A 111912-nucleotide genomic window follows, 5' to 3' on the forward strand; every position below is an offset into this window, starting at 1 on the left:
GGCCAGCTCGTCGCGGCTCAGCGCCGAGAAGACCACCAGGTCGTCCAGTCGGTTGAGGAACTCCGGCTTGAAGGAGGCCCGCACCACGTCGAGGACCTTGGTCTTCTTGTCCTCCGGCGTGGCCAGGGGGTCCATCAGGAACTGGGACCCGAGGTTCGAGGTCAGGATCAGGATGGTGTTGCGGAAGTCCACCGTGCGCCCCTGGCCGTCCGTGAGCCGGCCGTCGTCCAGGACCTGGAGCAGGATGTCGAAGACCTCGGGGTGGGCCTTCTCCACCTCGTCCAGCAGGACGACGGAGTAGGGGCGCCGGCGCACGGCCTCGGTGAGCTGGCCGCCCTCCTCGTAGCCGACGTAGCCGGGCGGCGCGCCGACCAGCCGGGCCACGGAGTGCTTCTCGCCGTACTCGGACATGTCGATGCGGACCATCGCCCGCTCGTCGTCGAACAGGAAGTCCGCGAGCGCCTTGGCCAGCTCGGTCTTGCCCACGCCCGTCGGGCCCAGGAAGAGGAACGAGCCCGTCGGCCGGTCCGGGTCGGCGATGCCCGCCCGGGTGCGGCGCACGGCGTCGGAGACGGCCCGTACGGCCTCCTCCTGGCCGATCAGCCGGCGGCCCAGCTCGGCCTCCATGCGCAGCAGCTTCTGCGTCTCGCCTTCGAGCAGCCGGCCCGAGGGGATGCCCGTCCAGGCGCCCACCACGTCCGCGATGTCGTCCGGGCCGACCTCGTCCTTGACCATGGCGTCCTTGGCCGGGCCGGCGTGGGACGCCTCGGCCTCGGCCTCCGTGGCCTCGGCCAGCTCGCGCTCCAGGGCGGGGATCTCCCCGTAGAGCAGCTTGGACGCCGCGTCGAAGTCGCCGTCGCGCTGGGCGCGCTCGGCCTGGCCGCGCAGGTCGTCCAGGCGTTCCTTCAGCTCGCCGACCCGGTTGAGGGACTGCTTCTCCTTCTCCCAGCGCGCGGTCAGGCCGCGCAGCTCCTCCTCCCGGTCCGCGAGGTCCCTGCGGATCTTCTCCAGGCGCTCGATGGAGGCGGGGTCGGACTCGTTCTTGAGCGCCAGCTCCTCCATGCGCAGCCGGTCGACGGAGCGCTGGAGCTCGTCGATCTCGACGGGCGAGGAGTCGATCTCCATGCGGAGCCGCGAGGCGGCCTCGTCCACCAGGTCGATGGCCTTGTCCGGGAGGAACCGGGAGGTGATGTAGCGGTCCGAGAGGGTGGCCGCGGCGACGAGGGCGCTGTCGTTGATGACGACCTTGTGGTGGGCCTCGTAGCGGCCCTTGAGGCCGCGCAGGATGGCGATGGTGTCCTCGACGGTCGGCTCCGCCACCAGCACCTGCTGGAAGCGGCGCTCCAGCGCCGGGTCCTTCTCGATCCGCTCGCGGTACTCGTCGAGCGTGGTCGCGCCGACCATGCGCAGTTCGCCGCGGGCGAGCATGGGCTTGAGCATGTTGCCCGCGTCCATGGCCGAATCCCCGCCGGCGCCCGCGCCGACGACCGTGTGCAGCTCGTCGATGAAGGTGATGATCTGACCGTCACTGGACTTGATCTCGGCGAGGACGGTCTTGAGCCGTTCCTCGAACTCGCCGCGGTACTTCGCGCCCGCGACCATCGCGCCGAGGTCGAGGGCGACGAGCCGCTTGTTCTTCAGGGACTCGGGTACGTCGCCCTTGACGATGCGCTGGGCGAGGCCCTCGACCACGGCCGTCTTGCCGACGCCGGGTTCGCCGATGAGCACCGGGTTGTTCTTCGTGCGGCGGGAGAGCACCTGGACGACGCGGCGGATCTCGTGGTCGCGGCCGATGACGGGGTCGAGCTTGCCCTCGCGGGCGGCCGCCGTGAAGTCGGTGCCGAACTTCTCCAGGGCCTTGTACTGGCCCTCGGGGTCGGGAGTGGTCACCCGCCGCCCTCCTCGTGCGTTCTCGAAGGCGTCCAGCAGCTCGCGCGCCGTCGCCCCCTGGGCGGTCAGGACCTCGCCGGCCGCGCCGCCCTTGGCGGCGAGGGCGATGAGGAGGTGTTCGGTGGAGAGGTACTCGTCGCCGAGCCTGCCCGCCTCGGCGTCGGCCTCGGCGAGTACGGCGAGCAGCTCACGCGTGGGCTGCGGGGGCGCGACGGTGGAGCCCGTGACGCTGGGCAGGGCGGCCAGCAGCCGTTCGGCGCCGGTGCGCACGGCGGCCTGGTCGGCCCCGGCCGCGGCGAGCAGGTCGATGAGGTTGTCGTTGTCCTCACCGGCGAGCAGGGCCAGCAGCAGGTGCGCGGGGGTCAGGTCCGGGTGGCCGTCCTTCACGGCCCTGGTGGTGGCCGCGTTCAGCGCGTCCCGGCTCTTGTTCGTCAGCTCGGCGTCCACCGCCGCTCTCCTCTCCGTGGTCAGGTTCGGATCGTCATGTCCCACATGACATCCGGTGTGACAGGTATAGCGTGCACAAAGTTGAGTCTATTCCACTCAAGGTGGTTTTCAAGGGCCGACCGACCGAGGCCCGGCCCGGCCCCGAACGTACGCTTCGCCCATGGCCCACGACGTACTCCACCCGACGCCCGAATACCTCGCCTTCTGGCGGGAACGGCACGTCTGCACCCTCACCACGCACCGCCCGGACGGCAGCCCGCACGTGGTGCCGGTGGGCGTGACGTACGACCCCGAGGCGGGACTGGCCCGGGTGATCAGCAACAAGCACAGCAAGAAGGTCCGCAACGTCCTGGCGGCGCCCGACGGCGTCGCACGGGTCGCGGTGTGCCAGATGGAGGGCCGGCGCTGGGCCACCCTGGAGGGGCGCGCCACGATCCGCACGGACGAGGCGTCGGTGGCCGACGCGGTGGAGCGCTACGCGCGGCGGTACGGGCGGACGCCCTCGCCCAACCCGGACCGGGTCGTCCTGGAGATCACCCTGGACCGGGCGATGGGCCGCGCCTGACGCGCCACCGCGCACGCGGGCCGGCGACGACGGCCGGGCCGGCGACGGCCGGGCCGCCCGCGCGCCCGGACATCACAACGGCGCCATCGTGGTCAGGTCCACGATGGCGCCGTTGTGTGGGGGTAGCACCTGAGCGATGTGCAACGAGGGGGAATCGCTTCAGGCACTTCGGGGGGTGGCGGCGGTGATCTCAGGCTCGAACAGCTGGTGGTCCCGCTGGTCGAGGTTGACGAAGACCATTCCGTACCGCACCTCACAGCGGACGGGCTGCGGTGCGCCCCGGGGGCGGCGCAGACAGCGGTAGGCCCGGACGTCTTCGTCCTCTTCTCGTACGACGACGATCGGCTGGCCGAACAGGGTGACCATCAGCGAATCGCCGGCGTGGGGGATGGCCGTGGCGAGATCGATGAACTGCCACCCCGACCGGTACGCCGAAGCCATCTCGCGTCGGAAGTCCCGGTCGTCGGGGGTCACTGGGAGACCTGCGCAGGCGCGCTGTTCCAGCCTAGGTCCAGGGGAGCCGTGTTCCAGCCGAGATCGTGCTTGCCTACCGACTCGACGGGCGTACCGGCACTGGCCTGAACGCTTCCCGCGTCCCCGTTGACGGCGACGACTGCCCCGAAGACCGCAACGGCGGAGAAAACAACGGCAAGCGCCGAGCGAAGCATTCTCTTATACATGGTCGGCTTCGTCCTCACTTGATGGAATCCTCTCCCCCGCAGTGACAGACGATGGCTTATTCAGGCACGTCAGTGCCACAGGGACGATGCATCATGTTCTTACATGTTCAGGACCCTGGGGGGTGGAGATTTGGCAAGAAGCGAGGCAAACCCGACACATCCCCACCCCGTCACGGAGATGTGCGCCGAAGGAGCACGGCTGTACGCGGCTGCCCTGAGCGCCGGCCGCGTCGCCCGCGGCGAGGTGCGGAACGCCCCCTGCCTGCTCGAATTCGCTCTGCTGCGGCCCGACCCGGATGACGCGAACCAGCTCCGCGCGGTTCCCCCGTCCGTCGCGCTCGCCCAACGGCTGCACCCCATCGAACGCGAGATCCAGGACCGCAGACGCACTGCTGTAGATCTCACCGATGCATTCGAGCCGTTCCTCGCCATCAGCGCCCAGAGCCCCGCCAACACCCACGCCATCACCGTGTTGGAGGGAATCGACCAGATCAACGCCGCCCTCGACCTCGCCACCGCCGAGTGCCACACCGAGGCCCTGACCGTCCAGCCGGGCGGCGCCCGGCCCACGTTCATCCTCAGCGAGGCTTTGGAGCGCGCCGCGCCGCTCATCGACCGCGGGGTGAGCATCCGTACGCTCTACCAGCACACCGTGCGGCACAGCCAGGGCACGCTCGCCTACGTGGACCGCGTCTCCACGGGCAAGGTGGAGATCCGCACGCTGGAGGAGCTCATCGAGCGGCTCATGATCTTCGACCGCACGGTGGCGTTCATCCCCGCGAGCGACGACCGCCGGGTGGCGCTGGAGCTGCGCCACCCCGGGCTCGTCGACTACCTCATCAAGGTCTTCGAACAACTCTGGCGCCGGGCCGTCCCCTTGGGCGACGAGGTGCCCTACACGCACACCCCGGACGGCATCTCCGGCGTGCAGCGCTCCATCGCCCAACTGCTCATCGAGGGGCATGTGGACGAGGCGATCGCGCGCCGGCTGGGGATGAACGTACGCACCTGCCGCGCGCACATCGCGAAGCTGGCGACCGTGCTGGGCAGTGGCAGCCGGGCGCAACTCGGCTTCCTCATCGCGCAGTCGGGCATCCTGCACAGCGCGGCACCGCCGCTGTCGCCCGCGCGTCCGACGCCGTGACGCGCGGGACCCCGCCCGGTCGCCCCGGCGGGGTCCACACGTCATGCCGCGATCGGTTTCCCGGTCAGTCCTTCGCGCGCTTGGGGCGCCACACGACCAGCGCGCTGCCCGGCTGCGGCGGCTGGTACGGGACCAGGTCCCGCCGGTACGAGGCGTGCACCTGCGCCTCCCGCGCCCGCAGGGTGGCGGCGGCCCCGTCCACAGCCGTGGACAGTTCGGCCACGCGCTGCTGCAAGGCCGCGACCTGGTTCTCCAGCTCGATGATCCGTTTGATCCCCGCGAGGTTGATGCCCTCGTCCTGGGACAGCGCCTGCACCGTACGGAGCAGCTCGATGTCTCTGGCCGAATATCGACGCCCGCGCCCGGCCGTCCGGTCGGGTGAGACCAGGCCGAGACGGTCGTACTGACGCAGGGTCTGCGGATGCAGACCCGAGAGCTGGGCGGCCACCGAGATCACGTAGACCGGTGTCTCATCGGTCAGTTGGTACGGGTTCTTGCGGCGGCCGTCCATCTCATGCTCCCTTCGCGGACTCGAACAGGGCGGCGCGCGGGTCCTCGGACCCGGTCGCGTCGCGGTACGTCTCCAGCGCCTCGCGGGCCTTGTCGGACAGCTCCGCCGGGACGGCCACCTCGACCGTCACCAGCAGATCACCGCGGGTGCCGTCCTTGCGGACCGCGCCCTTGCCCCGGGCACGCATCGTACGGCCGCCCGGCGTGCCCGGCGGCAGTTTCAGGGTGACCGAAGGACCGTTCAACGTCGGCACCTTGATCTCGGCGCCGAGGGCCGCCTCCGCGAACGTCACCGGGACGGTCACCGTCAGGTTGTCGTCCTTGCGACCGAACACGGGGTGGCTGCCGACGTGGACGACCACGTACAGGTCACCGGCGGGACCGCCGCGCTCGCCCGGGGCGCCCTTGCCGCGCAGCCGGATCCGCTGGCCGTCGGAGACGCCCGCCGGGATCCGGACCTGCATGGTGCGGGAACTACGGGCCCGGCCGCTGCCCTTGCAGACGTCACACGGGGTCTCGGCGATCAGGCCGCGACCCTTGCAGTCCGCGCAGGGGTCGGTCAGCGAGAAGCCGCCGCCGCTGCCCCGCGAGACCTGGCCGGTACCGACACAGGTCGGGCACACCCGAGGGGTGCCGTTCTTGTCGCCGGTGCCCGAACATGCCTTGCAGGGGGCCTGCGAGGACATCCGGAGCGGGACCGTGGCCCCGTCCACCGCCTCCGTGAAGGAGAGGGTGACCTCCGACTCGATGTCCTGGCCGCGGCGGGGCTGGGTGCGGGTGCCCGCACCGGGGCCCGCGCCGCCGCGGTTGAACAGGCCGCCGAAGACGTCCCCGAGGCCGCCGCCGAAGCCGCCGCCCGCGCCGCCGCCCGGCTGGGCGCCGCCGAAGAGGTCACCGAGGTCGAAGTTGAACGAGCCGCCGGCGCCGCCCGGACCGGGGCGGAAGCCCCCGTTGCCGAACAGGGCGCGGGCGTCGTCGTACTCCTTGCGCTTCTTGGCGTCCCCGAGGATGTCGTTCGCCTCGGAGATCTCCTTGAAGCGCTCCTCGGCCGAGGCGTCGCCCTTGTTGGCGTCCGGGTGGAACTCGCGGGCGAGCTTCCGGTACGCCTTCTTGATCTCGGCCTCGGTGGCGTCCTTGGGGACACCGAGGACCTTGTAGTAGTCCTTCTCGACGAAGTCCTTCGTGCTCATCCTCGGTGGCCCTCCTCTCGTGCACCTACAGGTTCGACGTCAGCCCTTGTCCGGGGCATCCGTGTCCTTGTCAGACGGCGTGTCGCCGTCCGCGGACTCGGCCTTCGCGGCGGGGGCCGCGCCCGGCTGGGGCTCGGCCACCGCGACCCGAGCGGGACGGATGGTGCGCTCGCCGATCCGGTAGCCCGGCTGCAGGATCGCGACGCAGGTCGTCTCGGTGACGTCCGGCGCGTACGAGTGCATCAGGGCCTCGTGGACCGTCGGGTCGAAGGGCTCGCCCTCCTTGCCGAACTGCTGCAGCCCCATCTTGGCGGCGGCCGTCTCCAGCGATTCGGCCACCGACTTGAAGCCGCCGACCAGTTCGCCGTGCTCCCGCGCCCGGCCGATGTCGTCCAGCGTCGGGAGCAGTTCCGTCAGCAGGGACGCGACCGCGATCTCCTTGACGGCGATCCGGTCCCGCTCCACCCGCCGGCGGTAGTTCTGGTACTCCGCCTGGAGCCGCTGGAGGTCCGCGGTGCGCTCGCCGAGCGCGGTACGGGCCTGGTCCAGCTGCGCCACGAGGGCCGTCTCCTTGCCGAGGGCCTCGGCTGCTGCGTCCCCGGCCGGGGCCGCCTCGTCCTCCTTGGAGGAGTCGACGGCCTTCGGCTCGGCTGCCGCGTCGTCCGCGCCGGCGCCGGTGGGGACTTCAGGCTTCTCGTCGAAACCCGGCGTCTCCTCCGACATCAGGCAGCGCCACCCTTCGGCTTCTCGTCGTCCACGATCTCGGCGTCGACCACGTCGTCGTCGGCCTTGGCCTGGCCGGCGTCGGCCGCGCCGCCGGCGGCCTGGGCCGCCTGCGCGTCCGCGTAGATCGCCTGGCCGAGCTTCTGGCTGACCGCCGCGACCTTCTCCGTGGCGGTACGGATCTCGGACGTGTCCTCGCCCTTGAGCTTCTCCTTCAGCTCGGCGACGGCCGCCTCGACCTCGGACTTGACGTCACCCGGGACCTTGTCCTCGTTGTCCTTGACGAACTTCTCCGTCTGGTACACGAGCTGCTCGGCCTGGTTGCGCGTCTCCGCGGCCTCCTTGCGGCGCAGGTCCTCGTCCGCGTACTGCTCCGCCTCCTGGCGCATGCGGTCGACCTCGTCCTTGCCGAGCGAAGAGCCGCCGGTGACGGTCATCTTCTGCTCCTTGCCCGTGCCGAGGTCCTTCGCCGTCACGTGCATGATGCCGTTGGCGTCGATGTCGAAGGAGACCTCGATCTGCGGGACACCGCGCGGGGCCGGCGGCAGACCGGTCAGCTCGAACATGCCGAGCTTCTTGTTGTACGCCGCGATCTCGCGCTCGCCCTGGTAGACCTGGATCTGCACCGACGGCTGATTGTCCTCGGCCGTCGTGAAGATCTCCGACCGCTTGGTCGGGATGGTCGTGTTGCGCTCGATCAGCTTGGTCATGATGCCGCCCTTGGTCTCGATGCCGAGGGACAGCGGGGTCACGTCGAGGAGCAGGACGTCCTTGACCTCACCCTTGAGCACACCGGCCTGGAGGGTGGCGCCGATGGCGACGACCTCGTCCGGGTTGACGCCCTTGTTGGCGTCCTGACCGCCGGTGAGCTCCTTCACGAGCTCGGCGACGGCCGGCATGCGGGTGGAGCCGCCGACCAGGACCACGTGGTCGATCTCGGACAGCTGGATGCCGGCGTCCTTGATGACGTTGTGGAACGGGGTCTTGCAGCGGTCGAGCAGGTCCGCGGTCAGCTGCTGGAACTGGGCACGGGTGAGCTTCTCGTCCAGGTGCAGCGGGCCCTCGGCGGAAGCCGTGATGTAGGGCAGGTTGATCGAGGTCTCCGTGGAGGAGGACAGCTCGATCTTCGCCTTCTCGGCGGCCTCGCGCAGCCGCTGGAGCGCCATCTTGTCCTTGGACAGGTCGACGCCGTGGCCGTTGGCGAACTGCTTCACGAGGTAGTCGACGACGCGCTGGTCCCAGTCGTCGCCACCGAGGTGGTTGTCACCGTTGGTGGCCTTGACCTCGACGACGCCGTCACCGATCTCCAGGAGCGACACGTCGAAGGTGCCGCCACCGAGGTCGAAGACGAGGATGGTCTGGTCGTCCTTGTCGAGGCCGTAGGCGAGGGCCGCGGCCGTCGGCTCGTTGACGATGCGCAGGACGTTGAGGCCCGCGATCTCGCCGGCCTCCTTCGTCGCCTGACGCTCGGAGTCGTTGAAGTAGGCCGGGACGGTGATGACCGCGTCCGTGACCTTCTCGCCCAGGTACGCCTCGGCGTCGCGCTTCAGCTTCTGCAGGATGAAGGCGCTCATCTGCTGCGGGTTGAAGTCCTTGCCGTCCAGGTTGATCTTCCAGTCGGTGCCCATGTGGCGCTTGACCGAGCGGATCGTACGGTCCACGTTCGTGACCGCCTGGCGCTTGGCGACCTCGCCGACGAGGACCTCGCCGTTCTTGGCGAAGGCGACGACGGACGGCGTGGTCCTGGCGCCCTCGGCGTTGGTGATGACGGTGGGCTCGCCGCCTTCCAGAACGCTGACGACGGAGTTAGTGGTGCCCAGGTCGATGCCGACCGCACGTGCCATTTTGATTCCTCCAGCTGACTTGAGTGGAACAGACTCAAGGATGCAGGAACCCGCCGGCCACGTCAACAGAGGTGAGCCGAGTCGACTCAACTCTTACGCCGGCCTTACGCTCAACCAGCGGGTTCGGCCCCCGCGCCGGGGGGCCGAGCGGGCGACGCCGGCCGCGCGCCGACCCCGGTCCGCAAGGGCCGTGCGGCACGGTGCCTGCATGCCGCTGCCGCCCCGCACCCTCCCCGCGCTCCGGCGTCCCGCCTGGTCGCCGCCACGACCGGACCTCTCGGCCAAGCGGGTGCTCGACCTCCTCGGCGCGCTGCTGCTGTCCGTGGTGGTCGCCGTCCCGCTCCTGTCCGCCGTCGGACTGCTCTACGCGGCCGGGTGGGCGGCGGGGGCCGGGCGGCGCGGGACGCCGGGCCCGCGGGTCCTCGTACGGGAGCCGGCGGCCGGGCTGGGCGGGCGGCCGTTCCGGACCTGGCGGCTGCGGACGGAGAACGCCGGCCGGGCGGGCGAGTTCGTCGAACGGTGCGCGCTGGACGCGCTGCCCCAGCTGCTCAACGTGCTGCGGGGCGAGATGTCGCTGGTGGGCCCGCGCCCCGAAGCGGGCGTGGACAGGGCCGATAGGCTGCACGTACGGCCCGGTATGACCGGATTGTGGCAAGTGAGCGCCCGCTCCGACCTGCCCTGGGAAGAGATGGCCCTGCTGGACCGGCACTATGTGGAGAGTCACTGGCTGGGAATGGATCTGGCGATCCTCGCGCGGACCCCCCGGGCCGCCTACCGACAGAGGCATGCCTGAGCGACACAGATCACCGCACGCCCACCTACATTGCGGCGCGGGAACTGGGTAACCTCAAGCCTTGACTCAATAAGTTACCGCTTAGTAAGTCCCGCCCGAGGAGCCGTCCCATGCAACTCGCCGCGATCATCGTGTCGCTGGTCCTGACCGTGATCGGCGTCGCGCTCATCGCCCGAGCCGTGGCGCAGATCTACCGCTTCGTGAAGCTGGGCCAGCCGGTTCCGGCGGGCAGCCGCACGGACGACCCGACGGCCCGCAGCATCACGCTGGCCAAGGAGTTCGTCGGCCACACCCGGATGAACCGGTGGGGCGTCATCGGCGTCGCCCACTGGTTCGTCGCCGTCGGCTTCCTGACCCTCGGCCTGACGATCGTCACCGCCTACGGCCAACTGTTCAAGGCCGACTGGGTGCTGCCGATCCTCGGCGGCTGGCTGCCCTACGAGCTCTACACCGAGTTCATCGCGCTGTTCACCACCCTCGGCATCCTGACCCTGATGGGCATCCGGCTGGCGAGCCTGCCCTCGCGGGCGGGTCGCAAGTCGCGCTTCGCGGGCTCGAAGATGGGCCAGGCGTACTTCGTCGAGTACGTCATCCTCACCATCGGCCTCGCGATCATGACCCTGCGCGGCCTGGAGGGCGCGATCCACGGGGTCGGCCACTACGAGGCCGCGTACTGGGCCTCGTACCCGCTGGTGGCGGCCTTCAAGGGGCTGAGCTACGGCACCCTGCAGAACCTGGTCTACCTGACCGCCATGATCAAGCTCGGTGTCACCATGACGTGGGCCATCACGGTCGGCCTCAACACCAACATGGGTGTCGCCTGGCACCGCTTCCTCGCCTTCCCGAACATCTGGTTCAAGCGGAACGCGGACGGCGCGACCGCGCTGGGCGCGCTCCAGCCGATGACCAGCGGCGGCAAGGAGATCGACTTCGAGGAGCCCGGCGAGGACGACGTCTTCGGCGTCTCCCAGGTCGAGCAGTTCTCCTGGAAGGGCATCCTCGACTTCTCCACCTGCACCGAGTGCGGACGTTGCCAGTCGCAGTGCCCCGCCTGGAACACGGGCAAGCCGCTCTCCCCCAAGCTCCTGATCATGTCGCTGCGCGACCACGCGCACGCCAAGGCGCCGTACCTGCTCGCGGGCGGCGGCAAGGACATGGAGGGCAACGAGAAGGCGACCGCCGAGCAGTTGAAGGACGTGCCCGCCGCCGCGCTGGCCGAGGCGGAGCGTCCGCTGATCGGCACGGTCGAGGAGAACGGCGTCATCGACCCCGACGTGCTGTGGTCCTGCACCACCTGCGGCGCGTGCGTCGAGCAGTGCCCGGTCGACATCGAGCACATCGACCACATCGTCGACATGCGGCGCTACCAGGTGATGATCGAGAGCGCGTTCCCGTCGGAGGCGGGCACGATGCTCAAGAACCTGGAGAAGAAGGGCAACCCCTGGGGCCTCGCCAAGAAGCAGCGGGTGGAGTGGACCAAGGAGGTCGACTTCGAGGTCCCGATCGTCGGCAAGGACGCGGAGGACCTCTCCGAGTTCGACTACCTCTACTGGGTCGGCTGCGCCGGCGCGCTGGAGGACCGGGCGAAGAAGACCACGAAGGCGTTCGCGGAGCTGCTGAACATCGCCGGCGTCAAGTTCGCGATCATGGGCGGGGACGAGAAGTGCACCGGTGACTCGCCGCGCCGCCTGGGCAACGAGCCGCTGTTCCAGCAGCTCGCGCAGGAGAACGTGGCCATGCTGAACATGGCCTTCGGCGAGGACGACGAGGACCCGGCGACGCGCAAGCCGAAGTCGGCGAAGCGGATCGTCTCGACCTGCCCGCACTGCTTCAACACCATCGCGAACGAGTACCCGCAGCTGGGCGGCGAGTACGAGGTCATCCACCACACGCAGCTGCTCCAGCACCTGATCGACGAGGGCCGGCTGACGCCGGTGACGCCGGTCGACGGGCTGATCACGTACCACGACCCGTGCTACCTGGGTCGGCACAACAAGGTCTACACGCCGCCGCGCGAGATCATGTCGGCCGTGCCGGGGCTGCGGCAGCAGGAGATGCACCGCCACAAGGAGCGGGGCTTCTGCTGTGGCGCGGGTGGCGCGCGGATGTGGATGGAGGAGCGGATCGGCAAGCGCATCAACAACGAGCGCGTCGACGAGGCCCTGTCCCTGAACCCGGACATCGTGTCGACGGCGTGCCCGTTCTGCCTGGTGATGCTGACCGACTCGGTGAACGGCAAGAAGAACGAGGGCCAGGCCAAGGAGTCCGTCCAGGTGGTGGACGTGGCGCAGCTGCTGCTGGAGTCGGTGAAGACCCCGGGCCCGGACGCGGAGGCGCTGGCCCTGGCCGAGGCGGAGGAAGCGGCCGCGGCCGCGGCTGCCGAGGCGGAGGCCGCGGAGGCCGCTGCCAAGGCGAAGGCGGAGGCGGAAGCGGACGCGAAGGCGAAGGCCGAGGCCGAGGTGGACGCCAAGGCTGAGGCGGAGGCCGAAGCGAAGGTCAAGGCTGAGGCCGAAGCGAAGGCCAAGGCGGAGACGGAGGCTGCTGCGGAGGCCGAGCCGAAGGCGGAAGCCGGGGCTGCCGCTGGGGCGAAGGCCGAGCCGAAGGCCGAAGCGGAGGCTGCTCCCGAGGCGGAGGCCGAGGCCGCCGCCGAGCCGAAGGCGGAGGTGCCCGCGCCCAAGGCCGACTCCGACGCGGACGCGGACGCCGAGCCGGAAGCCCCCGCTCCCGCTCCCGCCGCCGAGGCCAAGGCCGACACCGCCCCGGAGGGCGCCAAGTAGGGCCGCGTAGGCCCGTATAAGCCCACGTAGGCCCACGTAGGCCCACGCCGCGACAACGGCATCGGAACGGCCGGTCCCCGACCAGGGGGCCGGCCGTTCCGCGTTCCCGCCCGGCCCCCGTGAGGCCCCCGGGGCTTCCCCTAGGGGATGTCACAGCTCAGCCGCAAAGGACGCCGGTTCCGGCCGCCCGCGCACCCCCGCCCGCCGGACCAGGTACTTTCGATCACGTGGCTGGATTCAGGATCGGACGCGGCCGGGACAACAACCGCACCCCGCAACAACCCCCGCAAGCCCCGCGGCAGCAGCCGTACGGTCAGCAGCAGGCGCCCGGCGCGCCGCAGGCGCCGTACGGCCGTCAGCCCTACCCTCCCGCCGGCCCCCCTCCGCAGCAGCAGTGGCCCCAGCAGGCCACCGGCGGCGCCCGGGACCACGGCGAGCCCGAGTACTTCGACCCGTACGGTCAACCGCACCCCCAGGCGTACCGAGAGCCCGGGCACGAGCCCTCGTACGCCGACAACCCGGGCTACACCCAGGCGTTCTCGATCGGTGAGGACCCGTACGGCCAGGCCGCGCCCTACCAGGGCGCGACGTACCAGGCCGGTTCGGCCCCGACCGCCCCGGCCGGTCCCCGGCTGCCGTGGAAGGAGCTCCTGCGCGGCATCGTGATGCGGCCGGGCCCGACGTTCTTCCACATGCGCGACTACCCCGTCTGGGGCCCGGCGCTGATCGTGACGTTCCTCTACGGCATGCTCGCGGTCTTCGGCTTCGACAAGGCCCGCGAGGACGCCATCAAGGCCACCCTCTCCCAGGCCGTCCCGATCGTCCTCAGCACCGGCGTCGCCTTCGTCATCTGCGGCCTGATCCTGGGCGGCGTCACCCACACCCTGGCCCGTCAGCTGGGCGGCGACGGCGCGTGGCAGCCGACCGTGGGTCTGTCGATGCTGGTCATGTCGATCACGGACGCGCCCCGTCTGCTGTTCGCGATCTTCCTCGGCGGCGACAACATGGTCGTCCAGGTCCTCGGCTGGGCCACCTGGCTGGCCGCCGGCGCGCTCTTCACCTCGCTGATGAGCAAGTCGCACGACCTGCCCTGGCCGAAGGCGCTGGGCGCGTCCGCGATCCAACTGGTCGCCCTGCTGTCGATCATCAAGCTGGGCACGATCTGAGCGCTGGGGCCGAACACGAAGGGGACCGGCGCACGTATGCGGCGCCGGTCCCCTTCTCCGTGCCCTCGCCGTCAGGCGTCGAGGACCTGGCCCTCACGCTTGACCACGGGGGGCTCGACCGACCACGGGAAGTTGATCCACTCGTCGGTCTTCTTCCACACGTACTCGCACTTCACGAGCGAGTGCGACTTCTCGTAGATGACGGCCGAGCGGACCTCAGCCACCGTGCCCAGGCAGAAGTCGTGCACCAGCTTGAGCGTCTTGCCGGTGTCGGCGACGTCGTCGGCGATCAGCACCTTCTTGTCGGTGAAGTCGATCGCCTCGGGGACCGGTGCCAGCATGACCGGCATCTCCAGCGTCGTGCCGACACCCGTGTAGAACTCCACGTTCACGAGGTGGATGTTCTTGCAGTCCAGCGCGTACGCCAGACCGCCGGCGACGAAGACCCCACCGCGGGCGATGCTCAGGATGATGTCGGGCTCGTAGCCGTCGTCGGCGATGGTCTGCGCCAGCTCGCGCACGGCGCGACCGAACCCGTCGTAGTTCAGGTTCTCGCGTACGTCGCTCATGCCTCGTGCCTCACCTGGGTGCGGTGGAAGTTCTGGAAGGAGCGCGACGCCGTCGGGCCGCGCTGGCCCTGGTAGCGCGATCCGTAGCGCTCGCTGCCGTACGGGAACTCGGCGGGCGAGCTGAGCCGGAACAGGCACAGCTGGCCGATCTTCATCCCCGGCCACAGCTTGATCGGGAGCGTGGCGAGGTTCGACAGCTCCAGGGTCACGTGGCCCGAGAAGCCCGGGTCGATGAAGCCGGCGGTCGAATGCGTGACCAGGCCCAGGCGGCCGAGGCTCGACTTGCCCTCCAGCCGGGAGGCGATGTCCTCGGGCAGCGAGATGACCTCGTAGGTCGAGGCGAGGACGAACTCGCCCGGGTGGAGGATGAACGCCTCGTCGCCCTCCGGCTCGACCATCCGGGTCAGGTCCGGCTGCTCGGTGGCGGGGTCGATGTGGGCGTAACGGTGGTTCTCGAAGACCCGGAAGAACCGGTCGAGACGCACATCGATGCTGGAGGGCTGCACCATCGACTCGTCGAACGGGTCGATGCGAACCCGTCCGCTGTCGATCTCGGCCCGGATGTCTTTGTCAGAGAGAAGCACGTCCCGAGGATACGCAGAGCGCGCGGGCCACCCCCAATCGAGAGCGGCGCCCGCGCGCCCTGATCACTGCGCTCCGACGGCTACCGCTTCACGCCGCCCACGGGCACGGCGTGCCTCAGCCGCGCGCACCGCGGGCACCGCAACAACCGCCCCGGACCGATCCGGGCGGCACCGAGCTGCCGCAACGGGAAGGAAGCGGTGCTGAAAACGTGCCCTTCGGCACAACGGACGACGGTGTGCTCCATCGAGTCCCTTTCCCCAACGAGCCGTACTGCGACGAATCGCCACATTAGGGGATGACCCAGGCCCACGCCGGCCGCCGCTCCGAACCATAAGCTACGCCCCAACTCCCGCCCCCAGCACCCCTCCTGCAGGCCCTTGACGACAACGACCCCGCGGCTGATTCACCGGGGGTCGATCATGAGGTAGAGTGGGCAACGCTGAGGTTCCAGGCAACTGGAAACCTATGCGGATGTAGTTTAATGGTAGAACATGAGCTTCCCAAGCTTATAGCGCGGGTTCGATTCCCGTCATCCGCTCTTGCAAGAAGGCCCAGGTCAGCGACCTGGGCCTTTCGCGTTGCCTAGGTGACCACCAAGCCGTACAGGGAGCGGCATGCGTACGCCACAGCGCGGAAACTGTGGCCGGAGGTCGGGATCGTCAGCGCTTCCAGCCCGATGGTGCTGGACGAGTACTGTTCTTGGTGTTGATGGTGAACACGCCGCCAGGGCGATCAGCAGGTGGTTGATACCGCCGCCGTTGCCCTTCTCGTCCCGTGAAGCACCCGCCAGCCGAGCGGGCACAGGCGTTCCAGTTCACGTCCCACCCGGCGCTCCCCTTCGAGGCCGGCGTACGACCCCCTCGGCGATCACCCCGACGACTCGGGAGCCAGGTCGATTCCTCGCCAAGTCCTCACTGGGGCTGAGGGGCGGGAGAGACGCCGGCCGTTCGGATCGGCGTTCGGGGTTGCCTGACTGGGTTGCCCTGGCTGCCAAGAAAGGGCCGTGGGGCGGGTTCACGAATAGCCACGGGCCCTGGCGCCGAGGTGACACCAAGGGGAGACGGTTCGGCCCTACGCCGGACCGTTTCAGCCTCGGTTGCTACCGCCCTGGCTTCCAATCCACATCGAGGATGGCGGCATGCACGGCAGCAACGATCAACGTGATCGACAGAACGCCGCCTACCCAGTTCTTCGGGTTGCCGAGGATTGAGCCCACAAATGCCGTTCCGTAGACGGTCGCCGCATACACCGCCGGCACAGCCATACTGACGACACGCTTCTTGGCTGCGATGAAAAATAGAGGCGGTGCCAGAAGGCCTGCCGTCGCGACGACCGCGACTACCCAGACCACCTTGTGCGCTGTGTTCGCGTACATGCGGGCCTGGATAGGCGCGTTGATGTATGGATTCGTCATGGTTCCCCCCTGGCTTCGCAGATGCCTAGTGTGACCCATGACACCCATGGCCCGAAGGTGTTTCGACCGATAAGCGGAACGAAGCTCAGCGCTCGCTTGGCTGGTGCGGTCCGTCGCCACTGCTTTCCCCGCAAGGCGGCTTGGGGCGCCGGGCCGGCGCCGACGCCGGGTGTCATCGGACCTCTCGATGGGTGGCATCAGTGGCGGTTACGCCGAGGCGTGCGGAGTCCGCACCGGGCCGACCTCGGCGCGGTGCGGGTGATCCGGCGGTCGCCGTTCCGGCCGGCGAAGGCGCGGTTTCCGGCGTTCGGGTGGTGGTTACGTGTTGAGAAGGGAACGTTCACGTGGCGCTCATAGCTTCGAGGGGACCGCGTCGTCCTTCCCGAGGGGATCTCCCAACACATGCGCCGCAGACCAGTGAAGACGTTGACCGTTCTGGCCCTCGCGGGGGCCGTGGCCGCGGGGACGGCGACCACCGCCAACTCCGCGCCGCAGAACGACGGACGGGGCAGGGAAATCCGGAACGTCATCTACCTGCTCGGTGACGGAATGGGCCGCACGCACGTCACGGCCGCCCGTGACCGGTACTACGGCGCCGGCGGGAAGCTCACGATGGAGACCCTCCCCTTCACGGGCGCGGTCGCCACGTACGCCGTCGAGAAGGGCACCGCCAAGCCGTCCCTGGTCACCGACTCGGCCAGCTCCGCGACCGCCTGGTCGACGGGCGTCAAGACGTACAACGCCGCGATCGGCGTGGACTCGTACGAGAAGAAGGTCGCCACGCTGATGGAGCAGGCCAAGGCGGCCGGCTTCGCCACGGGCAACGTCTCCACGGCCGAGATCACCGACGCCACCCCGGCGGCGCAGTTCAGCCACGCGCTGCTGCGCGGCTGCCAGGGCCCGACGTACTCCGACGCCGCCTGCCTCCCGAAGAAGGAGGACGGTACGTACGAGGCCGCGCCCGCCGACAAGACGCTGATCACGCCGATCGCCGAGCAGATCGCCCGCAACGGCACCGCGGACGTCGTCTTCGGCGGCGGACTCGCCCGCTTCGAGCCGGACGACCAGAAGGCCCTCCAGGCCCAGGGCTACCAGGTGCTCGGCAACTTCGGCGACGCCAAGCTGCCCGCCCAGAGCGCCGCCAGCCAGCAGGTCGCCACCAAGGCCGACCTCGACAAGGCCGACGGCAAGAAGGTCATCGGCCTCTTCAACCGCGGCAACCTGACGGTCGAGCAGGCCAAGGCCGGGCTGCCCGCCGACGCCCCGCAGAAGCAGGAGCCGACGCTGGCCGACATGGCCCGCAAGTCCATCTCGCTGCTCTCCGACCGCAAGCAGCAGGAGCGCGGCAAGGGCAAGGGCTTCTTCCTCCAGATCGAGGGCGCCCAGATCGACAAGCGCTCGCACGCCAACGACGCCGCGCAGACGCTCGGCGAGGTCAAGGCGTTCGACGACGCGGTGAAGGCCGCGTACGACTTCGCGAAGAAGGACGGCCACACGCTGGTGATCGTCACGGCCGACCACGAGTGCGCCGGCTTCAACATCATCGAGCACGGCACCTACACCAACGCCGAGGCCGTCGCGCCCCCGGCCAACACCGACGCGGGCAACCCGGCGAACAACAGCACTCCGTCGCGCGCCACTTCGGGCGCCAAGGACACCACCCGCTCGACCGGCATCGTCAACGGCGCGGGCTCGGGTGACGCGAAGAACTTCGCCCCGGCCACGTTCCGCACCCCGGACGACGCGCCGGGCGTGAAGGACGGCAGCCCCGAGGCGAGCCTGTGGCTGACCTACCTGTCGGGCAACCACACCGGCGCCGACGTGCCGATCTTCGCCTACGGCCCGAACGGCGGCGCGTTCGCCGCGAGCCAGAACAACACGGAGCTCTACACCAAGATGTACCGCTCGCTGTTCGGCCGTTCGCCCCAGCAGCAGCACTGACCCTCGCGCACTCGGGGCCGGGGGGCGCACTCCCCCCGGCCCCGTCCCCTTTCAGGAGCGTTCGATGAGACACCCCCGACACCCCCTGCGCCGCGCCGCGGCCACGCTGGTCCCGGCCGCGGTCGTGCTCGCCCTCGCCACCGGTTGCTCCGGCGGCGCGCCGCACGCCGCCCCCGCCGGGGAGCCGGTCGCCGCCGCCTCGCCCGTGGTGCTGCCCGCGCCGCGCAGCGCGCCCGCCCCGGCCGCCGTACTCGCGCAGCCCGTCCGGGAGGGCGAAGTACGCGTCGGGCAAGGGCCGTTCACCGACCGCGTACGGCTGGACCGGCTGACCCTCACCGACCGGCAGGCCGTCACCGGGCACCTGGCCATCACGGCGGACGTCAGCGACACCCTGGCCCTCGAACTGGCGGTGGCCTACTACGACGCCGCCGGCCGGCTCGTGGGCACCGGGGCGTTCCAGTACCAGGAGGAGGGGGAGGACGCGCACGGCACCGAACACCACGACGGGCCGCGCGCGGCGGGCGACGGCATCGACTTCACCGTGTCGCCGGGCAAACTCATCGGCACCCCGGCCGGCGCCGTCCTGACCGTCCCGGTGCTGGTCAGCGAGTAGCCGTGCGGGCGGCGAGCAGCCGCCCGGGCCGGGTTCAGCCCCGGGCGCGCGGGGAGAGCCGGTTCACCAGCTCGGCCAGGTCCTCGCACGCCTGCTGGATCTTCACGCGGACGTTGTTCTGCTCGGTGACCAGCGCCGACAGCAGCAGCGCGGTCAGGGCCACCGAGCCGTTGAGGGCCATCAGGTTGGCCATCACCTCCAGGACGCCGTGGTGCGCGAACGGCCCCGCCCGTCCGGTGGCCGCCGACACCGCCACGACCGAGATCAGCAACGCGCACGGCGCCGCCCCCGGCAACTGGAAGCGGACGGCGGCCCAGATCAGCAGCGGGAAGACCAGGAAGAGCAGCGAGAGCGTACTGCGCGTCACCAGCAGGGTGACCAGCACGGCCACGGCCAGCAGGGCCGCCGCCTCGGCCGTCCGATAGACGTCGCGGGGCGGCCTCATGTGCGGCAGGGCCAGCAGCACGGGCGTGCCCACGAGCACCCCCATGGCGTCCCCGGCCCACCAGGCCGCCCACACCGGCCAGAACCCGTCCCACGGCAGGCTCCCGGTGAGGGCCAGCACCCCGGCGCCGAGGGTCGCGCTGAGCAGCATCGGGAGCAGCCCGCCCAGGAAGACCAGGGCCAGCCCGTCGCGCAGCCGGTCCAACTCGGGGCGGAACCGGGCCCGGCGGAGCATCGCGTAGGCACACAGCGGGGCGAGGGTGTTGCCCGCGATGATGACCGACCCGCTCAGGTCGACCGGGCCGAGCGTCCGCATGACCAGGTACGTGCCCAGGGCGATGCCGGGCCAGATCCCCACCCCCCGCCACAACAGCGCGGCGACGGCGATCCCGGTCGGCAACCACAACGGCGTGACCTGCGCCCCCTCGACGACCAGGCGCTGGAGCAGGCCCAGCCGACCGGTCACGTAGTAGGCGGCGGCGACCGCGAGAATCCACAGCGCCTGACGCAGTGAGGTGCTCATCCCACGTATGAGACAACGGCGCCGGCCCCGCGCGGGTTCCTGACACGCGCTATCCGTGCGGTGGCGCGTCGTGCCGCAGGACGAGGACCGCCGCGTCGTCCGCGTGCCCGGTGGAGTCGGCCACCCGCAGCACCTCGGCGGCCAACTCCTCCGGATCGGCCGCCGCGCCGTCCCGCACCACCCGGACCACCTGCCCGAGCCCCCTCTCGATCGGGAACGACGGCCCCTCGATCACCCCGTCGGTGAGCAGGACGTACGCGCCCGCCCGCGCGAGGGACCGGGTCGTCACGGGGTAGTCGCCCCCGGACAGCACGCCCAGCGGGAGGCCCCCGTCGTCCTCCGCGATGCCGTACGCGCCGTCCACCGTGGCCCACACCGCCGGGATGTGCCCGGCGCGGGCGCCTTCGAGCCGCCAGGTGCGGGGATCGAAACGCAGGAAGCTACAGGTCGCGAAGAGGTCCCGGCCGACCGACAGCAGCAGGTCGTTGGCCCGGCCCAGCACGTCGCCGGGGTCGGCCGCGGCGGCGGCGACCGCCCGCAGGGCTATCCGGATCTGGCCCATGAAGGCCGCCGCCTCCACGTCGTGGCCCTGTACGTCGCCGATGGAGAAGGCGAGCGACCCGTCCGGAAGCCGGAAGCCGTCGTACCAGTCACCGCCGATGTCCAGGCCGTGCCGGGCCGGCGCGTAGCACGCCGCGGTCCGCAGCCCCGGCACGTCGGGGAGCGACGCCGGCAGCATCTCGCGTTGCAGGGCCTCGGCCAGCTCCACGCGGGCCTGCTGGAACTCGGCCCCCAGCCGCGCCTGGGCGGTGAGCCGCCCGAGCGTGGTCAGGAGGTCGTCGGCGCTCGCCGGCCGTGGGGAACGACGCCGGGTCATGGACCGCTCCCTCTGGACGACCGGTTCTCCCTGTCCTGCACCCCAGCGTAGGGGCGCGGCTCAGCGCCCGCAGTACGTGTCCGCCTCCGGCCGCTGCCCGGTGGTGAGGAACCGGGTCACCGCCCGGTCGCCGCAGGCGTTGCCGGTGCCCAGGTAGGAGCCGTGGCCGCCCGCGTCGACGGTGACCAGCCGGGCCCGCCCGCCGAGCGCCTCGCGCATCTTGAGGGCTCCGGCGTACGGGGTGGAGGGGTCCCGCAGGTTCTGGACCATCAGGACGTTGGACGGCCCGTCCGCGGTGATCCGGGTGGGCTGCTCCACCGGGCGGTCCTTCCAGAAGGCGCAGGGGGTGATGTTCGCAGGCATCCCGGCCGTGAGCGGGTGCGCGCTCCGATCGGCGGCCGCGGCGCGCTCGTACGCGCCGACGTCCTTCGGCCAGCTCACGTCGTTGCAGATGACCCCGACCGTGACCGTCGCGTCGGTGTCCGGCATGGGGCCGGAGACGTCGGGCGTCAGGACGGGTACGGCGGCCGGGTCCTGGGCGGCCCGCAGGAGCCGGGCGACGGGGGCGAAGGAGTTGCCGTAGAGGCTGGTCTGGAGCGCTTGGAGCAGCCGCGCGCCGGTCAGCGGCACGCCCGGGACGTTCGACGGCCGGGGCTCGCGGTCCAGCCGCGCCGCCACCTCCAGGACCAGGGGGCGTACGTCCTCGGGGTGGGCGGCGAGCCGCAGGCCCTCGGCGTCACGGGCCGGGTCGGCCGCCCAGGCCGCGAAGTCGGGGAAGCGGTCGTCGGCGCCGACCGACATGTTCGCGAGCCAGCCGCGCGCCACGCGGGACGGGTCGGGGTCGCCGCTGCTGTCCAGCACCCAGCGGTCGGTGTGCCGCGGGAACCGCTGCGCGTACACCGCGCCCACGTAGGTCCCGTAGGAGGTGCCCCAGGCGGAGAGCTTCCGCTCGCCGAGGGCCTGGCGGAGGCGGTCGATGTCGCGCACCTCGTTGGCGGTGGTGAAGCTGCGCAGCTCGGGTCCCCCGTGGGCGGCGCACGCCTCGGCGACCCTGCGGGAGCGGGCGACGTTCTCCGCCGTGGAGCCGTCCGGTCCGGGCCAGGAGCGCAGGGTGACCAGGTGCCGGTCCTCCTCGGCCAGCCCGCAGGAGGCGGTGGCGCTGCCGCCGACGCCGCGCGGGTCGAGGGAGACGAGGTCGTAGGCGCCGGCCAGCTCCCGGGCCAGGTCCGGGCCCTTCGAGGTCAGCCGCTGGACGCCGGAGCCCCCCGGGCCGCCGGGGATCACCAGCAGGGTCCCGCGCCGGGCCTGCGGGCGGTCGCTGCGCAGTCGGGTGACGGCGAGACCGAGCTGCCGGCCGCCCGGGTCGCGGTAGTCGAGGGGGACGGGGAGCGTCGCGCACTGCTGCCCGGGCAGGGCGCCCTGGTGCGTGCAGTCCTTCCAGTCGAGGACGGGCGCGGTGGCGCCGGCCGGGGCTTCGGCGGCGCCGGTCAGGGCGCTGGCTCGCGGGGCGGCGGTCCCGGTCAGGGCGGCGGTGACGGCGACGGTGGACAGGGCGACGGCGGCGGCCTTGCGGCGGCGGTGGGTGGGCATGGCCCCATGCTTGTGGACCGCGCGGCGCCGCCCCATCCGGCTGCCGGGACGGCCGTGCGGGGGCTTTCCCCAGGGCGTCCCCTCCGGGCCTCCGGCCGGCCGGTTCCTGCGCCGGGGCGGCGGTGACCGCGTAGCGGGCCGGGCGGTGCCTACGCTGGCGGGCATGACGACGACGCTGCTGCGCGGGCTGCCCGAGGGCGGCGGGGTCCGGGATCGGGTGGCCGAGTTGTACTGGGACGCCTGCGGGGCGCAGCTCGGCGCCGCGCTGGGGCCCGCCGCGGCCGGGCGACGGTTCATCGCCGCGCACCTGGACCCGGGCCGCGCGCTGACCGCCGTCTCCGCGGCCGGCCGGGTGCTGGGCGTGGCCGGCTACCAGCTCGCCGGGCGGGGCCTGATCGGCGGCGACGCGGCCGCGGTGCGGGCGGAGTACGGGCCGGTCAGGGGCGTGTGGCGGGCGTACCTGTGGACCCTGTCGGCGCGCACGGCGGCGCGCGGCGAGCTGGTCGTGGACGGCATCGCCGTGGACCCGGCCGAGCGTGGTCGCGGGGTGGACGCGCTGCTGCTGGAGGGCGTCGAGGCGATCGCCGCGGAGCAGGGCTGCCGCCGGATCCGGCTGGACGTGCCCGCCGCCGACACGGCCGCGCGGGCGCGCTACGAAGGGCTCGGGTTCCGGCCGGTCCTGGTACCCCGGACGCCGTGGCCACGGGACCTGCTGGGCTTCGGGCCAGTGACGACCCTGCACAGATCCGTGCCGCCGCAACTCGGGACCTGAACCGGAAGACCCGAAAAAAACTTCGGGTATGGAATGGTTCGGGCGGGTATATCCCCCTGGACAGCGCAACGACGGCCCCGATCCGGGACCCCTCCGTCGCAGGAGCGCAGACTGATGGACCGTACAGAGCTCACAGACGTCGCGACCCATGAGGCCAGGGCCCTCTCGGTGGCCCTGTTCCGTAGGCTCGCCGGGCTGCGGGAAGGCACGGCTGAGTACTCGTACGTCCGCAACACCCTCGTCGAGCTGAACATCAGCCTGGTGCGGTACGCCGCCCGCCGGTTCCGCGGCCGCAGCGAGCCGATGGAGGACATCGTCCAGGTCGGCACGATCGGCCTGATCAAGGCGATCAACCGGTTCGACCCGGACCGCGGTGTCGAGTTCACCTCCTTCGCCATGCCCACCATCACCGGAGAGATCAAGCGGTTCTTCCGCGACACGAGCTGGGCCGTGAAGGTTCCCCGCCGGCTCCAGGAACTGCGGATCGACACGGCCAAGGCACACGACGCCCTGGAACAGGACCTCGGCCGCGAGCCCACCGACACCGAACTCGCCGAGCACCTGCACGTCACACCGGAGGAGCTCGTAGAGGGTCGCAAGGCGGCGCGCGCCTACTCCGCGCGCTCCCTGGACGCACCGGCGCAGGAGGAGAGCGAGCGCGACCCGTACGCCGCGCCGACGGCACTGGGCGAGGAGGAGGCCGCGTACGACCTCATCGAGTGCCTGGAATCGCTCAAGCCGATGCTGGCCGGGCTCTCCCCGCGCGAGCGGACCCTGCTGGAACTGCGTTTCGGGCAGGAGCTGACCCAGTCCGAGATAGGCGGGCTGCTGGGGCTGTCGCAGATGCACGTCTCGCGGCTGCTCAACCGCACCCTGACCCGGCTGCGCGAGGAGTTCCTCACGGACGGGCAGGACGAGGAGGCCGGTCCCGAGAACCCGGCGCCCGGTGGGGCCTCGGCGCCTCGTGGGACCAAGGAGTCCCGGGTCGCACGTGAGATCAGTGGGGCCCGTCGGACCCGGGTGTCCCCTCCGGAAGCGGCGGCCGAGCCGGCACCGGCGGACGGAACGGAGCCGGCGGCGGCACCTCCAGCCAGACCGTCTTCCCGGGGAACGCGCCGCCCGACGGTTCGGCGCCCCAACTCCTCGCGAGCCGTTCCAGCACGATGAGGCCGTGACCCCCCGGCCGGCTCCGGTCACCCGGCGGCCGGCGCCGGGGGGGCTCGGGGCTGTCGTCGCTGACCTCCACCCGCAGACCCTCCGGGCCGTGGCGCAGGACCAGTTCCCGGGGGCCACCGGCGTGCAGGCAGGCGTTGGTGACGACCTCGGAGACCAGCAGGAGCACGTCTTCCATCGCCTCGGGGTCGCGCGGCCACAGCCAGTCCGTGAGCGCCTGCCGCGTGAAGTCCCGGCAACGGGTGACGACACCGGTCGTCGCGCCGCCCAGGACCAGCCTCCGAGTCTGCTCGGCCACAGGGCCTCCCGTCTCCGCGCGCACGTGTCCGCGCGCCCGTCTCCGCGCGCACTCCTGCGCGCCGCACCTACCCCCGCCCGGGGCAACCAATCCCGATATTCCTTTATGCACCCCTTCTCAACCACCCCGGGAACGTCACAGAATCCCGCCAGTTTCTTTCGCGTAGCGGAAATGGGATTCCGCGATGCGACAACTAAGCTCGTCCTTCGCCGGTCGTACCCCTACCTCCTGGAGGAAGAGCCATGTCCGAGAGTCGCGTCGCCCTGGTCACCGGGTCCTCGTCGGGCATCGGAGCGGCCATCGCCCGCCGCCTCTCCGACGCGGGCATGCGGGTCGTGGTGAACTCCGCGCGCAGCGAGAACGCCGGGACAGGCCAAGGCGCACCGGACTCGCTGCGGGCTCGTCGACCGGAACGTTTCCCACCCCCGTGCGGAAACCTCCCGATCGCCTCGCCCGGCCGCCCCGACGAGCCCCGCCCGGCGACCGGCGGCCGACGCTAGCCCGGCCCCGCACCCGCGTCGAAGGCACGCCGGGCGATCCGTCAGGTCCGCCGCGACCGGTGTCCACATTCTGGACAACTACCCTCGGATTATGAACGCAGCAGCCGACTCCCCCACCGCCGTGAAAGACGCCGTGAAGGCCGCCGACCGGAAGCACGTCTTCCACTCCTGGTCGGCGCAGGAACTCATCGATCCGCTCGCCGTCGCGGGGGCCGAGGGGTCGTACTTCTGGGACTACGAGGGCAACCGCTTCCTCGACTTCTCCAGCGCGCTCGTCTACACGAACATCGGCTACCAGCACCCCAAGGTGGCCGCCGCCATCGCGGAGCAGGCCGGGAAGCTCTGTACCGTCGCCCCCGGTTTCGCCGTGGACGTCCGCTCCGAGGCCGCGCGCCTCATCGCCGAGCGGACCCCCGGCGACCTGGACAAGATCTTCTTCACCAACGCCGGCGCCGAGGCGGTCGAGAACGCCGTCCGGATGGCCCGCGTCCACACCGGACGCCCGAAGGTGCTGGCCGCGTACCGCTCGTACCACGGCGCCACCTCCGCCGCGATCAACCTGACCGGTGACGCCCGCCGCTTCGGCAACGACTCGGCGACCGCCGGGGTCGTGCACTTCTGGGGCCCGTTCCGCTACCGTTCCCCCTTCCACGCGACCACCGATGCCGAGGAGAGCGCCCGCGCCCTGCGCCACCTGGAGGACACCATCGTCTTCGAGGGCCCGCAGTCGATCGCCGCGATCATCCTGGAGACGGTCGGCGGCGCCCCCGGCGTGCTCGTGCCGCCGCCCGGCTACCTGGCCGGGGTGCGCGAGCTGTGCGACCGCTACGGGATCGTCTTCATCCTGGACGAGGTCATGGTCGGCTTCGGCCGCACCGGGACCTGGTTCGCCTGCGAGAACTGGGACGTCACGCCCGATCTGCTCTGCTTCGCCAAGGGCGTGACCAGCGGCTACGTCCCGCTCGGCGGCGTCGCCATCTCCGCGGCGATCGCCGAGACCTTCGCCCGCCGGCCCTACCCGGGTGGACTGACGTACTCCGGTCACGTACTGGCCTGCGCCGCCGCCGTCGCCACCATCCGGACGATGGCGGAGGAGGGCATCGTCGAGCAGTCCGCCCGAACCGGCGCCGAACTGCTCGGTCCCGGCCTGCGCGCGCTCGCCGAGCGACACCCCTCGGTCGGCGAGGTCCGGGGCTTGGGCACCTTCTGGGCGCTGGAACTCGTACGGGACGCGGAGACCGGCGAGCCGCTCGTCCCGTACAACGCCTCCGGCGCCGACAACGCGCCGATGGCCGCGTTCGGGGCGGCCTGCAAGAAGGGCGGTCTGTGGCCGCTCGTCGCCGGCAACCGCATCCACGTCGCGCCGCCGTGCAACATCTCGGAGCAGGACGTGGCCAAGGGTCTGGAGATCCTCGACGAGGCGCTGTCGGTCGCGGACGCGCACATGGCCTGACCTGCGCGAACAGCCCCACTCCTGTGGGGTCGCCCAATCCGTGGGTGCGGGTATTCGGATGATCCGTGCGGTGGAGATCGCGCCACGCGCGTGTTGCAATCCGTGGAGCGGTACAAAGCACCACCCAGTACCACCGAGCACCACACCCAGCACCTACGGACCGGGATGCACGTCAGTCCCGGGGCGGCCCCACGTGGCCGAACGGCGGGGAGCGGCACGCCTTCTTTCGGGCGGACGCTGGACGCCGGGCGTACGGGATCCAGACCACCGGACTCCGTGTTCCCGAGACCCGAAGGAAGACAGCATGAGCAAGCACGTCCTGGCCCAGAACCAGTACGGCAAGGCCGAGAACCGCATCGTCAAGGTCACCCGCAAGGGCAGCGACGGGTCTTGGCACGAGATCCGTGACCTCAACGTCTCGGTCGCGCTCCGCGGCGAGTTCCGCGATGTCCACCTGACCGGCGACAACGCCAACTGCCTGCCGACCGACACCACCAAGAACACGGTGTACGCCTTCGGCAAGGAACACGGCATCGACTCCCCCGAGGCGTTCGGCATCCTGCTCGCCAAGCACTTCGTCTCCTCCCAGCAGCCGATCCGCGAGGCGCAGATCCGCATCGAGGAGTACGTCTGGGACCGCATTCCGGTGCCGACGCGCAAGGAGCAGCACTCCTTCGTCCGCAAGGGCCAGGAAGTGCGCACGGCGCAGATCACCTACAGCGAGACGACGGGGCTCCAGGTCATCTCGGGTCTCAAGGACCTGACGGTGATGAACTCGACGAACTCCGAGTTCCACGGCTACATCAAGGACAAGTACACGACCCTCCAGGAGGCGTACGACCGCATCCTGGCGACCAAGGTCACCGCGCGCTGGGCGCACTCGGCGCTCGCCGCCGACGACGCCGAGTACGACTGGGACCGGTCGTACAAGAAGGTCCGCAAGCACATGCTGGACGCCTTCGCGGAGACGTACTCGTACTCGCTCCAGCAGACTCTGAACCAGATGGCCGAGCGGGTGCTGGACCACTGCCCGCGGGTCAACGAGGTCCGACTGAACCTGCCCAACAAGCACCACTTCCTCGTCGACCTGGAGCCCTTCGGCCTCAAGAACGACAACGAGGTCTACTTCGCGGCGGACCGGATGTACGGCCTGATCGAGGGCACCATCCACCGTGACGGGGTGCAGCCGGTCATCGCGACCAGCGACTGGATCGTCGCGTAACCCGCGCGCACACCCGTCAGTTCGGCCCGGACCGCGTCGCGGGGTCCGGGCCGTTCGGCTGTCCCACCAGCAGGTTCCAGCGGCCGGAGCGCCCGGTGAGCGTGGTGACGGTGTCCGGTCGTACGTCGAGCCGCCAGAAGGCCGCCGCGGGCAGGTCCAGGGCGTGCACCACGGCCGCCCGCACGACGGCCTGTTCCGCCACCGCACGGTGCGTACCGGGGGCGAGTCCGGCGAGGTGGGCGCCCGTACGCGCGATCAGCGCCGCGACCGATTCCCCGCCGCCCGGGGGCGCGTACGCCGGGTCGGTCAGCCACTGCCCGACCGCCTCCGGGTCCTCGGCGGCGACCTCGTCCAGGGTCCGGCCGGCCCACGCGCCCAGGTCCTGGCCGCGCAGGCCCTCGTGTCCCGGGCAGGGGTCCCCGGTCCCGAACCGCCCCTGGCGGGCAGCCGGTCCGAGCGGGGGCGTCAGCAGGTTCAGGCGTACGACGGGCATGGCTGAAGGGTAGGGCCGGCGGGTGGGGCGCGCGCCCGCGGCGTGAGACGGCGCCCACACGCCGTGGTGTTCAGGCCACGCGCGCGGTACGGTCACGGACGACATGACGAAGGTATGACGGAAGTACCGGTGAGAATCCGGCACGGTCGCGCCACTGTGAAACCTCCCGCACGGGCACGGGGAGGGAAGTCAGACCCGCCACCTTCGTCAAAGAGCACCACTGACCGGGACGCGTGTTCCCTCTGGAGGTTCTGCCATGGCTCACTCTGCCGCGCCCGCGACGGCTCCCGCCGCCGTTGCCCCGATTTCCCTCTCCGCGCTGGCCCCTTGGGCCGTCTTCGCCGGAATCGTCACGCTCTTCCTGCTCTACATGGTCGGCGCCGAGCAGGGCGCGACCGCGCTCTTCGAGGGCAACACCGTCCACGAGTGGATGCACGACGGCCGTCACCTCCTCGGCTTCCCCTGCCACTGATCCGGAGTCCAGGTCCACATGAACTCCGTATCCCCGCGCGTGCTCCTCGTCCGGGGCATGCTCGCCGGCCTGCTGGCCGGTCTGGCCGCCTTCATCGTCGCCTACGTGCTGGGCGAGTCGAAGGTGGACGCCGCGATCGCCATCGAGGAGGCGGCCTCCGCCGGTCACCACCACGCCGACGAGGCCGCCGCCCCGGTCAGTCGGGCCCTCCAGGCCACGGCCGGTCTGGGCACCGGCACCCTGCTCTACGGGGTCGCGCTCGGCGGCATCGCCGCGCTCGTCTTCTGCTACGCCCTGGGCCGCATCGGCCGCTTCGGCCCCCGGGCCACGGCGGCACTGGTGGCCGGGGGCCTGTTCGTCACCGTCAACCTGGTGCCGTTCTTCAAGTACCCCTCCAATCCCCCTGCGGTCGGCGACCCCGACACGGTCGTCCGCCGCACCACCCTGTTCGTGCTGATGATCGTCTTGAGCGTGCTGCTCTCCTCGGGCGCGCTCATCCTGGGACGGCGGCTCGCCCCGCGCATGGGCAACTGGAACGCCTCGATCGTCGCCGGACTCGCGTTCGTCGTCGCCATCGCCCTCGCGTACGCCCTCCTTCCCGGCATCAACGAGGTTCCGGCGGACTTCCCGGCCGTGCTCATCTGGCAGTTCCGGGTCGCGACCCTCACCATCCAGGCTGCGCTGTGGGCGACTTTCGGCCTGTCCTTCGGATATCTAGCCGAGCGCGCACTTGTGCCCGCGATCGCGCCCAAGGAGGCTGTGCAGCCGACAAGTTGACGTGGAAGGGGCCGGTGGCACATGCAGACGGCGATCTGGGAATGGCGTGGCTGGACGGGTGCTGCCCCGTTCTGGCTGAGTTCCGTCCTGCTGCTCCTGGCCCCCTTCACCGCCATCACCTTGCTGGCCCAGATCGGCGTCATCGTGGCGCTGGCCGGCCTCGGCGGTCTGGCCCGGCAGCTGTGGTTCGGTGACTACGGGCACCCCGCCATCCATGTCGCCGCCGCGTTGATGGGCGTCACGGCGGCGGCCCTGGTGGTCGTCTGACCCCGGCGGTGACCACGCCCGCCTCCTCACCCGTACGGGCGCATCCGCCGCGCCGGCCGGAAAAAGGCGCGCGCACCCTCGTCGAGCTGCGACAACGCGCCCGGGCTGTTACGACACTCCGGTGACATGTCGGCGGTGTCCGGCGCCTCCCGATGTACGCGGGGGCCGGGAGCGGTCCACTGCTGACAGGATCCGGCCGCCCGAGCCGGACCAGGAGGGAATGCCATGGCCCGCGCCCAGTGGGCCGTCGGTGCGCTGACGGTCACTCTGCTCGGCACCGGCGTAGCGATGTTGCACAACACCCAGGGCGCCGAGCCCGAGGCCGTCGCCGTGAGCGACGCGCTGCCGTCGCGGGCGCTGGGACTGACCGGTCACCGCCGGCTGGTGCGGGAGTTGGAGCACGGCGGCGAGTACCCCGGTCAGGCCGGCCCGCACGCTTCCGACAACGGCTCCCGACCGGCGCGGGGCTCCTCGACCACCCCCGTCCTGCCGATGCGGGCGGCGCGGCCGGTGCGGCTGCGGGTTCCGAGCCTGGGCGTGGACGTGCGGCTCTCCGCCCGGAGCCCGGAGAGCGGGGCCCGCTGGGACGCGGACAGCGCGGCCCCGGGGTCGGCCGGTACCGCCGTCGTCACCGGGAAGGAGCTGCGGCTCGCCGGGATGCGGCGCGGGCGCGTCATCGAGATCGCCCGTGCGGACCACCGTACGGCCGTGTTCACCGTGGTCCGGGTCGTGCCGGTGGAAGCGGGCCGGCCGCCCGAGTCGAGGGAACGGGCCGAGCGGACCGGACGGCCGGAGCGCGCGACGCTGAGGCTGGTCGGCGGCGACGCCGTCGTCATGGCCCGGCTGACGGGGCGCCACCACACCCGCTGAACCGCCTCGGCGGGCGCGGGTCGGTCGGTCGGTCGGTCGGTCAGTCAGGGTTTTCGTCCCCCGCCAGGGGTGTCTTCGTCCCCCCAACGGGCGTTTCTGCTCTCCCGGAGGCACGGGCTCCCGGGCATCGGGGCACACAGCACGGCATGAACGGTGCGCGGTACGCGCGGGCGGCGACGGCGAAGGCCCTGACGGTGGTCTGCGTCGTACTGCTGTGCGTGTTCGGCGCCGGTCCCTCGGCGGCCGTGGCCGCCGGGTCCCGTCCCGCCACGACCGCCCCGGCGGAGCCCTCGGACGGGTCGTCCGACCCCGCCCCGGACGTAGAGGCCCGGCCGGCTCTGCGGGCGTTCGCCCGCGAGACGCCGGGCGTACGGCGCCCGCCGACGGTGTTTCACGTGAAACGTGCCGCCCACCCGCAGAGCGCCGTCCCGGTCGGGACGGCCGGGGCCGGGTCGTCGCGGCCGGCGGTACGGAGTGTGGTCCTCCGCTGCTGAGCGGGCCCGGGTGGATCCCCCCGCGGGAATGACCCGCGCGGCCGATCCGCCCCAGCAGCGCGTCCTGTCCACACTCCTGCGACACCGTGAGGTTCCGTCATGTCCATCGACCCGTACGCGGCCCTGAACGCCATGCTCCGCGCCGAGGCCGCCCGCTCCACCCCGCCACCGGCCCGCCACCCCGAAACCGCGAAGACCGGCCGTGCAACCGGCTGTGACACCGCCCGTGACACCGACCCTGACACCGGCCGCCCGGTGACCGGGGCCCACCGCCCGGCCGGGGCCACGCCCGCGGAGTGATCCGACGGCGGCGCCGGTCCCTTGCGGCCGGCGCCGCCCAACGGGCACGTCCCGGGATCAGTCCTCGTGCGTGTAGTAGCGGTAGAACGCGACGAGTCCCGTGCCCACGCCCACGGCCAGGCCGATCCCCACGGCGCGGAGCACCGATTCGTTGGTGAGGCTGAACAGGTAGCCGATGGCGATGCCCGCGAAAGCGCCCCAGGCAGCCGCGTGCGGTTCGCGCGCGAGCCGCGGACCGAACCGGGCGAGGGCGAACACGCAGCCGGCGAAGAGGACGCCGCACAGGATGCCGTAGAAGACGTTGCCGGCGTCGACCGGGCCCATCTGACGCTGGATGAAGGCCGCCCAGACCCCATAGACGAGGCCGAGCAACAGGGGGATGACCAGTGCGCTCCTGCCGGCGTGCCGGATGTCCGCGTCCGTCGTCCACTGGGGCCGCCGGGGAGCGGTGGGTGCCGCATGTGCCATGGCCGGCTCCTTTCTGTCCACCCTCCAGGGCACACCCGCCACCCCGGGCCGGCAAGTGGATCAACCCGGCCACCCGGGCGACGCGACGCGTCCGGGTCACCCGATCGCAGCAACCGAGCTGGCCCGACGGGGTCCCGAGGGCGTTCTCTGGTGACGTGCGCACCTCGCTGTCGGCGGTACTGATCGTGCTCGTGGCCCTCTTGGTGCCCGCGAGCGCCGTCGCGTACTGGGCCGACCACGAGCTGGGCAACGCCGACCGCTACACCGCCGCGATGTCCCCGCTGGCCCGGAATCCCGCCGTACAGAACGTGGTCGTCACCCAGGGCACGCACGCCCTGGCCGGTCAGATCGACGCCGGTCCGTTCCAGGGCGGCGTCGACACCCTGCTGGGCGAGGCCCTGCGGTCCTTCGTCGGGACACCGGCCTACCGGACGGCGTGGGACGCGGCGAACCGCGCCGCGCACGCCGCGTTCTTCCGGGCGCTCACGACCGGACACGGCGACGCCGTGACCATCGATCTGGCGCCCGTACTCGCCGAGGTCAAGGGCGAACTCGTCGGGGACGGCGTGCCGTTCGCCGACCGCATTCCCGTCACGCACCTGTCCGTGAAGGTCATGGAGTACGACGATCTCGGCGCGCTCCGGGAAGGATTCCGCATGCTCCAGATCGCCGGCGTATGGCTTCCTCTGTTGACCCTCGTCCTCGCCCTGGCTGCGGTCGCCGTCGCCGTGCGGCGCCGGCGCGCCGTCCTGGCCACCGGCATCGGGCTCGCGGTGGGGGCGGTACTGCTCTGGATCACCGTGGAAGTCTGCCGCCGGCTGACCCTGGACGACCTGCCGCCCGACGTCGACCGTCCGGCCGCCGGGGCGGTGTACGACGCGCTCACCTCGTTCCTGCGCACCACCGCCTGGGTGGTGCTGGCGATCGGGCTCGCCGCCGCACTGGCCGCATGGCTGACCGGACGACTGCGCCGGACCCCATAAGCTCGGAACGTGCCCAAAGGCCCAGAACTCCACAGAACCCCGTAGAACCTCCCCCGTAGACCCCTCCCCACAGACCCAGCAGAACCGATTCGCGAGCGGCGCCACGGAAGCGGGAATGAGCAGCGAACGACGCACCGAGCACATACCGCCCGGGCAGCCACGGGCCCGGCCCGATGCCCGACAGATCCCACTGGCGCCGCCCGCCTGGCTGCTCAGGGGGCTGCGGCCGAGCCGGACACCGGTTCCCTGGGCCGCCGTCGTGCGCGCCGGGATCGCGATGGCGGCGCCGCTCGCGGTCGGTTTCGCCCTGGACGAACCCGAGTACGGCGCGCTCGTCTCGATGGGGGCCCTGTCCGGGGTGATCGGTGACACCGCCGACGCCTACCGGATGCGTGTGCTGAACATCGCCGTCCCCCAACTGTTCGGCGCGATCGGCGTCGCCCTGGGGACGCTCGTCTTCGGCCACGGCTGGCTGGCGGTGGGCGTCCTCACCCTCATCGCCCTCGTCTCCGGGATGATCTCCTCGATCGGCACCGTCGCGTCGGTCTCCGGGCTGCTGCTCCTGCTCAACGCCGCGGTGGGCGCCGGGCTGCCGCTCCCCAAGCCCTGGTGGACCGCGCCCCTGCTGCTCGGCGCCGGCGGACTGTTCGTGCTGGCGCTGACCCTGCTGGGCTGGCCGCTGCGCGGGCGGCAACCCGAACGGGCCGCCGTCGCGGCCTGCTACCGGTCCCTGGCCGACGCCCTGGAAGCAGCGGGGAGCCCGGCGTACGAGGAGCGGCGCCTGCACGTCACCCAGGCCCTGAACCAGGCGTACGACCTCATCCTGGGCCGTCGGGCCCGGGTCCACGGGCGCAACGCCTCCCTCGTGCGGATGCTGGCCCAGCTGAACGGGCTGATCCCGCTCGTGGACGCGGCGCCCGCCGCGCACCTGAGCGGCCGTCCCCTGCCGCCGGAGGTCCCGGCGGCCGTGCGGGAGCTGGGCCGGGTCGTGGAGGGGGACCGCGCCGGGGCACCCGTGCCGGAGCTCCCCCCGCCGGTCGGACCGTCCGAGCGGGCGGTCGACAAAGCGCTGCGCTACGCGGCGGTCCTCGTGCACGAGGAGGACCCCGACCCGAACAACGTCGACGACCGACTCGGCCGGCCCGCCGCCTTGGGCGTCCGGGCCCGGCGGGCGGTGCGCGAGATGGCCCTGTCGGGGGCTTCCTGGCGCTACGGGCTGCGGCTCGCCCTGTGCATCGGGCTGGCCCAGTCGCTGGTCTCGCTGGTGCCGGTCGAGCGTTCGTACTGGGTCGCCCTGACGGTCACCTTCGTCCTCAAGCCGGATTTCGGTTCGGTGTTCTCGCGGGCGGTGCTGCGGGCGCTGGGGACGGCGGTCGGGCTGGTCCTGGCCGCCGCCGTGCTCTCCGAGGTTCCGCGCGGGTGGTGGGACGTGCCGGTCATGATGTGTCTGGCCGCGCTCATCCCGGCGTTCTCGGTCAAGGGGTACGCCTTCCAGACCGCCGCCATCACCCCGGTGATCCTTCTGCTGTCGGACCAGCTCAACCACCAGGGCTTCGATCTGATCCGACCCCGGCTGCTGGACAGCCTGATCGGCTGCGCCATCACCCTCGTCGCCGGGTACCTGCTGTGGCCCGAGAGCTGGCACACCCGGGTCGGGGACCGATTGGCCGACGCCGTCGAGGATTCGGCCCGGTACGTGGAGCGGGCGTTCGCCGCCGTCGACACGACCGAGGCCGACCGGGCGGCCGCACGGACCGCCCGGCTCCATGCCCGGCGGCGGATCTACCGCGAGCTGTCTGGCGTACGCAGCGAGTTCCAGCGGGCGTTGACCGAGCCCCCGCCCACCGGGGCTCGGGCCGCCGCGTGGTGGCCCCTGGTCGTGGCCGTCGAGCGGATCGTGGACGCGACGACCGCCGCCCGGGTGCGGGTCAACCACGGGGCCGAGCCGCCCACCCCCGACGATGTGGCGGTGGTGACGGCCGAGCTGCGCGGGCTGGCGGAAGGGGTACGGACCAGCAGGACCCCTGAGAAGGTCCGGGTCGCCCCGCTGTCGGCGGGTGCGGAGAACTCCGTACTGGCCCCGGTGCACCAGGAGATCGCCGCCGCCCGGGCCATCGCCAGCGAGCACTGACGGGCGGGACGGCCTGGTCGGCGCGCTGCCGGCGGACGGCGCACGGAAGGCAGTTGGACGTCGCAAGGAGCCCGATGTTTCACGTGAAACGGCCTCCGGAACGCCGCGACCGCCCTGGCGCGGGGATGAACGCTGCGTGAAGGGGACGCGCGGAAGGTGGAGTTCCCGCAGGTCCCCCTGGGTTGCGTAGGTGACAGGAACGCCACGATTGGCGCCCCTGCCGTCGTTCGAGCCAAGGGGCCGATAACCTTACGTGTCCACTCTGGGTAGGGATCTACCGCGCAGCACGGACAAATGACGCAAGCACACATGCGAAAGGCCGGGCCCATGGGTATTCGGAGCTTGTTGCGCAAGGTGTTCGGACGGTCTCCCGAACCGGTTCCGGATTCGTCGGACGCCCCGTCGGCGGCCGTCCCCAATCAGGCCGAACGCGGGCCGCTCGACGTGGCGGCCGAGTTGGTGGCGGCGTCCTTCGACAACCCGACGGTCCCGCCGCAGTCCGCGCCGCGCGACCGGGAGCCGGGCACAGTGCTGACGGCGCCGCCCCAGACGACGGACCCGACCGTCCCCGAGGCCCGCCGCCCGTCGCCCGCGACGACCACCACGGAGGCGCCAACCGGTGGCTCCGCGACCCCGGTTGCGCAGCCGGCCCGGCCGAAGGCCGAACCCGTGGCGGAACCGGAGGCCGAGCCCGAGCCGGTGGCCGAGGCGGAACCGGAAGCAGCGCCGGCCGCCGAAGCGGAATCCGAGCCGGAGGTGGAACCGGAAGCGTCCCCCGGCGCCGAAGCGGAGGCCGCACCGGAGGTCGCCCCCGAGCCCGAGCCGGTGGCCGCGGCGAAGGCCGAGCCCGAGATCACCGCCGAGCCGGAGCCCGAGGCCGAACCGGCCGTCGTGGCCGAGCCCGAGGCCCAGGTCGCACCCGAGTCCGAGACCCAGGCCGCACCCGAGCCGGAGTCCGCACCTGAACCGGAGCCCGAGCCCGTCGCCGTCGCCGAGCCGGAAACCCAGGCCGCGCCGGCACCCGAGCCGGAGCCGGAGGCCGCTCCCGAACCGGCCGCCGTCGCCACCGCCGAGCCCGTCGCCGTCGAGGCGGAACCCGAGCCCGAGCCGGAGCCGGAGGTCGTCCAGGCAGAGGCGGAGCCCGAGCCCGTGGCCGTCCAGGCAGCGGCGGAGGTCGAGCCCGTCGCCCCTGCGGACGCGGCAGAGGCCGGGCCGGCCGTCCCGCTCGCCGCCGTGAAGCGGCAGGCGCCCGAGGTGGCCGCCGCCTACAAGGCCGCCGGCCAGGTGCTGCGCGGCAAGGACAAGACCGGCTCCCGGGCCAAGGTGTACCTCGTCCTGGACCGCTCCGGCTCCATGCGCGGCTTCTACAAGGACGGAAGCGCCCAGTACCTCGCCGACCACGCCCTCGCCCTCGCCGCGCACCTCGACGAAGACGCGACCGTGCACACCGTCTTCTTCTCCACGGAGGTGGACGGCACCGCCGACCTCACCCTGGACGGCCACGACGCCGGCTGGGTCGAAGCCCGCCACGCGGAACTCGGCCGCATGGGCCGCACCAGCTATCACGTCGCGGTCGAGGCGGTCGTCGAGCGGTACCGGAAGGACGGCGGCGACCACCGCGCGCTCGTGGTGTTCCAGACCGACGGGGCCCCCGACAACCGTCAGCCCGCCAAGCAGGCCCTCGCCGACGCGGCCTCCCACGACATCCACTGGCAGTTCGTCGCCTTCGGCGACCACGACTCCAAGGCGTTCGACTTCCTGCGCAAGCTGGACGCCGAGAACGTCGGCTTCTTCCACGCCGGCCCCACCCCGGGCGAGCTGACCTCGGCGGCCCTCCTCAAGGGCGTCCTCGACCGCTTCTGACCCGCAGCACCCCGCGCGCGACCTGCCGTACACAGCCCGAAGGGCCCGGGATCATCCGATCCCGGGCCCTTCGGCACGTCGTGCCACCGCGGCCTACTGGTGCGGCTTGACCGACTTCTCGACCGGCTCGGAGGTCTTGGTCTCCACCGGCTTGCGCAGCGCGATGTTCAGCTCGCGCAGGCGGGACTCCTCCAGCACGGTCGGCGCGCCCATCATCAGGTCCTGCGCGTTGCCGTTGAGCGGGAAGGCGATCGTCTCGCGGATGTTCGGCTCGTCGGCCAGGAGCATCACGATGCGGTCGACGCCCGGGGCGATGCCACCGTGCGGCGGGGCGCCGAGGCGGAACGCGCGCAGCATGCCGGCGAACTCCCGCTCGACGGTCTCGGCGTCGTAACCGGCGATCTCGAACGCCTTGAGCATGACCTCGGGCTCGTGGTTGCGGATGGCGCCGGAGGACAGCTCGATGCCGTTGCAGACGATGTCGTACTGCCAGGCGAGGATGTCGAGCGGGTCCTTCTCCTCCAGGTCCTTCATGCCGCCCTGCGGCATGGAGAAGGGGTTGTGCGAGAAGTCGATCTTGCCGGTCTCCTCGTCCTTCTCGTACATCGGGAAGTCGACGATCCAGCAGAAGCGGAAGACGTTCTCCTCGAACTGGCCGGCGCGCTTGGCGGCCTCGACCCGGACCGGGCCCATGATCTTGGAGACCTCGTCGAACTCGCCCGCGCCGAAGAACACCGCGTGACCGGCGGCCAGGCCGAGACGCTCGGTGAGGACCTTGACGTTCTCCTCGGTGAGGAACTTGGCGATGGGACCCGTCAGGGCGCCGTCCTCGCCCACGCGCACCCAGGCCAGGCCCTTGGCGCCCAGCGAGATCGCGTACTCGCCCAGCCCGTCGAAGAACTTGCGCGGCTGACCGGCGGTGTCCGGGACGGCCAGCGCACGCACGTGCTTGCCGGCGAACGCCTTGAACTCCGAGCCCTCGAAGACGTCGGAGATGTCGACGAGCTCCAGCTTGGCGCGCAGGTCGGGCTTGTCGTTGCCGTACTTGAGCATCGACTCGCGGAACGGGATGCGCGGGAACGGCGAGGTGACCGCGCGGCCGCCGCCGAACTCGGTGAAGAGCTCGGTCATCAGCCGCTCGATGGGCTGGAAGACGTCTTCCTGCTCGACGAAGGACATCTCGACGTCGAGCTGGTAGAACTCGCCCGGCGAGCGGTCGGCGCGGGCGTCCTCGTCGCGGAAGCACGGCGCGATCTGGAAGTACCGGTCGAAGCCGGAGATCATCAGCAGCTGCTTGAACTGCTGCGGCGCCTGCGGCAGGGCGTAGAACTTGCCCGGGTTCAGGCGGGAGGGGACGACGAAGTCGCGGGCGCCCTCGGGGGAGGTCGCGGTGAGGATCGGGGTCGCCATCTCGTTGAAGCCGAGGGCCACCATCTTGGAGCGGATGGAGGCGATGACGGCCGAGCGCAGCATGATGTTGCGGTGCATGCGCTCGCGGCGCAGGTCGAGGAAGCGGTACTCCAGGCGCCGCTCCTCGTTCACACCGTCGTCGGTGTTGATGGTGAAGGGCAGCGGGCCGGCCGCACCGAGCACCTCGACCTCGGAGACCTCGATCTCGATCTCGCCGGTGGGCAGCTCGGGGTTGACGTTGTCCGCGCCGCGGGAGACGACCTTGCCGTCGATCCGGACGACGGTCTCCTTGCTGACGCTGCTCAGCGCCTCGTTCGCGGCGGTGCCGGGACGGGCCACGAGCTGCGTGATGCCGTAGTGGTCGCGCAGATCGATGAAGAGGATGCCGCCCAGGTCTCGACGGTTGTGCACCCAGCCGCTCAGCCGGACGTCAGCGTTGACGTCGGAGGCACGAAGCTCGCCGCACGTGTGGGACCTGTACCGATGCATCAGTCATCCAGTTCTTCGCGATACCAGGGTGGATTCAGCCTTCACAAGGTTACCGTCCGGGACGGGTGCCGTGCCGGCACGGCCGTGGAGGGGCCGTGAGCGGGAGCCCGGGGCCCCGCCGGCAGCCGGCCGGGGCGCCCTGAACAGGCAGCCCCGGCTGATCACCTGTAAAGATGACCGGGTGCGCACCGAGGACGTCCTGGCCGCCATCGCGACCGGTCTGTGGCGATGGGACAACGCCTCCGGGATGGTCACACTCGACAGCGAGGCCGCCCGGCTGCTCGGGCTGCCCGCCGAGCCCGTCGTCCTGCCCGAGGTCGCCGTACGGTCCCGGTTCCACCCGGTGGACTGGAACGAGATCAACGCCGTCGTGGACCTGGCCGTCGCCGAGGGCACCCTCGCCGAGGCCCGGCTGCGGATCGTGGACGCCGAGGGGCGCGTGCTGCGCACCGTACGCAGTCGCTCCAAGCCGGTGCGGGCCCGCACCCCGGGCGGCCGGGTCGACTACGAGCTGATCGGCACGGTCCAGGAGATCGCCGAGCCGCAGCCGGGCACGAGCGCCGCGCACACCCGGATCACCGGCGACTGGCGACGCTCCCGCGAGGCGTTCCTGCTGGACGCGGGCCGGGCGCTGGCCGAGGCCCGGTCGACGGCGGAGGTGCTGCGGGTCGCCGCGTCGCTGTCGATGCCGGGGTTCAGCCCGGACGGGTTGGCGGTCTTCGGCGTCGACGGCGAGCGGCTGTCGATCATCGGCCACCACGGGCACGGCCCGGGGGACGAGAGCCCCTTCACGGAGATGCGGCTGGACACGGCCTACCCCGCCGCCGAGGTGGTCCGGACGGGACGCGCGGTCTACCTTCCGACCCCCGAGGAGTACAAACGACGTTTTCCGGCCACCTGGCAGCTGGCCGAGCCGTTCGGCCGGTCCTCCTGGGCCTTCGTACCGCTGATCGTGGCCGGGCGGACCATGGGCGCGTGGATGGCCGCCTTCAAGCACCCGGTGTCCTTCTCGCCGGACGAGCGGTCGGTGTTGACCACGGTGGCGCGGATGCTGGCGCAGGCCCTCCAGCGGGCCGGGGTGACGGAGTCCGAGCGGGAACTCACCACCGGTCTCCAACGGTCGATGATGCCGCAGCTGGGCCCCGAGATCCCGGGCATGCGGATCGCCGCGCGGTACGTCCCGACCGGTGGCGGGCTCCAGGTCGGCGGTGACTGGTACGACATGATCCCGCTCCCGTCGGGCCGGTTCGCGCTGGTCATCGGGGACGTCCAGGGTCACGACGTACGAGCGGCGGGCCTCATGGGCCAGCTACGGATCGCGGTCCGGGCCTACGCCTCCGAGGGGCACCGGCCGGACGCGGTGCTCTCCCGGGCCTCCCGCTTCCTCTCCGGGCTGTGTTCCTCGCAGGAGAAGGACGGACCCGACGGGTACGCGGACGGCTACTCGGACGGGTACGCCGGCGGGCATCCGGCCGGGGGCCCCGCCGGCGGCGCCGACCCGGACTTCACCAGCCCGCGCTTCGCGACCTGCCTCTACATGGAGTGCGACCCGCGCACCGGTGTGCTGGAGGTGGCCCGCGCGGGTCACCCCGACCCGGTGGTCCGGATGACGGACGGCACGGTCCTGATGCGGCCCACGGCGGGCGGCCTGCCGCTGGGCATCGTCCCCGACACCGACTACCCCACCACCCGCTTCACCCTCGAACCGGGCGAGACGCTGATGCTGTGCACCGACGGGCTGATCGAGACCGGCGGGCACGACCTGGACACGGGGTGGGCGCGGCTGCGGGCCGTCCTCGAAGCCGAGGACCCGGGCGCGGGGAGCCCGGACGGCGGCGGCACGGACTTCGGCAGGACGGACTTCGGCGGCCCGGACGGCGGGCACCTGGAAAAGCTCGCGGACCTGCTGGTCCAGGCCGTCCACGGGCCGTCCTCGCACCACACGACCGGCCCGCTGGCCGACCGGCGCGAGGACGACATAGCCGTGGTCCTGCTGTGCCGCGAGGGAGCGGGCTGCGGCTGCGGCACGGCGCCCCCGCACCACGTGCGCCCGGCCCGGCGCACCATGCTGACCGTGGCCCAGGCCGAGCCGGAACGGATCTCGGGCGCCCGGCGGCAGATCCGGGAGCTGCTGCACGACTGGGCGGACCCCGACCAGGTGGACTCGGCGGAGCTGATGGTCTCCGAGATGGTGACCAACGTCCTCACGCACACCGACGGCGACGCGCTGCTGGTCGCGGAGGCGGTCGGCGAGCTGGGGACCCGGCGGCTGCGCGTGGAGGTCGCCGACCCCAGCGACGAGCTTCCGCACAAACGGCATCCCGGCGAGATGGCGTCCAGCGGTCGGGGGGTGCTGCTGATGGAGATGCTGGCCGACGCGTGGGGGGTCGATCCCCGCGGCGAGGGGAAGTCGATCTGGTTCGAGCTGTTCGAGCAGGCGAAGGACGACTCCGAGCCCCTGTAGGGCCGGTACCACCGATCCTCCCTGCCCCCGTCAGCCGTGCTCAACGCCGGCCGGAACTGATCGACTGGGCGCGGCGGTTGGTGGACGGCGCGGCCGGGTTGGGGGTACAGCAGGAGCGATGTCGTCGAGGTGAACGGGGGGCCGGGGTGAGCGTCCGGACGGATGTGGGGCGGGGGAACGGCGCGCGGTGGGCCGCCGGGCTTTGGGCGGTGGGGGTACTCGCCGCGTTGGTCGCGCTGCCGGTCGCCGCGCGGGGGCGACTGCCGGAACGTCTCGCCACGCACTGGGGCGGCCGGTCCCCCGACGGCTCGATGCCCGTGGGGGAAGCGGCCATGGTCCCGGCGCTGCTGTGGGTCGTCTTGGTGGCCGCCCTCGTGTTCGCCGGCCTCCGTGGCGGATCGGCCGCCCGGGCCGGGGCCCGGGTCGGCGCCGCGCTGCTGTCGGGCGGGGTGTTCCTGGTCGGTGCGCAGGCGTCGATCGTGCGCGCCAATCTGGACCGCGCCGACTGGCGGGACGCCGGGTCGGTGGGGGCCGGGGTGGCGATCACGGCCGTACTGGCGGTGGCCGCGGCCGCGCTCGGTTGGTGGGGCGGCCGGCGCGCGGCCGACACCGCTCGGGCGGGCGGCCCCGTTGCCGGCGGCGAGGGCAGGTAGTCCCCGCAGGGGGGAACGCCTGCGGGGACTACCTCACGGGCCGGCCGGCGGTCGGGTACGGCCTGATCGGCTTCCGGTGCCCGCCGACCGCACCGTTCGCGTTCGCGCACACCGCCGTCGGGCCGCTCGGCCGGCTGGGGCGGCTGGGTGAATGCCCCGATGTGCGTCCTCGGCAGGGCGACGACGCCCGACGAGGAGCCGCACTGCTCAGCGCCGATTCCGCCCGGCATGCGGCGGACAACACGGCGTGCCGGCACGGTTACGCGCCCGGACGGTCGTCCGGGCGCGGTCGCGCATCGGCGTCAGCGGGTCCGGGCCGTGGTCGGGACGGTGCCCAGCCGACCGGCCTGGAAGTCGTCGAACGCCTGCTGCAGTTCGTGCTTGCTGTTCATGACGAACGGCCCGTAGTGCGCCATCGGTTCCCGGATGGGACGACCGCCGAGCAGGACGATCTCCAGCGCCGGGGCGTTGGAGTCCTGCGAGGCGTCCGCCCGCACGGTGAGCGAGCCGCCCTCGCCGAAGACGGCCGTCTGGCCGGTCTGGACGGGCCGGCGGTCCTCGCCGACCGAGCCGCGCCCGGCCATGACGTAGGCGAGGGCGTTGAAGTCCTCGCGCCACGGGAGGGTGATCTGTGCGCCCGGGGCGACGGTCGCGTGGATCATCGTGATCGGGGTGTGGGTGATGCCGGGGCCCTGGTGCCCGTCGAGCTCACCGGCGATCACGCGGAGCAGCGAGCCGCCGTCCGGAGTGGTCAGCAACTGCACCTGACCGCCGCCGATGTCCTGGTAGCGCGGGGGCATCATCTTGTCGGAGGCGGGGAGGTTCACCCACAGTTGGAGGCCGTGGAAGAGCCCGCCGCTGACGACGAGCGACTCCGGCGGGGCCTCGATGTGCAGGAGGCCGGAACCGGCGGTCATCCACTGCGTGTCACCGCCGTTGATGACGCCGCCGCCGCCGTTGCTGTCCTGGTGGACGAAGGTTCCGTCGATCAGGTACGTGACGGTCTCGAAGCCGCGGTGCGGGTGCCAGGGGGTGCCCTTCGGCTCGCCCGGCGCGTACTCCACCTCGCCCATCTGGTCCATCATGATGAACGGGTCGAGGTACTGGTAGTTGATCCCGGCGAACGCGCGGCGCACCGGGAATCCCTCGCCCTCGAAACCACCGGGGGCGGTCGTGACGGCCAGCACCTTACGGGCGGCGGTCTCCTGGGCCGGTTCCGCGACGCGGGGGAGCGTCAACGGGTTCTCCACAGTCACTGCAGGCATGGTCGGAACCTCCTTCTGGCGTCGAGTTTAGTTGAATCTCGAACTTTCTGCCACACCCGACTGAACAGCGCACCCCGCGCCGTCATTCCCGGTCCGCTCCCGCCACGACGAAGCCCGGCCCCGACGGCTCAGCGGCGTACGTACACCCCCGCGCGCGCCGCCACCGCCGCGGCCGTCGCCGCCCGGTCGGCGGCCTCCTCGTCCAGCGGATCGGCGGTGGTCAGCAGCCGGTAGTAGAGGGGGGCGGACACCGCGCGGATCACCTCGTGCGGATCGGTGCCCACGGGCACCTCACCACGGGCCTCCGCCTGCTCGACGCAGGGCGCCCACTCCGCGACCCGGACGGCGTAGAAACCGCGCAGCGACTCCGCCGCCTTCGCGTCACAGCCGGCGGCCGCGATCACCGCCTTGAACAGCGCCCCCTGCCGGGGATCGGCGAGCGTCCGGGCCACCAGACGGGCGTTGGCCGTCAGGTCGCCGAGCAACGAGCCGGACTCCGCACGCGGCACGGACTGCTGCGCCATGTCCGACAGCAGGTCGGCCACGAGGCCGGTGGCGCTGCCCCAGCGGCGGTACACGGTCGTCTTCCCCACCTCCGCCCTTCGCGCGACATCGGCCAGGTCCAGGTGCGCGAAGCCCTCCTCGGCCAGCACGTCACCGGCGGCCCGCAGCACGGCGGCCCGCACCCGCGCCGTACGGCCGCCGGGCCGCACGGCCCCCGGTTCCGCCTCGGGATCGCCCTCCGCGCGCTCCGAAAACTCCATAACGGGACTCCTGTTCCATTAGCGGCAGCGACTTGCTACGGTGAGCACATCTTAACGGGACTGCGGACCCATTAGATGGGCGCAGGGACGAGGGGACACGTCATGGAATACAGGCGGCTGGGCACGTCCGGGCTCCATGTACCGGCGCTGAGCTTCGGCGCGGGGACCTTCGGCGGACAGGGCCCGCTCTTCGGCGCCTGGGGCACCATCGGGGTGGACGAGGCGCGCCGCCTCGTGGACATCTGCCTCGACGCCGGCATCACCATGTTCGACACCGCCGACGTCTACTCCGCCGGCGCGTCGGAGGAGGTCCTCGGCGCCACCCTCAAGGGCCGCCGCGACCGGGTGCTCATCTCCACCAAGGCCGGCCTCCCGACGGGCGACGGCCCCGCCGACGCGGGTACCTCACGCGCGCGGCTGATCGGGTCGGTGGACGCCGCCCTGCGCCGCCTCGACACCGACTACATCGGCCTCTTCCAACTCCACGCCTTCGACGCCGGAACCCCCGTCCAGGAAGTGGTGTCCACCCTGGACGACCTGGTACGGGCCGGGAAGATCCGTTACGTCGGCGTCTCCAACTTCTCCGGCTGGCAGACGATGAAGTCCCTGGCCGCCGCCGACCGCCACGGCCGGCAGCGCTACGTCGCCCACCAGGTCTACTACTCCCTCATCGGCCGTGACTACGAGTGGGAGTTGCTGCCGCTCGGACTCGACCAGGGACTCGGCGCGATCGTCTGGAGCCCGCTCGGCTGGGGCCGGCTCACCGGCAAGATCCGCCGCGGCCGGCCGCTGCCCACCGGAAGCAGGCTGCACGCCACCGCCGACTACGGTCCGCCGGTGGCGGACGAACACCTGTACCGCGTGGTAGACGCGCTGGACGAGATCGCGGACGAGACCGGCAGGGCCGTCCCGCAGATCGCCCTGCGGTGGCTGCTCCAGCGGCCGACCGTGTCCTCCGTGCTCATCGGCGCCCGCAACGAGGAGCAACTGCGCCAGAACCTGGGCGCGGTGGGCTGGACGCTCACCGCCGGGCAGATGGCGAGGCTGGACGCGGCGAGCCACCGCCCGGCCCCGTACCCCTACTTCCCGTACGAGCGCCAGGAGGGCTTCGCGCGGCTCAACCCGCCGGCGGTCCCGGCCCCCGGCGCCGGCGCCTGACGTGGGCTAGCCATACATGCGGCGCATCGCGTAGTCGACCATCTGCTCGACCGCCTTGGCGTCGAACACCATCCGGTGATCGCCCTCCATGTCGAGGACGAAGCCGTACCCGGTCGGGAGCAGGTCGATGACCTCGGCGCCGGTGATCACGAAGTACTTGGACTCCTTGCCGGCGTACCGGCGCAGCTCCTTGAGCGTGGTGAACATCGGAATCACCGGGTGCTGCGTGTTGTGCAGCGCGAGGAAGCCGGGGGTCTCGCCGCGCGGGCAGTAGACCTTCGAGGTGGCGAAGATCTGCTGGAAGTCCTCGGCGGCGAGCTGCCCGGTCGTGAAGGCCCGTACCGCGTCCGCGAGGGAGGGGGGCGACGGCTCGGGGTACAGCGGCGGCTGCTGCGCGTAGCCCTGCTGGGGCGGGGGCTGCGCGTAGCCCTGCTGGGCGCCCGGGGTCTGGTCGTAGCCGTACATGGGCCGAAGCCTACCGAGGCGGTGACCCGCCAGGGCGCCGAGTTCCGGTCAGGCCCCCTTGAGGGTGTCCACGAAGGGCACACACGCCGCCGACCGCGAGGCAATCGAGGCCCTGGCACAGCTCCGCGCCGCCCTCGCCGCGCATGGGATCACGTTGCCCTCCCTCGACCTCCACCTCGCCTCCTACGCCAGTGGCTACAGCAACCCGCCCCTCATCACCCTCGGCAACTGCAACACCGCCACCGCGCAGCGCCTGGCCGCCGTCCTGGCCGACCGGTGAGCGGCCCGGGCGGCCTCACGCTCCGGCTGCTCGCCGTACCGCAGGCGGTGGCCGACGTACGGCGGGCCGTGCGGGAGCACCTCGGGGAGCCGTGCGGCGACGTACAGCTCTGCGTCAGCGAGCTGCCGGCCAACGTGATCACCCATCTCGGCGAGGGCACCCCCGTCACCCTGCGGGTCACCGGAAGGGCAACCCGTACGCGGGTCGAGCTCACCGATCCCGATCCGCGCGCGTGGCCCGTGCTGCGCCGGGCGACCGACGCCGACGAGTCCGGGCGCGGGCCGGCCCTGCTCGACGCGGTGGTGCTGCGCTGGGGGGTGACACAGGGCGCGGGATGCAAGACGGTGTGGTGCGAGCTTGACCCTGGTCACAGTCCGGACCGGAGGGTTGCTCTTATTACCGGCGGGTAGCATCATGTTGTTACCGATTGGTATGCACGAGGAACCCGTCTCACCGAGCCTTAACGGAGCCGTCGCCATGGGGCACTACAAGTCGAATCTCCGCGACATCGAGTTCAACCTCTTCGAGGTGCTCGGCCGCGACAAGCTGTACGGCACCGGCCCGTTCGGCGAGATGGACACCGAGACCGCCAAGAGCATCCTGGCCGAGCTGACCAAGCTCGCCGAGAACGACCTGGCCGCCTCCTTCGAGGACGCCGACCGCAACCCGCCGGTCTTCGACCCGGCCACCAACACCGCGCCCGTCCCGGCCTCCTTCAAGAAGAGCTACCAGGCCTTCATGGACTCCGAGTACTGGCGCCTGGGCCTGCCCGAGGAGATCGGCGGCACCACCTCGCCCCGCTCCCTCATCTGGGCCTACGCGGAGCTGCTGCTCGGCGCCAACCCGGCCGTGTGGATGTACTCCTCCGGCCCGGCCTTCGCCGGCGTGCTCTTCGAAGAGGGCAACGAGGCGCAGAAGAAGATCGCCGAGATCGCGGTCGAGAAGCAGTGGGGCTCGACCATGGTCCTCACCGAGCCGGACGCCGGCTCGGACGTCGGCGCCGGCCGCACCAAGGCGGTCCAGCAGGCCGACGGCTCCTGGCACATCGAGGGCGTGAAGCGCTTCATCACGTCCGGTGAGCACGACATGTCGGAGAACATCCTCCACTACGTTCTCGCCCGCCCCGAGGGCCACGGCCCGGGTACCAAGGGCCTGTCCCTCTTCCTCGTCCCGAAGTTCCACTTCGACTGGGAGACCGGCGAGCTGGGCGAGCGCAACGGCGTCTACGCGACGAACGTCGAGCACAAGATGGGCCTCAAGGCGTCCAACACCTGCGAGATGACCTTCGGCGACCAGCACCCCGCCAAGGGCTGGCTGATCGGCGACAAGCACGACGGCATCCGCCAGATGTTCATGATCATCGAGTTCGCCCGGATGATGGTCGGCACGAAGGCCATCGCCACGCTCTCCACCGGCTACCTGAACGCGCTGGAATACGCCAAGGAGCGCGTGCAGGGCCCGGACCTGGCCAACTTCATGGACAAGACGGCCCCCAAGGTCACCATCACGCACCACCCCGACGTGCGCCGCTCGCTCATGACGCAGAAGGCGTACGCGGAGGGCATGCGCGCCCTGGTCCTCTACACCGCCTCGATCCAGGACGAGATCCAGGTCAAGCAGGCCGCGGGCGAGGACGCCTCCTCCCTCGTCGGCCTGAACGACCTGCTCCTGCCGATCGTGAAGGGCTACGGCTCGGAGAAGTCGTACGAGCAGCTCGCGCAGTCGCTGCAGACCTTCGGCGGTTCCGGTTACCTCCAGGAATACCCGATCGAGCAGTACATCCGGGACGCCAAGATCGACACCCTCTACGAGGGCACCACCGCGATCCAGGGCCAGGACTTCTTCTTCCGGAAGATCGTCCGCGACCAGGGCGCCTCCCTGAACGTCCTCTCCGAGACGATCAAGAAGTTCCTGGCCGAGGCCGTCGGCGGCGACGACCTCGCCCCGGCCCGCGACGCGCTCGCCAAGGCCGCCGTGGACCTGGAGGCCATCGTCGGCCGGATGATCGTCGACCTCACCGCCACCGGCGAGGACGTCAAGAACATCTACAAGGTCGGTCAGAACACCACCCGGCTGCTGATGGCCTCCGGCGACGTCGTCGTCGGATACCTGCTGCTCAAGGGCGCCGCCGTGGCCGCCGAGAAGCTGGCGACCGCCGCCGCCAAGGACGTGCCGTTCTACACCGGCAAGATCGCCGCCGCGAAGTTCTTCGCCGCGGAGGTCCTGCCGGGCGTCTCGGTCCAGCGCGCGCTGGCCGAGAGCGTCGACAACAGCCTCATGGAGCTCGACGAGGCCGCGTTCTAGGCTGCGCCGCCTCGATGGTCAGACGGCCGGGCCCCCTCCCGGGGGCCCGGCCGCCGCCGTATCGGACCCCACACGGCCCACCCGGTCCGCCGCGGTGGCCGGCGGCACCTCGGGCCGCCGGGCCCGGCGCAGGCGCCCGCGACCTGCGCATTCCTTGCTTGTCAGTCGGCCGTGGGACGCTCTAGGCATGACTCCACAGGATCAGCACGGCAACGGCAGGGGGTACTCCGTCCCCACCGGGCGGCCGTACGCCCTCAAGGAGCTGCAGGCGACCCTGGGCAGCCTCGGCGACCACGCCGGGGAGCTGTACGACGGCTCCCACCCCGCCGAATACGAGGGCCTCGCCGACGCGCTCTACACCGCCTTCCAGACCGCCGCCGGTCTGGCCCCCGCCAAGAGCTACACCGGCTGCCCCGAACACCCCAACGGCGCCCTCGACCCCGAGGCGCCCGAAGGCTGGGGCCGCTGCCTGATCTGCAACGACCGGCGCAGGCTGGGCCTGCGCAGGAACGGCGGGCGCCCCGGCCCCGCCGCCCCGGTCCCCGGCGAACAGCGCCGGCTGGGCTACCCCGTGCCCGAGCCCCCGTACACCCACGAGGTGCTGCGCGGGTACCTCCGTACGATCGAGGACCAGCGCTTCCACCTCGGCATCTCCTCACCCGCCGGAGACTTCGTGAGGATCGCGGACGACCTGCACCGCGCGTTCATCATCGCCCGCGAACTGTCCCGGCCCCGCAACGCCTCGGGGTGCTCCGAACACCCCGGAGCACCCATCGACCCCGATGCGCCGCCGGGCGAGGCCTGTATCTTCTGCGCCGGACGCAAAAGACGCGCGCAGCGCCCGCCGCAGGCCCCCGAGATGCTCCCGCGCATCCGCCGGGGCGAGCGACGACAACTGCAGCGCAGATTCGAGCGTCCGCCGGGCTGAAAACGACGGGATCGCGGGCCACACACCCCGCGTCGCCCTGACCTTTCCGCTATCCGCCGCAGTCCGGCCATGGCGAACACGACCGTCGTTAAGGTGAACCACATGACCTCTCCCGCCCCCTTCGACCGCGGACACACCGACGACCTGAGGGCTTTCCTGACGGCCAGTCCGTCGCCGTACCATGCCGTCGCCAACGCGGCCGAGCGGCTGGAAAAGGCAGGCTTCAGGCAGTTGTCGGAAACGGACGCCTGGGACTCGGGCACGGGGGGCAGGTTCGTACTGCGCGGCGGTGCGATCATCGCCTGGTACGTCCCGGAAGGCGCCACCGCCCACACCCCGTTCCGCATCATCGGCGCCCACACCGACTCCCCCAACCTGCGCGTCAAGCCCGTTCCCGACACCGGGTCACAGGGCTGGCGACAGATCGCGGTCGAGATCTACGGCGGCACGCTGCTCAACACCTGGCTGGACCGCGACCTCGGCCTGGCCGGCCGGCTGACGCTGCGGGACGGCACCGAGCGGCTGGTGAACGTGGACCGGGCCCTGCTGCGCGTGCCCCAACTCGCCGTGCACCTGGACCGATCGGTGAACACCGACGGGCTCAAGCTCGACAAGCAGCGCCACATGCAGCCGATCTGGGGCCTGGGCGACGTCCAGGAAGGCGACCTCATCGCGTTCCTGGAGGAGGAAGAGGGCCTGCCCCAGGGCTCGGTGGCCGGCTGGGACCTCATGGTCCACTCGATCGAGCCGCCCGCCTACCTCGGCCGCGACCGGGAGTTGCTGGCCGGGCCGCGCATGGACAACCTGCTGTCCGTGCACGCGGGCGTCGCGGCGCTGGCGGCCGTCTCGGGGTCGGCCACGCTCGACCACATCCCGGTGCTGGCCGCCTTCGACCACGAGGAGAACGGCTCGCAGTCCGACACCGGCGCGGACGGCCCGCTGCTGGGCAACGTGCTGGAACGTTCTGTCTTCTCGCGCGGCGGCTCCTACGAGGACCGGGCGCGCGCCTTCGCGGGCACCGTCTGTCTGTCCTCGGACACGGGCCACGCCGTACACCCCAACTACGGCGAGCGGCACGACCCGACGCACCACCCGCGCGCCAACGGCGGCCCGATCCTCAAGGTCAACGTCAACCAGCGGTACGCCACCGACGGCAGCGGGCGCGCGGTGTTCGCGGCCGCGTGCGAGCGGGCCGGGGTGCCGTGGCAGACCTTCGTCTCCAACAACTCGATGCCCTGCGGTACGACGATCGGGCCCATCACGGCCGCCCGGCACGGCATCCAGACCGTCGACATCGGCGTGGCCATCCTGTCGATGCACAGCGCCCGCGAACTGTGCGGCGCCGACGACCCGTTCCTGCTGGCGAACGCGCTGGTGGCGTTCCTGGAGGGCTGACGGCCCCGGCGTTTCGAACCGACGGCGTTTCGAGCAGACGGCCCCGGCCCGCGTCTCCGCGGGCCGGGGCCTTTCGCGTGCTTAGCCGTCCATGCCGGCGAGGACCAGCGGGAGCCGGCCGGTCCCGTCGGCGGTGACGGTCACCGGAACGCCCCAGTCCTGCTGGTGGACATGGCAGGCCGGGTACTCGTTGGCAGGGTCGTCATCGCAGGACGCGGCCATCGCGGAGACGTGCAGCACGCCCTCCGTGACGTCCGGGTTCAGCTTCAGGTCCCGGAACAGGTCCGTGCCCGGACCCTCGCCCGCCGCCAGCAGCTCGGGCGGGGTCGAGGAGACCAGCAGGCGCGTCGACGGCCCGTAGCGGGTGTCGAGCTTCTGCCCGCTCGGCGCCTGGAAGACCACGTCGAGCCGGAGCGTGCCGGGCGCCACCTCGGTGGCGGCGCGCTGCGTACGGTGGGCGACCGCGTCGACCCGTACGGCCTCCTCGGGCAGCCGCAGCCGCGTCAGGCGGTGCCGGGCCGACTCCACCACCACGATGTCCTCGCCGACCAGGACGGCGTCGCTCGGCTCGCGCAGGTCGGTGGCGAGGGTGGAGACCTCGCCCGTCGCCGGGTCGAAGCGGCGCAGCGCGTGGTTGTACGTGTCGCAGACCGCGACCGAGCCGTCGGGCAGCGCGGTCACCCCGAGGGGGTGCTGGAGCAGGGCCTGGGCGGCGTCGCCGTCGCGGTGGCCGAAGTCGAAGAGGCCGGTGCCGACGGCCGTCCGTACGACGTAACCCGCCTCGCCCTCGGGCGCGGGCTCCAGGTAGCGCAGGGCGCTGGTCTCGGAGTCGGCGACCCACAGCCGGTCCTCGGTCGCGGCCAGTCCGGACGGCTGCGCGAACCACGCCTCGGCGGCGGGCCCGTCCACGAGCCCCTCGTTGGTCGTGCCGGCGGCGACGGCGACGGTCCCCGCCTCGGGGTCCCAGGTCCACAGCTGGTGCACGCCCGCCATGGCGATCCACGCCTTGCCCTGCCACCACGCCACGTCCCACGGCGAGGACAGGTCGACCTCCAGGGCCGGTCCCGACGTGGCCGAGCCCTGCCACCACTGCCGGCCGGTGCCGGCGACGGTCTCGACGGCCCCGGTGGCCGGGTCGTACGTACGCAGGGCGTGGTTGACGGTGTCGGCGACGACCACCCGGCCGTCGGGCAGCAGCGCGAGACCCTGCGGCTCGCTGAACGCGTCCGGCCCGAACCCGCGCTCGCCGCTGCCGATGCGGCGTACGACGCTCTCCCCGTCCGGGGCCAGCTCCACGAGCTGGTGCCGCGTCGAGTCGGACACGAGGAGGTTCCCGTTGCCGAGCAGCAGGGCCTTCCCGGGGAAGCGCAGGTCGGTCGCGACCGGCTCGGGCGCCACGTACGGGCCGTCCCCGCGCCGCAGCGTCCCCTTGGCGGCGTGCTCGGCCTCCAGCTCCGCCACGAGCCGCTCGATGGCATGCGCGTGCCCCTCGCCGGCGTGCTGCGCGACGACGTACCCCTCGGGGTCGATCACCACGAGCGTGGGCCAGGCGCGTACGGCGTACTGCTTCCAGGTGGCCAGCTCGGGGTCGTCCAGGACCGGGTGGTGCACCTCGTACCGCTCGACGGCATCGACCACGGCCGCGTGCTCGGCCTCGTGCGCGAACTTCGGCGAGTGCACGCCGACGATCACCACGGTGTCGCGGTGCTTCTCCTCCAGCTCGCGCAGCTCGTCGAGGACGTGCAGACAGTTGATGCAGCAGAAGGTCCAGAAATCCACAACAACGCACTTACCTCGCAGGTCAGCGAGGGTGAGATCTCTCCCGCCGGTGTTCAGCCAGCCACCCTTGCCGATCAGCTCGGGGGCACGGACACGGGCACGCTTGCGGGGTGCGGGCGCGGGGGTGGGCGCCGGGGCAGCATCGTTCATCCTTCAAGCTTGCCATCCTGGTATGAACGTCGGATCACACGCGTACGGCAGGACCTACGACAGGGGAGCGAAGGTTGGCTACGGACGAGGGCGAGACGACTGCCAGCGAGACGGCGCGGACGGTGCAGGGGTTCATGGCGCTGCCGGGGCCGGTGGAGGGCCGTAGGGAGGTGTTCGCCGGATGCGTGGCGGAGGTCGTCCGGGTCCTCGGGCTCGATGTCGTTCACAAGCCGCAGCCCGGCGATCCACGAACTTGGGTGAACCAAGCTCGGACGGCGCTGTACAAGGCCTGCCGCCGGGACCTGATCCTTTCCGAGGAGTCCTTCGAGACGCTGATCAAGGCAGCCGTCTACGACCCCGACCCGAGCTTCAACCGCCATTTCCTCGAACCGGCGCTGAACGCGTTCGGGCGCGGGCGGGTCCAAGCCTCGTTGCTCGGATACCTGCGGGCGGGCACGGACGTCGAGCGGGCGGGCGCGGCGAATGCCTGGTACTGGTCGGCTCTACCCCTGCGTATGCCCACCGTACGGGCGGAGCACCCCGCAGGCACCGGTCCGGCGGAGCCCGACGACGCCCCGACCGTGGTGGCCGAGTGGTACGAAACCGCGCTACGCGAGTTCGTGATTAACGAGCACCTGGACGTCCGGCGCTGCATCCTGCCGGGCCTGCCGCTCCGGAAGTCGGCCTATCCGCCGGAGCTGCACGACCTGGTGGACGCGGCCGTGGCGATAGCCCGGTCCCATCCGGACGAGTACATCCGCCACCGCGTGGAACACCAGGTCGGTGACTGACACCCTCACTGGGCGCGCTCGACCACGGCGACTTCCGAGAACTCGCGCAGGAAGGTCATGTGCCCGGTCCGGCCCGTGTGCCCGATGCACATGTCCGTGCACACGTCCGCGTCCCCGGTCGGTGCGGCAGTCCACTGGCAGTCCGGGTTCAGGCACCGCGCCGTGGCCGTCGTCTCCGCCGAGGGGTGGCGGTGCATGACGTAGCTGACGTACCGGAGCACGGCCCTCACGGTCATGCCGATTCCCCAGGGTGCGGGTGGTTCCGAAGCTCCACGTTGCAATCGCTGACCGTGGAGTGGTCGCCCCGGTGACGGGCTTCCCGACGCTGGACGGCCAGAGCGGCGCAGACTCCGCAGCCGGCCGCCGGTGCAGAGTCCGGGTCTGTGCGCAACGGCAGCTCTACCGGGGGTTGCTCATACGCGATCGTCTTCACGGCCCCGCTCCTCGTGTCGTCCGTGTAGCGACCACGCTAGGAACGGTGGAACTGCAACTCCCAGGAGATTGCATGAGGTTGCACGGTCATCACCCGAGGGTCTGAATGGCGCTGGTGATGAGTGCGCGGGCCTTCGCCCCATGGACGGCCATCTCGGCCAGTTCCGTGAATGTGTCCGCGTACGCGGCAACCTCGCTCGGCTGGGTCAGCGTGAGGTAGCCGGAGACCAGCTCGACGTTGACCTGTGCCGTGTCGAAGATCCAGAAGCCTTCCACCGGCATCCGGGACCGATCGGTCCGCGTGGGCACCACGCCCAGGCTGACGCTGGGCAGGGAGCCGACCGTAAGCAGGTGGCTGAGCTGTTCCTCCTGCACGTCCGGCCCGCCGAGACCGTTACGCAAGACCGACTCCTCAACCAGGAACGCGAACCGGCGGTCACCCTCGTAGAGGACGCGCTGACGCTCCATGCGCACGGCGACGGCATCGGCCACGTCATCGACCTCGACCCGTCTCCGCTGCACGGCACGCAAGACGGCTTCCGTGTAGCCGTAGGTCTGGATCAGGCCCGGAACGAACCACGAGGAGTAGGAGCGGAACCGGCGGGTTCGCTCGAAGAGCGGCAGCCGGGCTTCCTGTGCTTGCCTGAGCCCGGCGCGCTCCATGCGTCGCCAGCCGATCCACATGTCTTCGACGGTCCGCAGCGAGGCGATCAGATCGTCCGTCTGCCCTTCGGCCCCGCACGCACGGCACCAAGCCCGGATGTCGTCGGCGGAAGGAGGCGTACGGGCGTTCATGATCCGGGATGACTTGGACGGGTGCCATCCGCAGAGCCGGGCGAGATCGCGCCCGTTCAGGCCGGAGTCCCGGCATAGCTCAGCGAGTCGGTTCGCCAGCGCCTGCCGGGCCTGCTGGGCATTCGAGGAGGGAGAGACAGCCATGGTGGTGACCGGTCAGCGCGGCTTGTACTCCTCGTGCGGGATGGCGCGTTGCCAGACGGCCTCGAACGCCGTGGTGCACAGGTGGACCCGCGCAGGATCGTCGGTGTACTCCCGCCCGTCTTCGTCCAACTGGCCCTCTCCGGTGAAGTGGTGGAAGAGGGCTTGGCTGCCGTCGAAGACCCAGAAGTCCGTACCTGGCAACGCCAAGTCCGTCGTCTGCCGGCGGGGCAGCCACCGGACCATCTCACCCGCAGCGAGATTGGTGAAGGTGCAGTCGTACTCATAGCGCACGTAGTCACTGATCGGCTCGGACACGATGCGGACCCGGCGGACCACCACTCCGCGCGCCGTGGCAGCACTCACCGCGTCGTGCCAGCCGCCCCACCACGACGACCGATCAGCCGGGTCCAGCCGTTCGCCCTGCTGCCAGGCAAGGAACTCCGGGTCATCGAGCATGTAGCTGTCACGCAACTCAAGATGCACGGCCGACTGCTGCGCGCGGGCCAGTGCGTTACGCGCGGGTGGCTGCACTTCCGGCTTCTCCGTTCTCGTCCGGGCGCGGGATGTACTTCAGCATCACCGCAGGGAGCCTGATGATCGTTTCGTGGTCCGGCACGTCCGTGGAGTGCCCGGGGATCGAGCCGATCTCCTGGCAGGACCTGCACCTCTTCCGACGTCGCTTTGTACGACTGGATCAGCAGGTCACCGGTCTCCTCATCAAGCCAGATGGTCGGGGACTCGTCGGTCGGCGTGTTCGGGATGATGCCGAGGAACCTTAGGTTCACGATCACTCCAGGTGTCGAGTCGGTTGCACGAACGTGCACGAGCCTCACTCCTGTGGCTGACCGGCGCAAGAGGGCGCCAGGACAAGCTTGTTGGTTCACGGCGCGGGTACGACGAAGCCCCCGACAGCCACCCAGCACGGGCAGCCACCGGAGGCTCCAGCAACCCTTCGCACAACCTATGACCCCTTAACGGGGGCGTTCCCGGGGTCTCAAAGAGGCCCTTTCCCAGTGGCCGCAAGCGTCGGCAGTCCAAAAACGGAGCCGCACCCAGGGCGCGTTTTCCGAGCTGGGGCCGGGGGCGCAGTGAGGGCTGCGCCTGAACTTTGGACATCCCGGGTGACGAAGTGACGGAATGACGATTAGTTCTGATCCACTCATAGAAACAACAACACTTCTATAAGAGGTAACGGAGGGAGAGCGTCACTTCGTCACTTCGTCACGCGTGTCCGCTGCCGACAGCTGGAGGGGTTACGCCGGTGCTCAGGTGACGCTGTCGGTACCCAGCTTCGCCCAATGGATCTGGATGCGTTGCTCAGGGATGATCCGCTGTCCGCGCACTCCCTTGGTCACTTCAACCCGGTCTATCGCGAGTGACAACCGGCCGCGCCGGTCTTCGTTCGTGGCCTCAGCCCACGCCTCACGCAGGATGAGGCCGTCAAGCATCGGCGACACGTCCACGGACGGCATGGGGAGCTTGCGAAGATCGGTGCCAAGCCCTTCGATGCGCCCCCTCAGGCGCTCTGCAAGCCGGTTGTAGCGCTCCACGGCTGCGGGGCCACTGAACTCACCGCGCACGTATCGCGCGTCCTCCAGATCGGCGAGGCGGGCTTCCTCATCCTGGATCTCAGCAGTAAGCGCATCACGTTTCGCGAAGGTCTCCGGGTCCACGCGGTGGACCCAGCGGTCTGCGATCGCGACAAGCAACGGGTCGTCCGGTTCGAGCGCTGGGAGCTTCGTGAGGAACTGTTCCGTCACGTACTGGTCAACCGCTTCAGCCAGCGCTGACGCTCCGATGCACTGGTTGCCCGCGCGGCGAGCCATGCACTGGTAGCTACCTCCCACCCGGTGCATCCGGCGACCACAGCCGGGTACCGCGCAGTAGACGAGTCCTGTGAGCAGCGCCGTCCCCTCGGGCTTCGGCCGCCGCTTTCCTGCGTGTACGAACGTCCTGGATTCCAGGGTGCGGATGATCCGTTCACGCTCTCCGACCGTGATGATCCCCTCGCCGATCTCGACGGTGTCCAGAGTCTCGGGATCGCGGTACGGGAAGACCCTGCCCGTGTACTTCCGCTCGCCGTCGTCCGTCTCGACGGTCTCAGTCTCCGGCATCAGGCCGGCGAAGGCTGGGGAGCGCAGGAGCTGCATGATGCTCGCCGCGTTCCACTGCCCGCCTCTGGGCGAAAGAATCTCGTATTCGTTGAGAAGTCGGGCGATCTTGACCAGCGACGTTCCGGCAAGCGCTTCATCCGCGATGAGACGGGCGTAGACGGCGTGCTCCGGGTCATGGACGAGCTTCTTGGCCTGCGGGTCGATGAGCAGCCCGTACGGAGGCTGTCCGCCGATCCACTGACCCTTGCTGCGTAGGTATCGCTTGGCATGGCCGACGCGTGTGCCGAGATTCTTCGATTCGGATCGGGCGAGTTCGGCGAGCATCGCCACGACCATGCGTGCCGAGTCGTTCGAGGTGTCGAGACCGTCCACGACAGAGACGAGACGGCCGCCGGCCTTCTCGATGTCGTCCAGCACCTTGCCGACCTGGCCGATGCCCTTGCGGGACAGGCGGTCCAGTTTCCAGACGATCAGCGTGCCGACGACGCCCGCCGTGACGGCCGCCAGCGCGGCGTCGAAGCCCTTGCGCTCAACGGTCTTGTAGCCGGAGCGCCCTCTGTCTATGTGGACCTTGCGGACGGTCAGTCCGTTGCGTTCGGCCCAGGCACGGCAGTCTGCTTCCTGCCGTTCGATTGCGGTCTTGCCGTCCCGGTCAAGAGACAGGCGGAGGTACAGGTCACAGATTGTGTCTTGGTGCACACAGTCAGTGTGACGAAGAGTTCGGTGGTCTGTTGTCTATTTTCAAAAATCGAGGATCAATGTGCGACCTCGGAAGTCGGCGAGCTTCAGATCCTTCCCACCGGTGTTGAGCCAGCCGCCCTTGCCGATCAGCTCGGGGGCACGGACACGGGCACGTCGGCGGGGCGCGGGCGCGGGGGTGGGCGCCGGGGCGGCATCGTTCATCCTTCAAGCTTGCCATCCCCGACCAGGTGTACCCCCGGGGGTGACGACGGCCGGCGGGCCGCCGTGGCACGCTGGCCGCAAGGCAGCGAAGGAGGCGTCCGGTATGACGACCGCGTACGACTACGGCGAGGGCATCGATCCCGAGCGTGCCCTGAAGTACGCCATCCAGCACCACAGCGGTGACCGCACCGAGATCATTGAAGGGGTCATCAGCAACGTGACGCCGAACTGGGATCACGAGAACGCGGCTGAGGAGATCCGCGATCAGATCAAACCGCGGGTCAAGGAACTCGGCTGTGTGACCGGATCCGGCAATCTGGACCTGCCCGGCTCGGCGAACTGGTACGTCCCGGACCTCGCGGTCGCCCCCAAGGAACTGGCGAAGGGCGGCGGCGCACTCCTCCCCGACCAGACCCTGCTGATCGTCGAGGTGACCTCCGAGTCCAATGCCGAGACCGACCGCGTCGTCAAGCGCAAGCGGTACGCCGAGTACGGGGCGCCGCTGTACCTGCTGGTCGACCGGCTGGACAAGACCGTCACCCTGTTCTCCGAGCCCGGGCGGCTCGGCTACGCCAACGTCGACGGGCCGCATCCGTTCGGGACGGCCGTGCGGCTGCCGGAGCCGTTCGACTTGGACCTCGACACCAGCGAGCTCTAGGACAGGAACGCGTCCAGCGAGCGGGCGAGGGACGTGACGAAGGCGTCCTGGGTCTCGGGCGGCAGGAGGTGGAGGGAGAGGTAGGGGTTCAGGTCCTCCAACTCCACCAAGAGCAGCTCGCCGGAGGGGGCGCGGCAGGCGTCCACGCGCTGGATGCCGTGCGCGAGGGTGTTCCACTCGATGAAGGCGCGGGCGAAGGCCAGGTCGGCCGGGGTGGGGGCGTAGGGCTCCAGCTCCCAGCGGCGGTCCGGGTCCGGGGCGTGGAGGGCGTACTGGAAGGCGTCGTCCACGAAGTAGAACGACACCTCGTACGCGAAGTCGATCCGCGGCTGGATCAGGGAGCGGCCCGGCTCGGCGGTGGCGGGGTCGGCCGTGAAGGTCAGGCCGATGGAGTCCGCGCCCTGCTTGGGCTTGACCGCGTACAGCGGGACCCCGGGCAGCCGGTGCAGGTGCGCGGGGTCGTCGACGGTCGGGATCACCGGGTAGCCGGCCGCCGTGAGGTCCACGAGGTACTGCTTGCCCGCCATGTCGCCGCGCCCGGTCAGCGGGTTGTAGACGCGGGTGCCCTTCGCGAGGGCGGCGGTGCGGAAGGCGTCGTACGCCTCCTGGTAGTGCAGGACCGGGCCGCTGTTGCGGACCACGACCGCGTCGAAGCCGCCCATCAGTGCCTCGGCGTCGCGCGGGTGGCACAGCGCGAGCGGGAAGTGCTCGCGCAGCCGCCCGGTGAGGAATATGTCCTCGTCGCAGTAGCGGCGACCGCGCGCCGGGTAGGTCAGGTCGGTGACGTAGAGCAGAGGCATGGCGGCAACCTATCGCGGGCACGGATGACCGCATGAAATACCTCGTACGGGACAAAGTGCTGGCCATCGGGGACGACTACTGGATCGAGGACGAGGACGGCCGGCACGTCTTCCTCGTCGACGGCAAGGCCCTGCGGCTGCGCGACACGCTGGAGCTCAAGGACCGCGACGGTCAGACCCTGATCACGCTGCGGGAGAAGTGGTTCGCCTTCCGCGACGCGATGACCCTGGAGCGGGACGAGCGCCGGCTCGCGGTGATCCGCAGGAAGCGGTTGTCCCTGCTGCGCAACCACTACCTCGTCACCCTGGCCGAGGGCACCGAACTGGACGTCAGCGGGCGCATCCTGGACCGCGAGTTCAAGGTCGAGTACGACGGCGAGCTGCTCGCGCTGATCTCCCGCCAGTGGTACCGGGTGCGCGAGACGTACGCGGTGGACGTGGTGCGGGAGGACGCGGACGCGGCGCTGCTGATCGCCGTCGCGGTGTGCGTGATCCGGATGGCCGAGAAGGAGCGCGAGGAGCGCGGGGAGCGGTAGCCGGGTCAGCGGTGGCGCGCGCTCAACTGGCCCTGTGCGTAGGGGTCGGCCTCCGGTGCGTACGGGCCGCCGTGGTCGGCGAGGAGGTCGGTGATCCGCTGCCATTCCGCCAGGGCGGCCCGGGTGGGGGCGTCGGCGTCGGCCGCGTCGTCGATGGCGTCCAGGGTCCGTTCCAGGGCGTCGGCCGCCTGGTGGTGGGTCATGCCGGTGGCGTCGGCGCGGACCCGGTCGCGGGCCGCGACCTCGCCGGGGGACGGTTCGTGTGGCTCCAGTGCCGCTTCGACCATGGCCTCGGTTTCCTCGGACATGCCGCCCGCCCCCCTGTTCCGTTTCGTCCGTCGCGGCCCGTGTACCCGGCGGCCGGGCGGCCAACCGTCGCCCCGGCCACCGCCCCGGCCGTCGCCTCAGCGTCCGAGGCGGCGGTCCTTCAGCGCCGGGAACTGCTCCCGGGTGTCCGCGACCTTCGCCGGGTCCAGCTCGACCGTGAGCACGTCCTCGCCCGGACCGGCCTCCGCGAGCACCTCGCCCCACGGGTCCACCACCAGGCTGTGTCCGGCCTGCTCGACGCCCGCGTGGGTACCGGCCAGCCCGCAGGCCAGTACGTACGCCTGGTCCTCCACCGCCCGGGCCCGGTTCAGGAGCGTCCAGTGGGCGCGCCGCCGCGCCGGCCAGCCCGCGGCCACGACCATCGTCGTCGCCCCGGCGTCGACCAGGCCCCGGAACATCTCGGGGAACCGCAGGTCGTAGCAGGTGGCGAGGCCGAGGGTCTGTTCCGGCAGGGTGACCGTGGTCAGCGTGTCGCCGGCGGCCATCAGTACCGCCTCGCCCTGGTCGAAGCCGAAGCGGTGGATCTTGCGGTAGCTGGCGGCGAGCTCGCCGGCCGGGGAGATCACCAGCGCGGTGTTGTAGAGCGAACCGTCGCCGGCGCGCTCCACGACCGAGCCCGCGTGGAGCCAGACCCCGGCGTCGCTCGCGGCCTTGGACATCGCCCCGAAGGTCGGGCCGTCCAGCGGTTCCGCTTCCGTCTCGAACTGCTCGTAGGCGAATGCCCCGACCGTCCACAGTTCCGGCAGCACGACGAGGTCGGCGGCGGCCTGCTCCCGTACGAGATCGGCGACCCTGGCCCGTCGGGAAGCGACCGACTCGCCCTCGTTCACGGCGACTTGGATCAGAGAGGCGCGCACACTACCACCGTCCTTGCATTGTGTCCGTCAGCTCGGGCCTACGATCGTCACACGAAAGCACTGCCGGGTCGCTCACCGGCAGCGTAGTTTTGGGCGTAGTCCACAACGCGCCACTGAACAGCACGCGAGGGGTCCCGTTGACCGTCCATCCCAGCCTTCAGCCTTACGCCGACGCGTGGACCCATTCCATCGAGGCGATATCCGAGCTGGTCCTCCCCCTGACCGAGGGCGAGTGGAACCGGGCGACCCGCTGCCCCGGCTGGTCCGTGCGTGACGTGGTGTCACACATCATCGGCATCGAGTGCGAGCAACTCGGCGATCCGCGGCCGATCCACACCCTGCCGCGCGACCTGCGGCACGTGGTCGACGAGTTCACCCGGTACATGGAGGTGCAGGTCGACGTCCGGCGCCACCACACCGCGCCGGAGATGACCTCCGAGCTGGAGTACACCGTCATCCGACGGCAGCGTCAGCTGCGCAACGAGAAGCGGGATCCGGCCACGCTGGTGCGCGGTCCGCTGGGCGACCAGGTGACGCTGGAGTTCGCGCTGCGGCTGCGGGCCTTCGACGTCTGGATCCACGAGCAGGACCTGCGGGCGGCGCTGGGCGTGCCGGGGAACCTGGACTCGCCGGGCGCCCACGTGGCGCGGGACATCCTGCTGGCCGGGTTGCCGAAGGTGGTGGCGAAGGGGGCGGGCGCGCCCCCGAACTCGGCCGTGGTGCTCGACGTGCACGGTGAGCTGGAGTTCATGCGGACCGTTCGGGTGGACGCGCAGGGACGGGGCACGCTGGACAAGGCACCCTCGCTGGGTCCGGCGGTGACGCTGGCCATGGACTGGGAGACGTACGTGCGGCTCGCGGCGGGGCGGGTACGGCCGCGCGCCGTCGCGGACCGGGTGAAGGTCGAGGGCGACACCGCCCTGGCGGACGCGATCCTGGCGCACTTCGCCGTGACCCCGTAGCCGCCGGCTCCGGCCGCGTGCCCCCGGCCCGCCCGTTAGGTACGGGCGCGGGCCGGGGTGACGGGATCGGGGCCCGCGTCGAGGTCGGGCCCGGGCGCCGCCGCGAGCGGGAGGCGTTCGCGGGCCAGGGCGGCGGGGCGCAGCCGGAGGATCTGGGTGATGCCGAGGACCTCCAGGAAGAAGACCGACGAGAAGGCGATCCGGTAGTCGTCGCCGGTGGCGTCGAGCAGGACGCCCACCGCCAGCAGGGTCGTCATGGACGCGAGGAAACCACCCATGTTGGTGATTCCGGAGGCGGTCCCCTGACGCTCCGCCGGATTGGCGGGACGGGCGAAGTCGAAGCCGATCATCGAGGCCGGTCCACAGGTCCCCAGCACCACGCACAGCGCGGTCAGCAGCCACATCGGCGCCCGCTCGCCCGGATAGGCCAGGACCGCGCCCCACAGCGCGGCGGTGACCGCGACCGTGCCCAGTGCCAGCGGGATCCGCGCGGCCTGACGGCGGCCGACGAGCTGCCCGTACAGCAGCCCGAACCCCATGTTCGCGACGACGATCAGCGTCATCAGCCCGCCCGCGGTGGTCCGCGACAACCCCTGCGCCTCGACCAGGAACGGCATCCCCCACAGCAGCAGGAACACCATCGCCGGGAACTGCGTCGTGAAGTGCACCCACAGCCCGAGCCGGGTCCCGGGCTCCCGCCAGGACTCGGCGATCTGACGCCGCACGAATCCGCCCCCGGCGGCGCGCGCCACGGGCGGCGGCGCGTGTCCCTCCGGGTGGTCGCGCAGGAACAGCACCAGCGGCACCAGGACGACGAGGCCCGCCGCCGAACTCCCCGCGAAGGCCGGCACCCAGCCGACGCCGTGCAGCACCGGCGCCAGCACCAGCGTGGAGACAAGGTTGCCGGCCATGCCCACCAGCCCGGCCAGCTGGGCCATCAGCGGCCCGCGCCGCGCCGGGAACCAGCGCGTGCCGAGCCGCAGCACGGAGATGAAGGTCATCGCGTCGCCGCAGCCCAGCAGGGCGCGCGCGGCCAGCGCCGTCCCGTAGGAGGGCGCCAGCGCGAAACCGAGCTGTCCGACGGTGAACAGCAGCGCCCCCAGCGTCAGCACCCGCTTGGTGCCGAGCCGGTCCACCATCAGCCCGACGGGTATCTGCATGCCCGCGTACACCAGCAGTTGGAGGATCGAGAAGGTGGCGAGCGCCGACGCGTTGACCCGGAAGCGGTCGGCGGCGTCCAGTCCGGCGACCCCCAGGCTGGTCCGGAAGATCACCGCGACGAAGTAGACGGAGACGCCGATCGCCCAGACGGCGAGGGCCCGGCGTCCGCCGGGAGGGTCCAGGGGAAGGCGCGAGGGCTGCGCGGGGACGCTCATCGGCCGGTCCCGCGCACCAGCGCGTCGACCCGGCCCACGTGCGCCCGTACGGCCGCGGCGGCGGTCTCGGGCTCCCCGGCGCGCAGCGCGTCGAGGATCTCGGTGTGCTCGGCCAACGTCCGTTCCACCCGGTCGGGGTGGGCGTGCAGCAGGGCCACGCCCATCCGCAGCTGCCGGTCGCGGAGCTGGTCGTAGAGCCGGCCCAGGATCTGGTTCCCGGCGCTGCGCACGATCTCGGCGTGGAAGGCCCGGTCGGCGGCCATCAGGGCGACGATGTCGCCCTCGGCGGCGTGCCGGCGCTGTTCCCCGATGAGGGCGGCGAGCCGCTCCAGCAGGGCGGGCGGGGCGGGCACGGCCTTGCGGACGGTGAACTCCTCGACCAGCAGCCGGGTTTCGATGACGTCGGCGATCTCCTGCGCGGAAACCGGCAGCACCAGCGCGCCCTTCTTCGGGTACAGCTTCAGCAGCCCCTCGGTCTCCAGGCGCAGCAGTGCCTCGCGCACCGGTGTGCGGGACACCCCGACGGCCTCGGCGACCTCGCCCTCGGTGAGGAGCACCCCGCCCTCGTAGCGGCGGCCGAGCACCCCCTGTTTGACGTGCTGGTAGACGCGGTCGGCTGCGGTCACGACGGGGGGCGCGGAGGTCATGCGCACAGGATAGATACATGAGGGGTACACGGGTCCGGCCCGTCCAGGATGCGGACCGCCGGGCCGCCGTGTCCCCCGGGCCGCCGTGTCCCCCGGAGCGGCCACCTCACGCCGGGCCGATCACCGCCCCGGCGTGCCAGCCGGCGCCGTCGCGCCGGTAGTGCCGGAGCAGGTGGTCGGCGCGCAGGACGATCACCTCCAGGTCGAACCCGAAACTGCCCTGGAGCATCCCCGTGACCGCGAGCGCGTCCCGGCCGAAGACCGCGCTCCGGGTCCACGCGCCGTCGCCCGCGTTCCCGCGCCACCAGTGCTCGACCCGACCGTCCGCCCCGACGACGCACAGCTCGTAGTTCCCGGCCGTCTCCTCGTCGGTGGCCCCGTACTGCCCCTCGATCAGGCACGGCGCGGAGGTGATCGCGCTGCCGAACACCTCGCCGGGGTGCCAGGCGAAGTGGTCGCGGTCGTCGCGCCACCACGACTGCATCCGACCGTCGGCGCGGGTCGCGACGAGGTCGAGGTGCCGGGAGCGGGTCTGGACGAGGGCGGGTCCGAAATGGGCGATGCCGGAGCCGAACCGGCCGCCGTCGTTCCAGGTCCAGGGCGCCCCGTTGATGCGCCACCAGTGGTTCAGGCGTCCGTCGGCGGTGCGGACCACCACTTCGAAGTTGCCGGGTTTGCCGTAGTCGCTCTGGATGAAGGCCGGGGTCGAGCCGATCGCCGCGTCGCCGGGGCCGAAGGCGCCGCCGTCGCGCCAGGCGCCGCCGGACTGCTCGTAGTACCAGTGGCGCAGCCGGCCGCCGGTGGTGACGTGCAGGGACTCCATGTTCCGGTTGTAGGTGGTGCCGGTGAAGGCGGGCCGGCCCGAGGCGTCGTGCGCGAAGGTCTTGCCCGGGGTCCACGCGAAGGGCGGCTCGCCCTCGCGCCACCAGTGCCGAAGGCTCCCGTCACCCGTCGGCGCCGCCAGCTCGAAGTTGCGGTGGGCGCGCCCGTTCCCGCTCTCGTACACGTTGCCCGCGTGCAGCCGGCGCTTGCTCCACGGGTCGATGTTGGTGCCGCTCAGTCCGCACTTGGCCCAGTGGTCGACGCGGGCCTCGCCGTACGCGATCCGCCCGTAGCCGCCGGCGTGGTGGCGGGTGCCCCAGGAGTTCTTGAAGAGCCAGCAGCCCGCCGCGTCGTCGTAGCCGACCACCAACACGCAGTGGCGGCCCACCCGTCGGCCGCTCGTACGGTGGTACACGCCGGAGCCGAGCCCGAAGAAGTCCTCGTACACGTCGAGGCAGGCGGTGAGCGGGCCGACCGTGTCCAGCCAGACCTTCTGCTGCCGTACGTCACCGAGCCGCACGTGGTCGCGTATCCGTACGGTCCGGCCCGACCGGTCCCAGCTCGGCGTGTACTCGGAGCCCCAGGCGGCGCGCCGCTCGGCGGGCAGGCCGGGGGGCGGGGTGGTGTAGGGGCGGCAACCGGGGTCGGCGAGGCCGCCGTTGTCGCGGATCCAGTCGAGTGCCGTCTCCGGGTCCGAGCCCTGCCCGCAGGTCAACCGCAGCCCGTCGCGCAGGTCCCCCTCGGAGCGCACGGCCCACACGTGGTGCTCGATCCGGGCCATGGACTCCACCAGCCCGGCCGCCGCGAAGGCCCAGCCGGACACGCACGGGTTCTGGTCCTTGACCCGGGTGATCCACCGCCACCCCCACCGCTCGCGCCAGTCCACGGCCGTCGGCAGCGCCGCCGCCGACTCCCGGGTCCCGGGCAGCAGGCCGTGCGCCGCCCTGCGCCGGGTGAGGTGGGGATTGCCGCTCGGGTACCCGACCAACGCCCGTAGGTCGACGGCCCCGGCGTCGGCGGCGGTCGTCGGGCGCGACGCCGGGTCCAGTCCGAGGGAGGGGCGCGGGAGCGGCTCCTCGTCGGCGAGGTGCTCGCTGACGGACCAGCGTGCCGCCCGTTCCGCGAGCCGCGTACGCAGCTCCCCCGCCGTCCGCACGGACTCCTGCGGCATACCGGCCCCCCAGTGTGCGACCGCCCGTTCGGATACGGGCGAGACCCGGGAGCGTCTCCCCGGCGCGCGGGGGCGTCAAGAGGGGTCGTGCGGTCGCGCGGTGGCACGGGGGTCGTACGGGCCGGGGGCCCGGCGGGCGGCCGGTCGAGAGCGCGGTCGGGGGCGCGGTGGAGGGGGACGGGGGGCGGACGGGAGCGCGGTCGGTCGCGGGAGCCGCCGCGTCCCCGGCGCGCGAAGGTCGCCGGGGACGCGGGGTAGGTGGGGTACGCGGGTACCCGGGTACCGCTTAGGAGGTGGGCGCCTTCTGCTGACCCGCACCGTTGATCAGGGCGACCAGGACGGCGCCGAGGTCGGTCACGACCGTGTCGGCCTTGGCCTTGGCGTCGGCCGAGGCGCTGCCGGTCGCGGCGACCTTGAGGAGGGCGTCGACCGAGGCCTTGAGCTTGTCGACGGCGGCGCCGGCCTTGTCGACGGGAGCGGCCTTGGGGGCGACGGCGGGCGCGACGACCGGCACCGCGGCCGCGGGCTTCGCGACCGGGGCGGCAGGGGCGGCCGGGGCGGCCGGCTTCGCGGGCTCCGCGACGGGCGGCTTCGCGGCCGGGTCGGCGGGCTTCACCGGCTGGGCGACCGGCGGCTGCGCGGGCTGCGCGACCGGCGGCTTGGCCACCGCGTCCGCCGGCTTCGCGGGCGCCGCGACGGGCGGCTTCGCGGCCGGGTCGGCGGGCTTCACCGGCTGGGCCGCCGGGGGCTGCGCGACCGGGTCGGCCGGCTTCGCGGGCTGCGCGGCCGGGGGCTGCGCGGGCTGGGCGACCGGCGGCTTGGCCACCGGGTCGGCGGGCGGGTCGGCGGGCTTCGCGACCGCCTGGTGCGCCTGGTGCGCGACCGCCGGCTTCGCCACCGCCGGGTTCGCCGGCACGGGAGCCGGCAGCGGCGCCGCCGAAGCGGGCAGGCTCTGCCGCAGCTCCGCGAACGCGGGCTCCAGCTTCGTCTTGACGGCGGCCAGGTCGGCCTCCGAGACCTTCCCGTTCGGCGACTTCAGTACCGCCGAGACCAGGTCCGTGACGGGTTCGAGCACTCCGGCGGCGGCGCCGAGCGACTGGACCTGCGCGAGCAGCGCCTCACTGCCGGGAACGGACTGCTCGGCGGCAAAGGTCGATCGCTGCGGCGTGGACACGGCCGCCGCGATGCCGGGGGAGGCGGTCAGCAGGGTCACGCAGAGGGCTGCGGGGATGGAGTAGCGGGTGATGCGGTGCAACGGCTCGCTCCTGTTCAGAGATGTCACTGATCGTTCGGTTCGGGATGACGCGGGGCGGTGGAGCTGCCCCATACCACTGACCGTCAGCCGGTCACCGCCCGCAACCGGAGACGCCCGTCCATTGCTCCCGACACGCCGAGCAACGGCGTAAAACCCCGGCCTGACCTGCCCAAACCCCTTCACCCCCGAGCGCGACCCAGACGGACGCGCCGTCATCACCCAGCGTGACCGATCGGCGGTGGCGTCGGGTCGCCGCGACCGGCCGGTCCCCGTCGGCGAAGGCGGCAGCAGCCGCCGTGGACGGGCCGTTCGCACGCCGGTGGCACGGGCTGCACCGCGGACCGACCGCCCGGATAGGGTCGCCCCATGGGGACGTGGACCGCGCCGAGCGCCATAGAACGAGAGCTGGAAGAGGCCAAGACCGCCGGAAACTGGCCGGCGTTCTTCGACGCCCTCGCCCTCGCCGACCTCTTCGTCCCGCAGGAGCGGTCCTTCCAGGACGCCCACCCCACCCGCATACGTCGCCGGCGCGTCCACCTGCCCCGGGTGCGCGCCGACGCGTACGTGGTCTTCACCGAGGGGATGCTGCCCGCGCCCTCCCCCGACCTGGTCTTCGAGAGCGTCGACCTCCGCTGGTTCTGCGAGAGTTACCCGCCCGACGGGCCCGCGTACCTGGCGGTGAACCCGGGGACGCCCTTCGAGACGCTGCTGCCCGCCACCCCCGCGCACCGCGCGACCTGGGCCCTGCACGACGGCCGCCGGCCGCGCTACCCGGGTCTGGAACAGCACAAGGTCCACGCCCTCCACGTCGGCGGGCCCCTGCACGGCCCCGTCGCCTTCGGGCTGGCCTGCGGCGCGCACCTCTCCGTACGCAACGGCATGTTCTGGAACGCCCTCGCCTACCACGGCCAGGGCTACACGAAGGAGCGCGAGAAGCTCCGCGACAGTTGGGGCGTCACCACCCGCGAGGAGTGGCTGGTCACCACCGAGCGTCTGCTGCGGGCCGACATGGTCAGCCCCGTCTGGGAGTTCGCGCTCCGCGTCCGCCAGGCGCTGGCGCAGGAGTTCGCCGGTCCCGTGGAGATCGAGCACTGGCGGCACGCCACCGAGGCGACCCTGCGCGCCAACGCCGAGCGGGCCGCCGAGCCCCGGCTGACGCCCGACGGGGTCACGGTGGCGCAGCCGCGCCCGACCGCCGAGGTGGAGGGCGAGATCGCGGGCGTGCAGCGGGTCATCGGCCGCATCACCCGCTACGAGCAGCGGTTCCGGGCGGACGGGGTGCTCGGCGAGGGCGCGTACGTGCGGTCGGTGGAGGCGTGGGACTACGGCCGCGCCTCCCAGATGGCCCGCTGGGGCGTCGGCGCCCGTTTCGGGACGCTCGCGGAGGCCGAGGACGCCGTCGTGCGGGCGGGGAAGGCGTGCCGGCTCGCGTACCGGTCCTGGGAGGAACTGTCGGCGGGTTTCGTCCTCGGGCGCTGCATGCAGTTCGACGAGGAGGAATTCGGGCCGTGGTACCAGGAGATGGCGACCGCGCACCGGGAGCTGACGAGCGACCCGGGAAGCCCCTGGCGCAATCTCGGCTGGGGATGACATCCCGAACCTCGGGTAATCACACCGCGGGCCCGGAAACCCGACGCGGGGCCGCACGGCCCCGACTAGCCTGCCCCGTATGACTGTTGAGCTGAACGACACCGTACGCAAGCTGCTGGACGCGCCGCACCCGGCCGTCCTGACGACGCTCAACCCCGATGGCGGACCGCAGAGTTCGGTGGTCTGGGTGACCCGGGACGGCGACGAGCTGCTGGTCTCCACCGAGCAGGGGCGCCGCAAGGAGCGGAACATCGTCCGCGACGCGCGGGTCGGCCTGACCGTCTTCGACCTGACCAACCCGTTCCTCTACGCGGAGATCCGCGGCACCGCCTCCGTCACCGAGGACACGGGCCGGGCGATCGCCGTCCGGATCGCCGAGGAGTACATGGGCCCGGGCGCCGGCCGGGAGTACGCGGACGCGCCCGCCGAGAACGTACGGGTGGTCCTGCGCATCACCCCGACGAACGTGCTCGGCAACGCCGCCAAGGCAGGCTAGGGAAGCGACGGGCCCAGGGCTCGCGGCGCGCGGGCTCAGGGGAGCCGTGGGGCGACGGTGGTCCAGGCGTCGACGGCCGCGCGGAGGGGGTCGTCGGCCGCCAGGTGGGCCCGGACCAGGGCCATCCAGGGCAGCAGGTTCTTGATCCGGCGCAGGCCGAGGATGCGGTCCCGGGGCAGGTCCCGCCAGACCTCGGCCTCCGCCGCCGCCCGCGCGGGAGTCAGGTCGATCAGTGCCAGCACCTCCCGGCACAGCTCGGCGGGGTCACCGCCCCGGCCGGGCCCGAACCGCTCGATGAGATAGCCCCGTACGGCCGCCCGCTCGACCCCGCGCGCCGCGTCGTCCGGGTAATCCCCCCGGGCCACGGCGGCGAGCGCCACCCGGCCCCAGCGCAGCCGTTCCGCGTCGGACAGCGTTTCGTCGTGTGTCCGGGTCACGGCCAAGGCGCGCAGGGGGCCCGGGTGCGGCTCCTCGCCCAGCGGCGGGTCGGTGGCCAGCCATGCCTCCAGGTCGGCCAGCGCGTGCCCGGCGGGCGGTACGCAGGTCAGCACCTGCCCCCGGGACAGGAGCGCGACCATGGGCCCGGTGAGGTGGACCCGCGCCGCGTGCGGGGGGTCCACGAAGTCCCGGGGCGCTCCCCACGCCTCGATGCGGGCCAGGCCGAGCCTGAGGCCTCCGGCGGTGTATACCTGGCCGGCCCGGGCGACGCCGCCGATGACGCGGACGACGCACACCCCGCCCGTGACGTCGGCCTCCTCGACGGAGTACACCTGCAACTCGGCGATCGGCACCCGTCCCCCCTTCCTCCGGCCCGGAGGCTACCGCCCCGCGTTCAGACCCACGACGGCCCTTCCAGGACCAGGCGGATCTCCGTCACCTCGTAACCGGCGCGATCGAACGCGGCGGCCATCGGGGCGTTGACCGTGTCCGTCGTCGCGGTGATGCGTCGGGCGCCCCGGCCCGCGTGGAACCGGGTGATCTCCGCCAGGATCTCGTCGATCAGGCCCTTGCCGCGCTGTTCCGGCACGACTCCGAGGTATCCGACGTTGGGGTGGTAGGGGGTCGCGGAGGGAACGGCCAGGCCGGCGAGGGTGCCGTCGGGCAGTTCCGCCAGGCGCCACCAGGAGCGTTCACCGGGGCAGTCACGGTAGAACGCGAGGTCCTCGCGGGCGAGTCGGGTGGCGTCCATGGAGCGCAGCTCGGTCTGGGTGTGCAGGTCCAGGCTGCCCGCCGACACCCGGGCGAACGCCTCGACGAACTCCTCGTCCGTGCCCTCGCGGAAGCGCAGCCGTCCGGTGGGCTCCACGGTCCCGGCGGCCGGGTTCCACTCGTAGCGCAGCCGCTCGATGGCGCTCGTCAGACCCGCCCGGTACGCCGCCTCCCGGCGCCAGGCGACCGCCCCGGCGATGTCGGGTCGGCCACGCCAATCGCGGGGCAGCGAGGCGTGGTAGCCGGGGAGATTCCCGAAGGCCGTGTGTCCGGCGGTGAGCAGGCGGGCGGCGACGGCCACCGGATCGGCGACACCGGCCCGGACCTGGAGGCAGTCGAGGGCGATGGGGCGTTCGCTGTCCTCGCGGCCCCACCACAGGGCGCGGGCGAGGATCTCGCCGTCCTCGTCCTCGGCGAACCAGGTCCACTCGGGACGCAGCCGCCCCGCCGCCAGTTCCGCGCGGACGCGGTCGGCGGGGAGGGCTTCGAGGGGCCCGTCGGCGGGGTACGCGAGGGCGCGGTCGATGTCGGCGGGGTCTGCGGTGGCAGCGCGGAAGAGCATCCGCCGATGATCACCCCGGCCGAACGTTCGGGGCCAGGGGGTTTTCCGGACGGGGCCACGGGTCCGGCCCGGAACGGCCGGTGGCCGGGCTCCCCTGGGGGAGCCCGGCCACCGGCGCCGCGTCGTCCTGTCCCGTCAGGACCAGGTGACGAGACGGCGGGGGTGTTCCAGGACCGCCGCGATGTCGGCCAGGAAGCGGGAGCCGAGCTCGCCGTCGATCAGCCGGTGGTCGAACGACAGCGCCAGCGTGGTGACCTGGCGCGGCTTGACCTTGCCCTTGTGCACCCACGGCTGGAGCTTGATCGCGCCGACCGCGAGGATCGCGGACTCGCCGGGGTTCAGGATGGGCGTACCGGTGTCGACGCCGAAGACGCCGACGTTGGTGATGGTGATCGTGCCGTTCTGCATGTCGGCCGGCGAGGTCTTGCCGTCGCGGGCCGTGGCGACCAGCGAGGACAGGGCCTCGGAGAGCTCGGGCAGCGTCTTGGCGTGGGCGTCCTTGATGTTCGGGACGATCAGGCCGCGCGGGGTGGCCGCCGCGATGCCGAGGTTGACGTAGTGCTTGAGCACGATCTCCTGGGCCGCCTCGTCCCAGGACGCGTTGACGTCCGGGTTGCGGCGGATGGCCACCAGGACGGCCTTGGCGATGAGCAGCAGCGGGTTGATCCGCAGACCGGCGAGGTCCGGGTCGTCCTTGAGCTGCTGGACCAGCTTCATCGTGCGCGTCACGTCGAGCGTGATGAACTCGGTGACGTGCGGGGCGGTGAAGGCGGAGTGGACCATCGCCTGGGCGGTGACCTTGCGGACGCCCTTGACCGGGATACGGGTCTCGCGCGCCGTCGGCCCGCTCTCCACCGTGGCGGCTGCCTCCGCGGCGGCCGGGGCCTGGACCGGGGCGGCGGCCGGCGCGGCCTGCGCCTGGGCCGGGGCGGCCTGCGGGGCGAGGGCGGCCGCCGCGGCGGCGTGCACGTCCTCGCGGGTCACGACGCCGCCCTCACCGGTGGGGACCACCGAGGCCAGGTCGATGCCGAGATCCTTGGCGAGCTTGCGGACCGGGGGCTTGGCGAGGGGGCGCTCGGTGGTGCCGAGCGCGGTGCCGTTGCCGTTCCCGTTGCCGTTGCCGTTCAGCCCGGCGGTCCCGTTCTGCGCGGGGACGGGGACGGGGACGGCGGGGGCGACCGGCGCGGCGGGCGCCGCCGGAGCGGCCACCGAGCCCGCTCCCGCAGCCGCCACGGCCTTGCGCGGCCGGCGCTTCGTGGAGGCGGTGGACACGCCGTAGCCGACCAGGACGGGTTGGCGCGCCTCGGCGGCCGGCTCCTCGGCGGGGGCAGCGGCCGGAGCGGCGGCCGGGGCCGCCACCTCCTGCGCCGGCGCCTCGGCGGCCTCGCCCTCGGTCCGCACCGAGATGATCACTTGGCCGACGTCGACCGTGGTGCCCTCCTCGAAGAGGAGCGCGTGCACGGTGCCGTCGAAGGGGATCGGCAGCTCCACGGCCGCCTTCGCCGTCTCCACCTCGCAGACGACCTGCCCGTCGGTGACCGTGTCACCCGGCTGGACGTACCACTTGAGGATCTCGGCCTCGGTGAGGCCCTCGCCCACGTCGGGCATCTTGAATTCGCGGATCGTCACAGGGCTCTCCTCAGTACGCCAGCGAGCGGTCGACGGCGTCGAGCACCCTGTCCAGGCCCGGCAGATACTCGTCCTCCAGGCGGGCCGGCGGGTACGGCGCGTGGAACCCGCCCACGCGCAGCACGGGCGCCTCCAGGTGGTAGAAGCACCGCTCCGTGATGCGAGCGGCGATCTCCGAACCCACGCCCAGGAACACCGGCGCCTCGTGGACGATCACCAGTCGGCGGGTGCGCTCTACCGACGCCTGGAGCCCGTCGAAGTCGATCGGGGACATCGACCGCAGGTCGACGACCTCCACCGACTTGCCCTCCTCGGCGGCCGCGGCCGCCGCCTCCAGGCAGACCTTCACCATCGGGCCGTACGCGGCCAGCGTGAGGTCCGTACCCTGGCGCGCCACGCGGGCGGCGTGCAGGGCGTCCGGGATCGCCTCGACGTCGACCTCGCCCTTGTCCCAGTAGCGCCGCTTCGGCTCGAAGAAGATCACCGGGTCGTCGCTGAGGATGGCCTGCTGGAGCATCCAGTAGGCGTCGCTCGCGTTCGACGGCGAGACCACCTTCAGGCCCGGGACGTGCGCGAACAGCGTCTCCGGGGACTCGCTGTGGTGCTCGACCGCGCCGATGCCGCCCGCGTAGGGGATGCGGATGACGACCGGCATCTTGATCTTGCCGAGAGAGCGCGCGTGCATCTTGGCGAGCTGCGTGACGATCTGGTCGTAGGCGGGGAAGACGAACCCGTCGAACTGGATCTCCACGACCGGCCGGTACCCGCGCAGGGCCAGGCCGATCGCCGTGCCGACGATGCCGGACTCGGCCAGCGGGGTGTCGATGACCCGCTCCTCGCCGAAGTCCTTCTGCAGGCCGTCGGTGATGCGGAAGACGCCGCCGAGCTTGCCGACGTCCTCGCCCATGATCAGGACCTTGGGGTCGGTCTCCAGGGCCTTGCGCAGCGAGTCGTTGAGCGCCTTCGCGATGGTCAGCTTCTGTACGGCCATGGTGGTCACTCCCCGCCTTCGAAGGACGCGAGGTACGCGGCGAACTGGGCGCGCTCCTCGTCGACGAGCGCGTGCCCGTCCGCGTAGACGTTCTCGAAGATCGCCATGGTGTCCGGGTCGGGCATGGCGCGCACGACCTCGCGCACCCGCTTGCCCAGGGTCTCGCTCTCCTCCTCCAACTGCGCGAAGAACGCCTCGTCGGCGCCGCCCGTCGCCAGGAGGTGGGCCTTCAGGCGCAGGATCGGGTCCTTGGCCTCCCAGGCCGCCGTCTCCTCGTCGCGCCGGTACTTCGTCGGGTCGTCGGAGGTGGTGTGCGCGCCCATCCGGTACGTGAACGCCTCGACCAGGGTCGGGCCCTCGCCGTTGCGCGCCCGCTCCAGCGCCCAGCGGGTGACCGCGAGGCAGGCCAGCACGTCGTTGCCGTCGACCCGGACGCCCGGGAAGCCGAAGCCCTGGGCGCGCTGGTAGAGCGGCACGCGCATCTGGCGCTCGGTGGGCTCGGAGATCGCCCACTGGTTGTTCTGGCAGAAGAACACGACGGGGGAGTTGTATACCGCCGAGAAGGTGAACGCCTCGGCCACGTCACCCTGGCTGGACGCACCGTCACCGAAATAGGCGATGACCGCGGAGTCCGCGCCGTCCTTGGCCACGCCCATGGCGTACCCGGTCGCGTGCAGCGTCTGGGAGCCGATGACGATCGTGTAGAGGTGGAAGTTGTTGGTGTTCGGGTCCCAGCCGCCGTGGTTCACGCCGCGGAACATGCCGAGCAGATTGGTCGGGTCGACCCCGCGGCACCAGGCCACACCGTGCTCACGGTAGGTGGGGAAGACGTAGTCGTCGTCGCGCAGGGCCCGGCCGGAGCCGATCTGGGCGGCTTCCTGACCGAGGAGCGAAGCCCACAGGCCCAGCTCGCCCTGACGCTGCAAGGCGGTCGCCTCGCCGTCGAAACGGCGGGTCAGGACCATGTCGCGGTAGAGCCCGCGCAGGTCCTCGGTGGTGATGTCGGCGACGTAGGGCGCGAACCGCGCGCTGTCGGCGCTCTCGACCCGTTCTCCCTCGGGCGTCAGCAGTTGTACGAGCTGAGGCTCGGCGTCGTGCGGCTGTGCGGTGGCAGCGGCGGTCTTGCGGGCGCTATCGGCGCCGGCCGCCCGCTTGGTGCCGCTGCTGCGTCGCGGCTTGCGCGCGGCAGTGCTCTCCACGGTCACGTGTGCTCCTCCGTCGGTCCGGCACCCGGGTTCTCCGGGGTCCAGTGCGGCTCACCTGTATGCGTACCCGCGCACGGGGTGGGTGCGAGGAAGGTACGGGATTCAGGCGTGACAGGTGCCCCGGCGAGTGCCCTGCGCAATGCACGTTACCCAGTGCCTCGCATAACTGCGAAACCCCGTTTGACCTGCGATTTTGCTTGGATATCCAAGTAAATCGGCGGTTGCGGGAACAACCACTGGTCACAGCCTTGCAGGGGGCCGGAACAACGGCACGTTATCCCGGGTAACAGCGTCAGGGAAGGGGTGAGTGTGTGAAACTGACTCCGTGCCCGAAAACGGAAAAATCAAGGTATTCCTCCTGGACGACCACGAAGTGGTGCGCCGGGGAGTGCATGAGCTGCTGTCCGTGGAAGACGACATCGAAATCGTGGGCGAGGCGGGCTCGGCGGCCGACGCGCTGGCGCGCATCCCGGCGACCCGCCCCGATGTCGCCGTCCTGGACGTTCGGCTTCCGGACGGCAGCGGGGTGGAGGTGTGCCGGGAGGTGCGCTCGCAGGACGAGGGCATCAAGTGCCTGATGTTGACGTCGTTCGCGGACGACGAGGCCCTGTTCGACGCGATCATGGCCGGTGCCTCGGGGTACGTACTGAAGGCCATCCGCGGGAACGAGCTGCTCAGCGCGGTACGGGACGTGGCGGCGGGCAAGTCCCTGCTGGACCCGGTGGCCACCGCCCGGGTGCTGGAGCGGCTGCGCGACGGCAACAAGGGCCGGGGTGACGACCGGCTGGCGCACCTCACCGAGCAGGAGCGCAAGATCCTCGACCTCATCGGCGAGGGCCTGACGAACCGCGTCATCGGCGAGCGGCTGCACCTGGCGGAGAAGACCATCAAGAACTACGTGTCCAGCCTGCTGTCGAAGCTGGGCATGGAACGCCGCTCCCAGGCGGCCGCGTACGTGGCCCGCCTCCAGGCGGAGAACCGCGTCTAGCGCGACCGCGTTGAACCGGCGCGCGAGCCGCGCGCGACCGCGCCCGACCACGTCGCTTGCGCTCCCCGAGCGCCGTACGACCACGGCCCGACCGGCCCGACCGCGGCGCGCCGGTCAACGGGTGCACAATCCGGGCCCCGAGTCCGCATACGCGGACGGGCCCGGCGGAATTCCTTCCGGCGGGCCCGTTCGGTGGGAACCGTCCCTATCCGACCTGGCCGTTGTCCGGACCCCCGGAGACCGAGGTGGTGGGCTTCGACGGGGTCGACTTCTCCGCGGTCGGCGTCTTTTCCGTCGGCGGCGCCGACGTCGGCGACTTCTCCGAGGTGGGCGTCTCCGTGGACGGCGTCGGGGTGGTGCTCGGCGTGTACTTGGTGCGCCCCGGCGTCGGCTTGAAGGTCTCCTGGTCGTCCGACTCCGAGGAGTCCGACGACGGCGCGGAGGGCGTGGGCTCCGCGGAGGAGCTCTGCGAGGCCTTCGGGGAATTGCTGTGGGTGGTGCCCGGCCCCTGTCCGGTGCCACCGCCCATCGTCTTGACCGCGTAGGCGACACCACCGGCGATCGCGAGGATCGCCAGGACCGCGAACACCCACATCTTCCAACGGCTGCTCCGACGGTCGTCGTAGCCGTCGTAGCCGCCGCCCTGCCCGTAACCGCCGTTGCCGAAACCGCCGTTGCCGTAGCCGCCGTTGCCGTGGCCACCGTTGCCGCGGCCCCCGTTGCCGCCGCCCGGGAAGGCGGAGCCGTCGTCGGGGTTCAGCGGGGGCACCATCGGCCGCTGGAACTGGGAGGTCGGGGCGTTCTGACCGTACGGCGGGCGCGGTCCGCCGGGACCGTGCATCTGCGCCGTCGGCGCGGCCCCGCCGGGCTGGCCGTGCGGCAACGCCATGGTGACCGGACCGGTGTTCCAGGTACCGGAGTTGGGTCCCTGCTCCTGGAGCATCTGGAGCGCGTACTGGACCAGCCCGCGCATCTCCTCGGCGCTCTGGAACCGGTCGTCCGGGTCCTTCGCCAGGGAGCGCATGACCAGGCCGTCGAGCTCCTGCGGGATGTGGTGGCCGTCGGGCAGCTGCGAGGGCGGCACCGGCGCGTCCTGGACGTGCTGGTAGACCACCGACAGCGGCGTCTCACCGGTGAAGGGCGGCCGCAGCGCGAGCAGTTCGTAGAGCAGGCAGCCGGTCGCGTACAGGTCCGAACGGTGGTCCACGGCCTTGCCGAGCGCCTGTTCGGGCGACAGGTACTGCGGAGTACCCATGACCATGCCGGTCTGGGTCATCGTCGACTGCGCGCCGTGCAGGGCGCGGGCGATGCCGAAGTCCATCACCTTCACCGCGCCGGTGTTGGTGATGATGACGTTCGCGGGCTTGATGTCGCGGTGCACGATGCCGTGCTGGTGCGAGTACGCCAGCGCCTCCAGCACCCCCGAGACGATGATCAGCGCCTGCTCGGGCCCCGGGGCCTCGGCGCTGATCAGGAGTTCGCGGATGGTGCGGCCTTCGACCAGCTCCATGACGATGTACGGGACGACGTTCGGGCCGACCCGGTCCTCGCCCGAGTCGTAGACCGCGACGACGGCATGGTGGTTGAGCCCGGCGACCGACTGTGCCTCGCGGGTGAAACGGGCCTTGGAGACCGGGTCCTCGGCGAGGTCGGCGCGCAACAGCTTCACGGCGACGGTGCGGCCCAGCCGGACGTCCTCGGCGGCGAACACCTCCGCCATACCGCCTCGTCCCAGGCGGTGGGTGAGGCGGTAGCGGCCGTCGCCCACCAGGCCGCCTGCGCCCCAATGCTCAGGATCCTCGGCCATCCCGGCGCCGGTTCCGTCGGGTTCGGGTGCCATCAGTCCTCGCCGTCGTCTCTCTCGTCCGTAACTTCTGCGGGTCCTCTTCGGGTGCTCCGACGAACGCTACAGCCTCGGAACAGGTCGCCGTTCGGGCAATGGCACGCCGTGGCCCCCCGGTCACGGAACGGGCACCTGGCTTGACTGCGGCTTGCCCTCCGGCAGACTGGGCCCGACATGCGCTCTGCCAGACGCGTTCGGACACAGCCCGAGGGGAAGCAACAGTCATGAGCCAGGACGGCACACGGGGCCGGTACGCAGGCGGTTCCCTGTCCGGTGGCCGTTACCAGCTAAGGGACTTGCTGGGCGAGGGCGGCATGGCGTCCGTCTACCTCGCCTACGACTCGGCGCTCGACCGACACGTGGCCATCAAGACCCTGCACAGCGAACTGGGCCGGGAAGCCTCCTTCCGCGAACGGTTCCGCCGCGAGGCGCAGGCTGTAGCGAAACTGTCGCACACCAACATCGTCTCGGTATTCGACACGGGCGAGGGGACGGTGACGTTCGACGGCTCCGCCGCGGACGACGGCGCCCCCATGCCGTACATCGTGATGGAGTACGTGGAGGGGCAGCCGCTCGGCTCCGTGCTCCAGGCGGACGTCGGTCAGTACGGCGCGATGCCGGCCGACCGGGCGCTGAAGGTGACGGCCGACGTGCTGGCCGCGCTGGAGACCAGCCACGAGATGGGGCTGGTCCACCGCGACATCAAGCCCGGCAACGTGATGATGACCAAGCGCGGCGTGGTCAAGGTCATGGACTTCGGCATCGCGCGGGCCATGCAGTCGGGGGTCACCTCGATGACGCAGACGGGCATGGTCGTGGGCACCCCGCAGTACCTGTCGCCCGAACAGGCACTGGGTCGCGCGGTGGACGCCCGCTCCGACCTGTACTCGGTCGGCATCATGCTGTTCCAGTTGCTGACCGGCCGGCTGCCCTTCGACGCGGACTCGCCGCTGGCCATCGCGTACGCGCACGTCCAGGAGGAGCCGGTCGCCCCGTCCTCCGTGAACCGTTCCGTGACCCCGGCGATGGACGCGCTGGTGGCCCGGGCCCTGAAGAAGAACCCGAACGAGCGTTTCCCGACGGCCGCGGCCATGGCGGACGAGATCGCGCGGGTCCTGTCGGCGGGTCAGACGGGTGCGCCGGTCATCGTTCCCGGCGCGGCGGCGGGCGGCAGCGGCGCCGGGGTGAGTTCGGCGGTGTTCCCGCCGGTGGACTCCGCCTTCCAGACGCCGCCGCAGTCGGTGCAGCAGCCGTACCAGTCCCCGCAGCCGACGCCGTCCCCGTACGCGCCGCACACCCCGGCGCAGGGCGGGTACGCGTACCCGCCGCAGCAGCACACGCCGGCCCCGCCGCAGCAGCAGTACGCCCCGCAGACGCCGCCGCCGTTCACCATCTCGCCGAACCCGGGCGGCGGGACCACGGCCATGGCCACGGCGACGAAGTCGAACACGCCGGTGATCGTCGGCGCGATCGTGGTGGCGCTGCTGGCCGTCGGCGGACTGATCGCGGTGCTCAACGGGGGCGGCGGCGACAAGGGCGAGGCGAAGGGCGGCGACGCCTCCGCGTCGGCGTCCGCGTCGGGCTCCGCGAAGCCGGGGCACAAGGGTCCGGACACCTCGCGCACGATGGAGACGGAGAAGTGCAAGAACCCGTCCAAGGACTTCCGGGACGCCTCGAAGGTGTCGGCCCCCGACTTCACGTACAAGAACCTGCTCTCGGTGAAGGACTGCATCCAGGCCGCGGGCGGCAAGTACAAGATCGAGACCAAGGACGAGGCGGTCTTCGGGCAGGACACCGTGCTGGCGCAGTTCCCGCCGGCCGGGACCGCGGTGACCAAGGACCAGGAGTACACGCTGACCGTGTCCACCGGCGACCCGCAGTAGCCGCGGCGGGCAGCGTCGGCACCGCCGGCGGTTGAGGCTGGCCGCCGCCACGGCGCACCGGCATCCCGGGCCACCCTGTTGGGCGGTCCGGGATGCCGCTTTTGTCCCCCCGTGCGAGTGTGAGCCCTGAACGGGCCCGAGCGACCGCCGTCCCGCGCGCTCGCGCCGCCCGCGCCGCTCGGACGGGAGGGGCTTTCCGGTGACCCAACGCCTCCGCGCGCCGGTGTGGGCGGCCTGGGCCGCGCTGGTCGCCGTCGCGGTTCTGGGCGTCGCGCCCGCGCAAGGCCGGGGTTCCGCCTCCGCGCGGGTCCCGATCGCCTCCGCGAGCGCCGACCCGGTGGCCGACGTATCCGATGACGTACCCCGAGAGGCGTACGAGGAACTGGCCGGGAGTGCGGCCGGGGTGGGGCGCGAGCACCCGGGACGGCCCGTGGGCGAGCCGGCGGACCCCGAGGCGATGGTGGCCTCCCGGCCGCGCCAACGGCCCGCGCGTCCACAGCGACCGCCCGCCCTCCCGCCCGGCACCGCGCCGATCGGACCGCCGTCCGCGGCGCCGTCCACCGCCCCGTCCACCGCCCCGCCCGGGACGCCCTCGTCCGCGACGAGCCCCGGCCCCGAGGGGGAGGCGAGTCCGGGCACCGGGGTCGGCGTTCTCGGTACCGGGGGGAACGACCGGGCCGCCGATCTGGCCGCGCACATGCTTCCCCTCGGGACGGGGCTCGCCCTGATGGGGCTCGGTCTGGGGTTCATCGGGGTGCGGCTGCGCCGGGGTCCGTAGCGCGCAAGCGCCGGCCCACGAGGCACCGGGCAGCGTGACGCGCGGGGCCCGCGGGGCGGCCCGTCCCTCTCACGACGTACGACCTCAGGCGGTTGCGGACGCGTGCATACTCGGTATACATACTGAGTATGTCCATCCGTCACGGCCTTCTCGCACTGCTCGAAAGGGGTCCTCGGTACGGCTCCCAGCTGCGTACCGAGTTCGAATCCCGTACCGGCTCCACCTGGCCGCTCAACGTCGGGCAGGTCTACACGACCCTCGCCCGGCTGGAGCGCGACGGCCTCGTCGCCCCCGGCGGCGAGGACCCGGCCGGCCACACGCTCTACGCCATCACCGACACCGGACGCGCCGAACTGCACGCCTGGTACGAGCGCCCCGTCGACCGCACCAACCCGCCGCGCGACGAGCTGTCCATCAAGCTCGCCATGGCCGTCGGCGCTCCGGGCGTCGACATCCGCGCGGTCATCCAGTCCCAACGACACGCCACCATCCAGGCGATGCAGGACTACACCCGGCTCAAAGCCCAGGCGCTCGCCGCGATCGAGAGCGGCAAGACCCGTGAACGCGACGACCTGGCCTGGCTGCTGGTCCTGGAACAGCTGATCTTCCAGACCGAGGCCGAAGCGCGCTGGCTCGACCACTGCGAGACACGGCTCGTGCGGCTCTCCCACACGGCCGCTCCGACCGCCGAAGAGCCCGGCCCGCCGCCGGCCACGTCCACTCCGGTGGCCGCCACCCCGGCCGGCTCGCCCCAGGCTGCCTCCACCCCGGCCACCTTCGCCCAGGCCGCTTCCACCCAGGCCGTTGACGCGCCCGCCGACGCGCCCGCCGCGGCGGCCGTGAGCGGCCCCGGCGCCGCGGCGACCACCGACCCGCACCGCACCGCACGCCCGCGGCGGCGCTGAACCACCGTTCCAGGGGGGACCCACATGCCCGACCAGCACACGCAGCGCCCCGTACTCCAGTTGGAGAAACTCGTCCGGACGCACGGCAGCGGCGCCACCGAGGTGCACGCCCTGCGCGGCATCGACTTGGCCGTCCACCCCGGCGAACTCGTCGCCGTCATGGGCCCCTCCGGCTCCGGCAAGTCCACGCTGCTCACCCTCGCCGGCGGACTCGACACCCCGAGCTCCGGCCGCGTCATCGTCGAGGGCACCGACCTCACCACCGCGAGCCGCGGGCAACTGGCCGCCCTGCGCCGCCGCAGCATCGGGTACGTCTTCCAGGACTACAACCTGATCCCGGCCCTCACCGCCGCCGAGAACGTGGCGCTGCCCCGCGAACTGGACGGAATATCCGCCCGCAAGGCGCGCGCCTCGGCGCTGGCCGCGCTGGAGGAGATGAACCTCGGGCAGCTCGCCGACCGGTTCCCCGACGAGATGTCCGGCGGTCAGCAACAGCGCGTGGCCATCGCCCGCGCCCTGGTCGGCGACCGCCGTCTGGTCCTCGCCGACGAGCCCACCGGCGCCCTCGACTCCGAGACCGGCGAGTCCGTCCTCGCGCTGCTGCGCTCGCGCTGTGACGCCGGTGCCGCCGGCATCCTGGTCACCCATGAGCCGCGGTTCGCCGCCTGGGCCGACCGGGTCGTGTTCCTGCGGGACGGCAGCGTCGTGGACTCGACGGTACGCAGCGGGGCCGATTCGCTGCTCTCCGGGCGGGTGGCCGGCCTGTGAGCCCGTCGTCCCGGCCGTCGGCCGACCCGTCGTCCCGGCCGTCGTCCCGGCCGTCGTCAAGGACCTCGTCCTTTCCTTCGTCCTGGTACCACGGGTGGGTCGCGGCGGTCCGCATCGCCCGCCGTGACGCCTGGCGTGCCAAGGGACGCAGCGCCCTCGTCCTGGCGATGATCGCCCTGCCGATCGTCGGCGTGAGCGCCGTCGACCTGACATGGCGCAGCTCCGAACTCTCCACCGAGCAGTCCCTGTCCCGGCAGATCGGCGCCGCCGACGCGCGGCTGAACGCCACCTCCTTCGGCTCGGCCGTCTACCAGAACCCGTCGGGTGACCGGTACGAACCCGTCGGCGGCTACCGGGACTTCGACCCCTCGAAGGCGAAGCACGAGAACGTTCCGGTCCCGTCCCTCCTCCCGCCGGGTGCCCAGACCCTTCAGGACAGCCACGGCAGCGCGAAGGTCCGCACCACCCACGGACTGCTCGACACCGATCTGCGCGAGGTGGACACGGCCAGCCCGCTCGTGGAGGGGATGCTCACCCTCAAGCGGGGCCGGCTGCCCGCCGTGGCGGGGGAGGTCATCGCCACCGACTCCTTCCTCAAGGAGTCCGGTTTCTTCGTCGGGTCCGAGCTGACCCCTCGGGGCGCGACCCGGTCCTACCGGATCGTGGGCGCGTACGAGCTTCCGTCCGCGCTCAACACCCCACAGATCATCGCGCCGCCCCGGACCCTGCTCGGCCCGCTCGACCGGGCCCTCACACAGGCCGGCGCGCAAGGGCTGGGCGTCGACGACACCTTCCTCGTCAAGGTCGGCGGTGATGGTTTCACGTGGAACATGGTGCGGGCGGCCAACGCCAAGGGCTTCCTCGCCGTCTCGCGCACCGTCGCCCTCCACCCGCCGGCGGATTCCGACGTCCCGCTGTACGCGCAGCAGCGCAAGGAAGGCAGTGCAGACGACTACGACGGCTCGTCGGCGCGAGCGGTCGAACTGACCGTGCTCGCCACGGTCGTGGGCCTCGCCATGCTGGAGGTCTGCCTGCTGGCCGGTCCGGCGTTCGCCGTCGGTGCCCGGCGTTCCGCGCGCCAACTCGGCCTGGTCGGGGCCAATGGCGGCGACCGGCGGCACATCCGGGCCATCGTCCTGTCCGGCGGCCTGGTGATCGGCGCGGCGTCCGCCATCGTGGGCACCGCCCTCGGCGTGGCCCTCACCGTCGGGCTCCGGCCGGTGCTGGAGGAGTACCTGGGGCTGCGCTGGGGCGGGTTCGAGGTCCGGCCGCTGGAACTGGCCGCCGTCGCGCTGGTCGCCGTACTGACGGGCCTGCTCGCCGCGATCGTCCCCGCCGTCACCGCCTCCCGGCAGACCGTCCTGGCCTCGCTGACGGGTCGTCGCGGGGTCCGGCGTGCCAACCGCGTGCTGCCCGTCATCGGGATCGTCGCCATCGCGGCGGGCGCCGCGCTCGCCCTGTACGGGGCCCTCTCCGGGATGGGCACCCTGGTCGTGGCGGGTGGCAGCGCCTTGGCCGAACTGGGCGTCGTCGCCCTGACACCGACGCTGGTCGGGCTGTTCGGGCGGGCCGGGCGGTGGCTGCCGCTGTCGCCGCGGCTCGCGCTGCGCGACGCCGTGCGCAACCGGGGGCGTACGGCGCCGGCGGTGGCGGCCGTGCTCGCCGCCGTGGCCGGAACCGTGGCGGTGGCCACGTACCAGCACAGCAAGGACCTCCAGGCCCGGCACGAGTACGTGGCCTCGCTGCCGGCCGGTGCGGGCATGCTGACGAACCGGGAGGACGACCGCTCCAGGGACGTGCCCGCCGCGCGCCAGGCCCTTGCCAAGGAGTTCTCCCTGGCCGTACGGGCGGACGTGGACCGGGTCGTGGTGGGCAAGCCGTCCTGTGACGCGTACTCCACCGAGCCGGGCTGCGGGCGACTGGAGATCATCAAGCCGCCGGAGAACCGCTGTCCGCTCTACGAGTCGAAGAACGGGTCGTCCGACTTCAGTCGGGAACGGCTGCGCGCCCTGCGCAAGGACTGGCGTTGCAAGGAGCAGCAGTACATGCAGCCGCGCGACACGGTCGTGGCCGACGAGAAGCTGCTCACGGTGCTCGGGGTCAGCGACCCGGGCGCGGCCGCCGCGCTGCGGTCCGGGCAGGCCGTCTCGTTCGACCGGCGCAACGTCAAGGCCGACAAGATCACCCTGCGGGTCGTCACCGACGACGGCCAGGAGCAGGGCACGCCGCGGGCCGGTGACGACCCGAAGGGAGTCGACAAGGTGTTCCCGGTCCACCAGACGCCCGACACGGTCACCGGATACGGGATCGAGGTGGTCCTGCCACCCGGGGCGGTGCGGGCGGCTGGCCTGGGCACGGCGCCGTTCGGCACCTACTTCACCCTCGCGGAGAAGCCGACGAGTGCCCAACGCCAGGCGCTGGCGGCCGGGATCGACCGGATCGGCATCGACGCCCCCGTCACGATCGAGGAGGGCTACCAGGGCAGGGACAGTCTGGCGATCCTCGCCCTGACGATCTTCGCGGGACTGGTCACCATCGGGGCGGCGGGCATCGCCACCGGCCTGGCACAGGCCGACGCCGAGGCCGACCTCAAGACGCTGGCCGCCGTCGGGGCGCCGCCGCGGGTGCGGCGGACGCTGAGCGGGTTCCAGTGCGGGGTGGTGGCCCTCATGGGCGTCGCCCTCGGCACCGCCGCCGGGCTGTTGCCGGCCGCGGGGCTGCGGCTGACCGAACGGCACGCGCTGGAAGGGCTGATCTCGCACTCCGGCTCGGACCAGATCGCCTACGTGCCGTTCGCGGTGCCGTGGGAGACGCTGGGCGGGCTGCTGGTGCTGGTCCCGCTGGGGGCCGCGGTGCTGGCGGCGTTGGTGACGAGGTCGAGCGGCGCGCTGGCGCGGCGCGCGACGGGCTGACCGACGGGCTGACCGGCGGCTGATCAGCGGAGCTCACTGTTTGATTACGGGCCCTCGCACAGGGTGGATCACGCCTGTGCGGGGGCACACCGTGGGAGTACGGAGGTGTGCGAGAGAATGGCGGCATGGAGATGCCGAGGAGTGAACGGTCGCAGGACAGCCCCCCGCACGTCCTGATCGTGGGACAAGACGGGTCGGCGGTCGGCGACGCCGATGACGAGTCGCGCGAGGTCCCGGTGACGGAGATGGTCGAACAGCCCGCCAAGGTCATGCGGATCGGCAGCATGATCAAGCAACTCCTGGAAGAGGTACGCGCCGCACCTCTCGACGAGGCGAGCCGGGTCCGGCTCAAGGACATCCATGCCGCGTCGGTGAAGGAACTGGAAGACGGCCTCGCCCCGGAGTTGGTCGAGGAACTGGAGCGCCTGTCCCTGCCGTTCACGGAGGAGGCGATCCCGTCGGAGGCGGAACTCCGGATCGCGCAGGCGCAGTTGGTGGGCTGGCTGGAGGGTCTCTTCCACGGGATCCAGACGGCCCTGTTCGCGCAGCAGATGGCGGCGCGGGCGCAACTGGAACAGATGCGCCGCGCCCTCCCGCCGGGCGCGTCCCACGAGGACGACGAAGAAGGCCCCCACGGCGCCATCCGCTCGGGCCCCTACCTCTAACCCCCGCCACCCCGCGCCCCACCCGGAGCGCGGGGCCGGCCCACCGCCCGCCGGATCCAGCCCCGCCGGCGCTTGAGGCGCGAGGCAGGGGGCGGAGCCCCGGTCGGTGGGCCGCACCCACCCGACACGGGACCCGTCCTCACGGCCGACAGGGCGGCCCCCGGCGCAGGCCGGAACCGGCCCGCAACACACCCCCCGCATACTCATCGGTATGAGCTACGACGCGATCGTCCTCGCCGGCGGCGCCGCGCAGCGACTGGGCGGGGCCGACAAACCCGGCCTGCACGTCGGCGGCCGCACCCTCCTCGACCGCGTCCTCGACGCCTGCGCCGACGCCGACACCACCGTCGTCGTCGGCACCCGCCGCCCCACCACCCGCCCCGTCCGCTGGACCCGCGAGGACCCGCCCGGCGGCGGCCCCGTGGCCGCGCTCGACGCCGGGCTCCACCGGACCTCGGCCGCACGGGTCCTCGTACTCTCCGCCGACCTTCCCTTCCTGGACCGGGACACCGTCCGTGCCCTGCTCGACGCGCCCGGCCCCGACGGGGTCATGCTCCGCGACCCCGACGGCCGCGACCAGCCCCTCGTCGCCGCCTACCGCACCGAGCCCCTGCGCCGCGAAATCGCCCTGCTGGCCACCGAACACGGCACCCTGGCCGGGCTGCCGCTGCGCGCCCTCACCGCCGAACTGGACCTCACCACCGTCACCGGCGCTGCGCCACTCGCCTCCTTCGACTGCGACACCTGGGACGATCTCGCGACGGCCCGCGCCCGGATCAGAGAGCATGGGACCGTGCTGGAGCAATGGATCACCGCCGTCAAGAACGAGCTGGGCATCGACCTCCCCGTCGACACCAAAGCCCTCCTCGACCTCGCCCGTGACGCCGCCCACGGCGTCGACCGGCCCGCCGCCCCGCTGACCACCTTTCTCGTGGGGTACGCCGCGGCCCGCGCCGAGGCGACCGGGGCGGACCCCGCCCAGGCCGTCGCCGACGCCTCCCGCAAGGCCGCCGCCCTGGCCCTGCGCTGGGCCGACGAGGCCCCCGCGGCCGGAACGGAAACCGGCACCGGATGACCCGCACCGACGCAGACCGCGCCTTGGACGAGGCCCTCGCCCTGGTGAGCCGCGATCCCTCGCCCTCCGCGTCGGGCGCCCCGGGCGCGTCCGGCCCCCTCGACGCGCCCGACGCGGCCCGCGCCGCCGGCGGCCACCGCGCCGCGTCCTGGCCCCGGGCCCGGGAAACCGCCATCCGGGCCGGTTCGGGCGTCCGCGCCCGCAGCCACCGCGTCCCGCTCGCCGACGCCCTCGGCGAGGTGCTGACCGCGCCCCTGGACGCCCTCACGGACCTGCCCTCCTTCGACACCTCCGCCATGGACGGCTGGGCCGTGGCCGGTCCCGGCCCGTGGTCCGTGCGGCCCGGCGCCGGGATACTGGCCGGCTCCGACCGGCCCGAGCCCCTCGCCGACGGCGAGGCCGTGCCGATCGCCACCGGCGCCCGTATCCCCGCGGACACCACCGCCGTCATCCGCAGCGAGCACGCCCGCGAGGACGGCGGCCAGTTGTACGCCCAGCGGCCCGTCGTCACCGGCCAGGACATCCGCCCGCGCGGCCAGGAGTGCCGTTCCGGCGAGTTGCTCCTGCCGGCGGGCTCTCTGGTCACCCCGGCCCTGCTCGGATTGGCCGCGGCCGCCGGATACGACGAGCTGGAGACCCGGCCCAGGCCCACCGCGGAAATCCTGGTGCTCGGCGACGAGTTGCTCACCGAGGGCCGCCCCCACGACGGCCTCATCCGCGACGCCCTCAGTCCCATGCTCGGCCCCTGGCTGGAGCGGCTCGGCGCCGAAGTCACCGGCACACGACGGCTCGGCGACGATCCGGCCGGGGCCGAGGCCCTGTTCGAGGCCGTCACCACGTCCACCGCCGATCTGATCGTCACCACCGGCGGCACCGCCTCGGGCCCCGTCGACCACGTCCACCCCGTCCTGAGCCGGGCCGGGGCGGAGCTGCTCATCGACGGGGTCGCCGTACGCCCCGGGCATCCGATGCTGCTGGCCCGGATCGGCGACCGGGTCGACGGCCGTCACCTGGTGGGGCTGCCCGGCAATCCGCTGGCCGCCGTCTCCGGACTGCTGACGCTCGCCGAACCGCTGTTGCGCGCGCTCGCTGGTCGGCGCAGGCGCCCGCGATACGCCGTTCCGGTGCAGGGCGATGTCCCCGGCCACCCGTACGACACCCGGCTCGTGCCGGTGCTCCTCACCGAGGAACACGCGGTGCCGCTGCGCTACCACGGTCCGGCGATGCTCCGCGGTGTGGCGGCCGCCGACGCGCTGGCCGTCGTACCGCCGCACGGCGCGCGGTCGGGGCAGGAGTTGGAGATGCTCGACCTGCCCTGGGCCTCGGGAGGATGTTTCACGTGAAACAGCCCGGCCAGGACGCGATGGCCCGGCAAGCGGACGAGGCGCTCGTGGCGCGGCGGGTCACCCTGCCCAAGCGCGTCGTCCAGAAGCCGTTGCGGCAGGTGGCACGACGGCTGCTGGTGGCCTTCTTCGTGATGTGCCTGACCGTGCTGATCGTGTGGCTCGACCGCGACGGCTATCACGACAACGCCAACGAGACGGTCGACTTCCTGGACTGCGTCTACTACGCGACCGTGACGCTCTCGACGACCGGCTACGGCGATATCGTCCCGTACAGCGCCAGCGCACGGCTGACCAACGTCCTGCTGATCACGCCGTTGCGCGTGCTGTTCCTGATCATCCTGGTCGGAACCACCCTGGAGGTCCTGACCGAGCGGACCCGGGAAGAGTGGCGGCTGAACCGCTGGAGGAAGAACGTGCGTGACCACACGGTCGTCGTCGGGTTCGGCACGAAGGGCCGCTCTGCCCTCCAGACGCTGCTGGCCACCGGCCTGCGCAAGGACCAGATCGTGATCGTCGATCCGAGCTCCAAGGTGATCGACGTGGCGGCCGCCGAGGGTTTCACCGGAGTCGTCGGCGACGCCACCCGCTCGGATGTGCTGCTGCGGGCCGAACTGCCCAGGGCCCGGCAGATCGTCATCGCCACACAACGCGACGACACCGCGGTGCTGGTGACGTTGACGGCGCGCCAGCTGAACCGGGGCGCGAAGATCGTGGCGGCGGTCCGGGAAGAGGAGAACGCGCCGCTGCTGCGACAGTCCGGGGCGGACGCGGTCATCACGAGCGCGAGCGCGGCGGGCCGGCTGCTGGGCCTGTCGGTGCTCAGCCCCAGCGCGGGCACCGTGATGGAGGACCTGATCCAGCAGGGCAGCGGCCTGGACCTGATCGAACGACCCGTCACCCGACCCGAGGTCGGCAAGGGTGTGCGGGAGACGGACGACCTGGTGGTGAGTGTGCTGCGGGGGCACCGGCTGCTCGCCTACGACGATCCACAGGCGAGCCCGCTCCAGTCGACGGACCGTCTGATCACCATCGTCCGCGCGGGCCCGGCCGCTTCGCCGGGGCTTGTCGGTTAGCTGCCGGCCGGGTCGGCGGGGCCGCCGTCGTGCCATCGGGGGCCGTCACCGGTGCGGTGGGGGCCCGGTTCGCGTAGCCTCCGGGCCATGCATGCGATCACCATCGAGAAGCCCGGCGGAGCCGAGGCCCTGGTGTGGGCCGAAGCACCCGATCCGGTGGCAGGCCAGGGCGAGGTACTCGTCGAGGTCGCGGCGAGCGCCGTGAACCGCGCGGACGTCCTTCAGCGGCAGGGCTTCTACGACCCCCCGCCCGGCGCCTCCCGCCATCCGGGCCTGGAGTGTTCGGGGCGGATCGTCTCGGTCGGACAGGGCGTCTCCGGCTGGTCGGTGGGGGACGAGGTGTGCGCGCTGCTGGCCGGCGGCGGCTATGCGGAGCGGGTCGCGATCCCGGCGGGGCAACTGCTTCCGGTGCCGGCCGGGGTGGACCTGGTGACGGCCGCCGCGCTGCCCGAGGTGGTGACGACGGTCTGGTCGAACGTGTTCATGGTGGCCGGGCTCCGTCCCGGCGAGACCCTGCTGGTGCACGGCGGGTCCAGCGGCATCGGCACGATGGCGATCCAGCTCGGCAAGGCGGTCGGCGCCCGGGTGGCGGTGACGGCCGGCGGCAAGGAGAAACTGGCGCGCTGTGCGGAACTGGGCGCCGACATCCTGATCGACTACCGCGAGCAGGACTTCGTGGAAGAGCTTCGGGCCGCGACGGACGGGGCCGGGGCGGACGTGATCCTGGACATCGTCGGTGCGAAGTACCTGGCGCGGAACCTGGACGCGCTGGCCGTGAACGGCCGACTCGCGGTGATCGGGCTCCAGGGCGGGGTGAAGGCGGAGCTCAACCTGGGTGCGCTGATGGCCAAGCGGGCGGCGGTCACCGCGACCTCCCTGCGGTCCCGGCCGCTGGAGGAGAAGGCGGCGATCGTGGCGGCGGTGCGGGAGCACGTGTGGCCGCTCGTGTCGACGGGCCGGGTCCGGCCGGTGGTGCACGCGACGTACCCGATGGCGCAAGCGGCCGAGGCACACCGGGTGATGGAGTCCAGCGCGCACGTCGGCAAGCTGCTGTTGACCGTCTGACGCCCGGTCCTCCGAGGGCCGCCGCGACGGGCCCGCCAGGGCGCGGGCGCTGCGGTCCCTCCCCGGGCGCATCGGCGAACTCGCCACCGCCGCCGGTTGCACCGCACCGGGTGGGAGGCGACCGTGCTGAAATGGGCCGCCGTGCCGCCGACGCGGGGGCCGCGATCCCGCTCGGGGTCGACGGGGTACGGACGTTGGACGCCCCGGGTGGGGGCCGGGCCGTACGGAACGTCGCCCGGTGCCCGTACACGGGCGGCACCCGCGCCCGGACGGGCGCGGCGGTCCCGGATGGACGGCGCGGCGGCGGAGCGGACGCTCGGCATCGGTCCGCCGGGCCGGACGGTTTCGGACGCCCACGGCGTCACCCCCGGCCGTCCCCGTCCGCGCGATCCTCCGCCACGCCACCTGGCCCCCGCCCCAGCGAGGGCCCCGGGTGCGGCCCCGGAGCCGGCGGGGACGGCGGGCGGCCCCCGACAGCCCCTGGCCCACCCGGCGACACGCCGGGACGGGACACGAGACAGCCGGGCCAGGAAACGGCGGAAGGGCGCGCCCGGTCGCACGGCGCGCCCTTCGGGTTTTCCCCCGGAGGGTTACAGCGAGCGCAACAGCACCGCCGGGGATTCCACGCAGTCGGCCACGTACCGCAGGAAGCCCCCGGCCGTACCGCCGTCGCAGACCCGGTGGTCGAAGGTGAGCGACAGCTGCACCACCTGCCGTACCGCCAGCTCGCCCCGGTGTACCCACGGCTTCGGGATGATCCGGCCGACGCCCAGCATGGCCGCCTCGGGGTGGTTGATGATCGGCGTCGAGCCGTCGACCCCGAACACGCCGTAGTTGTTCAGCGTGAACGTGCCGCCCGTGAGGTCCGCCGGTGCCAGCTTCCCGGCCCGCGCCAGCTCCGTGAGCCGGGCGAACTCCGCCGACAGGGACTCGGGACTGCGCGTCTGGGCGTCCCGGACCACCGGGACCATCAGTCCCCGCTCGGTCTGCGCGGCGAAGCCCAGGTGCACGGCCGGGAGCCGGACGATCTCCTTCGCCGCCAAGTCCACGGTGGAGTTGAGCTCCGGGTACTTCGCGAGCGCGGCCGTGCAGATCCGGGCCAGCAGCGCCAGCACCGAGATCTTGGGGCCGCCCACGGCGTTCATCGCGGCCCGCGCCGCCATCAGCTCCGTGGCGTCCGCGTCCACCCAGCAGGTGGCCTCCGGGATCTCGCGGCGGCTCCGCGACAGCTTCTCCGCCACCGCGCCCCGCAGCCCCTTGAGCGGGATCCGCTCACCCGCGTCCGCGGCGGTGGCCACCGGCGCGGCCACCGGCGCGGCTTCCGTTGTCTGCGCGACCTCCGCCCGCAGCGCCGCCTCCACGTCCGCTCGCAGGATCAGCCCCTCGGGACCCGACCCCCGCAGCGCCCGCAGATCGACCCCGTTGTCCCGGGCCAGCTTCCGTACGAGCGGCGAGATCACCGGAACCGGCCCCACCGCGACCGGAGCCACGGCGGCCGGAGCCGGAGCAACCGGCGCCATCGCGACCGGCGCCACGGCCACCCGGTCCGGAGCCACCGGAGCCACGGCGGCCGACGCCCCGGGCCGGATCCGCCGCCTGCGCGCCGGCCGCGAGTGGTCCGTGCCGTACCCGACCAGCACGTTGCCCGAGCCGGCCGACTCCGCCGACTCCGCCGCCCCCGAAGAGGCCGCCGGCTCCGCCGGACCCTGACCCACCGCCACCGTGATCAGCGGAGCGCCGACCGGCAGTTCGGTCCCCTCCTCCCCGAACCGGGCGGTGACCACGCCCCCGTACGGGCACGGCACCTCCACCATCGCCTTGGCCGTCTCGACCTCGACCACCGGCTGGTCGATCTCGACCACGTCACCGACCGCCACCAGCCAGCGGACGATCTCCGCCTCGGTCAGTCCCTCTCCGAGGTCGGGCAGCTTGAACTCCAGTACCTGCGGCATCAGTTCTCCCACTGCAGGCGTCCCACGGTGTCCAGGATCCGGTCCACGCCCGGCAGGTGGTGCTTCTCCAACATCGGGGGCGGGTAAGGGATGTCGAACCCCGTCACCCGCAGCACCGGCGCCTCAAGGTGGTGGAAGCACCGCTCCGTCACGCGGGCGGCGATCTCCGCGCCCGGCCCGCCGAAGCCCCCGGCCTCGTGGACCACCACCGCGCGCCCTGTCCGACGTACCGACGCGACCACCGTCTCCTCGTCGAACGGGACCAGCGAGCGCAGGTCCACGACCTCCAGGTCCCAGCCCTCCTCGCGCGCCGCCTCGGCGGCCTCCAGGCACACCGGCAGGGACGGCCCGTAGGTGATCAGCGTCGCGCTCGTGCCCGCCCGCCGCACCAGCGCCTTGCCGATGCCCGGAACCTCCGCCGGCGCATCGGGCGACCACGGCGCCTTCGACCAGTACAGCCGCTTCGGCTCCAGGAACACCACCGGGTCATCGCTCGCGATGGACGCGCGCAGCAGTCCGTACGCGTCCTCGACGGTCGCCGGCGTGACCACGGTCAGGCCGGGCGTCGCCACGTAGTACGCCTCGGAGGAGTCGCTGTGGTGCTCCACCCCGCCGATCCCGCCGCCGTACGGCACGCGGATGGTGATCGGCAGCGGCATCGCGCCCCGCGTCCGGTTGCGCATCTTCGCCACGTGCGAGATCAGCTGCTCGAAGGCCGGGTACGCGAACGCGTCGAACTGCATCTCCACGACCGGCCGCAGCCCGTACATGGCCATGCCCACCGCGGCGCCCAGGATTCCGGCCTCCGCGAGCGGGGTGTCCGTACAGCGGTCCTCGCCGAATTCCTTCGCGAGGCCGTCCGTGATCCGGAAGACCCCGCCGAGCGTGCCGACGTCCTCGCCCATCACGTGGACCGTCGGGTCCTCGGCCATCGCGTCGCGCATCGCCCTGCCGAGGGCCTGCGCCATGGTCGCCGGCTTCGTCTCCGGCCGCACCGCCACCGTCGCCATCACTCGTTCTCCGCTTCCAGTTCGGCGCGCAGCAGCTCCGCCTGCTCGCGCAGCCGCCCGGTCTGCTCCGCGTAGACGTGCGCGAAGAGGTCCATCGGGTCGAGCACCGGCTCGGCGTTCATCGCGTCCCGCAGGGCCGCCGCCATCGCCTCGGCCGCGTCCTTGGCCACCTGTATGCCCTCCGCGTCCAGCAGCCCGCGCGAGGTCAGCTCGCGCTCCAGCAGCGCCACCGGGTCGTGCGCCTTCCACGCCTCGACCTCCGCGTCCGTGCGGTAGCGCGTCGCGTCGTCGGCGTTGGTGTGCGCCTCGATCCGGTAGGTGACCGCCTCGATCAGCGTCGGACCGCCGCCCGAGCGCGCCCGCTCGACGGCCTCGGTCAGCACCTCGTGCATCGCGGCGATGTCGTTCCCGTCGACCAGCCGGCCGGGCATCCCGTACCCGACGGCCTTGTGGGCCAGGGTCGGGGCCGCGGTCTGCTTGGCGAGCGGGACGGATATCGCGAAGCCGTTGTTCTGGACCAGGAAGACCACTGGCGCCTGCCACACGGCGGCGAAGTTCAGCGCCTCGTGGAAGTCGCCCTCGCTGGTGCCGCCGTCGCCGACCATGGCCAGCGCGACCACGTCGTCCCCGCGCAGCCGGGCGGCGTGCGCCAGGCCCACGGCGTGCGGCAGCTGGGTGGCGAGCGGGGTGCTCAGCGGGGCTATGCGGTGCTCGCGCGGGTCGTAGCCCGTGTGCCAGTCGCCGCGCAGCAGGGTCAGCGCCTGTACGGGGTCCAGGCCGCGCGCCACGGCCGCCAGGGTGTCCCGGTAGCTGGGGAAGAGCCAGTCCCGGTCCTCCAGGACCAGCGCGGCGGCGATCTCGCACGCCTCCTGGCCCACGGTGGACGGGTAGACGGCGAGCCGCCCCTGTCGGGTGAGCGCGGTGGCCTGGGCGTTGTAGCGGCGTCCGCGCACCAGCTCGGCGTAGTACCGGCGCATCAGCCCGGCATCGAGCTTGTCCGCCGCCGGAGTGCCCAGCACACGGTAGGGCTCGGGGTCCGGGAGCAGCGCGGCGGCGTCCTTGCGCGGCCTCCAGGCGGGCGGCGGGGTCGAACGGTGGGACGCCCCGGCACCGGGCAGCTCTTGGACCGTCATGGCGGCGTACACCTCCTCGTAGGAAGCGGGCATGAGTGCCCCGGGTGTGAGGCCCCTCACCTACCGATTGTTCGGTTGTCTGCGCAATTTGGCTACAGGCACCTCCAGGCTGTGGACAAAGTGGCGTCGGGGCCGTGGGATGGATGCAGGACGTCCAGGAGAGGGAGGCAGTGGGCAATGCCGGATGAACAAATGGCCGCGGCGGGCTCCGAGGGGGGCGCCGGACCCGTCCCGCCCGGAGGCGCCAAAGGGGCCCCTCCCGCACCGCCCACCCCGTCCGGACCACCACCCGGCGCCGCCGCCGCGTCCTCCTCGCCGTCCTCCTCGCCGTCCTCCGCCGCGTCCGCCCCACCCGTCCCGCCCCGGCCCTTGGACCCGATCGACCGGTCGATCCTGCGGCTGCTCCAGGCGGACGGCCGGGCCTCGATACGGTCGGTCGCCGAGCAGGTCCACGTATCCCGGGCCAACGCCTACGCGCGGATCAACCGGCTCATCGACGACGGCGTGATCCAGGGCTTCACGGCCCGGGTGAACCACGAACGCGCGGGTCAGGGCGCATCGGCGTACATCACGTTGAAGATCGTCCAGAACTCGTGGCGCACGGTCCGCGAGAAGCTCCGCGAGCTCCCGGGCGCCGCGCACATCGCCCTGGTCAGCGGCGACTTCGACGTGCTCCTGCTGGTGCACACCCCGGACAACCGGACCCTGCGCGAGCTGGTCCTCACCCGCCTCCAGTCGATCCCGGAAGTGCTGTCCACGCGCACGCTGCTGGTGTTCGAGGAAACGGATCTGTTGGAGCCCGGCCCGGCCGGGGGCCCGGCCCTCGCCTCGCTCAACCCGCTCCCCCCGCTCACCGAGGAGCAGCCGTAGTCGGAGCCGCAGGAGCAGCCGTAGGCCGGACGAGGGCGCGCAGCTCGCCGAAGAGTTCCGCGACGGCCGCGTCCGCCGCCGGCACGAGGGCGTCGTAGTTCAGGAAACCGTGGACGAGGCCGGGGTAGTGGTGTGAGCGCACGGCGACGCCCGCGGCCTCCAGGGCCCGGGCGTAGGCCAGTACCTGGTCCCGCAGCGGGTCGAACTCCCCGACGCCGATCACCGCCGGGGCCAGGTCCCGGTGGTCCTCGGCGAGCAGCGGCGAGGCCCGGCCGTCCGCGGCGGTTGCGGGGTCGTCGCCGACGTAGAGCAGGATGTCGTCCTCGATCTCCGCCGTGGTCAGCACATAGCCGGTGGCGTTCTCCTCCATCGACGGGTAGCCGCCGCGGCCGGTCAGGTCGGTGACGGGGTACGCCAGCAACTGGGCGGCGACCGGTGTGCCGGCGTCGCGCAGGGCCGCGGCGACGGCGGCGGCGAGATTGGCGCCCGCGCTGTCCCCCGCGAGGGCGAACACACCGCTGCCGCCGCCGAAGCGCTCGGGGTGGCCGGCGACGTCCCGGGCTACGGCGAGGCAGTCCTCGTAGGCGGCCGGGAAGGGGTGCTCGGGCGCGAGCCGGTAGTCGACGGCGACCACGACCGCCTCCACGTCGCGGCACAGGCGGCGGCAGACCGCGTCGTGGGTTTCCAGGTCACCGACGATGAACCCGCCGCCGTGACAGAAGACGACCGCCGGGGCGGGTCCCGCGGGCCGCGGGCGGTAGATCCTTACGGGGACCCCGGCGAGGGTGTCGTCCGCGACGGAGCCCACGGCGAGCGGTGGGTCGGGCGCGACGGCGAGCGCGAGCCGCCGGTTGCCGGACCGCCGCTCGGCCATGCCCGGCGGCGGGCCGGGCGGCGGCCCGGCGACGCCGAGGCGGTGCATGAGCGCGGCGATGTCCGGGTCCAGGGGCATGCGGCCATCGTCACCGCGGCGGCCGGCGGGCGCCGCACGGACGGAGCCGTTCAGGTGGCGGCGGACGCCATGCGGCCGATCGGGGACCGGGCGGCGATCGATCGAGGGCCGCACGGTCGGCGAGCGACCACGGGCCGGGCCGGGCCGAGCCCGTCGCCGATCGGTCAGGTCGTGCTCGTGCGCAGTCCGTCGAAGGCCATGTGCACGACGGCGTCCGCCAGCTGGGAGTGGTCCGCGCCCGGGTAGGGGCGGTACCACTCGACGAGGGAGTTGACCATGCCGAACAGCAGGCGGGTGGCGAGCCGGCTGTCCACGTCCGTGCGCAGGTCGCCCTCGGCCGCGGCGGCCTTCAGCAGGTCGGCCACCGCGTGGTCGAACTCGCGCCGGCGCTCCAGCGCCCAGCGCTCGGTGCGCGTGTTGCCCCGGACCCGCAGCAGCAGCGTCACGTAGGGCAGTTCGGCCAGCAGCACCTCTACCGTGCGCCGCGTGACGTACTCGACCCGCTCCACCGCTCGGCCGCGGAGCGCGCCCGGCTCCTCCAGGACGGCGAAGAGCCCGTCGAGGGCGCGACTGACCGCCCTGCGGAGCAGCTCCTCCTTGCCGGCGACGTGGTGGTAGATCGAGGACTTGGAGATGCCCGCGGCCTTGGAGAGGTGCTCCATCGAGGTGCCGTCGTAGCCGCGCTCGTTGAACACCTGGACGGCGACGGTGAGCAGCGTCTCGGGGGTGTACGTGTCACGCCTGGCGGTGGTCACTGGGCGTCCCCCCGGATGTCGTCCCCGATCCCGTGACCCGTCCCGGCCCCGAGCGCCTCGCCGGTCTCGTCCCCGAATCCGTCCCCGAGCCCGTCCTCGTCCTCCGCGTAGCCGAGCTTGAACAGCGCCAGGGAGGGCGCGTACCGGCCGCCCGGGCAGCGCTCGTCGAGGTGGTGCAGCAGGTCGTACGCCCAGTCGCGGCCGAGGCGCTCGTGCCAGGCGGACGGCCCCAGCGGGTAGTTGACGCCGAGCCGCATCGCGGTGTCGATGTCCGCGGCGGTGGCCACGCCGCGCGCCACGGCGTCGGCCGTCAGGTCGATCAGCATCGCGACGGTCCGGGCGACGATCATGCCGGGCACGTCACCGATGACGGAGACGTCCTTGCCGAGCTTCTGGAAGAGGCCGACGGCCTCCGCGAGGGTGCGCTCGCTGGTGTCCTCGCCGGCGGCGAGCGCGACGCGGGTGGCCTCGCGGTAGTCGAGCGCGAGGTCGAAGTAGACGACGTCCGCGAACTCGACCGCGGTCTTGCCGTCCGCGAGCACGAGCTGCCCCTCGCCGGGCAACTGGATGTACGGGCCCCCGTGCCCGGTGGCCGTGACCGCGATGCCCGCCTCCTCCAGGAGGTCGACGAGACCGGCCGCGGGGCCGAGGTCGCCGACGACGGTGACCTTGGCTGGCGCCTCCTCGGGACCGGCGGTGTGCGGACGCGGGGGCGTGGCGTCCGGGCCGTAGGGGAACCAGCCGTGACCCGACTTGCGGCCGAGCCGGCCCGACTGGACGAGCCGGCGCTGCGCGAGCGAGGGGGTGAACTTGGGGCTGCGGAAGAACGAGTCCCAGACGGAGCGGGTGACGGCCTCGTTGACGTCCTGGCCGATCAGGTCGGTCAGCTCGAACGGGCCCATCTTGAAGCCGCCGCTCTCGCGGAGCACGGCGTCGATGGTCGCCGGGTCCGCGCCCCGCTCCTCGTACACCGCGAACGCCTCGGCGTAGAAGGGGCGGGCGATCCGGTTGACGATGAAGCCGGGTGTGTCGGCGCAGCGGACCGGCGTCTTGCCCCAGCCCAGGGCCGTCTCGTACGCGCGCTCGGCGGCGGCCGGGTCGGTCGCGAAACCACTGACCACCTCGACGAGCGGGAGCAGCGGGGCCGGGTTGAAGAAGTGGAGGCCGAGGAAGCGGCCGGGGTGGGCGAGGCCGGCGGCGAGCTCGGTGACGGAGAGGGACGAGGTGTTGGTCGCCAGCAGGGCGTCCGGCGAAACCACCCCTTCGAGTGCCGCGAAGAGTCGCCGCTTGACGGTGACGTCCTCGACGACCGCCTCGACGACGAGCGCGGCGTCCGCCAGCTCGGAGAGGGCCTGGGCCGCGTTGATCCGGCCGTTCGCGTCGTCCGCGTCGGCCCGTTCCAGTCGGCCCTTGGCGACCAGCCGCTCGACGCGGTCGCGGACCTGGTCGACGCCGGCGCGGGCCGCGTCGGCGTCGATGTCGTGGATCAGCACGCGGTGACCTGCGAGAAGGGCGACCTGGGCGATGCCCTGCCCCATCGTGCCGGCGCCGATGACCGCCACTGTGCGGGACCGCTCGATTGCTGTCATGACCCGATCCTCCCGCACCGACTTATCCACAGGCTTGCCGGGCCCTCTTGTCCCGACCGATCGTTCGGTTACTCTAACTCCAGTCTGCTCTTCTTCACCCGCCCTTGCCCGATCCGGTTCCCCGATCCGCACTCCGGTGATCGTGTGAACCAGCCTGATCCCGCCCGGCTCAACGAGGAGTTGGTCCCTGATGGCCGCCGAGCTCACCCTCCCCCAGCTGTCCGAGAAGCACCGGCCCACCCTGGACCAGGCGCTCGCGGCCATCCGCAGCCGCGCGTACTGGTCCCCGCATCCCGAGCACCCCAAGGCGTACGGGGAAACCGCCCCGGCCGACGGTCTCGCGGCGTTCGAAGCCGTCCGCGGCACCCGGTTCGACCTCGGGCAGCCCGGCACCGACGGCTGGACCGGCGGGGAGGTGTCCCCGTACGGCCTGGACCTCGGCGTCGAGTACCCGCACGCCGATCCGGACGTGCTGCTGCCCGCGATGCGGGCCGGCATGGCCGCCTGGCGCGACGCGGGTCCCGAGGCGCGCGCGCTGGTGTGCGTCGAGATCCTCGCGCGGATCTCCGCCCGCACCCACGAGTTCGCGCACGCGGTCATGCACACCAGTGGCCAGGCGTTCATGATGGCGTTCCAGGCGGGCGGCCCGCACGCGCAGGACCGCGGCCTGGAGGCGATCGCGTACGCCTACGAGGAGCAGACCCGTGTCCCGGCGCAGGCCGACTGGTCGAAGCCGCAGGGCAAGAAGGACCCGCTGGCGCTCGGCAAGACCTTCACCGCCGTGCCGCGCGGCATCTCCCTGATGATCGGCTGCAACACCTTCCCGACCTGGAACGGCTACCCGGGCCTCTTCGCCTCCCTGGCCACGGGCAACCCGGTCCTGGTCAAGCCGCACCCGCGAGCCGTGCTCCCGCTGGCGCTGACGGTGCGGGTGGCGCGCGAGGTCCTCGCCGAGGCCGGCTTCGACCCGAACCTGGTCGCGCTGGCGGTCGAGCGGCCGGGCGAGGGCATCGCCAAGACGCTCGCGCTGCGCCCCGAGATCAAGCTGATCGACTACACGGGGTCGACGTCCTTCGGCGAGTGGTTGGAGACCAACGCCCGCCAGGCGCAGGTGTACACGGAGAAGGCGGGCGTCAACACCGTCGTCGTGGACTCCACCGACGACTACAAGGGCATGCTGTCGAACCTCGCGTTCTCGCTGTCCCTTTACAGCGGCCAGATGTGCACCACCCCGCAGAACCTGCTGATCCCGCGGGACGGCATCGAGACGGACGCCGGGCACAAGACGTACGACGAGGTCGTCGCCGACCTCGCCGGCTCCGTCGGCGGCCTGCTGGGCGACGACGCGCGGGCCAACGCCCTGCTGGGCGCGCTGGTCAACCCGGACGTGCAGGCCCGTCTGGAGGCCGCCGCCGGCCTGGGTGAGGTCGCGCTGGCCTCGCGGGAGGTCGCCAACCCGGAGTTCCCCGGCGCGGTGGTCCGCACCCCGGTGATGGTGAAGCTGGACGGCTCCAAGCCGGACGACTCCGCGCCGTACCTGTCGGAGTGCTTCGGCCCGGTGTCGTTCGCGGTGGCGGTCGACTCCACGGCGGACGCCTTGGAGCTGCTGCGGCGAACGGTCCGGGAGAAGGGCGCGATGACGGTCGGCGCGTACACGACGTCCGCCGACACCGAGCGGGCCATCGAGGAGGTCTGCCTGGAGGAGTCGGCGCAGCTGTCGCTCAACCTGACCGGCGGCGTCTACGTGAACCAGACCGCGGCGTTCTCCGACTTCCACGGCTCGGGCGGCAACCCGGCGGCCAACGCGGCCCTGTGCGACGGCGCGTTCGTCGCGAACCGGTTCCGCGTGGTGGAGGTCCGCCGCCGGGGCTAGCGGGCCGGATCTACGCGGGCGGTGGTCCTCCCCAGTGGAAGAGGGTCATCGCCACGCTGGTGGCCAGGTTGTAGCTGGACACCTGTGGCCGCATCGGCAGGGACACCAGGTGGTCGGCACGGGCCCGCAGTTCGGGCGAGATGCCGTGGCGTTCGGAGCCGAAGGCGAGCAGGGCGTCGTCGGGGAGGGTGAGGGCGCGGATGTCCTCGCCCTCCGGGTCCAGCGCGTACACCGGCCCCGGGGGCAGGGTGTCGATGTCCACCCGGTCGACGGTGGTGGCGTAGTGCAGTCCGGCTCCGGCGCGGACCACGTTGGGGTGCCAGGGGTCGAGGTCGCCGCGGGTGACGACGCCGGTGGCGCCGAAGCCGGCGGCGAGGCGGACGACGGCTCCGACGTTGCCCAGGTTGCGGGGGTTGTCCAGTACGACGACGGGCGCGGGTCGGGGCAGCCGCTCCAGGCGGGCCCGCCCTTCGGCCCGGTCGGGCTTGACCGCCAGGGCCGCGACCCCGGTGGGGTGCACCCGGCCCAGGAGCGCGCGCAGCTCCGCCTTGGCGACCAGCCGCGCCACCTCCGCCTCCACGTCCGGCGCCAGCTCGGCGGCGAGCGCCCGCACGGCATCGGGGTCGTCCGCGACGACGGCCCGGACATCGGCGCCGAAGCGCAGGGCGTGCTTCAGCGCGTGGAACCCGTCGAGGAGTACGACGTCCCCCCGCCCGGCGACCTCCCGCCACACCCGCGCCACGTCATCGCCCCCACCAAGCCGCTCACTCATACCGCGACCCTACGACCCCCCGGGCCCGCCACCGGCTCCCGCACCCCGACAACCCCACCGGCACCCTTCAGCCGGGCCGACACACTCCTGCGGGGCCGCACCCTCCGACCCCGCCACACCCCCAGCCCCGCCGGCGCTTGAGGCGCGGGGCCCGGGGCGGAGCCCCGGCACACGGCCCGCAGGGCACCGCACCCTCAGCGGACCAGCGCCTCCGTCCCGGCCTCGGCGACCGCCACCGCCCCGACCCTCCGCCGCCGCGCCCGCGCCGTCGCACCCGCAGCCGCGCCCAGCCACACCAAGAACCCCGTCGGCAAGAACACCGCATCCGCCGCGATCATCGCCAACGAGAAGAACGGCAGCCCCAACACCACCGCGATCCCGACGTGCTCCAGCATCATCAGCCCCAGCAGCACGTTCTTGATCCGCCGGTTGAACAGCGTGAACGGGAACGCGACCTGCACCACCACCGTCCCGTAGGTCAGCAGCATCACCACGGTCCCGCTCCCCGCGAGCAGCGCCGACAGCCCCGGCCACGGGGCGAAGTAGTCCAGCCCCAGCGGGTAGTACAGCGCCGTCCCGTCCTGCCACCGGGACCCCTGGATCTTGTACCAGCCGGCCGTCGCGTAGATCAGGCACACCTCCGCCATGATCACCAGCATCCCCGCGTTGTGCAGCAGGTTCGCCAGCACGTCGAGGACCGCCCGCCCCTCCCCCTCGGGGGCGTACCGCTCGGCCAGCCACCACACCCCCGCCACTACCCACAGCACCCCGAACGCCGCCGCCCACAGCGCGCCGAACCGTCCGGCCAGCGCCCCGTAGCCGAACACCGCCCCCAGCCCACCCCACAGCACCGGCCCCCACGCCCCGACCGCCGCCCCGGCCGTGCCCCCGCCGCGCGCCGCCCGCCGCGCGTCCAGCGACCACACCCGCGCACACCGCGTCAGCACCAGGTAGATCGCCATCAGGTGGATGACGTTGTCCCCGCCGTCCCCCATGAACACACTGCGGTTCTGCAGCGAGAGCACCCCCACCATGAACACCACGGACGTGGCCCGCGTCCGCCAGCCCAGCACCAGCAGCGCGCTCGCGAGCACGGAAACGACGTAGACGGTCTCGAACCACCATGTCGCGTCCGACCACATCAGCACGGTGAACGCGTGGTTCGAGGCGATCAGCCGCTTCGCCAGCGCCCAGCTCCACGGGCCGTCCGGCCCGTACAGCTCGTGCCGGTTCGGGAACTCGCGCAGCAGGAAGAACAGCCACGTCCCGGCGAAGCCGATCCGTACGACCGCGCTCTGGTACGGGCCCAGCGCCTCCCCGGTGACCTTGGCCAGGCCCCGCCCGGCCGCGGCCCGCGCCCGGCTCAGACCGTCCACCACGGCAGCTCCCGGTAGTACGTCCGGGTGTCGGTGCGCTCCTCGCTCCACTTCGGCGCCGCGACCGCCGTCGTCGCCGAGCGCAGTTGGATCCGTACGACGCGGTCGCCACCGCGCCGCGTCCCCGCCAGCCGGTCCAGGGCGATCCGCCGCAGGTACGCCTCCGACAGCTCGCCGCGTTCGCCGTTCGGCTTGTTGTCGTCGTCGTGGGAGCCGGTGAAGAAGTCCCAGGCCCGCCGGAGCTCGTTCTGCCGGGTGTGGCTCGGCAACGGATCGTGTCGGATGGCCGCACCGTCCTCGGCCGACAGGTCGCGCCAGTCGCTGGTGGTCAGTTCGCCGCCCGCCGTCCGCACCTGGGCCCTGACCTGCACCGCGATGTTCTGTTGGAGCGGGTTGGGCGCGAAGAGCTTCCAGTTCTGTTCGAACTCGGGGTAGATCCAGTCGTCGATGGCCGCCGCGTGCCGTTTGCTCACCGTGTTGGACGGTGCCACGTGCAGGAACACGAACGCCAGGTGGGTACAGGCGGTCGCGGCGACCGCGCCGAGGGCCACCGCCGCGAGCACCCGGTACGGGGTGGACAGGCCGGCGATGCCGGGGGCACGCGGCGCCGTGCCGGACGGTGCCGTGCCGGACGGCGAAACGGACGGCGAAACGGACGGCGGAGTGGACGGCGAACCGGTTCGCGGAACGGGCGACGGAACGGCCTGTTCCACGGGCTCTCGCTCGTTCGAATCCATCGCGTCCCGATCATCCGGCGTCCACAGGGTTGCCCACAGAGGTTGACACCCTACGGGCCGTCGACCCACCATTGAAGAGCATGAACCGAACGATCGGTCGGTCGGGCGGAAAGCAGACTCTGACAGGGGGCCGGGATGGTCACAGTGACCCCGGAATCTGGGCAGGAAGCGAGCCTGGGCGCAGGCCCCGCACAGCCGGGGCCCGGCGCCGCGGGCGAGATCGGCGATCTCGGCGCGCAGCTCGCGGCGGCGTTCGACGCCGCCGTGGCGGCGGACGAGCGCGTCGAGCCGCGCGACTGGATGCCCGACGAATACCGCGCCTCCTTGGTCCGCCAGATGGCCCAGCACGCCCACTCCGAGATCATCGGCATGCAGCCCGAGGCCAACTGGATCACCCGCGCGCCCTCGCTGCGCCGCAAGGCGATCCTGATGGCCAAGGTCCAGGACGAGGCCGGCCACGGCCTGTACCTCTACAGCGCCGCCGAGACGCTCGGCACCAGTCGGGACGAACTGCTCGACAAGCTCCACTCGGGGAAGCAGAAATACTCCTCGATCTTCAATTACCCCACTCTGACCTGGGCCGATGTCGGCGCGATCGGCTGGCTCGTGGACGGGGCCGCCATCACCAACCAGGTGCCGATCTGCCGCTGCTCCTACGGTCCGTACGCGCGCGCCATGGTCCGCATCTGCAAGGAGGAGTCCTTCCACCAGCGCCAGGGGTACGAGCTGCTCCTGGCCCTGTCGAAGGGCACCGAGGCCCAGCACGCCATGGCCCAGGACGCCGTCGACCGCTGGTGGTGGCCCTCGTTGATGATGTTCGGCCCGCCGGACGGGGAGTCGGCGCACTCGGCGCAGTCCATGGCCTGGCGGATCAAGCGCCACTCGAACGACGAGCTGCGCCAGCGCTTCGTGGACATCGCCGTGCCGCAGGCCGAATCGCTGGGGCTGACCCTGCCCGACCCGGACCTCAAGTGGAACGAGGAGCGCGGCCACTACGACTTCGGCGCGATCGACTGGGCCGAGTTCTGGAACGTGCTCAAGGGCAACGGCCCGTGCAACGAACAGCGCCTCGATCAGCGGCGCACGGCCCACGAGGAAGGCGCCTGGGTACGGGACGCGGCCGCGGCGTACGCGGCGAAGCACGCGCGTCCGGCCGCCCGGCCGGTAGACGGCACCACGGCAGAGCACGCCGGAGACTCGGCGACGAACCACGAGGAGACACAGGCATGACGCAGAACTGGCCGCTGTGGGAGGTGTTCGTCCGCTCGCGGCGCGGCCTCTCGCACACGCACGCGGGAAGCCTGCACGCCCCGGACGCGGAGATGGCCCTGCGCAACGCCCGTGACCTCTACACGCGGCGGAACGAAGGCGTCTCGATCTGGGTGGTGCCCTCCACCGAGATCACCGCCTCCTCGCCGGACGAGCGGGACCCGTTCTTCGCCCCGGCCGGCGACAAGCCGTACCGGCACCCCACTTTCTACGAGATCCCCGAGGGGGTGCGCCACCTGTGAACAGCCCTGCGAACACCCCCGTGACCGGCGAGGTGAGCGGTGCCGTGACCGGCGCCGTGACCGGCGGCGAAGTCGTCCGGTCGGCCGCCCTCGCCCTCGGGGACGACGCGCTGATCCTCTCCCACCGCCTCGGCGAATGGGCGGGCCACGCGCCCGTCCTGGAGGAAGAGGTCGCGCTCGCCAACATCGCCCTCGACCTGTTGGGCCAGGCCCGTCTGCTGCTGTCCATGGCCGGCGACGAGGACGAGCTGGCGTTCCTCCGCGAGGAACGCTCCTTCCGCAACCTCCAACTGGTCGAGCAGCCCAACGGCGACTTCGCGCACACCATCGCCCGGCAGCTCTACTTCTCGCTGTACCAGCACGAGCTCTACACGGAACTGGCCGCTACCGACGGCCCGTTCGCCCCCCTGGCGGCCAAGGCCGTCAAGGAGACCGCGTACCACCGCGACCACGCCGAGCAGTGGACGCTCCGGCTCGGCGACGGCACGCAGGAGAGCCACGCCCGGATACGGGCCGCGCTGGACGCGCTGTGGAAGTACACCGGCGAGATGTTCCAGCCGGTGGACGGGCTCGAAGGCGTCGAGTGGACCGCCTTGGAAGAGCGCTGGCTCGCCACGCTCGGAGCGGTCCTGGAGCGCGCCGGGCTCACCCTTCCCGCCGGACCGCGTACGGGGGCCTGGACCGCCGGCGCCGGTCGGCAGGGGCTGCACACCGAGCCGTTCGGCCGGATGCTGGCGGAGATGCAGCACCTGCACCGCAGCCATCCGGGGGCGTCATGGTGACCGACGCGGCCCCCGGCCCGGGAAAGGCGGCGGGCATGGGCACGGGCACGGGTGATGGGACGACCCGTCTGGAGGCGGAGCTCGCGGAGCTGGCCGGCTCCGTCCCCGACCCCGAGCTGCCCGTCCTGACCCTCGCCGAGCTCGGCGTCATGCGCGGCGTCCGGATGCACGAGGACGGCCACGCCGAGGTCATGCTCACCCCGACCTACACCGGCTGCCCGGCGATCGAGGCCATGTCCGCCGACATCGAGCGGCTCCTGACCGGGCACGGCATCCCCGGAGTCCGGGTGACCACCGTGCTGGCCCCCGCCTGGTCGACCGACGACATCAGCGCCGAGGGCCGGCGCAAGCTCGCCGAATTCGGGATCGCCCCGCCGCGCCCGCACGCCGCGGGCGGCCCCGTCCCGCTCACGCTGTCGGTCCGCTGCCCGCACTGTGGATCGACCGACACCGAACTGCTCAGCCGGTTCTCCTCCACCGCGTGCAAGGCGTTGCGCCGCTGCGTCGCCTGCCGTGAACCGTTCGACCACTTCAAGGAGCTGTAATGGCCGTGCCGCCGCCGTCGCCCACGCAGTCGTCCCCTGCGGGGGCGCCGCGTCCCGCGCGCCACGGCGCTTTCCACGCCCTCACGGTGGCGGCGGTCGATCGGCTCACCGACGACTCGGTGGCCCTGACCCTGCGGGTCCCGGAGGAACTGCGGGCCGAGTACCGGCACGCGCCGGGCCAGCACCTGACGCTGCGCCGCGGCACCCCCGAGGGCTCCGAGGTCCGCCGCACCTACTCGATCTGCTCCCCCGCCCCGGACGAGGTGGGTCCCGCGCGGCTGCGGGTCGGCGTGCGGCTGGTGGAGGGCGGCGAGTTCTCCACGTTCGCGCACAAGGAGATCGCCGCCGGGGACGTCCTGGACGTGATGGTCCCGGCCGGACGGTTCGTCCTGGACCCGGCCGCGGCGCCCGCCGCCGCGCACTACGCGGCGATCGTCGGCGGCAGCGGCATCACCCCGGTGCTGTCGATCGCCGCCTCCCTGCTGGCGGCCCGCCCGGACGCCCGGTTCTGCCTGGTGCGCAGCGACCGTACGGCGGCGTCGACGATGTTCCTGGAAGAGGTCGCCGACCTCAAGGACCGCTACCCCGACCGGTTCCACCTCGTCACGGTGCTGTCCCGGGAAGAGCAGGAGGCCGGGCTGCCGTCCGGTCGGCTGGACGAGCCGCGACTGACCGCCCTGTTGCCGGCGCTGCTGCCCGTCGCGGAGGTGACGGGCTGGTTCCTGTGCGGCCCGTACGGGCTGGTGCAGGGCGCCGAGCGGGCGCTGCACGCCCTGGGGGTCGCCCGGACCCGGGTGCACGAGGAGATCTTCCACGTCGAGGACACCGCGCCGCCCGCCGCGGGACGGGCACCCTCCGCCGCCGCCTCTCGGGGCCGGGTCACCGCCCGGCTCGACGGTCGCTCGGGGACCTGGCCGGTCCAGGACGGCGAGTCCCTGCTGGACGCCGTGCTGCGCAACCGCGCGGACGCGCCGTACGCCTGCAAGGGCGGCGTCTGCGGGACCTGTCGGGCGTTCCTGGTGTCGGGTGAGGTGCGGATGGACCGCAACTTCGCGCTGGAGGCGGAAGAGACGGAGGCCGGCTTCGTGCTGGCGTGCCAGTCCCACGCGGTGACGGAGGAAGTCGAGATCGACTTCGACCGCTGACGGACCGGTCCTCCCGGTCCCCAGCCCGGGCTGCCACAGACCGGGCTGCCACAGACCGGGCTGCCACGAACCGCTTCCTCGGCCTGGGCATTTCGCGGAGTCTGCTCTATCTTGACGCTCCGTCAGATCCGAGCGCGGCTCCGACGCGACACGGTCCGGTGGTCACCCGGGAGGACAGGCAGTGGACTTCACCTTCACCGAGGAGCAACAGGCCGCCGTCGAAGCGGCCAAGGCCGTGTTCGCGGACGTCTCGCCCGACGGCGTCCCGAGCCCCGCGCTCACCCCGGGAGCGGTGGCCGACGACTTCGACCGGCCACTGTGGGCCCGGCTGGCCGCGTCGGACCTGCTGAGCCTGATCCTCGCCGAGGAACACGGCGGGGCCGGGCTCGACACCATCGCGCTCTGCCTGGTGCTGCGCGAGGCGGCGAAGGTGCTGGCCCGCGTACCGTTGCTGGAGCACTGCGCCACCGCCATGGCGGTCCAGGCCCACGGCGGCCGGGACCTGGCCGCCGCCCTGCTCCCCGCAGCCGGCCGTGGGGACCTCGTCCTCACCGCCGCCGCCCACGGCCGCACCGGCCACGACCCGGCCGAACTCGCCGTCACGGCCCGCCCCGACGGCTCGCACTGGGTGCTGAACGGGGTCCAGACCTCGGTCCCTTGGGCGCAGAGCGCCGACTGGATCGCCGTACCCGCCCACACGGGGGAGGGGGCGGCGGTCCTCGCGCTGGTTCCCCGTGTCACCGAGGGGCTGACCCTCGCGGACCAGTATTCGACCAGCGGGGAACGGCTCGCCCACCTCACCCTGGACGGGGTGGGCGTGCCGGGCACGCACGTCATCGAGGACCCTGCGGCATGGCAACTGCTCCACCGGTTGCTGGCGACCGGGACGTGCGCCCTCGCGCTGGGTCTCGGCGAGGCCGTCCTCGCCATGACCGGGCAGTACACGGGGAAGCGGGAGCAGTTCGGTTTCCCGATCGCCACGTTCCAAGCCGTTGCCGTCCAGGCGGCGGACCGGTACATCGACCTGCGCGCCATGGAGGTCACCCTCTGGCAGGCGGCCTGGAGGTCGGAGAGCGCGGCAGCGGGCGCGGGGGGACCGCTGCCGATCGCCGGTGACGTCGCCGTGGCCAAGATCTGGGCGTCCGAGGGCGTGCGTCGGGTCGTGCAGACCGCCCAGCACCTGCACGGCGGCTTCGGCGCCGATACCGACTACCCGCTGCACCGCTACCACGCCTGGGCCAAGCAATTGGAACTCCAGCTCGGACCGGCCGCCGCGCACGAGGAGGCGCTGGGCGACCTCCTGGCCGCCCACCCCCTCGGCTGACCGGACGGGCCGGCCGCTCCCGGGCCGTGGCCCGGACCGGGGCACAGGCCCGGTCGCAGCGCGAAGGCTTACAGCACGAACGGCGGGTTGCCGCTCTCGCTGACCATCGGGCGCCGGGCGCCGTCCCATGCCTGCATGCCGCCGTCGATGTTCACGGCGTCGATGCCCTGCCGGACGAGGTACTGGGTGACCTGCGCGGAACGCCCGCCCACCCGGCACATCACGTGGACCCGGCCGCCGTCCTCGACGGACTCCAGGGCCTCGGTGAGCTCGCCGAAGCGGGCCACGAAGTCGCTCATCGGGATGTGCAGCGCGCCCTCGACATGCCCGGCCGCCCATTCGTCGTCCTCACGGACGTCCAGGACAAAGCCTTCGGAGGGCACCTCGGCGGCGCCCACCGAGGGAAGCGGTCCGAAGTTCATACGTCGCCTTCTCTCGTCACGGATCTCTCGTCGCAGATCCGGATGCCAACCTATACCGGCCACGGTCTCGTACCGTCCGGGGCCGACTTCCGGCCGCCCGGCCGGGCGCCTCACTGCTCGGCGGTCAGACCCGCCAGTTCCGTCTCACGCTGCGAGACGTCGGCCAGCAGCTGCTCGGCGATCTCGTCCAGCAGCCGGTCCGGGTCGTCCGGGGCCATCCGCAGCATCGACCCGATCGCGCTCTCCTCCAGCTCGCGCGCCATCGACGCCAAGAGCTCCTTGCGCCGCGCCAGCCACTCCAGCCGCGCGTACAGCTCCTCGCTCTCGCTCGGCCGTGCCGCCTCCGGCACGGGACCCGCCGCCCACTCCTCGGCCAACTCGCGGAGCAGCGTTTCCTCGCCCCGCCCGTACGCCGCGTTGACCCGGGCGATGAACGCGTCCCGCCGTGCCCGCTCGGCCTCGTCCTGGGCGAGATCCGGATGCGCCTTGCGCACCAGCTCGCGGTAGAGCCGACGCACCTCCTCCGTCGGACGCACCCGCTCCGGCGGGCGCACCGTACGGTCGGTCAGCATCGCGGAGGCGTCGTCGGAGATCCCGTCCGAGCCCATCCAGTCGTGGAACAGCTCATCGACCCCGGGCATCGGCATCACCAGCGACCGCGCGTCGCGGGCCCGCCGCAGGTCCTCGGGATCACCGGTACGCGCGGCCTTCGCCTCCGCGATCAGCGCGTCCAGCTCGTCGAGCCGCGCGTACATCGGGCCGAGCTTCTGGTGGTGCAGCCGGGAGAAGTTCTCCACCTCCACCCGGAAGGTCTCCACCGCGATCTCGAACTCGATCAGCGCCTGCTCGGCGGCGCGCACCGCCCGGTCGAGCCGGGCCTCGGGCCGCTCACCGCCGGAGTCGGCGGGCTCTGGGGGGACTGTCTGCTCCGTGTGCTCGCTCACCCGGCCAGCCTAAGGCCCGGCCGCCCCGGTGCATGTTCCGTGTTTCACGTGAAACATCCGCACGTGAAACATCCACCGTGTTTCACGTGAAACATCCACCGGGACCCGCCGCCCACCGCCCGTCACCCACCGCGGAGGAACCGGCCGGTCAGACGCCGAACTCGGCCGCGATCCGGCCCGACCGGACCGCCGCCACCAGATAGGCGTGGTCGGCCTCGCTCCGGTCCGCGTAGGCCACGGCGAAGGCCGCCATCGCCTCGTCCAGCTCCTCGTTCTTGCCGCAGTACCCCGCGAGCACCCGCGGGTCGGCACTGTGCGCGTGGGCCCGGGCCAGCAGGGCGCCGGTCATCCGCCCGTAGTCGTCGATCTGCTCGGGGGCCAGCGCCGCCGGATCCACACTGCCCTTGCGGTTGCGGAACTGACGGACCTGGTAGGGCCGCCCCTCCACGGTGGTCCAGCCCAGCAGGATGTCGGAAACCACCTGCATCCGCTGCTGCCCTGCCACCACCCGGCGACCCTCGTGCTCCTCCTCCGGCGCGTGGAAGCCCAGCGCGGGCAGGTGCGGGAGCAGCACGGAGGGCCGCGCCTCCTTCACCTGGAGCACCAGCGGCTCCCCACGGTGATCCAGCAGCAGCACCACGTACGAGCGGGTGCCCACGCTTCCGGTGCCGACCACGCGGAACGCCACGTCGTGGATGGCGTACCGGGCCAGCAGCGGCAGTCGGTCGCCCTGCAGGGTGTTCAGGTAGGGGCCCAGCGAGGTCGCCACGGCAGCCGCCTCCTCGTCGCCGACGCGGCGCAGCACCGGAAGGGCGTCCACGAAGCGGCGGAACCCGTCGGGGCCGGGCTCCGTCGACTTGGCCGCGAACCGGGCGGAGGTGTTGTTGCGGGCCTTCTCCGAGACCCGTTCCAGCGTGCCCAGCAGGTCCCGCGCATCGGTGTGCGAGACCAGTTCCTCGTCCGCGATGGCGTTCCACGCGTCGAGCGCCGGCAGCTTGGCCAGCAGCCGCATGGTCCGCCGGTAGGCGCCCACGGCGTCCAGTGCGGCCGCCCGGCAGGTGTCCTCGTCCGCTCCCGCCACCCGACCGGCCAGGACCAGCGAGGTCGCCAGCCGCTTCACGTCCCACTCCCACGGACCGAACACGGTCTCGTCGAAGTCGTTCAGGTCGATGACGAGCCGGCCGCGCGCGTCCCCGTAGAGACCGAAGTTGGCCGCGTGCGCGTCACCGCAGATCTGCGCGCCTACACCGGTCACCGGGCCGCCGGACAGGTCGTGCGCCATCAGGCCCGCCGCGCCCCGCAGGAACGCGAAGGGGTTCGCGGCCATCCGGCCCACGCGGATCGGCGTGAGTTCCGCGACCCGCCCGACGTTGGACTCCTCGACCGCGCGCACGGCGTCCGGCCGTCCGGCCGGAGCCTCGAACCGCGCGTGGGCCGAGCGCGGCACGCGTGCGCGCAGCGCCTTGCCCGTCTCCTTCGCCGAGCCCGCCACGACCCGCGGCGCGAACCCGGCGACGCGCGGTATCCGCCCGGCTCCGGTCGCCGGTCCCGTTTCGACTGTCTGCTCCGCCGGTACCGCCACCATGCGTGCCGCCCCCCACCCGTAACTGCCGTACTTCCCGGCCGATATCAATGATTCGGCCTGACCGTATCTACAGCCCGGCGTCCCTGGCCAGCAGGGCGGCCTGGACCCGGTTCTCGCAGTCCAACTTGGCCAGGATGCGGCTCACGTACGTCTTCACCGTCGCCTCGCTCATGTGCAGCCGTCGGCCGGCGTCCGCGTTGGACAGTCCCTCTCCCAGGAGGGCCAGCACCCCGCGTTCGCGCCCGCTCAGCTCCGCGATCCGGCGCCGGGCCTCCTCGCTCCGCCCCGCGGCCCGTCCCGACGCCAACTGGTCGACGACGTGCCGCGCCGCCCCGGGCGAGAGGTACGCGTCCCCCGCCGCGGCCGCCCGTACCGCCCCGATCAGTTCGCCGGGGGCCGAGTCCTTGAGCAGGAACCCCGCACCGCCCTGCCTCAGGGCCCGCAGGACGTTCTCCCTCTCCCCGAAGGTGGTGAGGACCAGCGCCCGCACGTCGGGCACCGCGCGGCCCAGCTCGTCGAGGGCCGTCAGCCCGTCCATCACGGGCATCTGGATGTCCAGCAACAGCACGTCCGGGGCGTGGGCGCGAGCCAGCTCCACCGCCTCTCGGCCGTTCGCCGCCTCCGCGACGACCTCGATGTCCGGCGCCGAGGTAAGGATCATCCTGATCCCGGCCCGGATCAGCGGCTCATCGTCGGCGATCACCACTCGAATCACTCTGGCCGGCACCCGCGCTCCT

General features: G+C 72.2%; 103 protein-coding genes, 1 tRNA gene and 5 pseudogenes (2 of these 109 running past the window's edge). 56 read left to right on the forward strand and 53 right to left on the reverse strand.

Translation table 11 applies throughout. The features are described 5' to 3' along the window. Positions 1–2337, reverse strand: the 5' portion of a protein-coding gene (clpB, locus tag ACFVXJ_RS10240) for an ATP-dependent chaperone ClpB (protein ID WP_389661195.1). 264 nt of this gene lie to the left of the window's left edge; the window shows 2337 of its 2601 coding nt (coding positions 1–2337); its start codon is at positions 2335–2337; the stop codon falls past the left edge of the window. Between the two features lie 160 nt (positions 2338–2497). On the opposite strand from clpB, the gene ACFVXJ_RS10245 reads away from it, so the two are divergent. Beyond that, on the forward strand, positions 2498–2902 hold the full coding sequence (locus tag ACFVXJ_RS10245) for a pyridoxamine 5'-phosphate oxidase family protein (RefSeq protein ID WP_389661197.1): 405 nt from the start codon (positions 2498–2500) through the stop codon (positions 2900–2902). A gap of 159 nt (positions 2903–3061) precedes the next feature. On the opposite strand, the gene ACFVXJ_RS10250 is transcribed toward ACFVXJ_RS10245, so the two are convergent. Continuing rightward, positions 3062–3343, reverse strand: coding sequence for a (2Fe-2S)-binding protein (locus tag ACFVXJ_RS10250; protein ID WP_361318886.1), 282 nt, complete (start codon positions 3341–3343; stop codon positions 3062–3064). Between the two features lie 342 nt (positions 3344–3685). On the opposite strand from ACFVXJ_RS10250, the gene ACFVXJ_RS10255 reads away from it, so the two are divergent. Beyond that, a complete protein-coding gene (locus ACFVXJ_RS10255; RefSeq protein WP_389661199.1) occupies positions 3686–4726 on the forward strand; it encodes a helix-turn-helix transcriptional regulator in 1041 nt (346 codons plus the stop codon). A gap of 64 nt (positions 4727–4790) precedes the next feature. On the opposite strand, the gene ACFVXJ_RS10260 is transcribed toward ACFVXJ_RS10255, so the two are convergent. From ACFVXJ_RS10260 to dnaK, 4 genes are read right to left on the reverse strand one after another with little or no spacing between them, the layout of a single operon-like run. Next, positions 4791–5237: a heat shock protein transcriptional repressor HspR gene (locus tag ACFVXJ_RS10260; RefSeq protein WP_389661201.1), complete on the reverse strand. Its 447-nt coding sequence runs from the start codon at positions 5235–5237 to the stop codon at positions 4791–4793. A gap of 1 nt (position 5238) precedes the next feature. After that, entirely contained in the window at positions 5239–6426 is a 1188-nt protein-coding gene (gene dnaJ, locus ACFVXJ_RS10265) for a molecular chaperone DnaJ (RefSeq protein WP_389661203.1), read from the reverse strand. A 39-nt stretch (positions 6427–6465) separates the two neighbouring features. Next, on the reverse strand, positions 6466–7149 hold the full coding sequence (gene grpE, locus ACFVXJ_RS10270) for a nucleotide exchange factor GrpE (protein WP_389661205.1): 684 nt from the start codon (positions 7147–7149) through the stop codon (positions 6466–6468). Then, on the reverse strand, positions 7149–8993 hold the full coding sequence (gene dnaK, locus ACFVXJ_RS10275; RefSeq protein ID WP_389661207.1) for a molecular chaperone DnaK: 1845 nt from the start codon (positions 8991–8993) through the stop codon (positions 7149–7151). Before dnaK ends, grpE begins: the two co-directional genes overlap by 1 nt. A 208-nt stretch (positions 8994–9201) precedes the next feature. On the opposite strand from dnaK, the gene ACFVXJ_RS10280 reads away from it, so the two are divergent. The 3 genes and pseudogenes from ACFVXJ_RS10280 to ACFVXJ_RS10290 all read left to right on the forward strand — a co-directional run bounded on the left by ACFVXJ_RS10280 (position 9202) and on the right by ACFVXJ_RS10290 (position 13729). Further along, positions 9202–9786 carry a sugar transferase gene (locus ACFVXJ_RS10280; protein WP_389661209.1) on the forward strand — a complete coding sequence of 195 codons (585 nt, stop codon included), beginning with the start codon at positions 9202–9204 and terminating at the stop codon, positions 9784–9786. A gap of 110 nt (positions 9787–9896) precedes the next feature. Beyond that, positions 9897–12143: pseudogene (locus tag ACFVXJ_RS10285) on the forward strand ((Fe-S)-binding protein); the annotation flags it as partial. Between the two features lie 647 nt (positions 12144–12790). Then, complete coding sequence (locus ACFVXJ_RS10290) at positions 12791–13729, forward strand: Yip1 family protein (protein ID WP_389661211.1); 939 nt, start codon at positions 12791–12793, stop codon at positions 13727–13729. A gap of 71 nt (positions 13730–13800) precedes the next feature. On the opposite strand, the gene ACFVXJ_RS10295 is transcribed toward ACFVXJ_RS10290, so the two are convergent. After that, the gene (locus tag ACFVXJ_RS10295; protein WP_389661213.1) at positions 13801–14298 is read right to left on the reverse strand and encodes a phosphoribosyltransferase; all 498 of its coding nucleotides are present in this window, start codon (positions 14296–14298) and stop codon (positions 13801–13803) included. Continuing rightward, on the reverse strand, positions 14295–14882 hold the full coding sequence (dcd, locus tag ACFVXJ_RS10300) for a dCTP deaminase (RefSeq protein ID WP_136210083.1): 588 nt from the start codon (positions 14880–14882) through the stop codon (positions 14295–14297). Before dcd ends, ACFVXJ_RS10295 begins: the two co-directional genes overlap by 4 nt. Before the next feature lie 468 nt (positions 14883–15350). Here dcd and ACFVXJ_RS10305 point away from each other — a divergent pair. Together ACFVXJ_RS10305 and ACFVXJ_RS10310 are read left to right on the forward strand one after the other, a co-directional pair. Beyond that, a tRNA-Gly gene (locus ACFVXJ_RS10305) sits at positions 15351–15421 on the forward strand. Between the two features lie 54 nt (positions 15422–15475). Next, positions 15476–15577 (forward strand): annotated as a pseudogene (locus ACFVXJ_RS10310) (YdcF family protein); the annotation flags it as partial. A 405-nt stretch (positions 15578–15982) separates the two neighbouring features. Here the strand turns inward: ACFVXJ_RS10310 and ACFVXJ_RS10315 are convergent. Continuing rightward, positions 15983–16297 carry a hypothetical protein gene (locus tag ACFVXJ_RS10315; protein ID WP_389661215.1) on the reverse strand — a complete coding sequence of 105 codons (315 nt, stop codon included), beginning with the start codon at positions 16295–16297 and terminating at the stop codon, positions 15983–15985. A gap of 402 nt (positions 16298–16699) precedes the next feature. Here ACFVXJ_RS10315 and ACFVXJ_RS10320 point away from each other — a divergent pair, with 402 nt between their 5' ends. Both ACFVXJ_RS10320 and ACFVXJ_RS10325 read left to right on the forward strand, forming a co-directional pair. After that, positions 16700–18238 (forward strand): alkaline phosphatase, encoded by a 1539-nt coding sequence (locus tag ACFVXJ_RS10320; protein ID WP_389661217.1) that lies wholly within the window; start codon positions 16700–16702, stop codon positions 18236–18238. 64 nt (positions 18239–18302) lie between these two features. Next, entirely contained in the window at positions 18303–18851 is a 549-nt protein-coding gene (locus tag ACFVXJ_RS10325) for a hypothetical protein (protein WP_389661219.1), read from the forward strand. Positions 18852–18885: 34 nt separating this feature from the next. On the opposite strand, the gene ACFVXJ_RS10330 is transcribed toward ACFVXJ_RS10325, so the two are convergent. Genes ACFVXJ_RS10330 through ACFVXJ_RS10340 form a run of 3 tightly spaced genes read right to left on the reverse strand, consistent with a single transcriptional unit; the run spans position 18886 to position 22285 of the window. After that, a complete protein-coding gene (locus ACFVXJ_RS10330) occupies positions 18886–19818 on the reverse strand; it encodes an MASE1 domain-containing protein (protein WP_389661221.1) in 933 nt (310 codons plus the stop codon). Positions 19819–19867: 49 nt separating this feature from the next. Beyond that, complete coding sequence (locus ACFVXJ_RS10335) at positions 19868–20695, reverse strand: PP2C family protein-serine/threonine phosphatase (protein WP_389661223.1); 828 nt, start codon at positions 20693–20695, stop codon at positions 19868–19870. Between the two features lie 60 nt (positions 20696–20755). Continuing rightward, entirely contained in the window at positions 20756–22285 is a 1530-nt protein-coding gene (locus ACFVXJ_RS10340) for an alpha/beta hydrolase (RefSeq protein WP_389661224.1), read from the reverse strand. 163 nt (positions 22286–22448) lie between these two features. Here ACFVXJ_RS10340 and ACFVXJ_RS10345 point away from each other — a divergent pair, with 163 nt between their 5' ends. Continuing rightward, a complete protein-coding gene (locus ACFVXJ_RS10345) occupies positions 22449–23057 on the forward strand; it encodes a GNAT family N-acetyltransferase (protein WP_389661226.1) in 609 nt (202 codons plus the stop codon). A gap of 114 nt (positions 23058–23171) precedes the next feature. After that, a pseudogene (locus ACFVXJ_RS10350) lies at positions 23172–23963 on the forward strand (SigB/SigF/SigG family RNA polymerase sigma factor); the annotation flags it as partial. Between the two features lie 91 nt (positions 23964–24054). Here the strand turns inward: ACFVXJ_RS10350 and ACFVXJ_RS10355 are convergent. Then, positions 24055–24408, reverse strand: a complete 354-nt coding sequence (locus tag ACFVXJ_RS10355; RefSeq protein ID WP_389661566.1) for an ATP-binding protein — start codon at positions 24406–24408, stop codon at positions 24055–24057. 362 nt (positions 24409–24770) lie between these two features. Here ACFVXJ_RS10355 and ACFVXJ_RS10360 point away from each other — a divergent pair. The 3 genes and pseudogenes from ACFVXJ_RS10360 to pucL all read left to right on the forward strand — a co-directional run. After that, positions 24771–24896: pseudogene (locus tag ACFVXJ_RS10360) on the forward strand (SDR family NAD(P)-dependent oxidoreductase); the annotation flags it as partial. A 223-nt stretch (positions 24897–25119) separates the two neighbouring features. Continuing rightward, positions 25120–26481 carry an aspartate aminotransferase family protein gene (locus ACFVXJ_RS10365; RefSeq protein WP_389661228.1) on the forward strand — a complete coding sequence of 454 codons (1362 nt, stop codon included), beginning with the start codon at positions 25120–25122 and terminating at the stop codon, positions 26479–26481. A 304-nt stretch (positions 26482–26785) separates the two neighbouring features. Then, positions 26786–27703 (forward strand): factor-independent urate hydroxylase, encoded by a 918-nt coding sequence (pucL, locus tag ACFVXJ_RS10370; protein WP_389661230.1) that lies wholly within the window; start codon positions 26786–26788, stop codon positions 27701–27703. Positions 27704–27719: 16 nt separating this feature from the next. Here pucL and ACFVXJ_RS10375 read toward each other — a convergent pair whose 3' ends face one another. Beyond that, positions 27720–28196: a histidine phosphatase family protein gene (locus ACFVXJ_RS10375; protein WP_389661232.1), complete on the reverse strand. Its 477-nt coding sequence runs from the start codon at positions 28194–28196 to the stop codon at positions 27720–27722. A 256-nt stretch (positions 28197–28452) separates the two neighbouring features. On the opposite strand from ACFVXJ_RS10375, the gene ACFVXJ_RS10380 reads away from it, so the two are divergent. The 6 genes from ACFVXJ_RS10380 (at position 28453) to ACFVXJ_RS10405 (ending at position 31376) form a co-directional block, all read left to right on the forward strand. After that, positions 28453–28668, forward strand: a complete 216-nt coding sequence (locus ACFVXJ_RS10380) for a CbtB domain-containing protein (protein WP_389661234.1) — start codon at positions 28453–28455, stop codon at positions 28666–28668. Between the two features lie 18 nt (positions 28669–28686). Beyond that, positions 28687–29445, forward strand: a complete 759-nt coding sequence (locus ACFVXJ_RS10385) for a CbtA family protein (RefSeq protein ID WP_389661236.1) — start codon at positions 28687–28689, stop codon at positions 29443–29445. Positions 29446–29466: 21 nt separating this feature from the next. Next, entirely contained in the window at positions 29467–29712 is a 246-nt protein-coding gene (locus ACFVXJ_RS10390; protein ID WP_136210153.1) for a hypothetical protein, read from the forward strand. A gap of 225 nt (positions 29713–29937) precedes the next feature. Beyond that, positions 29938–30582, forward strand: a complete 645-nt coding sequence (locus ACFVXJ_RS10395; protein WP_389661238.1) for a hypothetical protein — start codon at positions 29938–29940, stop codon at positions 30580–30582. 146 nt (positions 30583–30728) lie between these two features. Further along, positions 30729–31076: a hypothetical protein gene (locus tag ACFVXJ_RS10400; protein WP_389661240.1), complete on the forward strand. Its 348-nt coding sequence runs from the start codon at positions 30729–30731 to the stop codon at positions 31074–31076. 99 nt (positions 31077–31175) lie between these two features. Next, the gene (locus ACFVXJ_RS10405) at positions 31176–31376 is read left to right on the forward strand and encodes a hypothetical protein (protein WP_389661242.1); all 201 of its coding nucleotides are present in this window, start codon (positions 31176–31178) and stop codon (positions 31374–31376) included. Between the two features lie 57 nt (positions 31377–31433). Here ACFVXJ_RS10405 and ACFVXJ_RS10410 read toward each other — a convergent pair whose 3' ends face one another. After that, on the reverse strand, positions 31434–31844 hold the full coding sequence (locus ACFVXJ_RS10410; protein WP_389661244.1) for a hypothetical protein: 411 nt from the start codon (positions 31842–31844) through the stop codon (positions 31434–31436). Positions 31845–31999: 155 nt separating this feature from the next. On the opposite strand from ACFVXJ_RS10410, the gene ACFVXJ_RS10415 reads away from it, so the two are divergent. From ACFVXJ_RS10415 to ACFVXJ_RS10425, 3 genes are all read left to right on the forward strand, one after another. Then, positions 32000–32827, forward strand: coding sequence for a hypothetical protein (locus ACFVXJ_RS10415; protein ID WP_389661246.1), 828 nt, complete (start codon positions 32000–32002; stop codon positions 32825–32827). Positions 32828–32942: 115 nt separating this feature from the next. Beyond that, a complete protein-coding gene (locus ACFVXJ_RS10420; RefSeq protein WP_389661248.1) occupies positions 32943–34958 on the forward strand; it encodes an FUSC family protein in 2016 nt (671 codons plus the stop codon). A 327-nt stretch (positions 34959–35285) separates the two neighbouring features. After that, on the forward strand, positions 35286–36821 hold the full coding sequence (locus ACFVXJ_RS10425) for a VWA domain-containing protein (protein WP_389661250.1): 1536 nt from the start codon (positions 35286–35288) through the stop codon (positions 36819–36821). A 93-nt stretch (positions 36822–36914) separates the two neighbouring features. Here the strand turns inward: ACFVXJ_RS10425 and aspS are convergent, their stop codons facing one another. Beyond that, positions 36915–38720, reverse strand: a complete 1806-nt coding sequence (gene aspS, locus ACFVXJ_RS10430) for an aspartate--tRNA ligase (RefSeq protein ID WP_361312704.1) — start codon at positions 38718–38720, stop codon at positions 36915–36917. 181 nt (positions 38721–38901) lie between these two features. Between aspS and ACFVXJ_RS10435 the strand changes: the two genes are divergently transcribed. Together ACFVXJ_RS10435 and ACFVXJ_RS10440 are read left to right on the forward strand one after the other, a co-directional pair. After that, positions 38902–41184 (forward strand): SpoIIE family protein phosphatase, encoded by a 2283-nt coding sequence (locus ACFVXJ_RS10435; RefSeq protein WP_389661253.1) that lies wholly within the window; start codon positions 38902–38904, stop codon positions 41182–41184. Between the two features lie 209 nt (positions 41185–41393). Then, complete coding sequence (locus ACFVXJ_RS10440; RefSeq protein ID WP_389661255.1) at positions 41394–41837, forward strand: hypothetical protein; 444 nt, start codon at positions 41394–41396, stop codon at positions 41835–41837. A 302-nt stretch (positions 41838–42139) separates the two neighbouring features. Here ACFVXJ_RS10440 and ACFVXJ_RS10445 read toward each other — a convergent pair whose 3' ends face one another. Then, the gene (locus ACFVXJ_RS10445; protein WP_389661257.1) at positions 42140–43102 is read right to left on the reverse strand and encodes a pirin family protein; all 963 of its coding nucleotides are present in this window, start codon (positions 43100–43102) and stop codon (positions 42140–42142) included. A gap of 128 nt (positions 43103–43230) precedes the next feature. After that, positions 43231–43866 carry a TetR/AcrR family transcriptional regulator gene (locus ACFVXJ_RS10450; RefSeq protein WP_389661259.1) on the reverse strand — a complete coding sequence of 212 codons (636 nt, stop codon included), beginning with the start codon at positions 43864–43866 and terminating at the stop codon, positions 43231–43233. A gap of 102 nt (positions 43867–43968) precedes the next feature. Between ACFVXJ_RS10450 and ACFVXJ_RS10455 the strand changes: the two genes are divergently transcribed. Then, positions 43969–45024, forward strand: a complete 1056-nt coding sequence (locus tag ACFVXJ_RS10455) for an aldo/keto reductase (protein ID WP_389661261.1) — start codon at positions 43969–43971, stop codon at positions 45022–45024. A gap of 6 nt (positions 45025–45030) precedes the next feature. Here ACFVXJ_RS10455 and ACFVXJ_RS10460 read toward each other — a convergent pair whose 3' ends face one another. After that, entirely contained in the window at positions 45031–45489 is a 459-nt protein-coding gene (locus ACFVXJ_RS10460; RefSeq protein WP_361312715.1) for an SseB family protein, read from the reverse strand. Positions 45490–45553: 64 nt separating this feature from the next. Here ACFVXJ_RS10460 and ACFVXJ_RS10465 point away from each other — a divergent pair, with 64 nt between their 5' ends. The 5 genes from ACFVXJ_RS10465 to ACFVXJ_RS10485 all read left to right on the forward strand — a co-directional run bounded on the left by ACFVXJ_RS10465 (position 45554) and on the right by ACFVXJ_RS10485 (position 50396). Next, on the forward strand, positions 45554–45769 hold the full coding sequence (locus ACFVXJ_RS10465) for a hypothetical protein (RefSeq protein ID WP_389661263.1): 216 nt from the start codon (positions 45554–45556) through the stop codon (positions 45767–45769). Then, a complete protein-coding gene (locus ACFVXJ_RS10470) occupies positions 45766–46179 on the forward strand; it encodes an ATP-binding protein (RefSeq protein WP_389661265.1) in 414 nt (137 codons plus the stop codon). Before ACFVXJ_RS10465 ends, ACFVXJ_RS10470 begins: the two co-directional genes overlap by 4 nt. A gap of 67 nt (positions 46180–46246) precedes the next feature. Continuing rightward, entirely contained in the window at positions 46247–48073 is a 1827-nt protein-coding gene (locus ACFVXJ_RS10475) for an acyl-CoA dehydrogenase (protein ID WP_389661267.1), read from the forward strand. A gap of 187 nt (positions 48074–48260) precedes the next feature. Beyond that, positions 48261–49001, forward strand: a complete 741-nt coding sequence (locus ACFVXJ_RS10480) for a hypothetical protein (RefSeq protein ID WP_389661269.1) — start codon at positions 48261–48263, stop codon at positions 48999–49001. A 102-nt stretch (positions 49002–49103) separates the two neighbouring features. After that, positions 49104–50396, forward strand: coding sequence for a M18 family aminopeptidase (locus tag ACFVXJ_RS10485; protein WP_389661271.1), 1293 nt, complete (start codon positions 49104–49106; stop codon positions 50394–50396). An 81-nt stretch (positions 50397–50477) separates the two neighbouring features. Here the strand turns inward: ACFVXJ_RS10485 and ACFVXJ_RS10490 are convergent, their stop codons facing one another. Then, positions 50478–52325, reverse strand: coding sequence for an NHL domain-containing thioredoxin family protein (locus ACFVXJ_RS10490; RefSeq protein ID WP_389661273.1), 1848 nt, complete (start codon positions 52323–52325; stop codon positions 50478–50480). Between the two features lie 74 nt (positions 52326–52399). Between ACFVXJ_RS10490 and ACFVXJ_RS10495 the strand changes: the two genes are divergently transcribed. Further along, complete coding sequence (locus tag ACFVXJ_RS10495; RefSeq protein ID WP_389661275.1) at positions 52400–53116, forward strand: hypothetical protein; 717 nt, start codon at positions 52400–52402, stop codon at positions 53114–53116. 5 nt (positions 53117–53121) lie between these two features. On the opposite strand, the gene ACFVXJ_RS10500 is transcribed toward ACFVXJ_RS10495, so the two are convergent. From ACFVXJ_RS10500 to ACFVXJ_RS10525, 6 genes and pseudogenes are all read right to left on the reverse strand, one after another. After that, on the reverse strand, positions 53122–53352 hold the full coding sequence (locus ACFVXJ_RS10500) for a hypothetical protein (RefSeq protein ID WP_384431099.1): 231 nt from the start codon (positions 53350–53352) through the stop codon (positions 53122–53124). Positions 53353–53638: 286 nt separating this feature from the next. Further along, positions 53639–54487 (reverse strand): helix-turn-helix domain-containing protein, encoded by an 849-nt coding sequence (locus tag ACFVXJ_RS10505; RefSeq protein WP_384431095.1) that lies wholly within the window; start codon positions 54485–54487, stop codon positions 53639–53641. Positions 54488–54499: 12 nt separating this feature from the next. Further along, positions 54500–55018, reverse strand: a complete 519-nt coding sequence (locus ACFVXJ_RS10510) for a DUF6879 family protein (protein WP_389661278.1) — start codon at positions 55016–55018, stop codon at positions 54500–54502. Beyond that, positions 54999–55272, reverse strand: a pseudogene (locus ACFVXJ_RS10515) (hypothetical protein). The gene ACFVXJ_RS10510 and the pseudogene ACFVXJ_RS10515 overlap by 20 nt, the downstream one beginning before the upstream one ends. 480 nt (positions 55273–55752) lie before the next feature. Beyond that, complete coding sequence (locus ACFVXJ_RS10520) at positions 55753–57300, reverse strand: recombinase family protein (protein WP_389661280.1); 1548 nt, start codon at positions 57298–57300, stop codon at positions 55753–55755. A 42-nt stretch (positions 57301–57342) separates the two neighbouring features. Further along, positions 57343–57504: a hypothetical protein gene (locus ACFVXJ_RS10525; RefSeq protein WP_389661580.1), complete on the reverse strand. Its 162-nt coding sequence runs from the start codon at positions 57502–57504 to the stop codon at positions 57343–57345. A 103-nt stretch (positions 57505–57607) separates the two neighbouring features. On the opposite strand from ACFVXJ_RS10525, the gene ACFVXJ_RS10530 reads away from it, so the two are divergent. Next, positions 57608–58162 carry a Uma2 family endonuclease gene (locus ACFVXJ_RS10530; RefSeq protein WP_389661282.1) on the forward strand — a complete coding sequence of 185 codons (555 nt, stop codon included), beginning with the start codon at positions 57608–57610 and terminating at the stop codon, positions 58160–58162. Here the strand turns inward: ACFVXJ_RS10530 and ACFVXJ_RS10535 are convergent. Further along, positions 58159–58962, reverse strand: coding sequence for a hypothetical protein (locus ACFVXJ_RS10535; protein ID WP_389661284.1), 804 nt, complete (start codon positions 58960–58962; stop codon positions 58159–58161). The genes ACFVXJ_RS10530 and ACFVXJ_RS10535 overlap by 4 nt on opposite strands. Positions 58963–58994: 32 nt before the next feature. On the opposite strand from ACFVXJ_RS10535, the gene ACFVXJ_RS10540 reads away from it, so the two are divergent. After that, a complete protein-coding gene (locus tag ACFVXJ_RS10540; protein WP_389661286.1) occupies positions 58995–59498 on the forward strand; it encodes an LURP-one-related/scramblase family protein in 504 nt (167 codons plus the stop codon). Positions 59499–59503: 5 nt separating this feature from the next. Here ACFVXJ_RS10540 and ACFVXJ_RS10545 read toward each other — a convergent pair whose 3' ends face one another. After that, entirely contained in the window at positions 59504–59806 is a 303-nt protein-coding gene (locus ACFVXJ_RS10545) for a hypothetical protein (protein ID WP_389661288.1), read from the reverse strand. Between the two features lie 96 nt (positions 59807–59902). Beyond that, a complete protein-coding gene (locus ACFVXJ_RS10550; RefSeq protein ID WP_389661290.1) occupies positions 59903–60682 on the reverse strand; it encodes a carbon-nitrogen family hydrolase in 780 nt (259 codons plus the stop codon). Positions 60683–60819: 137 nt separating this feature from the next. Here ACFVXJ_RS10550 and ACFVXJ_RS10555 point away from each other — a divergent pair, with 137 nt between their 5' ends. Beyond that, the gene (locus ACFVXJ_RS10555; RefSeq protein WP_389661292.1) at positions 60820–61644 is read left to right on the forward strand and encodes a maleylpyruvate isomerase family mycothiol-dependent enzyme; all 825 of its coding nucleotides are present in this window, start codon (positions 60820–60822) and stop codon (positions 61642–61644) included. Between the two features lie 35 nt (positions 61645–61679). Here ACFVXJ_RS10555 and ACFVXJ_RS10560 read toward each other — a convergent pair whose 3' ends face one another. From ACFVXJ_RS10560 to ACFVXJ_RS10575, 4 genes are all read right to left on the reverse strand, one after another. Next, on the reverse strand, positions 61680–63020 hold the full coding sequence (locus tag ACFVXJ_RS10560) for a nitrate/nitrite transporter (RefSeq protein ID WP_389661294.1): 1341 nt from the start codon (positions 63018–63020) through the stop codon (positions 61680–61682). Then, positions 63017–63667 carry a GntR family transcriptional regulator gene (locus tag ACFVXJ_RS10565; RefSeq protein WP_389661296.1) on the reverse strand — a complete coding sequence of 217 codons (651 nt, stop codon included), beginning with the start codon at positions 63665–63667 and terminating at the stop codon, positions 63017–63019. Before ACFVXJ_RS10565 ends, ACFVXJ_RS10560 begins: the two co-directional genes overlap by 4 nt. Positions 63668–63773: 106 nt before the next feature. Then, positions 63774–65660, reverse strand: a complete 1887-nt coding sequence (locus tag ACFVXJ_RS10570; RefSeq protein ID WP_389661298.1) for a C1 family peptidase — start codon at positions 65658–65660, stop codon at positions 63774–63776. 286 nt (positions 65661–65946) lie between these two features. After that, entirely contained in the window at positions 65947–66915 is a 969-nt protein-coding gene (locus ACFVXJ_RS10575; RefSeq protein ID WP_389661300.1) for a hypothetical protein, read from the reverse strand. Between the two features lie 366 nt (positions 66916–67281). On the opposite strand from ACFVXJ_RS10575, the gene ACFVXJ_RS10580 reads away from it, so the two are divergent. Both ACFVXJ_RS10580 and ACFVXJ_RS10585 read left to right on the forward strand, forming a co-directional pair. Next, positions 67282–68505, forward strand: a complete 1224-nt coding sequence (locus ACFVXJ_RS10580; RefSeq protein ID WP_389661302.1) for a DUF1266 domain-containing protein — start codon at positions 67282–67284, stop codon at positions 68503–68505. 79 nt (positions 68506–68584) lie between these two features. Continuing rightward, a complete protein-coding gene (locus tag ACFVXJ_RS10585; protein ID WP_389661304.1) occupies positions 68585–69001 on the forward strand; it encodes a PPOX class F420-dependent oxidoreductase in 417 nt (138 codons plus the stop codon). Between the two features lie 35 nt (positions 69002–69036). Here the strand turns inward: ACFVXJ_RS10585 and ACFVXJ_RS10590 are convergent, their stop codons facing one another. The 5 genes from ACFVXJ_RS10590 to pdhA (ACFVXJ_RS10610) all read right to left on the reverse strand — a co-directional run bounded on the left by ACFVXJ_RS10590 (position 69037) and on the right by pdhA (ACFVXJ_RS10610) (position 74597). Continuing rightward, on the reverse strand, positions 69037–69792 hold the full coding sequence (locus ACFVXJ_RS10590) for a hypothetical protein (RefSeq protein ID WP_389661306.1): 756 nt from the start codon (positions 69790–69792) through the stop codon (positions 69037–69039). 41 nt (positions 69793–69833) lie between these two features. Further along, positions 69834–70772 (reverse strand): GNAT family N-acetyltransferase, encoded by a 939-nt coding sequence (locus tag ACFVXJ_RS10595; protein ID WP_389661308.1) that lies wholly within the window; start codon positions 70770–70772, stop codon positions 69834–69836. Between the two features lie 135 nt (positions 70773–70907). Next, positions 70908–72380 carry a dihydrolipoamide acetyltransferase family protein gene (locus ACFVXJ_RS10600; RefSeq protein ID WP_389661567.1) on the reverse strand — a complete coding sequence of 491 codons (1473 nt, stop codon included), beginning with the start codon at positions 72378–72380 and terminating at the stop codon, positions 70908–70910. 31 nt (positions 72381–72411) lie between these two features. Continuing rightward, positions 72412–73392, reverse strand: a complete 981-nt coding sequence (locus ACFVXJ_RS10605; RefSeq protein ID WP_389661310.1) for an alpha-ketoacid dehydrogenase subunit beta — start codon at positions 73390–73392, stop codon at positions 72412–72414. 5 nt (positions 73393–73397) lie between these two features. Beyond that, entirely contained in the window at positions 73398–74597 is a 1200-nt protein-coding gene (gene pdhA, locus ACFVXJ_RS10610; protein WP_389661312.1) for a pyruvate dehydrogenase (acetyl-transferring) E1 component subunit alpha, read from the reverse strand. 325 nt (positions 74598–74922) lie between these two features. Here pdhA (ACFVXJ_RS10610) and ACFVXJ_RS10615 point away from each other — a divergent pair, with 325 nt between their 5' ends. Further along, positions 74923–75585 carry a response regulator gene (locus ACFVXJ_RS10615; RefSeq protein ID WP_389661314.1) on the forward strand — a complete coding sequence of 221 codons (663 nt, stop codon included), beginning with the start codon at positions 74923–74925 and terminating at the stop codon, positions 75583–75585. A gap of 205 nt (positions 75586–75790) precedes the next feature. Here ACFVXJ_RS10615 and ACFVXJ_RS10620 read toward each other — a convergent pair whose 3' ends face one another. Next, positions 75791–77425: a protein kinase gene (locus ACFVXJ_RS10620; protein ID WP_389661316.1), complete on the reverse strand. Its 1635-nt coding sequence runs from the start codon at positions 77423–77425 to the stop codon at positions 75791–75793. 227 nt (positions 77426–77652) lie between these two features. Between ACFVXJ_RS10620 and ACFVXJ_RS10625 the strand changes: the two genes are divergently transcribed. The 10 genes from ACFVXJ_RS10625 (at position 77653) to ACFVXJ_RS10670 (ending at position 89898) form a co-directional block, all read left to right on the forward strand. Beyond that, the gene (locus ACFVXJ_RS10625; protein WP_389661318.1) at positions 77653–79311 is read left to right on the forward strand and encodes a protein kinase; all 1659 of its coding nucleotides are present in this window, start codon (positions 77653–77655) and stop codon (positions 79309–79311) included. A gap of 199 nt (positions 79312–79510) precedes the next feature. After that, positions 79511–80089 (forward strand): hypothetical protein, encoded by a 579-nt coding sequence (locus tag ACFVXJ_RS10630; protein ID WP_389661320.1) that lies wholly within the window; start codon positions 79511–79513, stop codon positions 80087–80089. Positions 80090–80217: 128 nt separating this feature from the next. Further along, entirely contained in the window at positions 80218–80994 is a 777-nt protein-coding gene (locus ACFVXJ_RS10635) for a helix-turn-helix transcriptional regulator (RefSeq protein WP_389661322.1), read from the forward strand. 24 nt (positions 80995–81018) lie between these two features. Further along, positions 81019–81762, forward strand: a complete 744-nt coding sequence (locus ACFVXJ_RS10640; protein ID WP_389661324.1) for an ABC transporter ATP-binding protein — start codon at positions 81019–81021, stop codon at positions 81760–81762. 167 nt (positions 81763–81929) lie between these two features. Continuing rightward, positions 81930–84674, forward strand: coding sequence for an ABC transporter permease (locus ACFVXJ_RS10645; protein ID WP_389661326.1), 2745 nt, complete (start codon positions 81930–81932; stop codon positions 84672–84674). Between the two features lie 125 nt (positions 84675–84799). Further along, positions 84800–85339, forward strand: coding sequence for a bacterial proteasome activator family protein (locus ACFVXJ_RS10650; protein ID WP_361312768.1), 540 nt, complete (start codon positions 84800–84802; stop codon positions 85337–85339). 211 nt (positions 85340–85550) lie between these two features. Beyond that, positions 85551–86414 (forward strand): NTP transferase domain-containing protein, encoded by an 864-nt coding sequence (locus ACFVXJ_RS10655; protein ID WP_389661328.1) that lies wholly within the window; start codon positions 85551–85553, stop codon positions 86412–86414. Next, a complete protein-coding gene (locus ACFVXJ_RS10660; protein WP_389661330.1) occupies positions 86411–87757 on the forward strand; it encodes a molybdopterin molybdotransferase MoeA in 1347 nt (448 codons plus the stop codon). The genes ACFVXJ_RS10655 and ACFVXJ_RS10660 overlap by 4 nt, the downstream gene beginning before the upstream one ends. Further along, the gene (locus ACFVXJ_RS10665) at positions 87745–88833 is read left to right on the forward strand and encodes a potassium channel family protein (protein WP_389661332.1); all 1089 of its coding nucleotides are present in this window, start codon (positions 87745–87747) and stop codon (positions 88831–88833) included. The genes ACFVXJ_RS10660 and ACFVXJ_RS10665 overlap by 13 nt, the downstream gene beginning before the upstream one ends. An 87-nt stretch (positions 88834–88920) precedes the next feature. Next, a complete protein-coding gene (locus ACFVXJ_RS10670; protein WP_389661334.1) occupies positions 88921–89898 on the forward strand; it encodes an NAD(P)H-quinone oxidoreductase in 978 nt (325 codons plus the stop codon). 590 nt (positions 89899–90488) lie between these two features. Here the strand turns inward: ACFVXJ_RS10670 and ACFVXJ_RS10675 are convergent. Genes ACFVXJ_RS10675 through pdhA (ACFVXJ_RS10685) form a run of 3 tightly spaced genes read right to left on the reverse strand, consistent with a single transcriptional unit; the run spans position 90489 to position 93993 of the window. Continuing rightward, positions 90489–91850 (reverse strand): dihydrolipoamide acetyltransferase family protein, encoded by a 1362-nt coding sequence (locus tag ACFVXJ_RS10675; protein WP_389661336.1) that lies wholly within the window; start codon positions 91848–91850, stop codon positions 90489–90491. Continuing rightward, the gene (locus ACFVXJ_RS10680) at positions 91850–92860 is read right to left on the reverse strand and encodes an alpha-ketoacid dehydrogenase subunit beta (RefSeq protein WP_389661338.1); all 1011 of its coding nucleotides are present in this window, start codon (positions 92858–92860) and stop codon (positions 91850–91852) included. The genes ACFVXJ_RS10675 and ACFVXJ_RS10680 overlap by 1 nt, the downstream gene beginning before the upstream one ends. Continuing rightward, positions 92860–93993 carry a pyruvate dehydrogenase (acetyl-transferring) E1 component subunit alpha gene (gene pdhA, locus ACFVXJ_RS10685; RefSeq protein ID WP_389661568.1) on the reverse strand — a complete coding sequence of 378 codons (1134 nt, stop codon included), beginning with the start codon at positions 93991–93993 and terminating at the stop codon, positions 92860–92862. The genes ACFVXJ_RS10680 and pdhA (ACFVXJ_RS10685) overlap by 1 nt, the downstream gene beginning before the upstream one ends. A 177-nt stretch (positions 93994–94170) precedes the next feature. On the opposite strand from pdhA (ACFVXJ_RS10685), the gene ACFVXJ_RS10690 reads away from it, so the two are divergent. Further along, complete coding sequence (locus ACFVXJ_RS10690) at positions 94171–94863, forward strand: Lrp/AsnC family transcriptional regulator (RefSeq protein ID WP_389661340.1); 693 nt, start codon at positions 94171–94173, stop codon at positions 94861–94863. Here the strand turns inward: ACFVXJ_RS10690 and ACFVXJ_RS10695 are convergent. The 3 genes from ACFVXJ_RS10695 to ACFVXJ_RS10705 all read right to left on the reverse strand — a co-directional run bounded on the left by ACFVXJ_RS10695 (position 94844) and on the right by ACFVXJ_RS10705 (position 98159). Then, a complete protein-coding gene (locus ACFVXJ_RS10695) occupies positions 94844–95815 on the reverse strand; it encodes an alpha/beta hydrolase (protein ID WP_389661342.1) in 972 nt (323 codons plus the stop codon). The two genes, ACFVXJ_RS10690 and ACFVXJ_RS10695, sit on opposite strands and share 20 nt — an antisense overlap. Positions 95816–95979: 164 nt before the next feature. Then, positions 95980–96570 (reverse strand): TetR/AcrR family transcriptional regulator, encoded by a 591-nt coding sequence (locus ACFVXJ_RS10700; RefSeq protein ID WP_389661344.1) that lies wholly within the window; start codon positions 96568–96570, stop codon positions 95980–95982. Then, positions 96567–98159, reverse strand: a complete 1593-nt coding sequence (locus tag ACFVXJ_RS10705) for a 3-hydroxyacyl-CoA dehydrogenase (protein ID WP_389661346.1) — start codon at positions 98157–98159, stop codon at positions 96567–96569. The genes ACFVXJ_RS10700 and ACFVXJ_RS10705 overlap by 4 nt, the downstream gene beginning before the upstream one ends. A 190-nt stretch (positions 98160–98349) precedes the next feature. On the opposite strand from ACFVXJ_RS10705, the gene paaN reads away from it, so the two are divergent. Beyond that, on the forward strand, positions 98350–100032 hold the full coding sequence (gene paaN / locus ACFVXJ_RS10710) for a phenylacetic acid degradation protein PaaN (protein ID WP_389661348.1): 1683 nt from the start codon (positions 98350–98352) through the stop codon (positions 100030–100032). A gap of 10 nt (positions 100033–100042) precedes the next feature. Here paaN and ACFVXJ_RS10715 read toward each other — a convergent pair whose 3' ends face one another. The 3 genes from ACFVXJ_RS10715 to ACFVXJ_RS10725 form a co-directional block, all read right to left on the reverse strand. Then, positions 100043–100804 carry a TrmH family RNA methyltransferase gene (locus ACFVXJ_RS10715; RefSeq protein ID WP_389661350.1) on the reverse strand — a complete coding sequence of 254 codons (762 nt, stop codon included), beginning with the start codon at positions 100802–100804 and terminating at the stop codon, positions 100043–100045. A gap of 194 nt (positions 100805–100998) precedes the next feature. After that, positions 100999–102183 carry an HTTM domain-containing protein gene (locus ACFVXJ_RS10720; protein ID WP_389661352.1) on the reverse strand — a complete coding sequence of 395 codons (1185 nt, stop codon included), beginning with the start codon at positions 102181–102183 and terminating at the stop codon, positions 100999–101001. After that, on the reverse strand, positions 102168–102917 hold the full coding sequence (locus ACFVXJ_RS10725) for a DUF5819 family protein (RefSeq protein ID WP_389661354.1): 750 nt from the start codon (positions 102915–102917) through the stop codon (positions 102168–102170). Before ACFVXJ_RS10725 ends, ACFVXJ_RS10720 begins: the two co-directional genes overlap by 16 nt. Positions 102918–103052: 135 nt before the next feature. Between ACFVXJ_RS10725 and paaA the strand changes: the two genes are divergently transcribed. The 6 genes from paaA to ACFVXJ_RS10755 all read left to right on the forward strand — a co-directional run bounded on the left by paaA (position 103053) and on the right by ACFVXJ_RS10755 (position 108224). After that, positions 103053–104147, forward strand: coding sequence for a 1,2-phenylacetyl-CoA epoxidase subunit PaaA (gene paaA / locus ACFVXJ_RS10730; protein ID WP_389661356.1), 1095 nt, complete (start codon positions 103053–103055; stop codon positions 104145–104147). Then, complete coding sequence (paaB, locus tag ACFVXJ_RS10735) at positions 104144–104428, forward strand: 1,2-phenylacetyl-CoA epoxidase subunit PaaB (RefSeq protein ID WP_361312793.1); 285 nt, start codon at positions 104144–104146, stop codon at positions 104426–104428. The genes paaA and paaB overlap by 4 nt, the downstream gene beginning before the upstream one ends. Before the next feature lie 44 nt (positions 104429–104472). Beyond that, entirely contained in the window at positions 104473–105210 is a 738-nt protein-coding gene (gene paaC / locus ACFVXJ_RS10740; protein WP_389661569.1) for a 1,2-phenylacetyl-CoA epoxidase subunit PaaC, read from the forward strand. A gap of 35 nt (positions 105211–105245) precedes the next feature. Then, positions 105246–105755 carry a 1,2-phenylacetyl-CoA epoxidase subunit PaaD gene (paaD, locus tag ACFVXJ_RS10745; protein WP_389661358.1) on the forward strand — a complete coding sequence of 170 codons (510 nt, stop codon included), beginning with the start codon at positions 105246–105248 and terminating at the stop codon, positions 105753–105755. Then, positions 105755–106900, forward strand: coding sequence for a 2Fe-2S iron-sulfur cluster-binding protein (locus ACFVXJ_RS10750; protein WP_389661360.1), 1146 nt, complete (start codon positions 105755–105757; stop codon positions 106898–106900). The genes paaD and ACFVXJ_RS10750 overlap by 1 nt, the downstream gene beginning before the upstream one ends. A 181-nt stretch (positions 106901–107081) precedes the next feature. Beyond that, the gene (locus ACFVXJ_RS10755; protein WP_389661362.1) at positions 107082–108224 is read left to right on the forward strand and encodes an acyl-CoA dehydrogenase family protein; all 1143 of its coding nucleotides are present in this window, start codon (positions 107082–107084) and stop codon (positions 108222–108224) included. Positions 108225–108292: 68 nt separating this feature from the next. Here the strand turns inward: ACFVXJ_RS10755 and ACFVXJ_RS10760 are convergent, their stop codons facing one another. From ACFVXJ_RS10760 to ACFVXJ_RS10780, 5 genes are all read right to left on the reverse strand, one after another. Next, the gene (locus ACFVXJ_RS10760; RefSeq protein ID WP_389661364.1) at positions 108293–108646 is read right to left on the reverse strand and encodes a rhodanese-like domain-containing protein; all 354 of its coding nucleotides are present in this window, start codon (positions 108644–108646) and stop codon (positions 108293–108295) included. A 110-nt stretch (positions 108647–108756) separates the two neighbouring features. Continuing rightward, a complete protein-coding gene (locus tag ACFVXJ_RS10765; protein ID WP_389661365.1) occupies positions 108757–109590 on the reverse strand; it encodes a J domain-containing protein in 834 nt (277 codons plus the stop codon). Positions 109591–109738: 148 nt separating this feature from the next. After that, entirely contained in the window at positions 109739–111175 is a 1437-nt protein-coding gene (locus tag ACFVXJ_RS10770) for a DUF2252 domain-containing protein (protein ID WP_389661367.1), read from the reverse strand. A 67-nt stretch (positions 111176–111242) separates the two neighbouring features. Beyond that, positions 111243–111902 (reverse strand): response regulator, encoded by a 660-nt coding sequence (locus ACFVXJ_RS10775; RefSeq protein WP_389661369.1) that lies wholly within the window; start codon positions 111900–111902, stop codon positions 111243–111245. 8 nt (positions 111903–111910) lie between these two features. Then, positions 111911–111912, reverse strand: partial view of a sensor histidine kinase gene (locus ACFVXJ_RS10780; protein WP_389661570.1) — a 2-nt sliver only. The gene runs 1663 nt beyond the window's last position; just 2 of its 1665 coding nucleotides fall inside the window; the start codon falls outside the window, past its right edge; the stop codon is cut by the window's right edge — 2 of its three bases fall inside, at positions 111911–111912.

It is taken from the genome of Streptomyces sp. NPDC058279 (assembly GCF_042881255.1).
GTDB lineage: Bacteria > Actinomycetota > Actinomycetes > Streptomycetales > Streptomycetaceae > Streptomyces.

Coding starts and splice junctions, on each gene's coding strand:
- ACFVXJ_RS10445 (WP_389661257.1), bottom strand. CDS start 43,102: ATGCCTGCAGTGACTGTGGAGAACCCGTTGACGCTCCCCCGCGTCGCG.
- ACFVXJ_RS10245 (WP_389661197.1), top strand. CDS start 2,498: ATGGCCCACGACGTACTCCACCCGACGCCCGAATACCTCGCCTTCTGG.
- ACFVXJ_RS10660 (WP_389661330.1), top strand. CDS start 86,411: ATGACCCGCACCGACGCAGACCGCGCCTTGGACGAGGCCCTCGCCCTG.
- ACFVXJ_RS10750 (WP_389661360.1), top strand. CDS start 105,755: ATGGCCGTGCCGCCGCCGTCGCCCACGCAGTCGTCCCCTGCGGGGGCG.
- ACFVXJ_RS10405 (WP_389661242.1), top strand. CDS start 31,176: ATGTCCATCGACCCGTACGCGGCCCTGAACGCCATGCTCCGCGCCGAG.
- ACFVXJ_RS10295 (WP_389661213.1), bottom strand. CDS start 14,298: ATGAGCGACGTACGCGAGAACCTGAACTACGACGGGTTCGGTCGCGCC.
- ACFVXJ_RS10620 (WP_389661316.1), bottom strand. CDS start 77,425: ATGGCACCCGAACCCGACGGAACCGGCGCCGGGATGGCCGAGGATCCT.
- ACFVXJ_RS10485 (WP_389661271.1), top strand. CDS start 49,104: ATGACCTCTCCCGCCCCCTTCGACCGCGGACACACCGACGACCTGAGG.
- ACFVXJ_RS10390 (WP_136210153.1), top strand. CDS start 29,467: ATGCAGACGGCGATCTGGGAATGGCGTGGCTGGACGGGTGCTGCCCCG.
- ACFVXJ_RS10395 (WP_389661238.1), top strand. CDS start 29,938: ATGGCCCGCGCCCAGTGGGCCGTCGGTGCGCTGACGGTCACTCTGCTC.
- ACFVXJ_RS10580 (WP_389661302.1), top strand. CDS start 67,282: ATGGGGACGTGGACCGCGCCGAGCGCCATAGAACGAGAGCTGGAAGAG.
- ACFVXJ_RS10640 (WP_389661324.1), top strand. CDS start 81,019: ATGCCCGACCAGCACACGCAGCGCCCCGTACTCCAGTTGGAGAAACTC.
- ACFVXJ_RS10645 (WP_389661326.1), top strand. CDS start 81,930: ATGATCGCCCTGCCGATCGTCGGCGTGAGCGCCGTCGACCTGACATGG.
- ACFVXJ_RS10345 (WP_389661226.1), top strand. CDS start 22,449: ATGACGACGACGCTGCTGCGCGGGCTGCCCGAGGGCGGCGGGGTCCGG.
- ACFVXJ_RS10635 (WP_389661322.1), top strand. CDS start 80,218: ATGTCCATCCGTCACGGCCTTCTCGCACTGCTCGAAAGGGGTCCTCGG.
- dnaJ (WP_389661203.1), bottom strand. CDS start 6,426: ATGAGCACGAAGGACTTCGTCGAGAAGGACTACTACAAGGTCCTCGGT.
- ACFVXJ_RS10460 (WP_361312715.1), bottom strand. CDS start 45,489: ATGTACGGCTACGACCAGACCCCGGGCGCCCAGCAGGGCTACGCGCAG.
- ACFVXJ_RS10655 (WP_389661328.1), top strand. CDS start 85,551: ATGAGCTACGACGCGATCGTCCTCGCCGGCGGCGCCGCGCAGCGACTG.
- ACFVXJ_RS10255 (WP_389661199.1), top strand. CDS start 3,686: ATGTTCAGGACCCTGGGGGGTGGAGATTTGGCAAGAAGCGAGGCAAAC.
- ACFVXJ_RS10365 (WP_389661228.1), top strand. CDS start 25,120: ATGAACGCAGCAGCCGACTCCCCCACCGCCGTGAAAGACGCCGTGAAG.
- paaB (WP_361312793.1), top strand. CDS start 104,144: ATGACGCAGAACTGGCCGCTGTGGGAGGTGTTCGTCCGCTCGCGGCGC.
- ACFVXJ_RS10385 (WP_389661236.1), top strand. CDS start 28,687: ATGAACTCCGTATCCCCGCGCGTGCTCCTCGTCCGGGGCATGCTCGCC.
- ACFVXJ_RS10475 (WP_389661267.1), top strand. CDS start 46,247: ATGGGGCACTACAAGTCGAATCTCCGCGACATCGAGTTCAACCTCTTC.
- ACFVXJ_RS10380 (WP_389661234.1), top strand. CDS start 28,453: ATGGCTCACTCTGCCGCGCCCGCGACGGCTCCCGCCGCCGTTGCCCCG.
- ACFVXJ_RS10680 (WP_389661338.1), bottom strand. CDS start 92,860: ATGGCGACGGTGGCGGTGCGGCCGGAGACGAAGCCGGCGACCATGGCG.
- ACFVXJ_RS10650 (WP_361312768.1), top strand. CDS start 84,800: ATGGAGATGCCGAGGAGTGAACGGTCGCAGGACAGCCCCCCGCACGTC.
- ACFVXJ_RS10605 (WP_389661310.1), bottom strand. CDS start 73,392: ATGGCCGTACAGAAGCTGACCATCGCGAAGGCGCTCAACGACTCGCTG.
- ACFVXJ_RS10480 (WP_389661269.1), top strand. CDS start 48,261: ATGACTCCACAGGATCAGCACGGCAACGGCAGGGGGTACTCCGTCCCC.
- ACFVXJ_RS10675 (WP_389661336.1), bottom strand. CDS start 91,850: ATGCCGCAGGTACTGGAGTTCAAGCTGCCCGACCTCGGAGAGGGACTG.
- ACFVXJ_RS10375 (WP_389661232.1), bottom strand. CDS start 28,196: ATGCCCGTCGTACGCCTGAACCTGCTGACGCCCCCGCTCGGACCGGCT.
- ACFVXJ_RS10340 (WP_389661224.1), bottom strand. CDS start 22,285: ATGCCCACCCACCGCCGCCGCAAGGCCGCCGCCGTCGCCCTGTCCACC.
- pucL (WP_389661230.1), top strand. CDS start 26,786: ATGAGCAAGCACGTCCTGGCCCAGAACCAGTACGGCAAGGCCGAGAAC.
- paaD (WP_389661358.1), top strand. CDS start 105,246: ATGGGCACGGGCACGGGTGATGGGACGACCCGTCTGGAGGCGGAGCTC.
- ACFVXJ_RS10320 (WP_389661217.1), top strand. CDS start 16,700: ATGCGCCGCAGACCAGTGAAGACGTTGACCGTTCTGGCCCTCGCGGGG.
- ACFVXJ_RS10545 (WP_389661288.1), bottom strand. CDS start 59,806: ATGTCCGAGGAAACCGAGGCCATGGTCGAAGCGGCACTGGAGCCACAC.
- ACFVXJ_RS10585 (WP_389661304.1), top strand. CDS start 68,585: ATGACTGTTGAGCTGAACGACACCGTACGCAAGCTGCTGGACGCGCCG.
- ACFVXJ_RS10450 (WP_389661259.1), bottom strand. CDS start 43,866: ATGGAGTTTTCGGAGCGCGCGGAGGGCGATCCCGAGGCGGAACCGGGG.
- ACFVXJ_RS10540 (WP_389661286.1), top strand. CDS start 58,995: ATGAAATACCTCGTACGGGACAAAGTGCTGGCCATCGGGGACGACTAC.
- ACFVXJ_RS10770 (WP_389661367.1), bottom strand. CDS start 111,175: ATGGTGGCGGTACCGGCGGAGCAGACAGTCGAAACGGGACCGGCGACC.
- ACFVXJ_RS10490 (WP_389661273.1), bottom strand. CDS start 52,325: ATGAACGATGCTGCCCCGGCGCCCACCCCCGCGCCCGCACCCCGCAAG.
- ACFVXJ_RS10560 (WP_389661294.1), bottom strand. CDS start 63,020: ATGAGCGTCCCCGCGCAGCCCTCGCGCCTTCCCCTGGACCCTCCCGGC.
- ACFVXJ_RS10570 (WP_389661298.1), bottom strand. CDS start 65,660: ATGCCGCAGGAGTCCGTGCGGACGGCGGGGGAGCTGCGTACGCGGCTC.
- ACFVXJ_RS10500 (WP_384431099.1), bottom strand. CDS start 53,352: ATGACCGTGAGGGCCGTGCTCCGGTACGTCAGCTACGTCATGCACCGC.
- ACFVXJ_RS10355 (WP_389661566.1), bottom strand. CDS start 24,408: ATGGAAGACGTGCTCCTGCTGGTCTCCGAGGTCGTCACCAACGCCTGC.
- ACFVXJ_RS10760 (WP_389661364.1), bottom strand. CDS start 108,646: ATGAACTTCGGACCGCTTCCCTCGGTGGGCGCCGCCGAGGTGCCCTCC.
- ACFVXJ_RS10505 (WP_384431095.1), bottom strand. CDS start 54,487: ATGGCTGTCTCTCCCTCCTCGAATGCCCAGCAGGCCCGGCAGGCGCTG.
- ACFVXJ_RS10315 (WP_389661215.1), bottom strand. CDS start 16,297: ATGACGAATCCATACATCAACGCGCCTATCCAGGCCCGCATGTACGCG.
- grpE (WP_389661205.1), bottom strand. CDS start 7,149: ATGTCGGAGGAGACGCCGGGTTTCGACGAGAAGCCTGAAGTCCCCACC.
- ACFVXJ_RS10705 (WP_389661346.1), bottom strand. CDS start 98,159: ATGACAGCAATCGAGCGGTCCCGCACAGTGGCGGTCATCGGCGCCGGC.
- ACFVXJ_RS10420 (WP_389661248.1), top strand. CDS start 32,943: ATGAGCAGCGAACGACGCACCGAGCACATACCGCCCGGGCAGCCACGG.
- ACFVXJ_RS10335 (WP_389661223.1), bottom strand. CDS start 20,695: ATGACCCGGCGTCGTTCCCCACGGCCGGCGAGCGCCGACGACCTCCTG.
- ACFVXJ_RS10525 (WP_389661580.1), bottom strand. CDS start 57,504: ATGAACGATGCCGCCCCGGCGCCCACCCCCGCGCCCGCGCCCCGCCGA.
- ACFVXJ_RS10260 (WP_389661201.1), bottom strand. CDS start 5,237: ATGGACGGCCGCCGCAAGAACCCGTACCAACTGACCGATGAGACACCG.
- ACFVXJ_RS10400 (WP_389661240.1), top strand. CDS start 30,729: ATGAACGGTGCGCGGTACGCGCGGGCGGCGACGGCGAAGGCCCTGACG.
- ACFVXJ_RS10695 (WP_389661342.1), bottom strand. CDS start 95,815: ATGCCCCTGGACCCGGACATCGCCGCGCTCATGCACCGCCTCGGCGTC.
- ACFVXJ_RS10690 (WP_389661340.1), top strand. CDS start 94,171: ATGCCGGATGAACAAATGGCCGCGGCGGGCTCCGAGGGGGGCGCCGGA.
- ACFVXJ_RS10410 (WP_389661244.1), bottom strand. CDS start 31,844: ATGGCACATGCGGCACCCACCGCTCCCCGGCGGCCCCAGTGGACGACG.
- ACFVXJ_RS10665 (WP_389661332.1), top strand. CDS start 87,745: ATGTTTCACGTGAAACAGCCCGGCCAGGACGCGATGGCCCGGCAAGCG.
- ACFVXJ_RS10455 (WP_389661261.1), top strand. CDS start 43,969: ATGGAATACAGGCGGCTGGGCACGTCCGGGCTCCATGTACCGGCGCTG.
- pdhA (WP_389661568.1), bottom strand. CDS start 93,993: ATGACGGTCCAAGAGCTGCCCGGTGCCGGGGCGTCCCACCGTTCGACC.
- ACFVXJ_RS10530 (WP_389661282.1), top strand. CDS start 57,608: ATGACGACCGCGTACGACTACGGCGAGGGCATCGATCCCGAGCGTGCC.
- ACFVXJ_RS10725 (WP_389661354.1), bottom strand. CDS start 102,917: ATGGATTCGAACGAGCGAGAGCCCGTGGAACAGGCCGTTCCGTCGCCC.
- ACFVXJ_RS10535 (WP_389661284.1), bottom strand. CDS start 58,962: ATGCCTCTGCTCTACGTCACCGACCTGACCTACCCGGCGCGCGGTCGC.
- ACFVXJ_RS10625 (WP_389661318.1), top strand. CDS start 77,653: ATGAGCCAGGACGGCACACGGGGCCGGTACGCAGGCGGTTCCCTGTCC.
- ACFVXJ_RS10250 (WP_361318886.1), bottom strand. CDS start 3,343: ATGGCTTCGGCGTACCGGTCGGGGTGGCAGTTCATCGATCTCGCCACG.
- aspS (WP_361312704.1), bottom strand. CDS start 38,720: ATGCATCGGTACAGGTCCCACACGTGCGGCGAGCTTCGTGCCTCCGAC.
- ACFVXJ_RS10670 (WP_389661334.1), top strand. CDS start 88,921: ATGCATGCGATCACCATCGAGAAGCCCGGCGGAGCCGAGGCCCTGGTG.
- ACFVXJ_RS10595 (WP_389661308.1), bottom strand. CDS start 70,772: ATGCTCTTCCGCGCTGCCACCGCAGACCCCGCCGACATCGACCGCGCC.
- dnaK (WP_389661207.1), bottom strand. CDS start 8,993: ATGGCACGTGCGGTCGGCATCGACCTGGGCACCACTAACTCCGTCGTC.
- ACFVXJ_RS10425 (WP_389661250.1), top strand. CDS start 35,286: ATGGGTATTCGGAGCTTGTTGCGCAAGGTGTTCGGACGGTCTCCCGAA.
- ACFVXJ_RS10325 (WP_389661219.1), top strand. CDS start 18,303: ATGAGACACCCCCGACACCCCCTGCGCCGCGCCGCGGCCACGCTGGTC.
- paaN (WP_389661348.1), top strand. CDS start 98,350: ATGGCCGCCGAGCTCACCCTCCCCCAGCTGTCCGAGAAGCACCGGCCC.
- ACFVXJ_RS10280 (WP_389661209.1), top strand. CDS start 9,202: ATGCCGCTGCCGCCCCGCACCCTCCCCGCGCTCCGGCGTCCCGCCTGG.
- ACFVXJ_RS10565 (WP_389661296.1), bottom strand. CDS start 63,667: ATGACCTCCGCGCCCCCCGTCGTGACCGCAGCCGACCGCGTCTACCAG.
- ACFVXJ_RS10330 (WP_389661221.1), bottom strand. CDS start 19,818: ATGAGCACCTCACTGCGTCAGGCGCTGTGGATTCTCGCGGTCGCCGCC.
- paaA (WP_389661356.1), top strand. CDS start 103,053: ATGGTCACAGTGACCCCGGAATCTGGGCAGGAAGCGAGCCTGGGCGCA.
- ACFVXJ_RS10715 (WP_389661350.1), bottom strand. CDS start 100,804: ATGAGTGAGCGGCTTGGTGGGGGCGATGACGTGGCGCGGGTGTGGCGG.
- ACFVXJ_RS10600 (WP_389661567.1), bottom strand. CDS start 72,380: ATGCCCGACGTGGGCGAGGGCCTCACCGAGGCCGAGATCCTCAAGTGG.